This window comes from Larsenimonas suaedae (genome assembly GCF_023712105.1).
Lineage (GTDB): Bacteria > Pseudomonadota > Gammaproteobacteria > Pseudomonadales > Halomonadaceae > Larsenimonas > Larsenimonas suaedae.
Genome location: NZ_JAMLJI010000001.1, coordinates 114484 through 228485 on the forward strand (window position 1 = coordinate 114484; position 114002 = coordinate 228485).

The 114002-nt window shown below is 58.8% G+C and carries 108 protein-coding genes and 1 other RNA gene (2 of these 109 only partly in view); 70 read left to right on the forward strand and 39 right to left on the reverse strand.

Features of this window, described 5'->3' with window-relative positions; all coding sequences use genetic code 11:
* A protein-coding gene (gene tldD, locus NAT49_RS00515) for a metalloprotease TldD (RefSeq protein ID WP_251589520.1) crosses the window boundary here: on the forward strand, positions 1-810 show its 3' portion. 645 nt of this gene lie to the left of the window's left edge; the window shows 810 of its 1455 coding nt (coding positions 646-1455); its start codon lies beyond the left edge, outside the window; its stop codon occupies positions 808-810.
* A gap of 5 nt (positions 811-815) precedes the next feature.
* On the opposite strand, the gene yjgA is transcribed toward tldD, so the two are convergent.
* Complete coding sequence (gene yjgA / locus NAT49_RS00520; protein WP_251589521.1) at positions 816-1313, reverse strand: ribosome biogenesis factor YjgA; 498 nt, start codon at positions 1311-1313, stop codon at positions 816-818.
* 69 nt (positions 1314-1382) lie between these two features.
* Between yjgA and pmbA the strand changes: the two genes are divergently transcribed.
* Complete coding sequence (pmbA, locus tag NAT49_RS00525) at positions 1383-2720, forward strand: metalloprotease PmbA (RefSeq protein ID WP_251589523.1); 1338 nt, start codon at positions 1383-1385, stop codon at positions 2718-2720.
* A 61-nt stretch (positions 2721-2781) separates the two neighbouring features.
* Here the strand turns inward: pmbA and mgtE are convergent, their stop codons facing one another.
* The 11 genes from mgtE to NAT49_RS00580 form a co-directional block, all read right to left on the reverse strand.
* Positions 2782-4140, reverse strand: coding sequence for a magnesium transporter (mgtE, locus tag NAT49_RS00530; RefSeq protein ID WP_251589524.1), 1359 nt, complete (start codon positions 4138-4140; stop codon positions 2782-2784).
* Between the two features lie 65 nt (positions 4141-4205).
* Positions 4206-4475: an HPr family phosphocarrier protein gene (locus NAT49_RS00535; RefSeq protein WP_251589525.1), complete on the reverse strand. Its 270-nt coding sequence runs from the start codon at positions 4473-4475 to the stop codon at positions 4206-4208.
* Entirely contained in the window at positions 4462-5361 is a 900-nt protein-coding gene (rapZ, locus tag NAT49_RS00540) for an RNase adapter RapZ (protein WP_251589526.1), read from the reverse strand. The genes NAT49_RS00535 and rapZ overlap by 14 nt, the downstream gene beginning before the upstream one ends.
* A gap of 5 nt (positions 5362-5366) precedes the next feature.
* Positions 5367-5837 carry a PTS IIA-like nitrogen regulatory protein PtsN gene (gene ptsN, locus NAT49_RS00545; RefSeq protein ID WP_251589527.1) on the reverse strand — a complete coding sequence of 157 codons (471 nt, stop codon included), beginning with the start codon at positions 5835-5837 and terminating at the stop codon, positions 5367-5369.
* Between the two features lie 12 nt (positions 5838-5849).
* Entirely contained in the window at positions 5850-6152 is a 303-nt protein-coding gene (gene hpf, locus NAT49_RS00550) for a ribosome hibernation-promoting factor, HPF/YfiA family (protein WP_251589528.1), read from the reverse strand.
* Positions 6153-6233: 81 nt separating this feature from the next.
* Positions 6234-7670: an RNA polymerase factor sigma-54 gene (locus tag NAT49_RS00555; RefSeq protein WP_251589529.1), complete on the reverse strand. Its 1437-nt coding sequence runs from the start codon at positions 7668-7670 to the stop codon at positions 6234-6236.
* Between the two features lie 121 nt (positions 7671-7791).
* Entirely contained in the window at positions 7792-8526 is a 735-nt protein-coding gene (gene lptB / locus NAT49_RS00560) for an LPS export ABC transporter ATP-binding protein (protein ID WP_251589531.1), read from the reverse strand.
* A complete protein-coding gene (lptA, locus tag NAT49_RS00565) occupies positions 8523-9083 on the reverse strand; it encodes a lipopolysaccharide transport periplasmic protein LptA (protein ID WP_251589533.1) in 561 nt (186 codons plus the stop codon). Before lptA ends, lptB begins: the two co-directional genes overlap by 4 nt.
* Positions 9084-9106: 23 nt before the next feature.
* Positions 9107-9682, reverse strand: a complete 576-nt coding sequence (gene lptC / locus NAT49_RS00570) for an LPS export ABC transporter periplasmic protein LptC (RefSeq protein ID WP_251589536.1) — start codon at positions 9680-9682, stop codon at positions 9107-9109.
* Between the two features lie 3 nt (positions 9683-9685).
* Positions 9686-10276: a KdsC family phosphatase gene (locus NAT49_RS00575; RefSeq protein ID WP_251589538.1), complete on the reverse strand. Its 591-nt coding sequence runs from the start codon at positions 10274-10276 to the stop codon at positions 9686-9688.
* Between the two features lie 23 nt (positions 10277-10299).
* Entirely contained in the window at positions 10300-11283 is a 984-nt protein-coding gene (locus tag NAT49_RS00580; RefSeq protein ID WP_251589539.1) for a KpsF/GutQ family sugar-phosphate isomerase, read from the reverse strand.
* Between the two features lie 185 nt (positions 11284-11468).
* On the opposite strand from NAT49_RS00580, the gene NAT49_RS00585 reads away from it, so the two are divergent.
* From NAT49_RS00585 to hisD, 9 genes are all read left to right on the forward strand, one after another.
* Positions 11469-12296 carry an ABC transporter ATP-binding protein gene (locus NAT49_RS00585; protein ID WP_251589540.1) on the forward strand — a complete coding sequence of 276 codons (828 nt, stop codon included), beginning with the start codon at positions 11469-11471 and terminating at the stop codon, positions 12294-12296.
* Positions 12296-13069, forward strand: coding sequence for a lipid asymmetry maintenance ABC transporter permease subunit MlaE (mlaE, locus tag NAT49_RS00590; protein ID WP_374708798.1), 774 nt, complete (start codon positions 12296-12298; stop codon positions 13067-13069). Before NAT49_RS00585 ends, mlaE begins: the two co-directional genes overlap by 1 nt.
* Positions 13069-13533: an outer membrane lipid asymmetry maintenance protein MlaD gene (gene mlaD / locus NAT49_RS00595; RefSeq protein ID WP_251589542.1), complete on the forward strand. Its 465-nt coding sequence runs from the start codon at positions 13069-13071 to the stop codon at positions 13531-13533. Before mlaE ends, mlaD begins: the two co-directional genes overlap by 1 nt.
* 41 nt (positions 13534-13574) lie before the next feature.
* A complete protein-coding gene (locus NAT49_RS00600; RefSeq protein ID WP_251589543.1) occupies positions 13575-14219 on the forward strand; it encodes an MlaC/ttg2D family ABC transporter substrate-binding protein in 645 nt (214 codons plus the stop codon).
* Positions 14212-14544: an STAS domain-containing protein gene (locus tag NAT49_RS00605; RefSeq protein WP_251589544.1), complete on the forward strand. Its 333-nt coding sequence runs from the start codon at positions 14212-14214 to the stop codon at positions 14542-14544. The genes NAT49_RS00600 and NAT49_RS00605 overlap by 8 nt, the downstream gene beginning before the upstream one ends.
* 109 nt (positions 14545-14653) lie before the next feature.
* On the forward strand, positions 14654-14890 hold the full coding sequence (locus tag NAT49_RS00610) for a BolA family protein (protein ID WP_251589545.1): 237 nt from the start codon (positions 14654-14656) through the stop codon (positions 14888-14890).
* A 39-nt stretch (positions 14891-14929) separates the two neighbouring features.
* Positions 14930-16189: a UDP-N-acetylglucosamine 1-carboxyvinyltransferase gene (gene murA / locus NAT49_RS00615; protein ID WP_251589546.1), complete on the forward strand. Its 1260-nt coding sequence runs from the start codon at positions 14930-14932 to the stop codon at positions 16187-16189.
* Between the two features lie 44 nt (positions 16190-16233).
* Positions 16234-16896, forward strand: coding sequence for an ATP phosphoribosyltransferase (gene hisG / locus NAT49_RS00620; protein ID WP_251589548.1), 663 nt, complete (start codon positions 16234-16236; stop codon positions 16894-16896).
* Positions 16893-18206 (forward strand): histidinol dehydrogenase, encoded by a 1314-nt coding sequence (gene hisD / locus NAT49_RS00625; protein ID WP_251589550.1) that lies wholly within the window; start codon positions 16893-16895, stop codon positions 18204-18206. Before hisG ends, hisD begins: the two co-directional genes overlap by 4 nt.
* 84 nt (positions 18207-18290) lie before the next feature.
* On the opposite strand, the gene NAT49_RS00630 is transcribed toward hisD, so the two are convergent.
* Positions 18291-19532 carry a S1C family serine protease gene (locus NAT49_RS00630; protein WP_251589552.1) on the reverse strand — a complete coding sequence of 414 codons (1242 nt, stop codon included), beginning with the start codon at positions 19530-19532 and terminating at the stop codon, positions 18291-18293.
* A gap of 87 nt (positions 19533-19619) precedes the next feature.
* Between NAT49_RS00630 and NAT49_RS00635 the strand changes: the two genes are divergently transcribed.
* Positions 19620-20378 carry a Nif3-like dinuclear metal center hexameric protein gene (locus NAT49_RS00635; RefSeq protein WP_251589554.1) on the forward strand — a complete coding sequence of 253 codons (759 nt, stop codon included), beginning with the start codon at positions 19620-19622 and terminating at the stop codon, positions 20376-20378.
* An 89-nt stretch (positions 20379-20467) separates the two neighbouring features.
* Here the strand turns inward: NAT49_RS00635 and NAT49_RS00640 are convergent, their stop codons facing one another.
* Complete coding sequence (locus tag NAT49_RS00640) at positions 20468-20914, reverse strand: Z-ring associated ZapG family protein (RefSeq protein ID WP_251589555.1); 447 nt, start codon at positions 20912-20914, stop codon at positions 20468-20470.
* A 170-nt stretch (positions 20915-21084) separates the two neighbouring features.
* Between NAT49_RS00640 and zapE the strand changes: the two genes are divergently transcribed.
* The 5 genes from zapE (at position 21085) to NAT49_RS00665 (ending at position 24568) form a co-directional block, all read left to right on the forward strand.
* Complete coding sequence (gene zapE, locus NAT49_RS00645) at positions 21085-22242, forward strand: cell division protein ZapE (protein WP_251589556.1); 1158 nt, start codon at positions 21085-21087, stop codon at positions 22240-22242.
* Positions 22243-22394: 152 nt separating this feature from the next.
* Positions 22395-22823, forward strand: coding sequence for a 50S ribosomal protein L13 (gene rplM / locus NAT49_RS00650; RefSeq protein ID WP_251589557.1), 429 nt, complete (start codon positions 22395-22397; stop codon positions 22821-22823).
* 13 nt (positions 22824-22836) lie between these two features.
* Positions 22837-23226: a 30S ribosomal protein S9 gene (rpsI, locus tag NAT49_RS00655; protein WP_251589558.1), complete on the forward strand. Its 390-nt coding sequence runs from the start codon at positions 22837-22839 to the stop codon at positions 23224-23226.
* Between the two features lie 147 nt (positions 23227-23373).
* Complete coding sequence (sspA, locus tag NAT49_RS00660; RefSeq protein WP_251589559.1) at positions 23374-24006, forward strand: stringent starvation protein SspA; 633 nt, start codon at positions 23374-23376, stop codon at positions 24004-24006.
* Positions 24007-24046: 40 nt separating this feature from the next.
* Positions 24047-24568, forward strand: a complete 522-nt coding sequence (locus tag NAT49_RS00665; protein WP_251589561.1) for a ClpXP protease specificity-enhancing factor — start codon at positions 24047-24049, stop codon at positions 24566-24568.
* 68 nt (positions 24569-24636) lie between these two features.
* Here NAT49_RS00665 and NAT49_RS00670 read toward each other — a convergent pair whose 3' ends face one another.
* From NAT49_RS00670 to NAT49_RS00685, 4 genes are all read right to left on the reverse strand, one after another.
* A complete protein-coding gene (locus NAT49_RS00670) occupies positions 24637-25197 on the reverse strand; it encodes a BON domain-containing protein (RefSeq protein ID WP_251589562.1) in 561 nt (186 codons plus the stop codon).
* 6 nt (positions 25198-25203) lie between these two features.
* Positions 25204-25797: a phosphoheptose isomerase gene (locus NAT49_RS00675; protein WP_251589563.1), complete on the reverse strand. Its 594-nt coding sequence runs from the start codon at positions 25795-25797 to the stop codon at positions 25204-25206.
* Positions 25798-25903: 106 nt separating this feature from the next.
* Positions 25904-26266 (reverse strand): YraN family protein, encoded by a 363-nt coding sequence (locus NAT49_RS00680; protein WP_309619134.1) that lies wholly within the window; start codon positions 26264-26266, stop codon positions 25904-25906.
* A complete protein-coding gene (locus tag NAT49_RS00685; protein ID WP_251589565.1) occupies positions 26247-28010 on the reverse strand; it encodes a penicillin-binding protein activator in 1764 nt (587 codons plus the stop codon). The genes NAT49_RS00680 and NAT49_RS00685 overlap by 20 nt, the downstream gene beginning before the upstream one ends.
* 101 nt (positions 28011-28111) lie before the next feature.
* Here NAT49_RS00685 and rsmI point away from each other — a divergent pair, with 101 nt between their 5' ends.
* The 17 genes from rsmI (at position 28112) to lpxC (ending at position 46905) form a co-directional block, all read left to right on the forward strand.
* The gene (gene rsmI / locus NAT49_RS00690; protein ID WP_251589566.1) at positions 28112-28963 is read left to right on the forward strand and encodes a 16S rRNA (cytidine(1402)-2'-O)-methyltransferase; all 852 of its coding nucleotides are present in this window, start codon (positions 28112-28114) and stop codon (positions 28961-28963) included.
* Between the two features lie 86 nt (positions 28964-29049).
* Positions 29050-29405: RNase P RNA component class A (rnpB, locus tag NAT49_RS00695), an RNA gene on the forward strand.
* A gap of 45 nt (positions 29406-29450) precedes the next feature.
* Positions 29451-30401, forward strand: a complete 951-nt coding sequence (gene rsmH / locus NAT49_RS00700) for a 16S rRNA (cytosine(1402)-N(4))-methyltransferase RsmH (RefSeq protein ID WP_251589567.1) — start codon at positions 29451-29453, stop codon at positions 30399-30401.
* A gap of 8 nt (positions 30402-30409) precedes the next feature.
* Positions 30410-30742, forward strand: a complete 333-nt coding sequence (gene ftsL, locus NAT49_RS00705; protein ID WP_251589568.1) for a cell division protein FtsL — start codon at positions 30410-30412, stop codon at positions 30740-30742.
* A complete protein-coding gene (locus NAT49_RS00710) occupies positions 30739-32463 on the forward strand; it encodes a peptidoglycan D,D-transpeptidase FtsI family protein (RefSeq protein ID WP_251589570.1) in 1725 nt (574 codons plus the stop codon). The genes ftsL and NAT49_RS00710 overlap by 4 nt, the downstream gene beginning before the upstream one ends.
* Positions 32460-33956, forward strand: coding sequence for a UDP-N-acetylmuramoyl-L-alanyl-D-glutamate--2,6-diaminopimelate ligase (locus NAT49_RS00715; RefSeq protein ID WP_251589573.1), 1497 nt, complete (start codon positions 32460-32462; stop codon positions 33954-33956). The genes NAT49_RS00710 and NAT49_RS00715 overlap by 4 nt, the downstream gene beginning before the upstream one ends.
* A complete protein-coding gene (locus NAT49_RS00720; RefSeq protein WP_251589575.1) occupies positions 33949-35313 on the forward strand; it encodes a UDP-N-acetylmuramoyl-tripeptide--D-alanyl-D-alanine ligase in 1365 nt (454 codons plus the stop codon). Before NAT49_RS00715 ends, NAT49_RS00720 begins: the two co-directional genes overlap by 8 nt.
* An 11-nt stretch (positions 35314-35324) precedes the next feature.
* A complete protein-coding gene (gene mraY / locus NAT49_RS00725) occupies positions 35325-36407 on the forward strand; it encodes a phospho-N-acetylmuramoyl-pentapeptide-transferase (RefSeq protein ID WP_251589577.1) in 1083 nt (360 codons plus the stop codon).
* Position 36408: 1 nt separating this feature from the next.
* Positions 36409-37755, forward strand: coding sequence for a UDP-N-acetylmuramoyl-L-alanine--D-glutamate ligase (gene murD / locus NAT49_RS00730; RefSeq protein WP_251589579.1), 1347 nt, complete (start codon positions 36409-36411; stop codon positions 37753-37755).
* A complete protein-coding gene (gene ftsW / locus NAT49_RS00735) occupies positions 37745-38950 on the forward strand; it encodes a putative lipid II flippase FtsW (protein WP_251589580.1) in 1206 nt (401 codons plus the stop codon). Before murD ends, ftsW begins: the two co-directional genes overlap by 11 nt.
* Entirely contained in the window at positions 38947-40026 is a 1080-nt protein-coding gene (gene murG / locus NAT49_RS00740) for an undecaprenyldiphospho-muramoylpentapeptide beta-N-acetylglucosaminyltransferase (RefSeq protein ID WP_251589581.1), read from the forward strand. Before ftsW ends, murG begins: the two co-directional genes overlap by 4 nt.
* A 19-nt stretch (positions 40027-40045) precedes the next feature.
* Complete coding sequence (murC, locus tag NAT49_RS00745; RefSeq protein WP_251591874.1) at positions 40046-41464, forward strand: UDP-N-acetylmuramate--L-alanine ligase; 1419 nt, start codon at positions 40046-40048, stop codon at positions 41462-41464.
* Positions 41461-42387, forward strand: coding sequence for a D-alanine--D-alanine ligase (locus NAT49_RS00750; protein ID WP_251589582.1), 927 nt, complete (start codon positions 41461-41463; stop codon positions 42385-42387). The genes murC and NAT49_RS00750 overlap by 4 nt, the downstream gene beginning before the upstream one ends.
* Positions 42388-42389: 2 nt before the next feature.
* Positions 42390-43100 carry a cell division protein FtsQ/DivIB gene (locus NAT49_RS00755; protein WP_251589583.1) on the forward strand — a complete coding sequence of 237 codons (711 nt, stop codon included), beginning with the start codon at positions 42390-42392 and terminating at the stop codon, positions 43098-43100.
* 233 nt (positions 43101-43333) lie between these two features.
* Positions 43334-44620: a cell division protein FtsA gene (ftsA, locus tag NAT49_RS00760; RefSeq protein ID WP_251589584.1), complete on the forward strand. Its 1287-nt coding sequence runs from the start codon at positions 43334-43336 to the stop codon at positions 44618-44620.
* Between the two features lie 43 nt (positions 44621-44663).
* Positions 44664-45842 carry a cell division protein FtsZ gene (ftsZ, locus tag NAT49_RS00765; RefSeq protein ID WP_251589585.1) on the forward strand — a complete coding sequence of 393 codons (1179 nt, stop codon included), beginning with the start codon at positions 44664-44666 and terminating at the stop codon, positions 45840-45842.
* Between the two features lie 148 nt (positions 45843-45990).
* Positions 45991-46905: a UDP-3-O-acyl-N-acetylglucosamine deacetylase gene (gene lpxC, locus NAT49_RS00770; protein WP_251589586.1), complete on the forward strand. Its 915-nt coding sequence runs from the start codon at positions 45991-45993 to the stop codon at positions 46903-46905.
* A 46-nt stretch (positions 46906-46951) separates the two neighbouring features.
* On the opposite strand, the gene NAT49_RS00775 is transcribed toward lpxC, so the two are convergent.
* Positions 46952-47428, reverse strand: coding sequence for a DUF721 domain-containing protein (locus tag NAT49_RS00775; protein WP_251589588.1), 477 nt, complete (start codon positions 47426-47428; stop codon positions 46952-46954).
* A 428-nt stretch (positions 47429-47856) separates the two neighbouring features.
* On the opposite strand from NAT49_RS00775, the gene secA reads away from it, so the two are divergent.
* Genes secA through NAT49_RS00790 form a run of 3 tightly spaced genes read left to right on the forward strand, consistent with a single transcriptional unit; the run spans position 47857 to position 52851 of the window.
* On the forward strand, positions 47857-50604 hold the full coding sequence (secA, locus tag NAT49_RS00780) for a preprotein translocase subunit SecA (RefSeq protein ID WP_251589590.1): 2748 nt from the start codon (positions 47857-47859) through the stop codon (positions 50602-50604).
* A 31-nt stretch (positions 50605-50635) separates the two neighbouring features.
* On the forward strand, positions 50636-51841 hold the full coding sequence (gene argJ / locus NAT49_RS00785; protein WP_251589592.1) for a bifunctional glutamate N-acetyltransferase/amino-acid acetyltransferase ArgJ: 1206 nt from the start codon (positions 50636-50638) through the stop codon (positions 51839-51841).
* Between the two features lie 50 nt (positions 51842-51891).
* Entirely contained in the window at positions 51892-52851 is a 960-nt protein-coding gene (locus NAT49_RS00790; protein WP_251589593.1) for a Nudix family hydrolase, read from the forward strand.
* A gap of 78 nt (positions 52852-52929) precedes the next feature.
* Here NAT49_RS00790 and yacG read toward each other — a convergent pair whose 3' ends face one another.
* The 5 genes from yacG to pilB are packed head-to-tail and all read right to left on the reverse strand — an operon-like array spanning position 52930 to position 57625.
* Positions 52930-53151: a DNA gyrase inhibitor YacG gene (yacG, locus tag NAT49_RS00795; protein WP_251589594.1), complete on the reverse strand. Its 222-nt coding sequence runs from the start codon at positions 53149-53151 to the stop codon at positions 52930-52932.
* Positions 53148-53756 (reverse strand): dephospho-CoA kinase, encoded by a 609-nt coding sequence (gene coaE, locus NAT49_RS00800; RefSeq protein WP_285835978.1) that lies wholly within the window; start codon positions 53754-53756, stop codon positions 53148-53150. The genes yacG and coaE overlap by 4 nt, the downstream gene beginning before the upstream one ends.
* Positions 53757-53765: 9 nt before the next feature.
* A complete protein-coding gene (locus tag NAT49_RS00805; protein WP_251589595.1) occupies positions 53766-54626 on the reverse strand; it encodes a prepilin peptidase in 861 nt (286 codons plus the stop codon).
* Between the two features lie 29 nt (positions 54627-54655).
* Positions 54656-55891: a type II secretion system F family protein gene (locus NAT49_RS00810; RefSeq protein WP_251589596.1), complete on the reverse strand. Its 1236-nt coding sequence runs from the start codon at positions 55889-55891 to the stop codon at positions 54656-54658.
* A 6-nt stretch (positions 55892-55897) separates the two neighbouring features.
* Positions 55898-57625 carry a type IV-A pilus assembly ATPase PilB gene (gene pilB / locus NAT49_RS00815; RefSeq protein ID WP_285835979.1) on the reverse strand — a complete coding sequence of 576 codons (1728 nt, stop codon included), beginning with the start codon at positions 57623-57625 and terminating at the stop codon, positions 55898-55900.
* A 172-nt stretch (positions 57626-57797) separates the two neighbouring features.
* On the opposite strand from pilB, the gene NAT49_RS00820 reads away from it, so the two are divergent.
* Positions 57798-58262: a pilin gene (locus NAT49_RS00820; protein ID WP_251589597.1), complete on the forward strand. Its 465-nt coding sequence runs from the start codon at positions 57798-57800 to the stop codon at positions 58260-58262.
* Positions 58263-58300: 38 nt separating this feature from the next.
* Here the strand turns inward: NAT49_RS00820 and NAT49_RS00825 are convergent, their stop codons facing one another.
* Complete coding sequence (locus NAT49_RS00825) at positions 58301-58576, reverse strand: hypothetical protein (RefSeq protein ID WP_251589598.1); 276 nt, start codon at positions 58574-58576, stop codon at positions 58301-58303.
* A 96-nt stretch (positions 58577-58672) separates the two neighbouring features.
* On the reverse strand, positions 58673-59842 hold the full coding sequence (locus NAT49_RS00830; protein WP_251589599.1) for a cation diffusion facilitator family transporter: 1170 nt from the start codon (positions 59840-59842) through the stop codon (positions 58673-58675).
* 83 nt (positions 59843-59925) lie between these two features.
* Between NAT49_RS00830 and NAT49_RS00835 the strand changes: the two genes are divergently transcribed.
* The 3 genes from NAT49_RS00835 (at position 59926) to NAT49_RS00845 (ending at position 63674) form a co-directional block, all read left to right on the forward strand.
* Positions 59926-61404: a TrkH family potassium uptake protein gene (locus tag NAT49_RS00835; RefSeq protein ID WP_251589601.1), complete on the forward strand. Its 1479-nt coding sequence runs from the start codon at positions 59926-59928 to the stop codon at positions 61402-61404.
* A 142-nt stretch (positions 61405-61546) separates the two neighbouring features.
* Positions 61547-62791 carry a polyhydroxyalkanoate depolymerase gene (locus NAT49_RS00840; RefSeq protein ID WP_251589603.1) on the forward strand — a complete coding sequence of 415 codons (1245 nt, stop codon included), beginning with the start codon at positions 61547-61549 and terminating at the stop codon, positions 62789-62791.
* A gap of 151 nt (positions 62792-62942) precedes the next feature.
* Complete coding sequence (locus tag NAT49_RS00845) at positions 62943-63674, forward strand: phasin family protein (RefSeq protein WP_251589605.1); 732 nt, start codon at positions 62943-62945, stop codon at positions 63672-63674.
* Between the two features lie 141 nt (positions 63675-63815).
* Here NAT49_RS00845 and NAT49_RS00850 read toward each other — a convergent pair whose 3' ends face one another.
* Positions 63816-65408 (reverse strand): solute:sodium symporter family transporter, encoded by a 1593-nt coding sequence (locus tag NAT49_RS00850; RefSeq protein ID WP_251589606.1) that lies wholly within the window; start codon positions 65406-65408, stop codon positions 63816-63818.
* 268 nt (positions 65409-65676) lie between these two features.
* Between NAT49_RS00850 and NAT49_RS00855 the strand changes: the two genes are divergently transcribed.
* From NAT49_RS00855 to NAT49_RS00865, 3 genes are all read left to right on the forward strand, one after another.
* Complete coding sequence (locus NAT49_RS00855; RefSeq protein WP_251589608.1) at positions 65677-65925, forward strand: GlsB/YeaQ/YmgE family stress response membrane protein; 249 nt, start codon at positions 65677-65679, stop codon at positions 65923-65925.
* 195 nt (positions 65926-66120) lie between these two features.
* A complete protein-coding gene (locus NAT49_RS00860; RefSeq protein WP_251589610.1) occupies positions 66121-67599 on the forward strand; it encodes a catalase in 1479 nt (492 codons plus the stop codon).
* Between the two features lie 435 nt (positions 67600-68034).
* Positions 68035-69267: an acyltransferase family protein gene (locus NAT49_RS00865; protein ID WP_251589612.1), complete on the forward strand. Its 1233-nt coding sequence runs from the start codon at positions 68035-68037 to the stop codon at positions 69265-69267.
* Positions 69268-69317: 50 nt separating this feature from the next.
* On the opposite strand, the gene gabT is transcribed toward NAT49_RS00865, so the two are convergent.
* Positions 69318-70583 carry a 4-aminobutyrate--2-oxoglutarate transaminase gene (gene gabT, locus NAT49_RS00870; protein ID WP_251589614.1) on the reverse strand — a complete coding sequence of 422 codons (1266 nt, stop codon included), beginning with the start codon at positions 70581-70583 and terminating at the stop codon, positions 69318-69320.
* Positions 70584-70965: 382 nt separating this feature from the next.
* On the opposite strand from gabT, the gene NAT49_RS00875 reads away from it, so the two are divergent.
* Together NAT49_RS00875 and NAT49_RS00880 are read left to right on the forward strand one after the other, a co-directional pair.
* Positions 70966-71562, forward strand: coding sequence for a C40 family peptidase (locus NAT49_RS00875; protein ID WP_251589616.1), 597 nt, complete (start codon positions 70966-70968; stop codon positions 71560-71562).
* Between the two features lie 303 nt (positions 71563-71865).
* Positions 71866-72711, forward strand: coding sequence for a hypothetical protein (locus NAT49_RS00880; RefSeq protein ID WP_251589618.1), 846 nt, complete (start codon positions 71866-71868; stop codon positions 72709-72711).
* 108 nt (positions 72712-72819) lie between these two features.
* Here NAT49_RS00880 and phaR read toward each other — a convergent pair whose 3' ends face one another.
* The 5 genes from phaR to NAT49_RS00905 all read right to left on the reverse strand — a co-directional run bounded on the left by phaR (position 72820) and on the right by NAT49_RS00905 (position 78298).
* The gene (phaR, locus tag NAT49_RS00885) at positions 72820-73341 is read right to left on the reverse strand and encodes a polyhydroxyalkanoate synthesis repressor PhaR (RefSeq protein WP_251589620.1); all 522 of its coding nucleotides are present in this window, start codon (positions 73339-73341) and stop codon (positions 72820-72822) included.
* Between the two features lie 66 nt (positions 73342-73407).
* Positions 73408-74151 carry a beta-ketoacyl-ACP reductase gene (locus NAT49_RS00890; RefSeq protein WP_251589622.1) on the reverse strand — a complete coding sequence of 248 codons (744 nt, stop codon included), beginning with the start codon at positions 74149-74151 and terminating at the stop codon, positions 73408-73410.
* A gap of 71 nt (positions 74152-74222) precedes the next feature.
* Entirely contained in the window at positions 74223-76028 is a 1806-nt protein-coding gene (gene phaC, locus NAT49_RS00895; RefSeq protein WP_251589624.1) for a class I poly(R)-hydroxyalkanoic acid synthase, read from the reverse strand.
* A 192-nt stretch (positions 76029-76220) separates the two neighbouring features.
* Positions 76221-77372, reverse strand: a complete 1152-nt coding sequence (locus NAT49_RS00900; RefSeq protein ID WP_251589625.1) for a 1-acyl-sn-glycerol-3-phosphate acyltransferase — start codon at positions 77370-77372, stop codon at positions 76221-76223.
* On the reverse strand, positions 77369-78298 hold the full coding sequence (locus NAT49_RS00905) for a recombination-associated protein RdgC (protein ID WP_251589626.1): 930 nt from the start codon (positions 78296-78298) through the stop codon (positions 77369-77371). The genes NAT49_RS00900 and NAT49_RS00905 overlap by 4 nt, the downstream gene beginning before the upstream one ends.
* 254 nt (positions 78299-78552) lie before the next feature.
* Between NAT49_RS00905 and gyrA the strand changes: the two genes are divergently transcribed.
* The 6 genes from gyrA (at position 78553) to rpsA (ending at position 88316) form a co-directional block, all read left to right on the forward strand.
* Positions 78553-81231, forward strand: a complete 2679-nt coding sequence (gyrA, locus tag NAT49_RS00910; protein ID WP_251589627.1) for a DNA gyrase subunit A — start codon at positions 78553-78555, stop codon at positions 81229-81231.
* Positions 81232-81340: 109 nt separating this feature from the next.
* The gene (serC, locus tag NAT49_RS00915) at positions 81341-82420 is read left to right on the forward strand and encodes a 3-phosphoserine/phosphohydroxythreonine transaminase (RefSeq protein ID WP_251589628.1); all 1080 of its coding nucleotides are present in this window, start codon (positions 81341-81343) and stop codon (positions 82418-82420) included.
* Between the two features lie 8 nt (positions 82421-82428).
* Entirely contained in the window at positions 82429-83535 is a 1107-nt protein-coding gene (gene pheA / locus NAT49_RS00920) for a prephenate dehydratase (protein ID WP_251589629.1), read from the forward strand.
* Positions 83532-85778, forward strand: a complete 2247-nt coding sequence (locus NAT49_RS00925; RefSeq protein ID WP_309619135.1) for a bifunctional prephenate dehydrogenase/3-phosphoshikimate 1-carboxyvinyltransferase — start codon at positions 83532-83534, stop codon at positions 85776-85778. The genes pheA and NAT49_RS00925 overlap by 4 nt, the downstream gene beginning before the upstream one ends.
* Complete coding sequence (cmk, locus tag NAT49_RS00930; RefSeq protein WP_251589630.1) at positions 85771-86457, forward strand: (d)CMP kinase; 687 nt, start codon at positions 85771-85773, stop codon at positions 86455-86457. The genes NAT49_RS00925 and cmk overlap by 8 nt, the downstream gene beginning before the upstream one ends.
* A 173-nt stretch (positions 86458-86630) precedes the next feature.
* On the forward strand, positions 86631-88316 hold the full coding sequence (gene rpsA, locus NAT49_RS00935) for a 30S ribosomal protein S1 (protein WP_251589632.1): 1686 nt from the start codon (positions 86631-86633) through the stop codon (positions 88314-88316).
* A gap of 105 nt (positions 88317-88421) precedes the next feature.
* Here rpsA and rnt read toward each other — a convergent pair whose 3' ends face one another.
* Positions 88422-89087 carry a ribonuclease T gene (rnt, locus tag NAT49_RS00940; RefSeq protein ID WP_251589633.1) on the reverse strand — a complete coding sequence of 222 codons (666 nt, stop codon included), beginning with the start codon at positions 89085-89087 and terminating at the stop codon, positions 88422-88424.
* A gap of 189 nt (positions 89088-89276) precedes the next feature.
* On the opposite strand from rnt, the gene NAT49_RS00945 reads away from it, so the two are divergent.
* Positions 89277-90494: an argininosuccinate synthase gene (locus NAT49_RS00945; protein ID WP_251589634.1), complete on the forward strand. Its 1218-nt coding sequence runs from the start codon at positions 89277-89279 to the stop codon at positions 90492-90494.
* Positions 90495-90557: 63 nt separating this feature from the next.
* Here NAT49_RS00945 and lexA read toward each other — a convergent pair whose 3' ends face one another.
* On the reverse strand, positions 90558-91187 hold the full coding sequence (lexA, locus tag NAT49_RS00950; RefSeq protein WP_251589635.1) for a transcriptional repressor LexA: 630 nt from the start codon (positions 91185-91187) through the stop codon (positions 90558-90560).
* Positions 91188-91282: 95 nt separating this feature from the next.
* On the opposite strand from lexA, the gene NAT49_RS00955 reads away from it, so the two are divergent.
* Genes NAT49_RS00955 through NAT49_RS00975 form a run of 5 tightly spaced genes read left to right on the forward strand, consistent with a single transcriptional unit; the run spans position 91283 to position 95741 of the window.
* Positions 91283-91894 carry a TetR/AcrR family transcriptional regulator gene (locus tag NAT49_RS00955; protein ID WP_251589636.1) on the forward strand — a complete coding sequence of 204 codons (612 nt, stop codon included), beginning with the start codon at positions 91283-91285 and terminating at the stop codon, positions 91892-91894.
* Between the two features lie 26 nt (positions 91895-91920).
* Complete coding sequence (gene nagZ / locus NAT49_RS00960; RefSeq protein WP_251589637.1) at positions 91921-92961, forward strand: beta-N-acetylhexosaminidase; 1041 nt, start codon at positions 91921-91923, stop codon at positions 92959-92961.
* A gap of 22 nt (positions 92962-92983) precedes the next feature.
* Positions 92984-94396, forward strand: coding sequence for a mechanosensitive ion channel domain-containing protein (locus NAT49_RS00965; protein ID WP_251589638.1), 1413 nt, complete (start codon positions 92984-92986; stop codon positions 94394-94396).
* Positions 94389-94973, forward strand: coding sequence for a hypoxanthine-guanine phosphoribosyltransferase (locus NAT49_RS00970; RefSeq protein WP_251589639.1), 585 nt, complete (start codon positions 94389-94391; stop codon positions 94971-94973). Before NAT49_RS00965 ends, NAT49_RS00970 begins: the two co-directional genes overlap by 8 nt.
* 30 nt (positions 94974-95003) lie before the next feature.
* Positions 95004-95741 (forward strand): S-methyl-5'-thioinosine phosphorylase, encoded by a 738-nt coding sequence (locus tag NAT49_RS00975; protein ID WP_251589641.1) that lies wholly within the window; start codon positions 95004-95006, stop codon positions 95739-95741.
* 94 nt (positions 95742-95835) lie between these two features.
* Here NAT49_RS00975 and mfd read toward each other — a convergent pair whose 3' ends face one another.
* Positions 95836-99291 carry a transcription-repair coupling factor gene (gene mfd / locus NAT49_RS00980; RefSeq protein ID WP_251591882.1) on the reverse strand — a complete coding sequence of 1152 codons (3456 nt, stop codon included), beginning with the start codon at positions 99289-99291 and terminating at the stop codon, positions 95836-95838.
* Positions 99292-99709: 418 nt separating this feature from the next.
* Between mfd and NAT49_RS00985 the strand changes: the two genes are divergently transcribed.
* From NAT49_RS00985 to NAT49_RS01035, 11 genes are all read left to right on the forward strand, one after another.
* The gene (locus tag NAT49_RS00985; protein ID WP_251589642.1) at positions 99710-101155 is read left to right on the forward strand and encodes a glyceraldehyde-3-phosphate dehydrogenase; all 1446 of its coding nucleotides are present in this window, start codon (positions 99710-99712) and stop codon (positions 101153-101155) included.
* A gap of 270 nt (positions 101156-101425) precedes the next feature.
* The gene (locus NAT49_RS00990) at positions 101426-102772 is read left to right on the forward strand and encodes a Na(+)-translocating NADH-quinone reductase subunit A (RefSeq protein ID WP_251589643.1); all 1347 of its coding nucleotides are present in this window, start codon (positions 101426-101428) and stop codon (positions 102770-102772) included.
* 3 nt (positions 102773-102775) lie between these two features.
* The gene (locus NAT49_RS00995; RefSeq protein ID WP_251589644.1) at positions 102776-104011 is read left to right on the forward strand and encodes an NADH:ubiquinone reductase (Na(+)-transporting) subunit B; all 1236 of its coding nucleotides are present in this window, start codon (positions 102776-102778) and stop codon (positions 104009-104011) included.
* Complete coding sequence (locus NAT49_RS01000) at positions 104008-104790, forward strand: Na(+)-translocating NADH-quinone reductase subunit C (protein ID WP_251591885.1); 783 nt, start codon at positions 104008-104010, stop codon at positions 104788-104790. Before NAT49_RS00995 ends, NAT49_RS01000 begins: the two co-directional genes overlap by 4 nt.
* A 2-nt stretch (positions 104791-104792) precedes the next feature.
* Complete coding sequence (locus NAT49_RS01005; RefSeq protein ID WP_251589645.1) at positions 104793-105461, forward strand: NADH:ubiquinone reductase (Na(+)-transporting) subunit D; 669 nt, start codon at positions 104793-104795, stop codon at positions 105459-105461.
* Positions 105462-106082 carry an NADH:ubiquinone reductase (Na(+)-transporting) subunit E gene (gene nqrE, locus NAT49_RS01010; protein ID WP_251589646.1) on the forward strand — a complete coding sequence of 207 codons (621 nt, stop codon included), beginning with the start codon at positions 105462-105464 and terminating at the stop codon, positions 106080-106082.
* A 36-nt stretch (positions 106083-106118) separates the two neighbouring features.
* Positions 106119-107351, forward strand: a complete 1233-nt coding sequence (gene nqrF / locus NAT49_RS01015) for an NADH:ubiquinone reductase (Na(+)-transporting) subunit F (RefSeq protein ID WP_251589648.1) — start codon at positions 106119-106121, stop codon at positions 107349-107351.
* On the forward strand, positions 107351-107854 hold the full coding sequence (locus tag NAT49_RS01020) for a hypothetical protein (protein WP_251589650.1): 504 nt from the start codon (positions 107351-107353) through the stop codon (positions 107852-107854). The genes nqrF and NAT49_RS01020 overlap by 1 nt, the downstream gene beginning before the upstream one ends.
* 169 nt (positions 107855-108023) lie before the next feature.
* Positions 108024-108269 (forward strand): (Na+)-NQR maturation NqrM, encoded by a 246-nt coding sequence (nqrM, locus tag NAT49_RS01025; RefSeq protein WP_251589652.1) that lies wholly within the window; start codon positions 108024-108026, stop codon positions 108267-108269.
* Positions 108270-108295: 26 nt separating this feature from the next.
* The gene (gene sthA / locus NAT49_RS01030; RefSeq protein ID WP_251589654.1) at positions 108296-109687 is read left to right on the forward strand and encodes a Si-specific NAD(P)(+) transhydrogenase; all 1392 of its coding nucleotides are present in this window, start codon (positions 108296-108298) and stop codon (positions 109685-109687) included.
* Positions 109688-109745: 58 nt separating this feature from the next.
* Entirely contained in the window at positions 109746-110030 is a 285-nt protein-coding gene (locus NAT49_RS01035) for a YrhK family protein (protein ID WP_251589656.1), read from the forward strand.
* Between the two features lie 24 nt (positions 110031-110054).
* Here NAT49_RS01035 and NAT49_RS01040 read toward each other — a convergent pair whose 3' ends face one another.
* The 3 genes from NAT49_RS01040 to NAT49_RS01050 are packed head-to-tail and all read right to left on the reverse strand — an operon-like array spanning position 110055 to position 112907.
* Positions 110055-110927, reverse strand: a complete 873-nt coding sequence (locus tag NAT49_RS01040) for a DNA replication terminus site-binding protein (protein ID WP_251589658.1) — start codon at positions 110925-110927, stop codon at positions 110055-110057.
* 26 nt (positions 110928-110953) lie between these two features.
* Positions 110954-111853, reverse strand: a complete 900-nt coding sequence (locus tag NAT49_RS01045; RefSeq protein WP_285835980.1) for a carbon-nitrogen hydrolase — start codon at positions 111851-111853, stop codon at positions 110954-110956.
* Between the two features lie 10 nt (positions 111854-111863).
* A complete protein-coding gene (locus NAT49_RS01050; protein ID WP_251589660.1) occupies positions 111864-112907 on the reverse strand; it encodes an agmatine deiminase family protein in 1044 nt (347 codons plus the stop codon).
* 140 nt (positions 112908-113047) lie between these two features.
* On the opposite strand from NAT49_RS01050, the gene NAT49_RS01055 reads away from it, so the two are divergent.
* Positions 113048-114002: the 5' portion of a lipoprotein-releasing ABC transporter permease subunit gene (locus tag NAT49_RS01055; RefSeq protein ID WP_251589663.1), read on the forward strand. Its footprint extends 290 nt past the window's final position; 955 of the gene's 1245 nt are visible here — the first part of the coding sequence; the start codon lies at positions 113048-113050; the stop codon falls past the right edge of the window.

Genomic DNA, 114002 nt, shown 5'->3' on the forward strand with positions numbered 1-114002 from the left:
CTGTCGGAATTCGTACGCGACGACGTGGCCGAGCGCTACGCCCGTGACGCGGTGCGGCAGGTGCTGGTCAATCTTGATGCAGAAGACGCGCCCGCCGGGCAGCTTCCAGTTGTGCTGGGGCCCGGGTGGCCGGGCGTGCTGCTGCATGAGGCGGTAGGGCATGGCCTTGAGGGTGATTTCAATCGCAAGGGCAGCTCCGCCTTTTCGGGCAAGATCGGCGAGCGGGTGGCGGCGCCTGGCGTGACCGTGGTGGATGACGCCACGCTTTCCAATCTCAGAGGGTCGCTGTCTGTCGATGATGAGGGGACGCCCGGCGCGTACACGCCCTTGATCGAGGATGGCATCCTAACCGGCTACATGCAGGACAAGCTCAACGCGCGCCTGATGGGGATGGCCCCGACCGGTAACGGGCGGCGCGAATCCTACGCGCACCTGCCGATGCCCCGGATGACCAACACCTACATGCTTGACGGTGGTCATGCGCCGGACGAGATCATCGAAAGCGTCAAGCATGGGGTTTACGCCGTAAGCTTCAGCGGTGGTCAGGTCGACATCACGTCCGGCAAGTTCGTGTTTGCGGCAAGTGAGGCGTACATGATCGAAGACGGGCGTGTGAGCTACCCGATCAAGGGCGCGACCCTGATCGGCAACGGTCCCGAGAGCATGCAGCGTATCTCGATGATCGGCAACGACATGGCGCTCGACAAGGGCATCGGCGTGTGTGGCAAGGAAGGTCAATCGGTGCCGGTTGGCGTCGGCCAGCCCACGCTGAAGCTCGATGAGATCACCGTGGGTGGCACGAAGTCTTAACCGGTTCAGGCGTCGCGAAGCAGTGCAAACAGCTTGCGGGCACTGGTGGGTGGCTTGCCGTTGTCCCGCTCGCGTTGTGCGTTGCGTACCAGCTGGCGAAGCTTTTGCAGGTCAACGTTCGGGTAGTGCTTGACGAATTCAGTCACGGCCGGGGTTCCTTCGGACACCAGGCGGTCACGCCACTGCTCGAGGCGGTGGAACTCGCGGTCGCTGGCCTGTTTGCGCTGATCGAATTCCTCGAACTTGGCTTCGATCGCGTCAATGTCTTCATGGCGCATGACCTTGCCGATGTATTGCATGTGCCGACGGCGCGCCTCGCGCGATGAAATGCGACCCATTTCCTCGATGGCGGCCCACATATCCTCGGACAGCGGCAGTTCGCGCTGCTGAACCGGCCTCAGCGCCAGGATGCGATCGCCCAGTGCCTGCAGGGCAAGCATGGCGTTCTTGCGTTGGGTCTTGCTTTGAAATTCGTCGTGGTCGGGGGGGAGTTCGCTCGACATGATTCATCCAGTCAATCAGAGTGCGCGCAGTATACCAGTACAGGCGCGGCAGGTATTAGGAGTTCGTTCATGAGCCAGGTATTTGATATCGACGCACAGGAAGCGGCGCTTAAGCGTCAGGCCGAGCTGGCCCTCGAACATGCCAGACAGCATGGTGCAACTGCCTGTGAGCTCAGCGCGGCAGTCAGTCAGGGGCTGGAGGTCGATGTTCGCTTCGGTGAGGTGGAAACCCTGGAGCTTGCCCGTGATCAAGGCTTTGGCATCACGGTCTACGTTGGCCAGCGCAAGGGCAATGCCTCGACCAGCGATGCAAGCGAGCGCTCCATTCGGGAAACGGTAGAGAAAGCGATCGATATCGCGCGTTTTACCGGAGAAGACACTCATGCAGGGCTTGCCGACATCGAGCGCATGGCGACCGACTTTCCGGATCTCGAGGTCCATCACCCGTGGGCGCTTGACCCTGACGAGGCCGCCGATCTGGCTGCACGGTGCGAGCGGGCGGGCCTTGCGGTCGAGGGTATCAGTAACTCCGAAGGCGCACACCTGAGCACCGGCGAGGGGGTGACCCTCTACGCCAACAGCCATGGTTTCATGGGGACTCAGCGTGGAAGCCGGCACAGTCTGTCGTGTGTTTTGATTGCCAGAGACGATGCCGGCATGCAGCGCGACATGGATTACAGTTCTACGCGCCATCCATTTTTACTTCGCTCCCCCGAAGACATCGGTCACCGTGCGGCCGAACGCACGCTTGCGCGACTTGGCGCGCTCAAGGCGCCTTCAGGCACCATGCCGGTCGTGTTCGCGCCGAGCATGGCCAAGGGATTGATCGGGCATTTTCTCAGCGCCATCGCCGGCGGCGCCCTTTATCGGGAATCCTCGTTTCTGTGCGACCGGCTGGGCGAGTCGCTGTTTCCCGAGTGGTTTTCGCTGGGGGAACGGCCGCGTATCAAGGGCGCGATGTCAAGCGCGGCCTTCGATGGCGAGGGGGTCGCGACGCAGGACAATGACTTCGTGAAGCAGGGCCGGCTTTCAAGCTACATGCTTTCAAGTTACAGCGCACGGCGTCTGGGACTTGAATCGACCGGCAATGCCGGCGGTGCCCGTAATGTGCGCATCGATGCGCCCTTGACCGACTACAACGCGCTGATCGGTGGAATCGAGCATGGGGTTATCGTGACTGAATTGATGGGGCAGGGCATCAACACGGTGACCGGTGATTATTCCCGTGGCGCCTCGGGCTTTTTGATTAAAAATGGCGCTATTGCAGGGCCTATCGAAGAGTTTACGGTGGCCGGCAATCTGAGCGGCATGTTCGCCTCTCTTGCAGGGCTTGGCGATGATCTCGATACCCGCGGCAGTATTCATACGGGAAGCTGGCGGGTCGATGGCATGACTGTCACGGGTTGAGTCGCGGTGAAAGAGGGATGTGGGAGACCACGCTGCCTATGCAGCGCGGTCTTTTTTTGCATTAGCTTAAATAGACCAGACTCGCGAGGCCGAGAAACGACAGAAAGCCGACGACATCGGTGACCGTGGTGAGAATGACGCTTCCGGACAGTGCCGGGTCGATCTTGAGTTTTTTGAGCACCACCGGCAGAAGCGTACCGACAAGTGACGCCACGACCAGATTGATAATGATGGCAAGCGCAATAATGATGCCAAGCATGCGGTCATCGAACCAGACCAGTGCCAGAAGCCCGACGACCACGGCCCACAGCGCGCCGTTAAGTAGCCCGACGACCAGCTCACGGCTGATAAGCCAGCGAATGTTGTTGCCCTTGACATGGCCAAGCGCGATGCCTCGAATCAAGACGGTCAGGGTTTGAGAGCCGGCAATGCCCCCCATGCTGGCAACGATCGGCATCAGTACGGCAAGTGCGGTGATTTTCTGGATCGTGCCTTCAAACATGCCGATGACGGACGAGGCGAGAAAGGCCGTCAACAGGTTGATGCCGAGCCACACCGCGCGACGCCGGCTGGTACGAAGCGCCGGAGCGAAGGTGTCTTCTTCTTCATCGAGACCGGCCATGCTCATGACAGTATGTTCGGCGGTATCACGAATGACATCGACTACGTCATCAATGGTGATGCGGCCAAGAAGTTGGCCCTGCTCGTTAACGACCGGCGCCGAAATGAGGTCGTGGCGTTCGAACAGCTGGGCCACTTCGTCTTCGGGGGTCATGGCGTCAAGGCGCGTGAACTCGGTGTCCATGACCTCGCGGACGGTCATGCCGGGGTCTGAGACCAGCAGTTCATTCAAATAGAGCCGGCCGACCAGCACGTCGCTTCGGGTCACGACCCAAAGTGCATCGGTCGAGTGGGGCAGTTCATCGTGGCGGCGGATGTAGCGCAGCACGACGTCGAGCGTGATGTTGGGCCGAATGGTGATGGAGTCGATGTCCATCAAGCCGCCGGCGGTATCCTCTGGATAGGACAGCACAGTCTCGACCCGGTGGCGCTCCTGGGCCTCCATCGAGTCGAGGACCTGCTGAATGCTGTAGGTCGGCAACCGTTGCAGCAGATCCGCCAGATCGTCGGTGTCCAGATTTTCGGTGGCAGTCAGAAGGTCCTGGGCGCTCATGCGCTCCAGGAATTCCGTCTGTAATTCTTCACTCAGATAGAGAAGAATTTCACCCTGGGTTTCGGTGTCGATCTGCTGCCACAGGAATTCGCGCTCACGTGGCGGTGTCGATTCGAGTGCGTGGGCGACCTCGGCCGGGACCATGGTCTGGTTCAGCAGCCGACGTATCTGATCCACGGCGTCCCGCTCGAGCGCTCCATGCAGTTTGTCCAGATGATCGGCGTTATCGGCCAGGTCGTGACTCATGGAACTTCCTCGGCGTGAGTGAAAGGGAGGGAAAGGGTTAGGGCGTGTCTATCGGTGCGGCGGTGTCAGGTCTCTTCATCGAAGCGGGCGTCGAACATGGCTTCGATCGCGGCCAGGGCCAGGGTCTCGTCACTGCCGTCAACTTCGACGACAAGTGGTGTGCCGCACGGTGCCGCCAACATCAAAAGCGCCATGATGTTGTTGGCGCGCGCGCTGTGATCGTCACGATAGACGGTTACCGTACTCTCGAACGTGGCGCAGCACTGTACGAGTTTGGTCGCCGCGCGGGCATGCAGACCACGCTTGTTGGTAAGCGTCAGCTCACGGCGAATCATTCGGTGGCTCGCTGTCATTGAGCAGGGTCTGAACGCTCATTTCGCGATGTCGCAGTCGAACCGTCGGAAACTGCTCGGCAAAGTGGGTGGCTACGCGCTCAGCCAGATAGACCGAGCGGTGCTGCCCGCCGGTACAGCCGATGGCGACCGTAAAATAGCTGCGGTTGCTCTTGCTGTAGGACGGCAGCCAGCGCTCGAGCCAGCCGACGATGTCGTCGCGCATGGCCGCCACTTCGTCATGAGATTCCAGAAAGTGGATCACTTCCTGGTCGCGGCCGGTATAGCCCCTGAGCGCCGGCACCCAGTAAGGGTTGGGCAGTGAGCGCGCATCGAAGACGGTATCGGCGTCAAGCGGTACCCCGTGCTTGAACCCGAAGGACTCGATCGTGAGCGTCATCTGCTTGCTGGTGTGCTTGGCGACCTGGCTTGCGATCTGGTTGCGCAGTTCGTGTACCGACTGGTCAGTCGTGTCGATCACGAGATCCGCCGCGTTGCGAATGGGGGCGAGGTAGCTCTGCTCGGAATCGATGGCTTCGGCAAGCGTCATCTGGCTTGCGCGCGTAAGCGGGTGACGACGACGGGTGGCGGCGTAACGTTCGAGCAGGGAGCGGGCATCCGCGGTTAGATAGACGACCTGCGCATCGATGCGCTTGGACAGATCAGCCAGAAGCTCTGGAAAGCGCTCAAGCGCCTTGGGCAGATTTCTGGCATCGATGCTGACGGCGATGCGGCGTTGGCTGACGCTTCCGGTATCGAGTTCATCAATGAGCGGGGCCAGCAGCGTGGCCGGGAGATTGTCGATCGCATAGAACCCCAAGTCTTCCAGCGCTTGAAGAGCTACGGATTTTCCTGAGCCTGAGCGTCCGCTTATGATGACCAACTGCATGGAAACTAGGCCTTTTGTTGTTGGGCGATGAGATCAACCAGCGTCTCGTGTAGCTCACGCTGACTGTGAGTGTTCCTTAACGTGTGTCGATTGTCGCTGTCGTTGAGAAGCTCGGCGATCTGCCCAAGCAGGGTCAGATGAGTATCTTCGGCTTCTTCCGGTACCAGCAGTACAAAGATCAGATCAACCGGCTCGCCGTCGATCGCGTCGAAATCGATCGGTTCGGCCAGGCGAATGAAGCTTGCAACCGGGACCTTGCAGTGTGGGTTGCGGGCATGCGGAATTGCGACGCCGTTGCCAACGCCGGTACTGCCGAGCCGTTCTCGACCGATCAGTCTGGAAAAGACTTCCTGATCATCAAGGCTTGGAATGTTTTGCGCGATAAAGGTGCTGAAAAATTCCAGCACCCTTTTTTTGCTCCCGCCCTTGACGTCAAAGAGCGTGCGTTCGGGCGGGAGAAGCTGGTCGAGCGTCATAGATATTGGGTCTCAGCGTGCGCCCTGAGCGCGCGCCTGGGCTTTTTCTTTGTGCTTCACGAGCTGGCGGTCAAGCTTGTCTGCCAGTGCGTCGATCGCCGCGTACATGTCGTCGTGGGCGGCTTCGCCATGAAGTTCTGCGCCGCTTGCATGCAGGGTGCAGGCGGCAAGTTGGCGTTCCTTCTCAACCGAGAGCGTCACTTGAACGTTGGTAATGTTGTCGTAGTGGCGCTCAAGACGTGACAGTTTCTGATTAACGTAGTCTCTGAGGGCGTCAGTCAGTTCAACGTGATGTCCGGTGATATTGACCTGCATGGCATTCTCCTTTACCCACGGGTTGACACTTCGATTGTAACCTTTTTTGCGCTAAAACAAACCCTTGTGTTGATTGGGCGTCTAGGCAAGGCGCTTGCGTTCACTGGACGAGGGAATACCCAGCGCTTCCCTGTATTTGGCCACGGTCCGACGGGCGACCTTGATGCCCTGTTGATCAAGAAGTTCCACCAGCTTGGCGTCGGAAAGCGGCTTTCTGGTCGGCTCTTCGCTGACGTATTTCTTGATGCGTGCGCGGATGGCAACTCCCGAATGAGCATCTCCATCCTGCCCTGTGCCGACCTGGCTTGAAAAGAATAGCTTGAGTTCGACGACTCCGCGCGGTGTGTGCAGGTATTTTTGCGTGGTAACCCGGGAGATGGTGGATTCATGCATATCCACTGCCTGGGCAATGTCGGCGAGCGTGAGCGGGTTGAGGCCGGCTTCGCCGTGTTCGACGAAGCCGGGCTGACGCGCAAGGATTTCCTGCCCAACCTTGAGTAAGGTCTCGTTGCGACTGGCGATGCTTTTAAGCAGCCATTTCGCGTCCTGCAGGTGCTGCTTGAGAAAGGTGTTGTCCTGGCTTTGGTCGGCGCGCTTGATCAGCGCACTGTACTGCGCATTGAGCTGCACTCGAGGCAGGGCATCTTCATTGAGATCGACCCGCCAGCCTTGTCTGGTGTCGTGGCGCATGATCAGATCCGGAATCACGTAGTGATTGCGTGCGCCGCCGAACCGGCGTCCGGGTTGAGGGTCGAGTGACTGGATCGTTTGAATGATCTGCTCGAGCTGCTCATCATCAACGCCCAGTCGACGCTTCAAGCGCTTGTAGTCACCGCCGGCCAGTGCCTCCAGGAACTGGCGAATAAGCCGCCGCGTCTGGGCAAGCAGTGGCGTGTCGCCAGAGCGTTGATCGAGTTGAAGCAGCAGGCACTCTTGAAGGTCGCGCGCGAATAAGCCACCAGGCTCACACTGCTGCATCAGCTGCAATGTGCGTTCGAGTTCGTCCTGCTTGAAATTAAGTGTCGGAAAGTGATGGGTGAGCTGCTGACCAAGCTCGTCAAGGGGCACGCTCAGCCGGCCGGTGTCGTCGAGCGCATCGATCAGGTAGTCGGCGATCAGACGTGACCGGTCATCAAGGTCAATCAGGCGAACCTGGTCTCGAACGTGGTCCTGAAGCGTAATCTCTAAGCTGTTGCGTTCGATGCCCGGTGCCTCATCCGAGGGCGTCTGAGTGCCCAGGCTTCCGGGGCCAATGTCCTGGTAGGTATCGCCCCAGTCACTGTCGTGATCGAGGGTGTCCGGGATGCTTTCTGCCCAATCGGCCTCAGGCTCGGGCGAGGCGTCGTGTTCCTCGAACGCTTCCTGCTGCTCGAGCATGGGGTTGCTTTCGAGGGCCTGCTGAATTTCCTGACGAAGATCGAGCGTAGAGAGCTGCAGCAGGTGGATAGCCTGCTGCAGTTGGGGCGTCATCGTTAAATGCGCGCCGACTCTGAGCTGCAGTGAAGGTTTCATCGTCATACGGTCTCGGCGTGATCGAATCGGGCGTTACGCTATCGGCGCACTTGGCGCCTTGCAAGCCAAAGGCGCGCCGCCAGCAAGAATCATGCCAAAAACTCAAGGGTGCTGTCGATGCGTTGGATCAAAGCTTGAATTCGTGGCCCAGGTAGACATCACGCACATGTTGATTGGCCAGTATGGCCTGGGCGTCGCCTTCAGCGATGATCTGACCGTCGCCCACGATGTAGGCGTTGTCGCAGATATCGAGGGTTTCACGCACGTTGTGGTCAGTGATCAAGACGCCAATACCGCGCGCCTTCAGCTGGCGGATGATGCTTTTGATGTCGCCAACCGAGATCGGATCGACGCCTGCAAAGGGTTCGTCGAGCAGGATGAAGTCGGGCTCTGTGGCAAGCGCTCGCGCGATCTCGACCCGGCGACGTTCGCCGCCGGAGAGGGCCATGCCCATGTTGTCCCGAATGTGGGTGACGTTGAACTCGTTCAGAAGTTCTTCAAGACGAGCGAGACGTGCCTTGCGATCCAGGTCCTTGCGGGTTTCAAGAATGGCCAGAATATTGTTGGCAACGCTCAGCTTTCGAAAGATCGAGGCTTCCTGCGGTAGATAACCGATGCCTGCCCGGGCGCGCTTGTGCATCGCGAGCCGGGAGAGGTCATGGTCATCAATGGCGATGGTCCCGGCGTCGGATTGGATCAGGCCGACGATCATATAAAACGAGGTCGTTTTACCCGCGCCATTGGGGCCAAGCAGACCGACGATTTCGCCCTGAGAGATCGACATGCTGATGTCGTGCACGACGCGGCGGCCCTTGAAGCTTTTCGCAAGGTTGGCCACGGAAAGGGTTTTTAAGCTGCTCACTGGTCGTTACTCGCACTGCTGTTGGGGGTCAGCGTCATTTCAACGCGACCGTCCTTGGCCTGGTTCTGGTTCTGGTTCTGGTTCGCGTTTGAGCGGCTACCACGGGCATTGACCTGTCGCTTGTCCAGAAAGTACTCGACGTAGGCACCGTTGAAGGTGTCGGGTGCCTGAATCAGCTTGGCATTGCCGATGAGTTCGACCCGGCGCGAGGCGGCGTGATAGATCACGGTGTCGCCCCAGCCTTGAACCTTGGCGTCCTGCTGATTTGGCTTTTGTTCCAGGTACGCGCGCGTCCCTTGTCCGCGGGCCGTGACGCTTGAGACTTCACCGTTGCTGCCGCGCTTGATGTCGACCCGATGCGCTTCGAGCTTCATCGACCCCTGGGTCATGTCGACGTTGCCGGTGTAGATAGCGGTGCCGGCACTGTCGTCGAGCTTGAGCTGATCGGCGCTCACGTGGATGGGCTGTCTGGCATCCGATGGCAGTGCCCAGGCGCTGGCAGCCATCAGTGAGCAGGCTGAAATAACGGCCAGGGTGCTTAGTCGTCTGGTGATCATCGAGCTGTCCTTTTAAAGCGCGGTTATCGGGTCGGAGGGTACGAGCCTGTGACGTTGCCATTGAGTGTGGCCTGATTCTTGTCGATCCAGGCATCAAAGCGGTTGGCGACGGTTTTTTCCTGGCCTCGAGTAAAGGTCGAGCGATCATCGCTCCAGGCATGGCTGTCATGTTGGGTGTAATGGATGGTCTGGGTCGACAGGGTCCAGTCGCTGCTTGGCTGGTGCAGTCGCGCCTTGCCGTCGAGGGTGATGCGTGACCCGCTACCTTCCACGCGGCCGCGTTCGGCGCTGCCGAGCCAGGTCTTGTTCTGGTCGTTGGTCCATTCGAGCTCCGGGGTGACGGCGCGGGTGATGTCGTCGTTCGGCGTATGAGTCAGCCGCGGAGATTTCAAAACCTGGTAGGGAGCGCCTTCGGTATTGAAGCGGGTAAAGGTCACGCCTTCGAGGTAATAATCCGGTTCGCCATTATCGCTGGTGGGCGCTGGGCCGACCGCCGTGAACTGATCGCGCTGCTCGATCAGGGCCATGACACCGCCAACAACGATCAGTACCAGAAACAGCCAGACTTTCGGCGTGATGCGTGAGAGCAGAGATCCCATTCGTTACTCCTTCGGCGTGTCGTCGGTTGCAAGGTAGCGGCGCATGGTCTCGGGCCACTGGCCCTTGGCGTCAACGATCAGTTCACACAGCTCGCGAACGGCGCCATAACCGCCTGCCCGCTGAGTGACGACATCGGCGTTTTCCTGAATGTAGGTCGGTGCATTGGGCACGCTCACACCAAGGCCCGACTTCATGATCGCTTCAAGGTCCGGCAGGTCATCACCGCAGTAGGCCAGTTCTTCAGGGCCAAGGGCCAGGTCACTGGCAAGGGCGCTCAGGGCCTGCCACTTATCATCTCGGCCCATGATGAGGTGTTTGATGCCAAGCTCTCCCACCCGTCGCTCGACCATCGGGGAGGTGCGTCCGGTAATAATGGCGACCTCGATGCCGAGTGCGAGCAGCATCTTGATGCCGACGCCATCCTGGGTATGAAAGGCCTTGGCTTCGACGCCATTGGCGTCGTAGTACAGTCGGCCATCGCTCAAGACGCCATCGACATCAAGGGCGAGAAGCTGAACCGAGCGTGCGCGGGCGCGTTGTCGGTCAGAGAGCGGCAGTGTCGCCGAAGGCCGGTTGGGTGTGCTTGGCGTCATGAAATAGGGAGCCTTTGAGTGGGTTAAACGACGCCATGCGTCAGTAGGTCGTGCATGTGGAGCACCCCGATGGGCCGGTCACTGTCATCGATCACTGCAAGTGCTGAAATTCGGTGCTGCTCGAGAATATTGAGAGCTTCGGCAGCGAGAAGGCCTGCGTGCACCGTATAGCCGCCGACGGTCATGACGTCGTCGATCGTCAGCGTGCGCAGCGAGTCGTGCTGATCGATGGTGCGACGCAGGTCACCATCGGTATATACACCAACCAGGATTTCGTTCTCATCAATGATGCAGGTAAACCCGAGCCCCTTGCGTGATATCTCGCCCAGCGCCTCGGAAAGCATCGTGCCCGATCGAACCAGCGGCAGTTGATCGCCCTTGCGCATCACATCATCAACCGTCAGGAGAAGTCGTTTGCCGAGACTGCCACCTGGATGAGAGAGAGCGAAATCCTCGGCGCTAAAGCCGCGGGCCTCGAGCAGTGCAATGGCAATGGCGTCGCCCATGGCAAGGGCTGCTGTCGTTGACGAGGTTGGTGCAAGATTCAACGGGCAAGCTTCCTGATCGACGCCCACATTGAGGTGGATGTCGGCGTGTCTTGCAAGCGTGGAATCATCCCGGCCGGTCAGTGCAAGCATCGGAATGTTGCGGCGCTTTAAAACCGGCAGCAGGGCGGTAATTTCATGCGTTTCCCCTGAATTCGACAGCGCCAGAAGCACATCGTGCGGCGTCAGCATGCCAAGATCGCCATGGCTTGCCTCGGCCGGGTGCATGAAAAAGGCGGGTGTGCCCGTACTTGCAAGCGTGGCTGCCATCTTGTGCGCGATATGGCCGGATTTTCCCATTCCTGTTACCACGATGCGTCCCTCGCAGGCCAGAAGCCGCTGACAGAGCGTGTCGAATCGGGTGTCGAGCTTCTCGATCAACTGGCCCAGGGCGCGCTGTTCAAGGTCGAGCGTACGGTGTGCGCTTTTGATGAACGAAAATTGTGCAAGTGGCTTTGGCATTTCAAATCCATGACCATGAGTAAATGCACGCTGGCGTTTTGGCCGCGTGCGCACCTAGGGTATTAAACGAAGGAGCGTTGGCAAGTGCAACCTCGATGCCCTTGCATGCGTTTGAACACTGGCCCTTGCGTAGGGGGTTAGGATACGATGTTCGATAATTATCATTGACGGCAGTTTGGGAGTCCATGAACGACTCGAATCTTGTTGAAGTAGAGGATTTGCATTTCTCGCGCAGTGGTCGCCAGATCTTTTCAGGGGTCGACCTCGTTGTTCCCAAGGGCAAGATCACCGCGATCATGGGGCCAAGCGGGACGGGCAAGACCACGCTTTTGAAGTTGATCGGTGGTCAGCTCGCCCCTGATCGGGGTCGGGTGCACATTGCCAATAAGGATGTGCACCGGTTGTCTCGGTCGGAGCTTTTTCGCATGCGCCGACGCATGGGGATGCTGTTTCAAAGCGGCGCGCTCTTTTCGGATCTGTCCGTGTTTGAAAATGTGGCGTTTCCTATCCGGGTTCACACGAACCTGCCGGAAACCATGATTCGCGATCTGGCCTTGATCAAGCTGCAGGCGGTAGGGCTGCGTGGCGCACGTGCCCTGATGCCCTCAGAGCTTTCCGGAGGCATGACCCGGCGCGTGGCGCTTGCGCGTGCGCTGTCACTCGACCCCGATCTGATCATGTATGACGAGCCCTTCGTCGGTCAGGATCCGATCTCGATGGGGGTGCTGGTCAAGCTGATACGCCAGCTCAATCAGGCCTTCAACATGACCGCCATCGTGGTCTCGCACGACATCAAGGAGACACTTTCGATCGCGGATTACGTCTACGTCATTTCCGACGGGCGGGTCATGGCGAAAGGGTCGCCCGAGGAGCTTGGCAAGGCCTCCGATCCGCGAGTCAGCCAGTTCGTGCACGGCGAGCCGGATGGTCCGGTTCCGTTTCATTATCCGACGGACGTTGATTTTGCCGACGATATACTTCGGGGTAGCGGCTTAAAGGAGAGGACGTCGTGATCAATCAACTGGCGGCGCTCGGACGCGGCACGATCAACGTGCTCGAGGCGCTCGGGCGCTCGGTGATCTTTCTGGTGATGGGCCTCAGGCTTCCGCTTCAAAACGGGCCGGGGCTGCTTCTGCGCCAGATTCATTTCGTGGGCGTGCTGTCGCTTCCGATCGTGATCGTCTCCGGGGTGTTCATCGGTATGGTACTGGCCCTTCAAGGGTATGTAGTGCTGGTCGATTTCAGTGCCGAGGAGGCGCTTGGTCAGATGGTGGCGCTGTCGCTTCTGCGCGAGTTGGCGCCTGTCGTGACTGCTCTGCTCTTTGCAGGGCGCGCAGGTTCGGCTCTGACCGCGGAAATCGGTTTGATGAAGGCGACCGAGCAGCTCACCAGCATGGAAATGATCGGGGTCGATCCATTGAAGCGCGTCATCGCGCCGAGGCTTTGGGCCGGATTCATCTCCCTGCCGGTATTGACGGTCTTTTTCAGCGTGGTCGGCATTTTCGGGGGGTATCTGGTGGGCGTCGATTGGCTGGGCGTCTATTCCGGGTCGTTCTGGAGCACGATGCAAAACAGTGTGCTGTTCACCGACGACATTTTGAACGGCATGGTCAAGAGCGTCGTGTTTGCGATCGTGGTCACCTGGATCGCCGTGTTTCAGGGCTATGATCTGGAGCCGACCTCCGAAGGTATTTCTCGGGCCACGACCCGCACCGTGGTCTATGGTTCTCTGGCAGTGCTCGGGATGGACTTCATTCTCACTGCCTTGATGTTTGGAGAGTTTTGATGAAGCGCAGTAGATGGCTTGAATGTGGTGTTGGTGTGTTCGTTCTGGCCGGGTTTCTGGGGCTGGTATTTCTTGGTCTTCAGGTCAGTGGGCTGTCGTTTTCGCGCGGTGGCGATACGTACACGCTCAATGCCAACTTCAGCAACATCGGTGGATTGAAGGAGCGCTCGAAAGTGACCATGGCCGGGGTCACCGTGGGTAGGGTCACCAGCATCGAGCTGGATCCCAAGTGGTTCGATGCCCGAGTCACGATGTCGGTAACCGATGACCTCAAGGACAAGCTTTCACAGGACACCACGGCGTCGATTCTGACGTCGGGACTGCTCGGTGAGCAGTACATCGGGCTGACGCCCGGGGGCTCGCCGGACATGTTGAAAGACGGTGATACCATCAAGGACACTCAGCAGGCCCTGGTGCTGGAAGAGCTGATCCAGCAACTGGTGTCTAACTTCAGCAAGGAATGAGTCGGTCGACCGGCGCATCGGATGTTTACAAGGAGAGGATAATGCATAAGGCAATGGTTTCTCGCATTCTGATCGTGTTCATGGCGTGCATGGGCGTGCTGTTCAGCATGAACGCAAGTGCGGCTCAAGACCCGGAAACGATCATTCGTGACAACGCCAAGGCGTTGATGAGCAAGCTCGACAAGAAGCAGGGCTACTATCAGCAGCACGAAGACGAACTGAAGCAGCTGGTGGATGAAACGGTCAGCCCGATCGTTGATTTTCGCTACGTCGGTGCAAGCGTCATGGGTAAATACTTCCGTGCGGCAAGCCCGGAACAGCGCAGCCGATTTGCTGATGTCTTCAAGCAGACGCTTATCGACACCTACGCGAAAGGGCTGGTGACGTTTGACTACAAGACGCTGTCGGTACCGGAAAATCAGAACACCCAGCGCTATGAAGATCAGGCCAACGTCGATATGAACGTGGTCTCGACCAAGGGCAAGACCTATCCCGTGTCCTACACCCTCAAGCAGCGTGACGGGCAATGGAAGGTCGTAAACGTCGTCGTCAATGGCATCAACCTGGGCCTGACCTTCCGCAATCAGTTTGATCAGGCGATGCGTGACAACAACCGCGACATCGACCAGGTCATCGAGCAGTGGTCGCCGAACGTCGATCTGGAAGACGGCAGCGGCAATGAGTGAACGGCTGTTCGATGAAGACGACGTCTCACTCGAGGCAACCGGCGATGACCGGCTGGTCATTGCCGGGCGCCCGGGGTTCGATCATGCCTCGGAGCTGCGTCGTATCGGCATCCAGTTTCTGGAGCGTCGGACAGCAACTGATGCCCTGACGCTCGATGCAAGCGAGGTCGCCAACACCAGCAGTGCAACGATTTCAGTGCTGCTGGAATGGCTTCGCACCTGTCAGAGCCGAAACATCGATGTTGCCCGTATTCGGCTTTCGCCGACGCTCAAGGGGCTTGCCGAAGTCACGGCGCTGACGGATGTGTTCGACGCGTTCGAATAGTCGTTGGCGCCGAGCGGCGAGGTACAATTGATGGTCTGGGTGCATCGCACTCAGGCCATCTTTTCATTTATGATGACGTGATTTTAAACGCGACGAGCAAGGAGTGATCATGCAGCCAACTGAAGTCAAGGCGCGGCTGGAAGAGCGCATCGACGAGTGCGAATTCGTGATTCAGGGGGAGGGGTGCAACTTTCAGGTCACCGCGATCGGTGAACGGTTTGCCCATCTTAACCGGGTCAAGAGCCAGCAGTTGATCTACGGAGCGCTTTCCGAGGAAATCGCCAGTGGTGCACTGCACGCGATCACGATCCGTACCTATACCCCCGAACAGTGGGCCAACGCCTAAAAGGCGTGATTATCGAACGTTCTAGAGCGCATTTCTTGCATGGATAAATTGATCATCAGCGGTGGTGTGCCGCTTAACGGCGAGGTCTGGGCGTCGGGTGCCAAGAACTCGGCCCTGCCGATTCTCGCGGCGACGCTTCTGACCAAGGAGCCAATCACGATCGGTAACCTGCCTCACCTGCAGGACATCACGACCACACTCGAGCTTCTGGGGCGAATGGGGGTCGAGCCGGTAATGGGCGAAAAGATGTCCATTCAGCTGGGTGGAGCGGTGCGGGATTGCCACGCCCCTTACGATCTGGTCAAGAAAATGCGGGCATCGATTCTGGTGCTGGGTCCGCTTCTTGCGCACTACGGCCAGGCCGATGTCTCACTGCCGGGCGGCTGTGCGATCGGCACGCGCCCTGTTGACCTGCACATCCGCGGCTTGCAGGCCATGGGGGCCGATATCCGTGTCGAGCAGGGCTACATTCGGGCGCGAACCGAGGGGCGTCTCAAGGGCGCGCACATCATCCTCGATACGGTCACCGTGACCGGCACCGAGAACCTACTGATGGCGGCGGCGCTTGCCGACGGGACCACCGTACTGGAAAACGCCGCGCGTGAGCCGGAGGTGGTCGATCTGGCCGAATGCCTGATTGCCATGGGCGCACGTATTACCGGCCACGGCACAGGCACCATCACGATCGAAGGGCAGCCAGAGCTTCATGGGTGTCACTACGACGTCATGCCTGATCGTATCGAAACCGGTACATTTCTGGTTGCGGCGGCGGCCACGCGTGGTCGGGTCAAGGTTCGAAACACGCGAGCCGACATCCTTGAGTCCGTTCTGCTCAAGCTTGAAGAGACCGGGGCGCACATCGAGACCGGTGACGGGTTCATTACGCTCGACATGAACGGGCAGCGGCCCAGGGCCGTCAGTGTTCGAACGGCGCCGTATCCGGCGTTTCCGACCGACATGCAGGCGCAGTTCGTGGCGCTTAACGCCGTGGCGGAAGGTGTCGGTCATGTCACGGAAACCATTTTCGAAAACCGGTTCATGCACGTTCAGGAAATCGTCCGGATGGGGGCTGACATCGCGCTTGAAGGCAACACCGCCATCATTACCGGGGGCGAGGCACTTTCCGGCGCCCCGGTGATGGCAACAGACCTCAGGGCGTCGGCAAGCCTTGTGATTGCGGCCATGGTCGCAAGCGGCGAGACTGTGGTGGATCGCATCTACCACATCGACCGTGGTTATGAATGCATCGAAGAAAAACTCCAGATGTTGGGCGCGCGCATCCGCCGTGTCCCCGGTTAAGGCCTAATACGATGGACGATAGCTCGAGATCGCATAGTGAGGTTATGAACACACCGTTGACCATTGCCCTGTCCAAGGGGCGTATTCTCGAAGAGACGCTGCCGCTTCTGGCGCAGGCCGGCATCGAGCCGCTCGAAGATTTGAGCAAAAGCCGCAAGCTGCTGTTTGAGACCAATCACCCAGACGTTCGGGTGGTCGTGATCCGGGCGACGGATGTACCGACCTACGTTCAATTGGGCGCAGCCGACCTTGGCGTCGCGGGTAAGGATGTTCTGATGGAGCACGGCGGAAACGGGCTCTATGAACCGCTGGATCTGGACATATCGCACTGCCGGCTGATGACCGCCGGTATTGTCGGAGAGCCGCCGCGGCGTGCTCGGCGGCGCGTTGCGACCAAATTCGTCAATATCGCGCGGGATTATTACGCCTCTCAGGGCATTCAGGCGGAAGTGATCAAGCTCTACGGGGCGATGGAACTTGCGCCGCTCATGAACCTGGCCGACGAAATCGTCGATATCGTCGATACCGGCAATACCTTGAAAGCCAATGGCATGGCCCCGCGTGAGCTGATCGCTGACATAAGTACGCGCCTTGTGGTCAACAAGGCGTCCATGACCATGCAGCACGAGCGGATAAAACCGTTGATCGAACGTCTGCGCGAGGCGGTGTCATCTGCCCGGCGCGCGAAGGAGGAGTCGGTTTCATGACCCAGGCAAGCCAAACCATCGCACGCCTCAGCGCGTCGAGCGTGGATTTCGATCAGGCCCTTGATACGCTTTTGGCGTGGGAAGGAGTGTCCGATCGCGAGGTTCAAACTCGGGTCGACGATATTTTAAGCGAGGTTCGAGCGCGGGGCGATGACGCGCTTATCGAGTTTACCGGTCGATTTGACCGGCTGTCCGTCAGCGCCATGAGCGAATTGACGCTCGGTCGAGCCCGCCTCGAAGAGGCGTATCACGCGATCAGTGACGATCAACGCGACGCGCTGGACCAGGCGGCCGAGCGCATTCGTGCCTATCACGAGCACCAAAAGCCGACGTCCTGGCAGTACACCGAGGCCGACGGCACCATGCTCGGACAGAAAGTGACGCCGCTGGACCGCGTCGGCGTGTACGTTCCGGGCGGCAAGGCAGCCTATCCCTCGTCGGTGCTCATGAACGTTGTGCCGGCGCATGTGGCTGGCGTCGACGACATCGTCATGGTGGTACCGACGCCGGATGGCGTGCTCAATGAGCTGGTGCTCGCGGCCGCGTTCGTTGCAGGCGTTACGCGCGTGTTCACGATCGGCGGTGCGCAGGCCGTGGCAGCGCTTGCCTATGGAACCGAGAGCGTGCCACGAGTGGACAAGATCGTCGGGCCGGGCAATATCTATGTCGCAACTGCCAAGCGCGCCGTGTTCGGACAGGTCGGGATCGACATGATCGCCGGGCCCTCGGAAATTCTGGTCATATCGGACGGCACTACGCCCGCTGACTGGTTGGCGATGGATCTCTTTTCCCAGGCCGAGCACGATGAGGATGCCCAGGCGATTCTGGTTGCCTGGGACGATGCCCATCTTGATGAAGTGCTTGAAAGCATCGAGCGTTTGCTGCCGACCATGGAGCGTGAGGCCATCATTCGTGCGTCACTCGAAAAACGGGGCGCCCTGATTCGTGTCGAAAGTGCCGCCGAGGCCGTTACATTGATCAATCGCATCGCGCCTGAACACCTTGAGCTTTCGGTCGCTCAACCGGATGCCTGGCTCGATCAGGTGCGTCACGCTGGCGCCATTTTCATGGGTACCTACACCGCGGAAGTGCTTGGTGACTACTGTGCGGGGCCCAATCACGTGCTTCCGACGTCCGGGACCGCGCGTTTCTCCTCACCGCTTGGCGTCTACGATTTTCAAAAGCGCTCGTCACTGATTCAGTGCTCGGCCGAGGGCGCCGATCGTCTCGGTCGCGTTGCCTCTGTGCTTGCTCGTGGTGAGTCGCTTACGGCGCATGCCCGCGCTGCAGAAAATCGGTTGAAATCGTGATGCTTGAAAACGTCGTCGGGTAGCAAGCGTTACCTGGTGGATCACCAAAAAGGCGGCCTTGGGCCGCCTTTTTGGTTGCAGGCGTTATTTCTTGTTTGATGGCGTCTGAATGGTGGGTTGGCCGGCCGGGCGTTCGGCGGCCTTGATCGAGACCGTCATTTCCTTGCCGTCTCTATACAGGGAGACGGGCACCGCCTGCCCGGGATTGACGTTGGCGATGTCCATCATTGCGGCTTGCGCATCCATCAAGGGCTTGTCGTTGATGGCGATCAGAATATCACCGGCCTTGATGCCGGCCTTGTCGGCAGGGCCGTTTTTGATCACTTTCGACACCATGATGGCTTTCGGAACATTGAGGTTCGAGGCATGCGCCAGGCGAGGGGAAACTTCGCGCGCCTCGATGCCGAGCCAGCCCCGAATGACCCGTCCCTGAGTGACCAGGTCGTCGAGGATGCGTTGAGCCGACGAAATGGGAATGGCAAAGCCAATGCCCTGTGAGCCACCGGTTCGGGAGAAAATTGCGGTGTTGATCCCGATGACGGCGCCTTCTGCGTTGATCAGTGCGCCGCCGGAGTTGCCGGGGTTGATGGCGGCATCGGTTTGAATGAAGTCTTCATAGGCGTTCAGGCCCAGATGATTACGGCCGAGGGCGCTGACGATGCCCATGGTGACGGTTTGTCCGACGCCGTAGGGGTTGCCGATGGCAAGCGCCACATCGCCGACTCGAATGTCATGCTCGGCCGCCAGGGAGGCGACGGGTAGATCGTCAAGGTCAATCTTGAGAACCGCGAGGTCGGTGTCCGGGTCGGCACCGATGACGTGAGCAATGGTTTCGCGGCCATCGCGCAACGCCACTTGAATTTCGTCGGCGCCTTCGATGACGTGGTTATTGGTCAGGATATAGCCCTGCTCACTGACCACCACGCCTGAGCCTAGGCTTGATAGCATGCGTTGGCGCGCCGAGGTGCCCTTGCCGAAAAAGCGGTCGATGATCGGGTTGGATAAGTCTTCCTTGGACTTGTTCTCGACAATCTTTGACGAGTAGATGTTGACCACGGCCGGAGCCGCGCGCTCGACGGCGTCGGAATAGCTGGGTTGGCCCTGGGTGCGCGTCAGTGGCTCGGCGGTGCGCGTATCCGGCGCGTCGCGCTCCGCAGGCGGAGGCAGCGCGGGGTCAGGCCTTGTCGGTAGCTCGCTTTGAGGCGCCGTCGATGCGTTCGAGGATGGCGCCGAGTCGGGCTGTGAGGGAAGGTAGTTAAGAATGACCACCGCTAACAGGACGCCGCTAATGATGGGCCAGAACAGTGCGGCAAGGTATTGGCGCATGAAGGGGATCCTGTGTCGCGAGTCGTCGGGGCCAAATCAGATCGATATACTGCGAAGTGTATCATTTCACGTCAGCCCGGAGGGAAGATGATCGATCGCAACACGCTGATTCACATGCTCGATGATGAGCTGACGCCGAGTCGGTTCAAGGATTATACGGTCAATGGACTTCAGGTCGAAGGTCGTGAGCGTATCGGGCGCATCATGGGGGGCGTAACCGCGTGCGAGGCGCTGATCGATGAGGCTATTGCCTGGCAGGCCGATGCGGTGCTCGTGCATCATGGGTATTTCTGGAAAAACGAGCCGGCCCAGGTGACCGGCATGAAGCGTCGGCGTCTGGCCAAGCTACTGGCCCACGACATCAATGTGCTGGCGTACCATCTGCCGCTCGATGCCCACCCAAGTCTTGGCAACAATGCGCAGCTTGGGCAGCTGATGGGGTGGACGGTTACTGGCGTACTCGATGGGCCGGTCGGGCAGGGGCTTTTATACGAAGGCACGCTGTCGACGCCGATGACCCATGACGCACTGACTCAGCACATGGGGGATGTGCTTGAGCGGAGGCCTTTGATGATTCAGGGCCATGATCGGCCAATCGAGCGTATTGCCTGGTGCACCGGCGGTGCGCAGGACATGATCGAGGCTGCGCGCGCGGCAGGTGTTGATGCGTTCGTGTCCGGCGAGATTTCAGAACGCACGACGCACATCGCGCGCGAGGAGGGCATCAGTTACTTTTCGGCAGGCCATCACGCAACCGAGCGGTGCGGGGTTCAGGCGTTGGGTGATTGGCTTTCCGAGCGTGCCGACATCGAGTTCCGGTTCGTGGACATCGACAATCCGGTCTAAGCGGGTCGTTCTATAAAAAAGCCGCCCTGGTAGGCGGCTTTTTCATTGCCCGCGCACTGCACGGGCCAGCCAGTGCGGCTGCGCGCCGATCAGTAGCGGGGCGGCTGAGGGTCGTTTTCAGGCGCCTTGTTCTGCATGCCGTAGTTTTCAGAAAGCGTGCCACGCCCGCTTTCGGCGTAGTCTCTCGGGGCATGCAGCGAGGTGTCTTCCTCGCTCGGGGTTTCATCGTCGTTTTGATGCAGGCGACGCTTGAGTTGAGGGTCATCACACAGGGCATCTGCTTGCGCGGTCAGTTGCTGTTGCAGTTCCTGGCTCGTGCGCTGGAGCTGGGTGACCAGAGCCGTTGCCTGACTGAAGTGGTTATTCAGCGCATCGCGAACCTGGCCGAGTTGAAGCTCGGTTTCAGACAGGCGCTGCCTGACTTTCTGATTGCGTCGAACATTGGCGTTCAAAAGGTGATATCCCACCGCGCCAATCCCGATGCCGGCCAGCAAACACGCCAGCGCGAGAATCCAGTCGATGTTACCGTCGTTCACACCGTCTCTCCTTGTGCTTATAAAACAGGAGCGTAGCATCGAGCCCCCGGGAATCCCGCCATTAAAGAACGTTGGCCTTGTTCAGTCAAACCCGGGCGTCCCACAGTCAGAGCCAGATTCGCTATACTGTGACGCTCTTTTCTTCCATCCACGCCGATCGATAGCCGTCCATGAGCTCAAAACCGACTCCGTTGCAGAAGTATAAACAAGACCTTGAACGCAAGGATTTCGAATACGACGCCGCACAAGAGGCCGCCGTCAAGCATCTTCAGCGCTTGTACGATGACCTGATGCGCACACCGGCCCCGACGCCTGCTGCCAAAAGCGGTGGGTCCGAGGGTGGGCTCAAGGGCAAGATGGCGGGATTTTTCGGGCGCAGCAAGAGTGCGCCCGAGGCGCCTTCGACACCGGCCATCGCGGGGCTTTATTTTTGGGGTGGGGTCGGCCGCGGCAAGACCTATCTTGTGGATACGTTTCACGACAGCCTGCCGTTCGAGCGCAAGATGCGTACCCACTTCCACCGTTTCATGCAGCGCGTGCATCGGGAACTCGAGCATCACAAGGGTGAAAAGAATCCGCTTAACAAGGTGGCTGCCACGCTTGCAGGCGAGGCGCGGGTCATTTGCTTTGATGAGTTTTTCGTCAAGGACATTACCGATGCGATGATTCTCGCCAATCTGTTGGAGGCGCTGTTTGCACAGGGCGTCGTGCTGGTTGCCACGTCGAACATCGTGCCGGACGATCTTTACAAGGATGGCCTCCAGCGTGCCCGGTTTCTGCCGGCCATCGATCTCCTGAAGCGTCACTGCGAGGTGGTCAATGTCGATTCAGGGGTTGATTATCGACTCAGGACCCTCGAGCAGGTTCAGATCTTTCACTACCCGGATGACGCCGACGCCGAGCGCGCGCTTGAAGAGAGCTTCCAGCGGGTGTCGGGAAGTGCCGGCAAGACTCGACAGACCATCGAGATCAACAACCGTCAGCTAACGGCCGAGCGTGTCAACGAAGGGACGATCTGGTTCGATTTCAAGACGCTTTGTGATGGTCCGCGAAGTCAAAACGATTACATCGAACTTTCGCGCGAGTACCACACGGTCTTTCTTTCTCATGTGCCGGTCATGAGCGCCAATGAGGACAACCAGGTTCGCCGCTTCATCAATCTGGTGGATGAGTTCTATGACCGGGCCGTAAAGCTTCTGATGAGCGCTGAGGTTGCCCCTGAGTCTCTCTACACCGGAGGCACGCTGTCGTTTGAGTTTGAGCGTACGCTTTCTCGCCTTCAGGAGATGCAGTCCAAGGAGTATCTGGCGCTTGCGCACAAGCCGTGACGAAAAGCCGGTTGAAGGTAAAAAAGGGGTTATCAGTACCGGTAGCCCCATGTATAATGCGCGCTCGCCATTGTTACCGTGGTTTAGGTAACCAAGAAAAATAGGGATTGGTCATGGCCTTTAACGGTCAGTGACCCTCAAGAGGTATTTTCATGAAGACGTTCAGCGCCAAACCGCAGTCCGTCCAGCGCGACTGGTATGTCGTCGACGCGACGGACAAGACTCTGGGTCGTCTTGCTACCGAAATCGCACGTCGTTTGCGTGGCAAGCACAAGCCCGAATATACGCCTCACGTTGATACTGGCGACTACATCGTCGTTATCAATGCCGAAAAGGTCCGTGTGACCGGTAATAAAGCGTCTGCCAAGAATTATTATCGCCACACCGGTTATCCCGGTGGTCTGCGTTCCATGACCTTCGAACAGATGATCGATCACGCGCCTGAGCGTGTCATTGAGTTCGCCGTTAAGGGCATGCTGCCCAAAGGTCCGCTAGGCCGTGCCATGCACGCCAAGCTCAAGGTCTATGCTGGCGCCGAGCACCCGCATGCCGCACAGCAGCCGCAAGCTCTGAACATCTGAAGGAAGGTCTGATATGTCCCAACAGTATTACGGTACCGGTCGCCGCAAGACTTCTACCGCACGTGTATTCATGAAGCCGGGCACCGGCAAGATCACGGTCAACAGCCGTGAAATCAACGAGTACTTCGGTCGTGTTACTGCGCAGATGGTTGTTCGTCAGCCGCTCGAGCTGACCGAAACCACTGGTCAGTTCGACCTCAATATCACCGTCCAGGGCGGTGGTGGTTCGGCTCAAGCCGGTGCGATCCGTCACGGCATCACCCGCGCACTGCTTCAGTACAACGAAGAGTTCCGCAAGCCGCTTCGCAGCGCAGGCTACGTCACTCGTGACGCACGTGAAGTCGAGCGTAAGAAGGTCGGTCTTCGCAAGGCGCGTCGTCGTCCGCAGTTCTCCAAGCGTTAATCGCACCCTTATTGGGTTGGAGACGCCCGGGCCGAATGGTCTGGGCGTTTTTGTGTCTGGCCGGCCCCCTTCGGGGTCGGCGTATGTTACCCTCCGACGGTGCCACACGTGGTATGATCGGGCTTGAATCAAAGCGAGGAAAGTTACATGGGTGTCGTAGCCAAACGATCGTCTATGACGTTTTATACCGGAAATGATGATCATTACAGTCATCGTGTCCGGATTGTCCTGGCCGAAAAGGGCGTCTCCGTCGATATCATCGAAGTCAACGAGGCAAATCCGCCAGCAGAACTTGCTGATCTCAACCCCTACAACAGTGCTCCAACGCTTCTGGATCGTGATCTTGTGCTCTATGAGTCTCAGGTCATGATGGAGTATCTGGACGAGCGCTTTCCGCACCCGCCGCTTCTGCCTGTCTATCCGGTCGCGCGCGCTCAGAGTCGACTCTGGGTTCATCGCGTCGAGCGCGAGTGGTGCTCCAAGGTCAGTATGCTGGTCAACGGCACAGGTACCAAGAAGGAGCAGGAAGCTGCACGCAAGGAGTTGCGTGAAAGCCTGATCGGTATCAGTCCGATCTTCGAGGATCTGCCGTTTTTCATGAGTGAAGAATTTTCTTTGGTCGATTGCTGCGTCGCCCCGATCCTCTGGCGCTTGCCAAGCCTTGGTATCGAGCTTCCCGAAGCTCAGGTCAAGCCGCTTATGGAGTATATGGAGCGCGTCTTTTCCCGGGATGCCTTCAAGGCGTCGCTGACGGAAGCCGAGCGCGAAATTCGAGCGTAATCGACGACCCGGTTATTAGCCGGGTGCAGGAGGAAGGAATATGTCATCTACCAGTCGTCCCTATCTCGCACGCGCGCTGTATGAGTGGTTGCTGGATAACGAGCTGACGCCTTATATGGTCATTGACGCCGAGTTACCGGGCGTGACCGTGCCGCGCCAGTTTGTTCAAAACGGACAGATCGTGCTCAACGTGTCGCCGGATGCCGTGCGTGACCTGGTGATGGAAAACGCCATGATCGCATTCAATGCGCGCTTCGGTGGTCAGCCCATGCGTGTCGAGGTTCCGATTGACGCGCTTGTCGCGGTCTACGCCCGAGAAAACGGCGTTGGCATGGTGTTCGGACACGAGCCGATCATTCCGGGTGCGGAAGACGATGACGATGCGGACGTCGAAGAAAGCGGTCCGGCGCTTAGAAGCGTCGAATCGCCGTCATCGGAGAGTGTTGAAGAAGAGAGGGCGCCCACTCAGCAGCACGATTCAGAAAGTGACGCCTCGGGCAGTGACAGTAACTCTGACAAGGGGGCCGAGAAAAAGCGGCCATCACTGCGGGTCATCAAGTAAGACGCCGTGTGAGTTCCCAAGTAGAGGATGTAAAAAGGCAAGCCGTAGGGCTTGCCTTTTTTTATGGGTTACTGGCCGATGTACTGAAAGACCTTGACCACCTTTCTGACGCCATCGATGCTCGCGGCGAGCGAGGCGACGTCTTCAGCGGCGTGCTTGCTGACCGTGCCCATCAGGTAGACAACCCCGTTTTCCGTGATGACGTGAACACTTTCACTGTCGATCGAATTGTCGACAACCAGCCTTGAGTTGATGTTGGTCGTGATCCAGCTGTCCTTGACGCGCTGAGTGCGTGAGGTGTTTTCACCGATCTCAAGCTCGTTGCGAACGTCCTTGACGTCGTTCTGGCGCTTGACTGCGTCTCCCGCCATGGTCTTGAGTTCTTGGTTCTGTACCTGTCCGGTCAGAAGCACATGGCCGTTGTAGGCGTCGACATTGATGTGGGAATCGCCGTAACGGTAATCACCGTGCAGGATCAGCTCGAGCAGGCGGTGCTGAAGCTGGCTGTCGCCCTGGGCGACGGCGTTCGGACGAGGCTGATAGTTCATGTTCTGCTGGCCGACCGAGGCGCAGCCACTGACTGCCACTGCTACGGCGACCAGCGCCGCTGACATAAAGCCTTTTTTCATGATTGTTTACTCGTTGCTGCCGAAAAGCTGATGATCGATAAGGTCGCACAGGCAGTGAATGACCAGCAAGTGCACTTCCTGGATGCGCGCGGTGGACGTGGCCGGAACGCGAATCTCGCAGTCTTCCTGACCCAGCAGTGAGGCCATGTTACCGCCATCGCGACCGGTGAGGGCGATCACGTTCATTTCACGGTCGTGGGCTGCCTGAATGGCCTGGATGATGTTGGCGGAGTTGCCGCTGGTGGAAATGGCCAGAAGAATGTCGCCCGGCTGACCAAGCGCTCGGATCTGTTTCGAGAACACGTCGTTGTAGCTGTAGTCGTTGGCGATCGATGTCAGTGTCGAGGTATCGGTGGTCAGGGCAAGCGCCGGGAGACTTGGGCGCTCACGCTCGAAGCGGTTCAAGAGTTCCGAGGAGAAGTGCTGGCTGTCGCCGGCGCTGCCACCGTTGCCGCAGGCGAGAATCTTGCCATCGTTAATCAGGGTTTGAACCATCATGGCGCTGGCCGCCTCGATGAACGGGGGCAGCACTTCGCTTGCATAGGTCTTGGCGTCAATGCTTGCGTTGAAGTGGTCGAGAAGGCGTGATTGAAGGTCCATAACGGTCTCGGTCTATCGTTGGAATCGAGTGAAATATCGGATATGCAGTATCGGACAGTAACGCGTGATGATGCCAGCCTCGAAAAGGCGATGCCAGCGCGGCGCATCAGACGGCGTCGAACGCGTTCTTGATCCAGTGGATGTGTTCGGCGTCGGCACCATCGATGGCTACAACGTCAAATCGGCAGCGCGCGGCTGGATGGCTCTGAAGATAAAGGCTGGCGGCGCGGATCAGGCGCCGTTGCTTGGCATGGGTGATGCTTTCAAGCGCTGAGCCGTGCTGGTTGGACGCGCGATGGCGCACCTCGACAAACACCAGGGTCTCGCCGTCGCGCATGATCAGATCCAGCTCGCCGCCCTTGAAGGTGACATTGCTTGCCACTTGGACAAGGCCGCGCTCAGTAAGCCAGCGGGCCGCCAATGCTTCCATGTGGCGGCCCCGGTGATGGCTACTGCGTCTCATCCACATTGAGACTGCTCGAGGAGGTTACGGTGGGCAGTGCCGGTGCTCCTTGCTTGAACTGAGCCCAGGGTAGTTTGCGCTGAAAGCGCCGCTCATCGGTCAGATGAAGCGTGCCGGTGGCGCCGTTGACCTCGAGCGAGGCCACTTTCTCGAACAGCGGCAAGCGGCGTGACAGCTCATAGGCGTCCACGCCCATCGCTTTAAGCTTGAGAAGCGCCGGTTGATCCTGTCCTGAAAATTCCTGGTAGGCGCTCGAGTAGGGCAGTGCGTCGACGCCCCCTACAGCCGGGTCCGGGATCTGCCAGGGGATGTCGCAGAACAGCACGCCGTTCAGGTCGTGATCCATGCGGGGCTGGGGCGCGCCCTGATAAATATGGGATGTGGCGTAGACCGGAAGTGTCCTTGAGTAATAATAATCAAGCGAGGGTGGCACCTGGCGGCCGTAGCTTGGCAGGGCCAGCAGGAACAGCATGTCCGGCGTCTGCCCGCTCTTGAGCGCTTTTTGTACCGCGTTCGTTGCCGAGCCGTCGGGGTCGTAATTCACAACGCTTGCGATTCGCCCACCCTTTTGCTGCCAGGCCTCCTGAAAGGCGCTCAGTACACGGTTGCCCCAGTCGTTGCTTGGGACCATGACCGCCGCGTTGCGATGGCCGTCGGTATAGGCGCGCTGGGCCGCGTTTCGAGCCTCGTCTTCGGCCGAAAGGCCATATTCGTAGAGATTGCCGGCGGTATTGGTGGCGTTGGTGCCGTAGTTCAGTGCAAGCGTCGTGATCGGAAGGTCCGGGCGCGTTTCGAGCTGGCTGACCTTGTCCTTGTCGAGCGGGCCGACCACGAGCTGAGCGCCGTTCATGGCTGCCTGTGCATACAGGCTTTGAATGTCCTGGGCGCTGGAATCGTAAAAGGTCAGCTGCGGCGTCTGCTGCCCATTGTTGCTGGCAATCAGGTTCTGCGCCTTCATGCCGGTTCGAATGGCGTCGGCGATGGTTTTGAGCGGGCCGGATTCAGGCAGGAACACGGCAATACGGTCGACCTGCTCGTTTCGGGCATCGCCAAGCGCTGCCAGGTCACTCGGCAATTGCCGGCCCGCCGGGTGCTCTGAGTGGCGCGATTGCCAGCCCGTGACAGCGCTGAACAGATGTTGAAGGTCGCTTCCCTGCTCGCGGCTTACCCGGGCGAGGCTGACCCAGCCGCGTGCGGTCGGGTTCATGGACTCAAGGGTTTCGAGCTGGTCGCCGCTTAGCCGTGCGATCTGACGCCAGATCGGGTCATTCAGTCGAACGTCAGAGGTTTCATCCTGCACTCGAATCAAGGTGGTGGCGGCGTCGAATGGGCGATTGAGCTGCCCAAGCGCCACGCCTTTTCTGGTCATCAGACTCTGACGCTCGGAGGGTGAGACCTGCTCGAGGGAAATCGCATCGATTGCACTAAGGGCCGTGCGGCCATCGTTTTGCGTCAGTGCGGTCTTGCTGGTCAGTAGAGCCCACTGCGTCAACTCGTTGCCCTGAAGTGCGCTCGAGTCGAGCCGCTTGAGCACGTCGAGTGCCTGCGCCGGCTGGTTGTCACGTGCTAGGATGGTCGCGGCCTTCAGGCGGGTCTGAGCGGCGTTCGTGCCTTGCTGTTGCTTGGCCTGTTCGAGCAGTTGTTGGGCTGACTGGCCCTGAGGTGCCCCTGTCAGCGAGGAGCTGGCGCAGCCGCCGAGGGCCAGGGTGAGCGCGGCAGCCGCTGCCGCACATCGCCATGAGGTTCGCATGATGTCTTGCCTCTTTTAATCGACCTTGATTGGGCGCCAGGCGCCATTCCTTTTTTTACTACCGGGGCGGGCTCCCGGCCTTTCAGCATAACGGATAACAGATGACACACCTTTCCGAGGGGGCATTGTACGTGGTTGCCACACCGATTGGTAACCTCGATGACATGTCGGCCCGCGCCTTGAAGATTCTCTCAGAAGTCGATCTGGTCGCGGCAGAAGATACGCGCCACAGCGCCCGACTGCTGGCGCACTTTGACATTCGAACACCGCTTCTGTCGCTGCATGAGCACAACGAGGCGGCCCGGGTCGAAACCCTGGTTGAGCGGGTACAAAAGGGCGAGCGCATTGCTCTGATCAGCGACGCCGGAACGCCGCTTATTTCGGACCCGGGCTATAAGGTCGTCAACGCCTTGCGCGCCAGCGACTGCGCGGTGGTGCCCGTGCCGGGGCCGTGTGCGCTGATTGCGGCGCTCAGCGCGGCGGGGCTTCCAAGCGATGCGTTCAGCTTTCATGGCTTCGCGCCATCAAAAAGTACGGCCCGCCGGGCGCTGCTTGAGACGTTTATAAGCGCGCAGGGCACGCAGATTCTCTATGAGTCCCCGCACCGAATCCGCCATCTGCTCGAAGAGGGGGGTGATGTGCTGCCCGAGCGCCAGTGGGTGCTGGCACGGGAGTTGACCAAGACATTCGAGACCTTTTTGAAGGGCACGCCCGCCGAGCTGGTTGCCCGGCTTGAAGAGGATGCCAACCAAGGGCGAGGAGAATTCGTGGTGCTGATCGCGGGCACATCGCAGGATAAAGCGGCCAAGACGCGAGCCGACATCGATGCCGACCGGCTGCTTGAGGCGCTCATCGAGGAGGGTGTCGGTGTGAAGCAGGCGGCGGCCATCGCCGCGCGGCTGCTGGGTGGTCGGAAAAAGCAGTGGTACCAAACACTTCTTGATCGTCAGTAACGCTTTGTAGAGAAGTGCGTTTATCCGTGATCTTGTTCATAGAACAGTTGAGGGGGGGCAGGGGCGCTGGTATTCTTGCCCGCTTGGGAGTCGGCCGGGCAGTCGCCGCTGGCATCATCGATGCCGGGGGAGGAAAGTCCGGGCTCCATAGGGCAGAGTGCCAGGTAACGCCTGGGCGGCGCGAGCCGACGGAAAGTGCAGCAGAGAGTAGACCGCCTAAGCAGCTTTGGCTGCCGGTAAGGGTGAAAGGGTGCGGTAAGAGCGCACCGCGCGGCTGGCAACAGTTCGTGGCACGGTAAACCCCACTCGGAGCAAGACCAAATAGGAACCCGCAGGTGTGGCCCGCACTGGGTTCGGGTAGGTTGCTTGAAGGGCGCGGTGACGCGTCCTCTAGAGGAATGACTGTCCTCGACAGAACCCGGCTTACAGGCCGGCTCCCTCCTCACATTTCACACCACATCCAGTAGCCACGGATTCGAGTTCATTCATGTCATCATCTTCGACGCCCCCCCGGGACTTTCTTCATAAAAGCGTCCTGCTCGATGGGGCTGTCGAGCAGTTGGTGACCGAGCCAGGCGGTTGCTATCTGGACGGCACCTTCGGTCGCGGCGGCCATAGCCGCGCGATCCTCGAGCGGTTATCACCCAGTGGGCAGCTGCTTGCGATTGACCGTGACCCGCAGGCCATCGACACCGCATTGGCCATCGACGACCCCCGCTTTCAAATTGCCCGCGCGCCGTTTTCGCAGTTGGGTGACGTCGCATCACGTCATGACGTGTTCGGTCGCGTCGATGGCATTCTGCTCGATATCGGAGTCTCTTCCCCGCAGCTTGACGACGGCAGTCGCGGCTTCAGCTTTCTGCGTGACGGGCCGCTGGATATGCGCATGGACCCCGACCACGGCCAGAGTGTGGCTGAATGGCTCGAGCATGTCAGTGAGCGGGAGCTCGCCTCGGTCATGAAGACCTACGGTGAAGAGCGCTTTGCCAAGCGGCTGGCCCGTGCAATCGTCACGGAGCGCAAGCAGACCCCGATCACCGGCACCCATCAGCTTGCCGAGCTGATCAAGGAGGCCCACCCCGCCTGGGAGAAACACAAGCACCCGGCGACCCGCGCCTTCCAGGCGTTTCGCATCCACATCAACGATGAACTTGGTGAGCTCGAGCGCGCGCTTGATGCTGCGCTCGAAACCCTGGCTGTCGGTGGTCGGTTGGTAGTGATCAGTTTCCATTCGCTTGAGGACCGCATCGTCAAGCGCTTCATGCGGGAAAAGGCGCGGGGCGATGTCGATGTGCCCAAGGGATTGCCGCTTCGGGAAGATCAGCTGAACCGTCGGCTCAAGCTGGTCGGCAAGGCGTTGAAGCCGACCGAGGATGAAATTTCGCTGAACCCGAGGGCACGAAGTGCTGTCATGCGTATAGCGGAAAAACTGGCGTAAGAGGAAGCATGGCAAAACGCACGCGTACGCAGACCCCGAACTGGCTTGGCCAACTGCCGTTCAGTCTTCATTTTCGGCCCTCGTTCATGGGTGTGGCCATCCTGTTTCTGCTGGTCGTGCTGTCGGCGTTTTTCGTCGTGACAAGCGCGCACCACACGCGGGTGCAGTACGTCCGTCTTCAAAAGATGGAACGTCAGCACGATCAGCTGCAGACCAACTGGAGCCGGCTGTTGCTCGAGGAAAGCACCTGGTCATCGCCTTCCCGGATCGAGGCGCTGGCGCAGAAGCGGTTGAACATGCACGTACCAGACGTCAATGACAGCAGGGTGATCCGGCCATGAGCAGGCAGAAGGACACGTCATCGAGCGACAGCGAATACCATCCGATGTCGCCGTGGCGGTTTCGATTCATCGTTTTCATCATTCTTGTGGCCATGGCCGTACTGGCCGGGCGTATCGTCTACCTTCAGGTGGTCGATCATCAGTTCCTGAAGGGCCAGGGGGACGCCCGCACCCTGCGGGTTGAGACCATCGACGCCCACCGGGGCATGATCACCGACCGCGACGGTGAGCCGCTGGCGGTGTCGACGCCGGTCGTCACCCTCTGGGCCAACCCTCAGGAGCTGCCGGACGATCGCGCAACGCTTACCCGGCTTGCCAAGTCGCTTGGCGACAACCCGAGCGACTTCATCGACCGGGTCGAGCGCTACCGCAAGAAATCCTTCATGTATCTAAAGCGCCAGGTCACCCCCAGCCCGGCTCAGACCGTGCTCGATCTGGGCATTGCGGGCGTGTATGGCAAGCACGATTACAAACGCTATTACCCGACCGGCGAGGTTACCGCGCAGCTTCTTGGGGTGACCAACATCGACGACAAGGGTCAGGAAGGCCTCGAGCTTGCCTACGACGACTATCTGTCCGGCACGCCCGGCAAGCGTCGCGTGCTGAAAGACCGTAAAGGCCGGCTGGTGCGTGATCTTCACCTGATTCGAGACGCCGAACCCGGCGGCGATCTTCAGCTCACGATCAATCTGCGCCTTCAGTACATGGCCTATCGCGAGCTCAAGGCCGCCGTGCGTGAGCATCACGCCGATGCCGGTACGCTTGTGATGATCGACGCGCACAATGGTGAGGTGCTGGCGATGGCGAATGCGCCGTCGTTCAATCCCAACAATCGTGCGAACCTCGACCCGGCCGGACTCAGAAACCGAGGCGTCACCGACGCCTTCGAACCGGGCTCGGTGATGAAACCGCTGGCCATGTGCGCGGGGCTATCGTCTGGCAAGTTCACCCCCGATACGGTGATCGACACCTCGCCCGGCTGGATGGTGCTGGACCACAAGTACACCATCAAGGACAGCCTCGATTTCGGCAAGCTGACCATGACCGGGATCATCACCAAGTCCTCGAACATCGGCATGACCCATATGGCGCTGGCTCTGCCGGACGATGCCATCTGGAACATGTACAGCAAGATGGGCCTCGGCCAGGAGCCGGAGGACATTACCTTCCCGGGCGAGGCAGCAGGCAGTCTGCCGTCGCCGTATCACTGGTCCAAGGCCAAGCGCGCCACGCTCGCCTATGGGTATGGACTGTCGGCCTCGGCGCTTCAGCTGGCGGCGGCCTACACCACCATCACCAATGATGGCCGTCGGGTGCCGGCGACCCTGTTCAAGCGTCGCTCGCCGGTCAAGGGCAAGCAGATCGTGACGCCTGATGTGGCGCATCAAGTGCTCAAGATGATGGAAACCGTGGTCGAGCCCGGAGGCAGCGGCTACCGCGCCGCCGTCAACGGCTATCGCGTCGCCGGCAAGACGGGCACCGTGCGCAAGGTCGGCGTCGAGGGCTATCAGAGAAAGGCCTATCGCGCCAACTTCCTCGGCATCGCTCCGGCAAGCAACCCGCGCATTATTACCATGATTTCGATCGACAACCCCAAGGGTAAGGAATTCTACGGCGGTCAGGTCTCAGCCCCGATCTTTGCCCGTGTGGCCGGCAAGGCATTGAGGCTTCTGGATGTTCCGCCGGACAACCCCCATGACAACGCGGAGGCGACCCGATGACGCCGATTGACACCCTCGACGGGCCGCGGCTGAACCGGCTGCTGGCGCGAACCTGGCCGACACTTGCCTTCCCCACGCTGCCTGCGACCACGCGCTTGATCGTGGACTCACGCCAGTTACGCGCAGGCGATGTGTTCGTGGCCATGCCTGGCGTTCACGCCGATGGGCGCGATTTCATCGTGCAGGCACTTCAGCAGGGCGCGGCGCTGATCCTTGCTCATGTCGCGGGTGACAACGAGGCCGGGGCGCTTGATGATGAAGCGCGCGTGGTCGCGGTGCCGGGACTCAAGGCGCGCCTGGGCGCCCTGTGTGTCGATGCGTTCGAGGTGCCCGAGCCGCTTGGGTTGACCGCGGTGACCGGCACCAACGGCAAGAGCTCGGTGGCGCATTACATTGCGCTGCTCGGTGAGGCGCTCGGCCGCCCGAGCGGCGAAATGGGCACGCTCGGGATCGGGCGGCCGGGACAGCTGGTCGATGCAGGCTTGACCACGCCCGGTGTGATCGACGTGCATCGGTTTCTGGCAAGCTGCGCGCAAGCCGGTGCCGAGCATGTGGCGCTCGAGGCCTCATCGCACGCGCTCGATCAGGGGCGTCTTGACGGGGCCTTAATCACGACCGCCGTCTTTACCAACTTAAGCCGGGACCACCTCGACTATCACCAGACCATGAGCGGCTACGCAGCCGCCAAGGCGCGCCTGTTTCAGCGTGAGGAACTCGAGCTTGCGGTAGTCAACGCAGACGACCCGCTGTCGCGGTTGATGCTTGCAGGCCTCAAGCCGGGCGTTCGCACGCTTCACGTCGGCACCGGGCCGGACGCGGCGTTTCGCATTCTTGATGTCTCCTATGTTCTGAAGGGGCTTCATGCGCGCATCGAGACCCCTGAGGGTGAGCGTACGCTGACGCTTGGGCTGATGGGGCGATTCAATCTCGTGAATGCCCTGCTGAGCGTGGCCGTTCTTTACGGGCAGGGTGTGGCGACGCTTGATGAGGTGCTGACGGCCGCCGAAGGCCTGACGCCGGTGCCCGGTCGCATGGACGTGCTGGACGTCCCCGGACCGGCCGTGCTGATCGACTATGCCCATACGCCGGATGCACTGACCAACGCGCTCGAAGCGGTGCGGGCCCACGTGCCCGGCAGGCTTTGGTGCATCGTTGGCTGTGGTGGTGACCGCGATCCCGGCAAGCGGCCACTGATGGCGAGCGCCGCGCTCGAGGGCGCCGACCGGCTCGTGATCACCGACGATAATCCGCGCAGTGAGGCCCCTGAATCGATTCGCTCGGCAATGTTCGAGGCGGTTGCCCAGAGCGATAATGTCGAGGTCATCGGCGGTCGCCAGGCGGCCATCGAGGCCGTGATCGAGCGAGCGGCGGACGACGATGTCATCGTGATTGCCGGCAAGGGTCATGAGGCGTATCAGGAGATCCAGGGCGTCAGACACCCGTTTTCCGACCAGGCGGTGGCTCGCGCCGCGCTGGAGGCGCGTCATGGCTGAGACGCTGTTTGAGCTTGCCGATGCCTTGAACTGCATGCGCCCGGCGGAAGATCGCGCAGTAGCCAATGTGACAACCGACACTCGACGCATCGCCCCGGGGGATCTGTTCGTTGCGCTGCGCGGTGCCTCGTTCGATGGTCATGATTTCATCGATCAGGCACTCGAGCAGGGCGCTGTAGCGGTGGTGTGCGAGCCGGGAACGGTCTCACAAGACGTGCCTTCATTGATCGTGCCCGATACGCGCCTGGCGTTCGGGCTGATTGCCCGTGCGCGGCGCAGGCGGTGGGAAGGGCGTCTGCTGGCGGTAACCGGCAACAGCGGCAAGACCACCGTCAAGGAAATGCTCGGGGCGATTGCCTCTCGCCACGCGTCAACGCTTGTGACCGAGGGCAATCTGAACAACGACTTCGGCGCGCCGATGACGCTCTTGCGGCTCGAGGCCGAGCACCGTCTGGCGGTGGTGGAGCTTGGGGCCAACCACATTGGTGAAATCGCCTGGACGGCGTCGCTCGCCAGGCCCGAGGTGGCTGTGATTACCAACGTGACCGGCGCTCACATCGGTGAATTCGGCAGTCGTGGGTTGATTGCGCAGGCCAAGGGTGAGCTGGTGCAGGCATTGCCTGACGCCGGTACGGCGGTCTTGAACGTCGACGACGACTATTTCCCGCTGTGGGCGGCCATGGCCTCACCCCGGCGGGTGATCGGGTTCGGACTCGACCCGCGGGCAGATATCACGGCGCGAGAGATTGAACAGGACGCCCGAGGCTGTTGCAGCTTCGAGCTGATGATTGATGGTGACAGTGCTGGACGAGTCACGCTCGGGGTGCTTGGGCGGTACAACGTGAGCAATGCGCTGGCCGCTGCCGCAGGCGCCTGGTCACTTGGTGTGTCGTTTGAGACGATCAGGGCCGGGCTCGAGGCCTTTCGAGCCGGCAAGGGGCGCATGCGAACGCTTTTGGGGCTTCGTGGCGCCTGTGTGCTTGATGATACTTATAATGCCAACCCCGGCGCGATGCGCGCCGCCATCGATGTGGTTGCCGCCATGCCCGCGCCGCGCTGGTGTGTGCTCGGTGCCATGGGTGAGCTTGGGGAGCACAGCGCCGAGGCCCATCGGGCACTTGGTGATTACGCGCGGGACAAGGGAATTGATACGGTATGCACCTTTGGTCCCGAGGCTGCGCGCACGGCGGCGGCCTTCGGGGCGAACGGGCATCATTTCGAGCGATTCGACACGCTCGAGCAATTTTCCATCGACCATTTGCCGGCTCATGCAAGCGTGCTGATCAAGGGATCACGCAGCGCACGCATGGAGCGTCTTGTCGACGCGCTTACGGCTGGGGCCTTCGAACAGGGTTAAGTAAATAGATCATGCTGCTTTTTCTGAGTGAACTGCTGGCGCAGTTCAATACCAGTTTCAACGTCGTCGGTTATCTGACACTGCGCATCCTGCTGGCCACGCTGACGGCGCTGCTGTTGTGCCTGTGGTTTGGCCCGTACCTGATCCGGCGCCTTGTCGAGGGACAGATCGGTCAGGCCGTGCGTGACGATGGCCCCAAGTCGCACTTGTCCAAGGCCGGTACCCCGACCATGGGCGGGGCGATGATTCTGGTGTCGATCGCGATCACGACGCTTTTATGGGGTGATCTTGGCAGCTACTACATCTGGCTGGTGCTTTTGGTGACGCTTGGGTTCGGCGCCATTGGTTGGGTCGATGACTACCGCAAGGTCATTGAAAAGAACCCTCGCGGGCTTCCGGCCAAGTGGAAGTATTTCTGGCAGTCCCTGATTGGTCTGGCGGCCGGGGTGATCCTCTACGCCACCGCGAGCTCACCGGTGGAAACCAGCCTGATCGTACCGTTTTTCAAGCAGATCGTGATTCCCCTCGGCGGATTCTACATTCTGCTGAGCTACCTGGTGATCGTTGGCAGCTCCAACGCGGTCAATCTGACCGATGGCCTCGATGGTCTGGCCATCATGCCCACTGTGCTGGTGGCGATGGGGCTTGCCGTGTTCGCGTATCTAAGCGGCAACGCGGTGTTTGCCCAGTACCTGCATATTCCCTTCATTCTGGGGGCCGGAGAACTTGCGGTTTTCTGCGGTGGCCTCATCGGCGCGGGGCTTGGGTTTCTCTGGTTCAACACCTACCCCGCACAGGTGTTCATGGGCGATGTGGGATCACTGGCGCTTGGCGCTGCCCTCGGCGTGGTGGCAATCGTTGTCCGTCAGGAGATTGTTCTGTTCATCATGGGCGGCATTTTCGTGGCTGAAACGCTGTCGGTCATCATTCAGGTCGCCTCCTATAAGACCACCGGTCGACGCGTCTTTCGCATGGCGCCGCTTCATCACCACTTCGAGCTGAAAGGGTGGCCGGAGCCGCGCGTCATCGTGCGGTTCTGGATCATCACGGTGGTCCTGGTGCTGTTGGGTCTTGCAACGTTGAAGGTGCGCTGACATGGAGCACGCCGTTTCAGTCGACGGCAAGACCGTCGTGGTCGGGCTTGGGGTGTCGGGGCTTGCCATTGCGCGACACTTGAGACGCCAGGGCGAGCCGTTCGTCATGGCGGATACGCGACTCGTGCCGCCAGGGCGGGATGCGTTTCGCAGCGAGTTTCCCGAGGTGCCCCTTTTGACCGGGCCACTCGAGGCGCTTTCGCTTGAGCGCGCGCGTGAGGTCGTGATCAGCCCAGGCGTTGCGCCGACCACGCCGGGGCTTCCCGCGCACGTGATCGGGGAGCTCACGCTCTTTGCTCGGGCTCGGCGCGCCTGTGGCCGCTCGACTCGATTGATCGCCATCACCGGGTCGAATGCCAAGTCGACGGTCACCACGCTTGTGGGGGAAATGGCCTGCGCCGTTGGCGGTAGGGTCGGCGTGGGTGGCAATCTCGGGCGCGCCGCGCTGGATCTTTTCGAGGACGCCGATACCTACGTGCTTGAACTGTCGTCGTTTCAGCTTGAAACCACGGCGGATCTCGGCGCCGATGTGGCCTGTTATCTGAACCTCAGTGAAGATCACCTGGACCGTCATGCCACCATGGCGGGCTACAACGCCGCCAAACAGCGCATCTTCGAGTCAGCTACTCAGGCAGTGGTCAACCGGGACGACGCGCTGACGGCTCCGGCCCGCGAACTGTCGTGCCGGGTCTTCACCACTCAGGTGCCGTCGTCGAACGAGTGGGGGCTGTCGCTGCACGAGGGGGAGCTTTGGTTGATGCATGGCGCTCGCCCGTTGATGGCGGCCAGTCAGGTGCGTCTTCAGGGGCAACACAACCTGTCCAATGCCCTGGCGGCGCTTGCGATCGGTGACGCCATGGGGTGGCCGGTCGAGACAATGTGCGAGGTGCTGGCAACGTTCAAGGGCTTGCCGCATCGCATGGAGCTTGTGACCGAGCGCCAGGGCGTTCGCTGGATCAACGACTCGAAAGGCACCAATGTTGGCGCAACGCTTGCCGCCATTAGAGGCTTGTTGCCGGCGCTTGCGGGGCGATTGATCGTGCTGGCCGGCGGCGTTGGCAAGGGGGCCGATTTTTCGCCGCTTGCGAGCGCCTTTGATGGCCGGGGCGAGGTGATCGCGTTCGGGCGCGATCGGGCGTTGCTTGCCGATGCGCTGTCCCCTGCGGTGCCGGTCGAGGTGGTCGACGATCTTGCCTCGGCGCATGAGCGGGCCAGGTGCCGCGCGTCACCCGGTGACGTGGTGCTTCTATCGCCGGCCTGTGCAAGCCTTGATCAGTTCGACAATTTCGAGCGTCGTGGCGAGGCGTTTCGAGCCCTGGTGCTGGAAGGAGACAACGATGGGACTTAAAACCTGGGAGCAGCGTCTGTCGACCGAGCACCATGTCGTGGACGGGTGGCTTTTGTGCTCGGCGATCGCGCTCTTGACCATCGGCTGGATCATGGTGACCTCGGCCTCGACCGAGATCGCGACCAGTCAGACCGGTAATGCGTATTATTATTCGATTCGCCACGGCATCTACGTGTTGATCGCGGCCAGTGCGGCCTTTATTACCATGCGGGTGCCCATGACCTGGTGGCGTCGTAATGGCCCAACGCTTTTGTTGATTGCAGCGATTCTCCTCGCGGCGGTTCTGATTGTCGGGCGCGAGGTGAACGGCAGTCGGCGCTGGATTTCGCTCGGCCCGATCAACCTTCAGACCTCTGAAGTCGCGAAGCTGTGTCTGGTGGTGTACCTGAGTGGCTACATCGAGCGGCACCTGACTCGGGTACGACATACTTGGTGGGGGTTTCTGGCGCCGCTGTGCCTGACCTTCGGGCTTGGGGCGCTCTTGATCATGGAGCCGGATTACGGCGCCACGGTCGTGCTGCTGTCGACCACCATGGGTGTACTGCTGTTGGCGGGCGCGTCGCTCTGGCGTTTTGTATTACTCTCAGGCGGGGTGATCGCGCTTGGTGCGATGATGGCCGTGGCTGAACCTTACCGCATGCAGCGCATTACAAGCTTTCTTGATCCTTGGGCCAACCAGTACGGCAGCGGGTATCAGCTTACCCAGGCGCTGATCGCGTTCGGTCGCGGCGGCTGGGAAGGGCTCGGGCTTGGCAATAGCGTCCAGAAACTCTTCTACCTGCCTGAGGCCCATACCGACTTCGTGTTCTCTGTATTGGCCGAGGAACTGGGGATGGCCGGTGCGGTCGGGGTCGTTGCCCTGTTTGGCGTGTTGATCTACAGGGCGTTCGTGGTCGGACGAACTGCCGAGACGTCAAAGCGCTTATTTTCGGCCTACGTCTGTTACGGTGTTGGCTTGATCTTCGCGGCGCAGGCGTTTGTCAATATTGCGGTCAACGTTGGCTTTCTGCCGACCAAGGGTCTGACGCTTCCGCTTTTAAGCTACGGCGGGTCGAGCCTGATCATCAGTGGCATCATGGTGGGGCTTTTGCTCCGCGTGGACGGTGAAACCCGGGCGCGCAAACGCATCGCCGAAGACGTCAAACGGCGCAATCAGCGCCCGGTCAAGCGGGCGCCCCGGGAGGCCAGTCAATGAAGCGGGCCCTGATCATGGCTGGCGGCACCGGTGGGCACGTCGTGCCTGCACTGACGCTTGCCAAGGCGCTGTCGGAACGGGGCGTAGAGGTGCATTGGCTCGGCACCCCCCGTGGTATCGAAAACACGCTGGTACCAAAGGCGGGCTATCCCCTGCATCACATCAAGGTCTCAGGCCTTAGAGGCAATGGTGCGGCGGGGTGGCTGAAAGCGCCCTATAAGCTCTGGGCCGCCATCGCCGAGGCGCGAAAGGTAATTCAAACACTCAAGCCTGGCATCGTGATCGGCCTTGGCGGCTTTGCAAGTGGCCCGGGCGGTGTGGCGGCAAAGCTTGTGGGCGTGCCCCTGGTCATACACGAACAAAATGCTATCGCGGGGCTTACCAACAAGTGCCTGGCACGCCTTGCTACACGCACCTATGCGGCGTTTCCAGGGGCCTTTCCCGGCAAGCGCGATGTTTCGGTGGTCGGTAACCCGGTGCGTGATGACATCGAGCGGGTCGGACGCACGCCCCGCGAGGCTGCCTTCTATGTTGGCCGGCCGCTGCGTGTGGCGGTGACCGGCGGGTCTCTCGGCGCGAAGGCGCTCAATGAGGTAGTGCCACAGGCACTTGGCCAGCTGGCGCCGGATGTTCGACCCGAGGTGCGGCATCAGGCGGGCCGGGACAAGCGCGCCGTCACAAGCGAGGCCTACGCCGCCGCCGGCGTCGAGGCTGACGTGGTCGAGTTCATCGATGACATGGCGGCGCTCTATGCGTGGGCCGATCTGATGATCTGTCGCTCGGGTGCGCTGACGGTCTCGGAGCTGGCGGCGGCGGGGATGCCGGCGATTCTGGTGCCGTTTCCGCATGCGGTCGACGATCATCAGGCGATCAACGCAGGTTTTCTGGCCGACCACGGCGCGGCCGTCATGGTGCGCCAGAACAAACTGACGCCCGAGGCACTTTCTGAACAATTAACGGCGCTACTGGTGCCGTACACGCTATCGACAATGGCCCGCAATGCGCGGGCACAGGCTCGACTCGACGCCATGGCCTGCATGGCTCAGCAATGCATGGAGATCGGTTTTGAGCAGTAATCATCCCTCACGCAGCGGCATGCGCCGCATTCGTCGGATCCATTTTATCGGCATCGGCGGGTCGGGCATGTGCGGTATCGCTGAAGTGCTGTGCACACAAGGGTTCGAGGTCAGCGGCAGTGACGTCAAGGCGTCTGCCGTCACTCAGCACCTGAGCGAGTGTGGCATTCGTGTCTATATTGGCCACGAAGCCGCGAACGCCCATGAGGTTGATGTGGTCGTGGTGTCCACGGCCATCGACCCGACCAACCCCGAGGTGGCCTACGCCCGCGAACACCGTATTCCGGTCGTGCGTCGGGCCGAAATGCTGGCTGAGCTGATGCGGTTTCGAAACGGCATCGCGGTTGCCGGCACACACGGCAAGACCACGACCACCAGCCTTACCGCAACGCTTCTGGCCGAGGGCGGGCTTGACCCGACCTTCGTGATCGGTGGCCGTCTGACCAGCGCTGGAACCAATGCGCGCCTCGGTGAAGGTGATTATCTGGTGGCCGAGGCTGATGAATCGGACGCCTCGTTTTTGCATCTGCAGCCGATGACGGCGATCGTGACCAATATCGATGCCGATCACATGGCAACCTATGACGGTGATTTCCAGCGCCTGCAGGACACGTTCATCGAGTTCCTGCATAACCTTCCGTTTTACGGGCTGGCTGTCCTGTGTCTGGATGATCCGGTGCTCAAAGCACTCATGCCCAGCATTCAGCGTCAGTTTGTGACGTATGGCTTCGATGAGGATGCGGATTATCGGATTACCGAGTTCACCCAGCAGGCCGGTGTGGTTCGGTTCACAGTCCAGCGGCCCGCGGGTGAGCCCTTGCCGGTCTGCCTTGCCATGCCGGGCAAGCACAATGCGTTGAATGCGCTGGCGGCCATTGCAGTTGCGTGTGACGCGGGTGTGTCCGATGCGGCCATTTTGCGCGCGCTTGAAAGCTTCGAGGGGGTCGGCCGACGGTTTCAGGTGCATGGCGAATTCGAGCTTCCGGGACGCGCGGGCAGTGAGCGTGTGATGCTGGTGGACGATTACGGCCATCATCCCCGCGAGGTTGACATGGTCATCAAGGCCGTGCGCGAAGGGTGGCCCGACCGCCGGTTGGTCATGCTTTATCAGCCGCATCGGTTCAGTCGCACGCGCGATCTTTACGAGGATTTCGTGCGTGTGCTTTCCAAGGCCGATACGCTTTTGTTGATGGACGTCTACAGCGCGGGCGAGGCCCCAATTGCCGGGGCAGACAGCAAGGCGCTGGCTGGGTCGATCCGCCAGCGCGGTCAGATCGATCCGGTTTTTGTCGAAGACAAGACGGCGCTTGCAACGCTTCTTTCAAACGTCTTGCGTGATGGCGATATCCTGATCACCCAGGGGGCCGGGGATATCGGGGGCATCAGCGCATCGCTTGCGCGCTGTCAGTTGAACTTCGAGAAGGAGAACGTGTCATGACCGACGATGTGAACCGGTTCGGGCGAGTCGTGGTGCTCTACGGCGGTACGTCGTCGGAGCGTGAAGTTTCATTGATGAGCGGCAAGGCCGTGCTGGCCTCGCTCGAGGCCCAGGGCGTCGACGTCATTGGCTACGATTTTGCCGAAGGCTTGCCGGGGCTGATGGCGCTCGAACCCGACCGGGTATTCATTGCGCTTCATGGTCGCGGCGGAGAAGACGGCACGCTTCAAGGCGCACTCGAGCTTTTGGGCATTCCTTATACCGGCAGCAAGGTCATGGCGTCGGCGCTCGGTATGGACAAGATGCGCACCAAGCGGGTCTGGGCGGCAGAAGGGCTGCCAACGCCCTTGAGCGAGCGTTTGACACTCGATACGGATTGGCGTGCTCTAAGTGAGCGGATCGGGCTTCCGATGGTGATCAAGCCGGTCAATGAAGGCTCGACGCTCGGGCTTACCATCGTGCGCGATGAGAGTGCGCTGAAAGCTGCCTTCGAGGCTTCCCTGAAATTTGACCATGAGGTCATGGCCGAGCGCTTCATCGAAGGCGAGGAGTATACGGTCGCGGTACTTGACGGCCAGGCACTGCCTGCGATTCGTGTGGTCGCGCCAGGCGGGTTCTACGATTATGAGGCCAAGTACTTTTCCGATGAGACGCGCTATCTCCTGCCGTGCGGTCTCGACGCCGATGCCGAGCAGCGTCTTTCGACGCTCAGCGTACAGGCTTTTGAGTCCATCGGCTGTGAAGGGTGGGGTAGGGTCGATGTCATGCGTGATCACGACGGGGGCTTCTGGCTGCTCGAGGTCAATACCTCGCCCGGCATGACCGGTCATAGTCTCGTCCCTCAAGCCGCACATCACGTAGGTATCGATTTCAATGCCTTGGTGTGTCGTGTGCTGGCGACGACGCTTACGAGCGAGGCCTAGCCATGGCGGGTGTGGTGTCCAATCGTCTGCTCGGGCTGGTCTTGATCGTTGCCTTGATCGGTGCGGGCGGTCGAACGCTCTGGCTCTGGCTCGATAAACCGGTTGCGCGTATCGCGATCCGAGGTGACCTGGCGCACATCGATCAGCATTACCTCAATGAGCGGCTGACGCCGTTGGTGCGTGGCAAGACATGGCTATCGGTCGATCTTAATGCGTTGAAGGATGAGGCCAGTTCGATCAGCTGGATAAAAAGCGCCGAGATTTCGAGGCGCTGGCCATCGACGCTGGTCTTTCACCTGACCGAGCAGCGCCCCATTGCCTACTGGCAGGACGGTGAGTTGCTTAACCGGGAAGGCCGGGCATTCGATATGCGCGGGGTCAAAACGGCAGGGGATCTTCCTCATCTAGGCGGGCCGCCTGGCAGTGGCTCTGAAGTGGTGTCGTATTTCGAGGATCTCAAGAGCACACTGGCGCCGCTCGACATGTCGATATCGCAGCTTCGATTGGAGCCTCGCGGTGCATGGCGGTTTCAAATAAATGATAACTTTTGGGTGATGATTGGTCGTACGGATCGCGAGCAGCGACTCAAGCGATTTATCGCCGCCTGGCAGCGTGATTTGAAGGATCGCAGTTCAAACATTCGCTACATAGATCTGCGTTATCCAAATGGAATCGCCGTTTCCTGGCACGGTACTAGTGCGACTGCCGGATAGGGTTTAAGAATTAGTACTTTACGGTTTTTAAAACCATTGTATTAACTTAAGTAAAAAGCTGCGTGATTGCGTTAAATTATACGTTTGGTTTGGTTAAAGGTATTTCTTTCAGACGTTAATCGCCGTATTCTCGACATTATATATGTTGTATTTGGCACATTTATCATTGGATGATGGTGGGCCTTGGCGTTTTTAATAGTTGCATTGAGCTGGATAAGGAGTAAGCCCGACCTATGGCAGGAGAACCTAACGTATCCAATATGGTTGTCGGGCTGGATATCGGAACATCCAAGGTGGTTGCAATTGTCGGGCAGCCCTCTGATGACGGCGGTCTTGAAATTGTAGGCATCGGCTCTCATCCGTCGCGCGGAATGAAAAAGGGCGTCGTGATCAACATCGAGTCGACGGTCCAGTCCATTCAACGTGCCGTCGAGGAAGCCGAGCTGATGGCCGGGTGCGATATTCATTCGGTGTATGTCGGCATTGCAGGCAGCCACATCAGTTCGATGAATTCCGATGGTGTCGTTGCGATCAAAGAGCGCGAAGTGACTCCGTATGACATCGAGCGCGTCATTGACTCTGCCCGGGCGAGAGCGATTTCAGAAGGGCAGCGCATCTTGCATGTGTTACCTCAGGAATATGCCATCGATACCCAGGAAGGGATTCGTGAGCCTCTTGGCATGTCGGGTGTTCGGCTGGAAGCCCGTGTTCACCTGGTGACTGCAGCGCTTAATGCTGTTCAGAACATCGAAAAGTGCGTTCACCGGTGCAACCTTGAGGTTGACGATATCATCCTCGAGCAATTGGCCTCGAGTCATGCGGTATTGACCGAGGACGAGCGTGAGCTTGGTGTCTGCATGGTAGACATTGGTGGTGGCACGACCGATATCGCGGTGTTTACCGAGGGGGCCATTCGCTACACTGCGGTTATTCCGATTGCAGGTGACCAGGTCACCAACGACATTGCCATGGCGCTTCGAACGCCGACGCAGTACGCAGAAGACATCAAGGTCAAATATGCCTGCGCGCTGACTCAGATGGCCAGCAACGACGAAACGATCAAAGTGCCAAGCGTTGGGGATCGGCCCGCACGGGATCTCTCCCGGCAAGCGCTGGCTCAGGTCGTCGAACCAAGATATGAAGAACTTTTTACCTTGGTACGCGAGGAATTAAGACGCAGTGGCTTCGAGGATTTGGTCGCTGCGGGAATTGTATTGACGGGTGGTACATCGCGCATGGAAGGCGTGGCAGAACTGGCCGAGGAAATCTTTCATATGCCGGTGCGTATTGCATGCCCTCAAAATGTCCGCGGCCTTGCGGACGTGGTCAGGAACCCGATTTATTCGACCGGGGTCGGGCTTTTACAATACGGCATCAAACAGGCGAATTCGGAAAACAGGTCGTCACGTCGACCGCCTCGCGAGCAGCCATCGCGCAAGTATCCGACCGAACGCAACCAGGTTCAGGATGAGCTTTCTCCCATGGAGAAAGTGAAACGCTGGTTCAAAGGAAACTTTTAACTACTTCAGGGGCTATCGATGATAGTCACAGGAGACGGGACTCATGTTCGAACTAGTCGATAATGCACCTTCCAGCAGCGCCGTCATCAAAGTGATCGGTGTCGGTGGCGGTGGTGGTAATGCCGTCAACCACATGGTGGAAAGCAACATCGAAGGCGTCGAGTTTATCTGTGCAAACACGGATGCTCAGGCGCTCAAGCGTGTCGCGGCCAAGACGGTATTGCAGCTGGGCACGGAAATCACCAAAGGCCTTGGTGCCGGTGCCAACCCCGAGGTTGGTCGCCAGGCAGCAATGGAAGACCGTGAGCGAATCGCTGAGCTCATGCAGGGTGCGGACATGGTCTTCATCACAGCCGGCATGGGCGGTGGCACCGGGACTGGTGGTGCACCTGTCGTTGCCCAGGTTGCCAAGGAACTGGGAATTCTAACCGTGGCGGTCGTCACACGCCCGTTCCCGTTCGAAGGCCCCAAACGCAAGAAAGTGGCCGAGGAAGGCATCAAGGAGCTTTCCGAGCACGTCGATTCGCTGATCACCATCCCCAATGAAAAGCTGCTTACGGTGCTCGGCAAGAGCGCGAGCCTGCTTACGGCGTTCAGCGCGGCCAACGATGTATTGCTGGGGGCAGTTCAGGGCATTGCAGAGCTTATTACCAGCCCCGGCATTATCAACGTCGACTTTGCCGACGTTCGAACTGTCATGTCCGAAATGGGTATGGCCATGATGGGTTCTGGAACTGCTACGGGTGAAAATCGCGCTCGTGAAGCTGCTGAAAAGGCAATCCGTTCTCCGCTTCTGGAAGACATCGACCTCAACGGTGCCAAGGGCATTCTGGTCAACATTACAGCGGGCCCTGATATGTCGATCGGTGAGTTCAATGATGTTGGTGCGACCGTTCAGGAATTCGCATCCCAGGATGCCACGATCGTGGTAGGTACCTCGATCGATATGGATATGTCTGATGAGTTGCGTGTAACGGTGGTGGCTGCGGGTCTCGATGGGGCCGATCAGCGCAGTACTGTTTCGCAGCGTGCCTCTGCATCCGCCGGCTCCGCTCGCCGAAGTGAGGCAAGTGATTACCGTAAGCCACAGACTGCTGCTCGCACGGCGGATCGCGATCGCGTTGAGAAGGATGATGAGGCGGCCAGAAAGCGTCAGAAATCATCGAGCGAGCTGGATGACTATCTTGATATTCCTGCCTTTTTGCGGCGTAAAGCCGATTGAGTAAATGCCTGACGCCCCGCATTGCGGGGCGTTTCGCTATAGACGGATAAGTTTAATTACATTTTATCGAACAGTGTTCGTTGTGACTCTCCGGGCATCCTGATAACATGGTAAACAACCGTTTGAATCCAAAGTGGGTCACTCACCTATGATCTCTCAAAGAACACTACAAAATACAATTCGTGCAACTGGCGTCGGTCTGCATTCGGGCGATAAGGTATATCTGACACTGCGCCCGGCGCCCGTGGATACCGGTATCGTATTCGTGCGTACCGACCTTGAGCCTGCAGTTCACATCAAGGCGCATCCTGAAAATGTGCAGGATACTACGCTGTGTACTGCGCTGGTCGATGGCGATGTGCGTGTGGCAACGGTCGAACATTTGATGTCTGCACTTGCCGGGCTTGGAATCGATAACGTCTTCGTCGAGCTCAGTGCGGCCGAAGTGCCCATCATGGATGGCAGTGCAGGCCCGTTCGTGTTTCTGATTCAGTCGGCTGGTATCGCCGAGCAGAACGCGGCGAAGAAGTTTATTCGTATCACCAAGGAAGTTTCAATTTCCGACGGTGACAAGTACGCAAGCTTCATTCCGCACAATGGCTTCAAGGTCAGCCTGGCCATCAATTTCGATCATCCGGTATTTGCAAAGCAAAATCAGACGGCCAGCATCGATTTTTCAACCACGTCGTTTGTCAAGGAAGTGAGCCGAGCGCGTACCTTTGGTTTCATGAAGGATCTGGAAACCATGCGCGAGCGTAATCTTGCACTGGGTGGAAGCCTGGATAATGCCATTGTTGTCGATGATTACCGGATTCTGAATGAGGAAGGTCTTCGCTATGAGGATGAGTTCGTCAAGCACAAGATCCTTGATGTGATTGGCGATCTTTATCAGATGGGCTATGGATTGATCGGAGAGTTCCGTGGCTATAAATCCGGCCATGGGCTTAACAATCAGCTGGTTCGTGAGCTTTTGAAGCAGACGGACGCCTGGGAAATGGTCACGTTTGAAAATGAAGAAGCCGCGGCACCTATTTCCTATACCTCACCTGCATTCGCAGTTTAAACGGTAAACGTGACCCTTTTATGACGCCGGCTTATGCCGGCGTTTTTTATGAGAGGTCGTCTGAGCTTTTGGCGCGTCGAGCCAAGCGTTCGAGCGATGACCTAAGGCGCTTGTCGCTTACTTCTTCCGCGCAGGCCATGAGATTTGCTGCAGCGTGTTCATCCATGCGGCGTGGCTGTGATGGCGGTGCACTGAATGTTTTGATCGGGCGAACCTTCAGGTTGAAACCCATGAGCGCTTCGAGGCCGGTGATCTTTTTCAGGTGCGTCAGCAGGCGTGGTTGTTCGTAGCGCAGCCACGTCAGATGCGCGGCGCGGTTGGTCATGAGCGTCAAGCGGCCTTCTGAATACCCGCCAACGAAAACATGCCCCTTGGCGGCCTCCGGTAACAGAGTTTCCAGCTCATCCTGAATGAGGCCCAATAGATGCGCCTTTTTCATCAGAAGCGCCATGGGTCCGCGCTGATGTGTCGACATCAATTGAGACGCGGGCTGGGCGCGTCGGTTCTTAGCCTTTATACTCATGGCCCTATTGCCTTAAGAGAGATCATAGCAATCTATCATGTTCCGAGGGTTTTCTGACAGCCATCTCTGCGCCCTGAGTCGTAGCCGAACCGCCTGGCTCGCCAGCTTGTTGTTCGGGTGTCTGCTGCCGTTTGGACTGGCTCGAACGCGTGTCACCGACGTCGGTGATGTGACGAGCACATTTGGTATCTATGCCTCGCTCGTTTCTGCGCTGGCAACATCCAGGCAGACGCATGCTACGCGGTATCCGAGTAAGAATACCCGGCCTCGCTGCAGCTCAAAAACGTGCTTGAGCTCGAACATCACTCACATGGTTACAGTGTGGCGTCTTGAACATGATATGACTCTTCTGTCTCGCAGAGGCCCGCCGCAGCGCATGCTCATGCCCATTTAACGCCTTTACGATTTTATCAAGACAGGACAAACGGATGTTCACCGGTTTAGTACGCAAGTTTGTAGGCAGCAAGAATGAGCGCGAACTCAAGCGCATGCGCAAGGTCGTTGCATCGATCAACGAAAAGGAAGAGTCCTTCAAGGCACTGGATGATGCTGCGCTACGGGCAAAAACCGACGAATACCGCGCTCGGGTAGCGGACGGTGAATCACTGGACAAGGTGCTTCCCGAGGCGTTTGCGACCGTTCGGGAAGCCACGCGCCGCCTGATGGAAATGCGTCATTACGACGTTCAGCTCATCGGCGGCATGGCCCTTCATGAAGGCCGGATCGCGGAGATGAAGACCGGTGAGGGCAAGACGCTGGTGGCAACGCTTGCGGTCTATCTCAATGCGCTGTCCGGTGAGGGTGTCCACGTGGTCACGGTCAACGATTACCTGGCTACCCGTGATGCCGAAACCCTGCGTCCATTGTATGAATTTCTCGGCCTGACGGTCGGTGTGGTCTATGCAGGCCAAATACCGCTTGAAAAACGTCAGGCCTACGCCTGCGACATCGTTTACGGCACCAATAACGAATTCGGCTTTGATTACCTTCGCGATAACATGGCCTTTTCGCTTGAAGACAAGGTTCAGCGAAAACTGAACTTTGCCGTGATCGATGAGGTTGACTCGATTCTGATCGACGAGGCGCGCACGCCGTTGATCATTTCCGGGCCGGTGGATGAAGACACCAACCTGTATTCGAGAATCAACAGTCTGATTCCGAATCTGGAAGCCTGTACCGATGAAGAAGACCCGGAAAGCGGCCATTTCACGCTCGATGAGAAACAGAAGCAGGTTGAGCTGACCGAGCTTGGCCATCAGCGCGTTGAGGAACTGATGCGTGAAGCCGGGCTGCTGGCCGAGGAAGACTCCCTGTACGCTGCGCAGAATCTTGGGCTCCTGCACCATGTTCATGCGGCGCTCAGAGCCCAGCATCTGTACGTGCGTGACGTCGATTATATCGTGTCCAACGATGAAATCGTGATCATCGATGAGCACACCGGGCGCTCCATGCCCGGCCGCCGTTGGTCCGAAGGGTTGCACCAGGCTGTGGAAGCCAAGGAAAAGGTCACGGTTCAAAAGGAAAGTCAGACGCTTGCCTCGACCACTTTCCAGAATTACTTCCGCCTGTACACCAAGCTTTCCGGCATGACCGGCACCGCCGATACCGAAGCCTTCGAATTCCGTCAGATCTATACCCTTGACGTTCTGGTCATTCCGACCAATCGGCCGATGGTGCGAAAGGATGGCAATGATCTGGTCTACATGACCACCATCGACAAGTACAACGCCATCATCGAAGACATCAAGGCAAACGTTGAAAAAGGCCGGCCGGTGCTTGTAGGTACGGCCTCGATCGAGAGTTCCGAGTATCTGTCTCAGCTTCTGCGCAAGCAGGACGTCGCACACAACGTGCTCAACGCCAAGCAACACGCCCGTGAAGCCGAAGTCATCGCTCAGGCCGGTCGGCCCGGGGCAATCACGATTGCGACCAACATGGCCGGGCGCGGCACGGACATTCTTCTTGGCGGCAGCTGGCAGAACGACCTGGAAAAATTCGACAACCCGAGTGATGAGCAGGTGGCTGCCGTCAAACAGGCCTGGCGCGAACGCCACGACGCCGTTATCGAGGCGGGCGGTCTGCATGTGATCGGCAGCGAGCGTCACGAGTCACGCCGTATCGACAACCAGCTTCGCGGGCGCTCCGGCCGTCAGGGGGATCCGGGGTCGACCCGCTTTTTCCTGTCGCTCGAGGACAACCTCATGCGTCTGTTCGGCTCTGACCGCGTTCAACGCATGATGGGCGCGCTCGGAATGAAAGAAGGCGAGGCGATCGAGCACAAGATGGTATCCAACGCCGTCGAGCGGGCGCAGAAGAAAGTCGAAGGCCGTAACTTCGATATTCGTAAGCAGCTGCTTGAGTATGATGACGTCAATAATGACCAGCGTCGCGTGATCTACGAGCAACGAGACGATGTGCTCAACTCCGATGACGTCTCCGACAACATTGCAGCGCTGCGTGTCGAAGTCCTCGATGGCGCGATTTCCCGTCATGTGCCTCCTCAGAGCCTGCCGGAACAGTGGGATCTGGACGGGCTACAGGACACGCTTGCCCAGGAGTTCAATCTCGATGCGCCCGTGACTCAATGGGCCAAGGACGACGATCAGTTCCATGAAGAGCTCCTGCGCGAACGCCTGCACGCCCAGCTGAGCTCGGCTTCCGCTGCCAAGGAGCATGCCGTCGGCGCGGATGTGATGCGCCGCTTCGAGAAGCAGGTCATGCTGCAGGTGCTGGATACGCGCTGGAAAGAGCACCTTCAGTCGATGGATCACCTGCGTCGCGGTATCCACCTTCGCGGGTATGCTCAGAAAAATCCGAAGCAGGAGTACAAGCGCGAGGCCTTCGAGCTGTTCCAGACGCTGCTTGAAAATATCAAAAGCGACGTGATTCGTATCTTGAGCCACGTGCAGGTACGTCAGCCCGATGACGTCGATGAGCTCGAGCGCAGCCGCAAGGAAACGCTCGAACGAGAGCAGGCCGCCAGCGAAATGACGCTTGAAAACGAGTATGCCGAAGACGTCGAGGACGATGTGGCGCTTGACGAACAGGCCATCGCCGGCGCCGAGCAGACCGCTCAGGAAACCGTTCGTCGCACAGAGCCCAAGGTAGGTCGCAACGACCCTTGCCCCTGTGGATCCGGCAAGAAGTACAAGCAGTGTCATGGTCGGTTGAACTGATCGTCGTTTTTACAGAGTCAAGGAGGTCACTGTGGCAGTAGGTAGCGCGCATTTTCCCGAGATGCCGGTCATCGATGGCATCAAGCTGGGTGTGGCTCAGGCCGGTATCAAAAAGCCCTCGCACGACGATCTGGTCGTGATCGAGCTTGACGAAGGCACGCGCGTGGCGGGCGTCTTCACGCAAAACGCCTTTTGCGCCGCACCGGTACACGTGGCCAAGCGGCATCTGGCCGATGACGCCCCCCGTTGGCTGGTGATCAATACCGGCAACGCCAACGCCGGGACCGGCGATCAGGGGCTACGTGATGCCCGGGCCTGCTGTGAGGCGTTGGCCGAGGCCGCCGGGGGTGTGGTGGGCAACGTGTTGCCGTTTTCAACCGGGGTAATCGGGGAGCCGCTGCCGGTTGAGCGCATCAAGGCGGCGCTGCCTGCGGCGCTTGATGCGCTCGGCAATAATCACTGGGCGGCGGCTGGCCGGGGCATTCTGACCACCGATACTCGGCCCAAGGGTGCGACTCGAACGCTTGAGATCAACGGAGAAACCGTTCACATCAACGGTATCGCCAAGGGCTCAGGCATGATCTGCCCCAACATGGCCACGATGCTTGCCTTTGTCGGTACCAATGCAAGTATCGATCACGACACGCTTCAATCGCTTCTAAGTGACACCACGACTCGTTCGTTCAATCGCATTACGGTCGATTCCGACACATCGACCAACGACGCCTGCATGCTGATGGCAACGCAGCGCACTCAAATGCTTGATGCAGAAGGTCTGACCCGCTTCAAGGATGCGCTTCAAGCGGTCATGACCGAACTTGCCCAAGCGATTATCCGAGACGGTGAGGGCGCGACCAAGTTCATTACCATCGATGTCGAGGAAGCCGCCAACGAGGGCGAGGCTCTGGCGGTTGCGTTCAGTATCGCGCACTCACCGCTTGTTAAAACCGCGCTGTATGCAAGCGACGCCAACTGGGGGCGGTTTTTGATGGCGGTGGGCAAGGCGCCGGTCGCGGATCTGGACGTCGACAAGGTGGTGCTCGAGCTCAATGGCGTCCGCCTTGCTGAACACGGTGGGCGGGCGGCCGGGTACAGTGAAGAGGCCGGCAGCCAGGCCGTTGCCGAGCAGGAAATTACCGTTCGTGTGGCGCTGGGTCGCGGCGCACACGCCGAGCGGGTCTGGACATCGGATCTGTCGCACGACTATGTCTCGATCAATGCCGATTATCGCAGTTGAGCCCGCCTTTTAGGGCCGATGTTGAATTAACCACAGGAAAACTTCGGATAATGCCGAAACGTAGCGTTCATGTAGCCGCCGCGGCGATTTACAACGATCAGGGCCAAGTGCTTCTGGCCAGGCGCCCATCGATAGCGGATCAGGGGGGGCTGTGGGAATTTCCCGGCGGCAAACTCGAAGTCTACGAAACCGGATTGGAAGCGCTCAAGCGTGAGCTCAAGGAAGAACTCGGTATTGCGGTGGAGCGCGCCCAGCCGCTGATTCGAGTGCATTACGAATACCCCGACAAGTTCGTGCTGCTCGATGTCTGGGAAGTTCGCGGGTATACAGGTTCGCCCTACGGCCGTGAAGGGCAGGCTGTGCGCTGGGTCGATATCGACAAGCTGTTCAGTTATCCCTTCCCGCCGGCCAACGTGCCGATCATTCGCGCGGTCGGTCTGCCGCACGCCTACGTCATCACCGATGAAACCGACGATGACGAAGCGTTCGAGGCAATGCTTTCGCATGCGCTGCAAAACCGTGGCGGTCTACTGGTTCAGCTTCGCGCCAAATCGCTTGAACAGTCGCACTTTGTCGAGCGCGCGCAGAAGGCGCTGTCGTTGTGCCGCGCGCACGGAGCGCGCCTGATTCTTAATGGCAGCGCCGAATTGCTCGAGCACGTTGATGCCGATGGCATTCATCTGACCAGTGATGATCTGATGGCGGCCACGGAACGTCCGGTTGGGCCGGACAAGTGGCTGTCGGCCTCGACGCACAATAACGAGCAGCTTTCGAAAGCCGCGCAACTTGATTGCGACTTCGTGACGCTGTCGCCGATCCGTGAGACGCCGAGCCACCCCGGCGCCGTCACCATCGGCTGGCACGACTTTCAGCAGATGGTCGAGTTCGCCGCCATGCCGGTGTACGCACTTGGTGGCACCACGCTTGATGACATCGACCGCGCCCGTGCGGTTGGCGCCCAGGGTGTTGCATCGATTCGAAGCTTTTTGCCCGACCAGGACGATGCATAAATCACATCGAATCGTCGATAAAAAACGCCCGGACCAATGGTTCGGGCGTTTTTTTAGGCGGAGCGCATGGAGCGTCGGTCAGAAGCGCTCGTTTGGATCAAGCCAGTCCTCGAGATTGGTTTCATCCATGGCGGGTTCCCCGGCGATGCGATGGTCTTCGTTGGCCCAGGCGCCGAGGTCGATCAAGCGGCAGCGCTTCGAGCAGAAGGGACGGTAGGTATTTTCCGCCGTCCAGGCAACGTCAGTGCCACAGTGGGGGCAGTGCACATTGATGGCGGGCGTGTTGGTGGTCTGGCTCATGAAGTCGCTCCGCAGAGTGTGAGGTACGTTGCGTGTAGATCGTTGACCTGCGCGCGCAGCGCATCGGGGTCGCCCTGATTGTCGATGACATCGTCGGCGGCGGCAAGACGCTGTGTTCTTGGCATTTGTGCCTCGAGTATGCGCCGGACATGCGCGTCGTCGACACGGTCGCGCTGCGTGGTTCGGGCGATTTGAAGCGGTTCCGGCGTGTCGACCACCAAAATGCGTTGAACCAGCGCTTTTTGGGTGGTTTCGAGCAGCAGCGGCGACACCAGAAGTTGATACGGTGACGGCTTTGGCGTCTCGAGAAACGTTTTCAAACGCTTGCGAATGCGTGGATGAGTAATTGCTTCGAGCTCGGCTCTGCGTTGGTCATCGTCGAACACCACATTGCGCAGTGCACGGCGGTTGAGTGTGCCATCCGCGGCGAGAATGTCGGCCCCGAAGCGTTCCGTGATTTCCTCGAGTGCCGGCTCGCCGGGGCGGACGATATCACGCGCGACCTGGTCGGCATCGATCCACGGGACGCCAAGTGCTTCGAACAGTCTGGCGACGGTCGACTTGCCGGAGCCGATGCCGCCGGTCAAACCGATGGTAATCGTCATGAACGGTCCTTACAGGCTATAAAGACCTGTAAGGGTATCACCGAACAGCAGCATCGCCATCCCGGCCAGGGCCAGATACGGGCCAAACGGCACGCCTCGGTCGGAAACGCTCTGACCTCGAAGTGTAAGGATCAGGATGCTGATGACCGCGCCACTGCCGGCGGCGATCATCAGAATCATTGGCAGTGCAATCCAGCCACACCACGCGCCGAGCGCAGCCAGAAGCTTGAAGTCACCGTAGCCCATGCCTTCCTTGCCGGTGACGATCTTGAAGAGCCAGTAAAACGACCATAAAAGGCTGTAACCGATCATCGCCCCGAGCACCGCGTCCTGCAGGCGGCTGGGGTCGATCAGGACGTGATACAAAAGCCCGAGCCATAGAAGTGGTAGTGTCAGTACATCCGGCAGCAGCAGGGTGTCGGCGTCGATGACCGCCAGTGCCAGCAGGATCAAAAGGGCAATGATTACAAAAAGTGCGCCAATCGTTGGCCCCATCAGTTCGATGGTCGCAATGACCAGAAGGGCTGATGCGAACTCGATGGCAGGGTAGCGCCAGCTGATCTTGCCGTTGCAGTCCCGGCAGCGCCCGCGTCGCTTGAGCCAGCCGATCAACGGTAGATTGTCGTGCCAGCGAATCGGCGACTTGCACATCGGGCAATGAGACCTCGGGTACAGAAGCGACAGTCTTGACGGTGGCTCCTGCGGGGATTCCTGCAGTGTACCCAGATGATTGAGCGTTGCCCGCGCATCGCGCCGCCAGTAGCGGTCGAGCATGACGGGCAGGCGCTTGATCACGACGTTCAGAAAACTTCCGAACGACAAGCCCGCAAGTGTCAGAAAGATCCAGCCCATAAGAGACAATGTGTCCATGAATGTCGGTTACCTGTGGGTGAGTGCCATTACATGGCGTTGCCCATCTCGAAGATCGGCAGATACATGGAAAGAACCAGGCCGCCGACCATCACGCCCAGCACGACGATGATCAGTGGCTCGAGCAGGGACGTCAGCGTGTCGACGCGGTTTTCTACATCCTGCTCGAAAAAATCGGCCACCTTGTTGAGCATCGCGTCCAGCGAGCCGGCTTCTTCGCCGATGGCGACCATCTGAAGCGCCATGCCGGAAAAAAGGCCGGTGTTGCGCATGGCGAAGTTCAGGGTCTGGCCGTTGACGACGTCTTCCTGCATGGCTCGAATGCCGCGCTCGAACACCTGACTGCCGCAGGCCCCCGCGGCGGTATCAAGGGCATCGATCAGGGGGACGCCTGCCGAAAAGCTGGTGGCGAGCGTGCGGGCAAAGCGGGCGATGGCCGACTTTTCCAGAATGGGTCCCAGAATCGGCAGCGCGAGCGCAAATCTTGAGCAGCCGAACGCGAATCTGGGCGAGCGCTTCACGCCTGTTTTAATGCCCATCACCGTCAGCGCTGCCGCAATCAGCACCCACCACCAGTACGTTTGAGCCATTTCAGAAAGCGCAAGCGTCATCTGGGTAAACGCCGGAAGATCCGCGCCGAAGCCGTTGAACATGGTCTCGAACTGGGGCACCACCTTGATCAACAGCAAGGCCGTGACCCCAAGGCCGACGCTGATGACCGCCGCCGGGTAGTACAGCGCCTTTTTGACCTTCGATGTGAGCGCCTGAAGCTTTTCCTTGTAGGAGGCAATGCGCTCGAGCATGGTGTCGAGCGCGCCGGCCTGCTCACCGGCGGCTACCAGATGCACGAACAGGTCATCGATGTGCTTGGGGTGGGCTTCAAGGGCCTGAGCGAAGCTCTTGCCTTCGGAAACGTCCTGATGCATCTGGCTGATCATGTGGCGAAGCGATGTGTTGGTCGCGCTCTCACCGATTGCATTGAGGGATTGAAGCAGGGGGATACCCGAGCGAATCATGGTGGCAAGCTGGCGGGAAAAGAGCGCGATGTGGGCGCCGGTCACGCGTTGCCCAAGGCCGAAGGAGGCGCGCTTTTTTTGAAGCTGCTTGATGATGATGCCCTGGTTGATCAGCTGCGCGCGGGCCTCCTCGCGGCTCGAGGCCACCAATACCCCCTTTTGCAGTTCGCCGCGGGCGTTCTTGCCACGCCACTGCCACTGGGAGAAGGCCTCGGCGGGCTTGCGGGATGGGGCGAGGGCACGTGCCATGACAAGTTACTCCTTGGTCACTCGGTTGATTTCCTCGAGCGTGGTCACGCCCTCCTTGACGCGTCGAAGCCCGGATCGGCGCAAATCCTGATGGCCTTCTTCCCGGGCCAGATCAGCCAGCGCGATTGAGCTGCCTTCATCCATGATCAAGCGGCTCATGGCGTTTGAAATCGGTAGAACTTCATAAATGCCCACGCGCCCCTTGTAGCCCTGGGTGCACTTGCCGCAGCCCTTGGCGTGGTAGAGCGTCAGGCCCGCGAGGTCGGCCTCGGAAAAGCCTTCATCCTTGAGCACGGCGTCAGGCAGGTTCACAGGCTCCTTACAGTGATCACACAGTCGCCGCGCCAGGCGCTGCGCGATGATCAGCGTGACCGAGGTTGCAACGTTGAAGGCAGCCACTCCCATGTTGCGAAGGCGCGTCAGAGTTTCCGGGGCCGAGTTGGTGTGCAGGGTCGAGAGCACCAGGTGGCCGGTCTGGGCGGCCTTGATCGCGACTTCCGCGGTTTCCAGATCCCTGATTTCGCCAACCATCACCACGTCCGGGTCCTGACGCAGAAACGCCCGTAGAGCGCTTGCAAAATCGAGCCCGATCTTTGGCATCACGTTGACCTGGTTAATGCCTTCGAGCTTGAGTTCGACCGGGTCTTCGGCGGTCGCGATGTTGCGGCTTTCGGTGTTCAGGATATTGAGCCCGGTATAGAGCGAGACGGTTTTGCCGCTGCCGGTGGGGCCGGTGACCAGAATCATGCCCTGTGGCCGGGCCAGCGCCTTTTCAAAGAGCGCCTTCTGTTCGGGGAAAAAGCCGAGCTTGTCGATGCCGAGCTTGGCGCTTTTGGGGTCGAGCAGGCGCATGACGATCTTTTCGCCGTAGACCGTCGGCAGCGTATTGACGCGAAAATCCACCTGTTGCTTGGCGGAGACCTTGAGCTTGATGCTGCCGTCCTGCGGGAGTCGGCGCTCGGAAATGTCGAGCTTGGCCATGACCTTCAAACGGGCGGCCAGGCGCTGTCGCATCTGCGGCGGCGGGCGAACCGCTTCGGTCAGCACACCATCGACGCGAAACCGGACCCGATAGCTGGTTTCATACGGCTCGAAATGAATGTCGGAGGCGCCGCGGCGGATGGCGTCGAGCATGAGCTTGTTGACAAAGCGCACCACCGGGGCGTCGTCGTTAAGCGAGAGCACCGGCTCGTCGTCGTCCTCGGGTTCCTCGACGGTCAGGCTGTCGCTTGACATGTCATCATCAAGAAGCGACATCGCGCCCTTGAAGTGGGCCGAGAAATACTCCTCCAGCCGGCGCTCGAGCTGATCGATCGGGGCGAGCACGCCCTCGACCCGGTGGCCGGTCACGAATTGAAGTTCATCGAGTGCGCCAAGCGCCGCCGGCCCGCTCAGAGCCACGGTCAGCACATGGTCCTTGAACGCGACCGGCAATACGTTGAGCTTTCTGAGAAGATCTTCCGAAAGCTTGCCCGGCTCAGGCAGGCGCGCGGCCGGCACGCTGTCCAGATCCAGACAGCCAAGCCCGAACTCCATGGCGGCCACCAACGCCCCACGGCGCGCATCGACCAGCCCATTGGCTACCAGATAGCTCAACAGGGGCTGCTCGAGATCGCGCGCTTTTTCCGTGGCCGTAATGGCGTCGTTTTCGCTCAGCATGCCTTCCTGCACCAGCAGTTTGGCAAGCCCGCGCAGCGCATTGCCCACAGGGTAGAGAGACGGCGCAAACGACATTTAAGACCTCGAACGCAAAAACGGTGATGCCTTTTTATCGGCGAAACCGAGACCGGCTTGACCGGTCGAGCGCCCGGTTAATCGGTAAAGTTTTTTTTTGAGGGGTCGTTATCGGGCAGTACTTGGGCATGGCCCGGTTGGGCACTTATCTTTTGACAGGGGAATCACATCGATGGCAGCACAAAAACAAGGCGGTTTCACATTGATCGAGCTGATGATCGTGGTCGCGATCATCGGCGTGCTCGCCGCAATCGCGGTGCCGCGCTATCAGGACTACGTCGCGCGCTCGGAAGCAGCATCTGGGCTTGCAACGATCAAGGGCGCGCAAACCGCGTATGAAGAGCGCGTACTTACCGGTCAAACGCCTTCAACCACTAATACTGCTCCTGGGTTTATCGGAATTACCGAAGACGCCAGTGACATGGGCAAAGTGGAAGTAATTACAAATGATGGTGGTATTAAATTTACGTTTGACTCGGATAGTCAGCTGAATACAAAAACCATTAATCTTAATCGGACCACTAACGGTGAGTGGTCGTGTACGACAGATATTGATGTCTCATATCGTCCCAAAGGGTGTGTTGCATCTGGCGGATCAGGTGGATCTGGCGGAGGTGGGACGCCTACTACACCTTAAGAATTTTAAAAAAGCCGGCATCCGCCGGCTTTTTTAGGTCAGTACATCGCCCGTTCTTCCTCGACCACTTCCTTGAGCACGTCAAGAAAGAGGCCATCGGCCGGGGAGTGTTGCTTGGGGTTTTCAGGAATATTGATGTTGGTGGAGTTCGAGATGGCGTTGGCGATCTTCGCCATCGCCTCGGGCTCGCCGTAGTGTTCGCGGGCAATGATGAGCGACTGCGAGAGAATCTCGGGTTCCTGCAGCATCTTCTTGATGAAGTGGCGCAGCTCGGTAATCATGCGCTGCTGCTGAATTTCGGTGGCTGAGCTCATGGCGCCTTCCTCCTGGGGTAAACGATGTAGGGCTGGCCTGGGCGTGTACCTTGGCCAGCCGGTGAAGCCTGTGTCTAGGATAGCGCGTCGACCCCACTACTCACCAGACGGGATCGCCTGCCACAGGGTGATCTCACCCAGCCAATCAAGATCTCGGCTGCTTTCCTTGAGCACGGTATAGGGCGCCTCGGGCAGCTCGAGCCCGGCCGGGATATAGAGGACCACATCGATGGCGCGCCGGTCTTCATTACTTGCATAGTGCAGGCCAAGGCTTATGCGCGCTCGCCAAAGCGGGTGGGCGTGCCAGCGCGTCTCCAGCTCATGGATGACGTCGGTTCGAAGCGGCAGAGGCTTTCGATGTTCGGCCCGCGGGGCGTTGGAGTCGTCTTCGGGGTCAATGTGAAAGACGATGTCCTCAAGCTCGGGGCGTGCGGTGCGAAGGGTGCGAATGACCTCGTTGCCGATCTCATGGCCCTCGGAAACGCTCAGGCGCGAGCCCACGATCAGGTGCAGATCCAGCATGACGCTGCCGCTTTGGGTGCGGGTTCGAACGTCGTGCACGTCCTTCACCCCGTCGACGCCGAGTGCCAGTTCGCGAATCACTTTGTCCTCTTCCGGCGGCAGGGCCGTGTCGATCAGTTCGCGCCCGGCGTGCCAGATCTGCTCGACGCCGACCTTGGCGACCATCGCGGCCACGATGATGGCTGCCACACTGTCAAACCAGCTCCAGCCGAACTGAAGCCCGATCAATCCGACCAGAACCACCAGAGACGACAGCGCATCACTGCGTGAGTGCCAGGCGTTGGCCTCCAGAAGACGCGAGCGCTGCTGGCGGGCGACGTGCAAAGTTACACGAAACAGCACCTCCTTGATCAGCATCGAGGCTGCCGCGAGCACGATAGCGCCAGTGCCGGCGCTTGAAAGCGTCGAGCCGGTCAGGAGGCGGTCGAGGCTATCCCAGGCAAGGGCGGCGGCAACGCCGATCAACATGGCACCGAGGGCGAGCGTACCGAGCGTTTCGATTCGCCCGTGGCCGTAAGGGTGGTTGCTGTCTGGCGCCTGACGACCATAATGCGTAGCCAGCATCACAAAGGCATCGGTGATCAGGTCCGAGAGCGAATGAATGCCATCGGCGATCAACGCGCCTGACTGTGTGACGTAGCCGACCGCAATCTTCAGTCCTCCTAGAAGGGCGTCAAAGACGGCCCCCAGGAGCGTGATGCGCTGGGCCGTGCGGCGAGAGTTATCAAGCGTCGAGTCTTGCATCGATCAAAGTGTCCTTGCTGCACCGGGGCGATGGAGGGCGTATAGTGGCGCGTTCTGACATTGGTTTGCAAAAAGGGTAGAAAATGTCACGTCTGACGCTGTTCCAGCGGGCGACCGGTGTTGGTCCGGTGCTGCGGATTCTGGCCATGCTGTTGCTGGTCCTTGCCGTCATCATGGCGGTGCCGCTGGTTGTGCTCATTATCGAGCAAAACAGCGATCTCTGGGCGTTTGTCTACGCCGAACTCGTAACGCTTGTCTCGGCCGGGTTGATGCTGCTGGTGACGCGGCAAATCGAGATTCAGTTGAAGCCGCGTCAGATGTTCATTCTGACGACGCTTAGCTGGGTCACCATCTCTACCTACGCAAGTCTGCCGCTGGTGTTCGGCGCGCCTCATCTGTCGATGGGGGATGCGGTCTTCGAGTCGGTCTCGGCGGTTACTACCACCGGCTCGACGGTCATGGTCGGTATCGACAACCTCTCCGATGGATTGAAGCTCTGGCGCGGGCTGCTGCAGTGGGTCGGCGGGATCGGCATCATCGTGATGGCGATCGCGATTCTGCCGTTTCTACAGGTGGGCGGCATGCGTCTGTTTCAGACCGAGTCCTCGGATTGGTCAGACAAGATCCTGCCGCGGGCAGGCGGTGTGGCCAAGTCGATCACCGTGGTATATCTCTTGATCAGCGTGATCGCCATTGTCGGTTACTGGCTCGCCGGCATGACGCCCCTGGACGCGGTCGTACACGGAATGAGCTCGGTGGCGACCGGCGGGTTCTCGAACTACGACAGCTCGTTCGGCATCTACGAAGACAAGCCCTGGATCATGTGGATGGCCGATCTATTCATGCTCCTGGGCGCGGTGCCGTTCGTTTTGTACATCAAGATGATGCGCGAAAAGACGCTGTCCTCGTTCTGGAAGGATCAGCAGGTGCGCGGGCTCCTGTACATGCTGGTCGTGGTCATTCTAGGGCTGACGGTGTATCGGGTGGTGCGCGGCGTGCCGTTTTTCGATGCGCTGACCCAAGTTGCCTTCAATGTGATTTCGGTGGTCACGACCACCGGCTACGCCTCCGACGATTACACCCTCTGGGGGCCGCTGGCCATCGTCTGTTTCTTTTATCTGACCTTTGTCGGTGGCTGCTCGGGCTCGACCAGTGGCGGCATGAAGGTCTTCCGCTTTCAGATCGGCATCATCATGCTGATCAACCAGCTCCGGCACCTGGTGCACTCCAACGGCGTGTTCGCCCAGCGCTATAACGGCCGAATGCTGACCGACGATGTGATTCGCGCCGTTATTGCGTTTTCCTTCTTCTTCTTTTTCACGGTGGGCGCGATTGCGCTTGGGCTTGCCGCGATGGGGCTTGACCTTGTGACGGCATTGTCCGGTGCGGCGACCGCGGTGGCAAACGTCGGCCCGGGCCTTGGCGATACCATCGGCCCTGCAGGCAATTTTTCGTCGTTGCCGGAAGCGGCCAAATGGCTTTTGAGCTTCGGGATGTTGATGGGGCGTCTCGAGATCCTGACGGTGTTGGTGCTGGTCACGCCGATGTTCTGGCGAAAATAGCGTGTCAGCAGGATGTTTTTTCCATAGTGAGTGAAGGTTGACGCCTATTGGCCGTTACCTCTTTTATTGTGCAGTGCACAAAGCGGGTCATGTGTGCTATTGGTAAAAGAGTCAGGTCTTGGCGACAACAGGGGAAAGCACCATGCTGTACCAGTACTACGAATTCCAGCGCTCGTTCTTCTATCCGGTTTCCGTGATGGCGAAACTGTCGGCTGAGCTTTTTACCGACTCTCGCCACAGTCTTTCCCACCTTCCCTGGGCCAATCGCTTGGCGGCCAATTACGAGCTGATCTATCGGTTGGGCAAGGACTACGAAAAACCCGAATTCGACATCCGAACGATCGAAAAGGGCGGCTCGATTGTTCCGATCGTCGAGGAGATCGTTGAGGACAGGCCGTTTTGTCGCCTGATTCGATTCAAGCGCTACGCCGATAACGCAGAGCTTGCCCAGACGTTCACCGACGAGCCCAAGGTACTGCTGTGCGCGCCGCTTTCGGGCCATCATTCGACACTTCTGCGCGATACCGTCCGACAGTTTTTGCACGATGCCAAGGTCTACATCACCGACTGGAAGGATGCGCGCACCGTACCCAACGATGAAGGGCCGTTTCATCTCGATGACTATGTCGAGTACATCCAGTCGTTTATTCGCACCATCGGTGCCGACAATCTGCATGTGATCTCGGTCTGTCAGCCCACGGTGCCCGTACTGGCGGCGCTGTCGCTGATGGCGGCGCGAAACGAGGCCCTGCCCAATACGATCACGATGATGGGCGGGCCGATCGATGCGCGAAAGAGCCCGACCGAGGTCAACTCGCTGGCCAACAACAAGTCTCTTCAGTGGTTCGAGGACAACGTCATCCACCGGGCGCCTGGCGGCTACCCAGGCGCCGGTCGCAAGGTCTATCCAGGCTTTCTTCAGCATGCCGGTTTCGTTGCGATGAATCCGGACTTGCACCTCAAGTCGCACTGGGAATTCTACGAGCACCTGCTCAGTGGCGATGAGGAAGACGCCGAAAGCCATCGTCGGTTCTACGATGAGTACAACGCGGTGTTGGACATGCCGGCCGAATATTACCTCGATACCATTCGTGTCGTGTTTCAGGAGTACGCGCTTGCCAAGGGGACCTGGACCATTCGCGGCGAGCCCGTTGACCCGTCTCGCATCAAGGAAACGGCCTTGATGACCGTGGAAGGTGAGCGCGACGATATTTCAGGCCACGGCCAGACAGCGTCCGCTCATGATCTGTGTACCGGCATCGATGATACGCGTCGTTTTCATATTACCCTGGAGGGGGCCGGGCATTACGGCATCTTTTCCGGCCGGCGCTTTCGAACCAAGCTTTACCCGCAGCTTTTGCAGTTTATTCGTGATCATGCAAGTTAGATCTTGACAGGATTGTGCACTGCAGCAATACTTGCATTGTGCAGTGCACAATAAGTCAGGCACTGGCGGTGACGAATCTGGCGAGGCGGGTGGTTCGCAAGGTTCGACGAATATCCAGTCACGATCGGTAAGACACCGACAGGAGAATACGATGTACACCATGAATAATCCGGAAAAGATGAAAGACGTCTACCGCGAGCAGATCAATACGCTGATGGGCTTTACCCAGCAGTGGATGAAAGGTGTCGAGCAGCTGACCGAGCTGAACCTCAGGACGGCACAGGACATGATGTCTCAAGGTGCGGACATGACCCAGAAGATGCTTTCAGCTCGTGAAGCTCAGGAAGTCTTCAATCTGCAGTCCGTCATGTTCCAGCCGTTTTCCGAGCGCAGCATGGCGTACACCCAAAATGCGTACAAGATCATGTCCGGCATGCAGTCTGATGTGATGAGGCTTGCCGAGAAAAAGGCCGCCGAACGCAGCCAGGCGTTTCAGTCCTACGTGGATGATCTTGCTCGAAACGCACCGGTCGGCGCGGAATCGACGGTATCGATGACCAAATCGGCCACCAGCGCTACCGCAAGTTTCTACGACACCGTACAGAAGATGGTGCGCCAGGCCATGGAAAACGCCGAGCGCAATTTCGAAGCCGCGACAAGCGTTGCCCATGAACAGGCCAAGCAGGCAACCGAGGCCTCGTCTCGGTTTGCAGGAAACGTTCAGGGTGCAACCAAGGATGCGTCACAGCGTACGGCAACCGCTGCCAAGAACGCCGCTGACCAGGCTCAGAAAGCGGCCGAGGCTTCGAAAAATAGCGCAACGGCTGCATCGTCGGCTAACGCCAACGCGTCCAGCAGCACCAATACCTCGAACAAGAAGTAAATGCTGACAGAACGTCGGTACTGACACGGTGTATGTGCTGGGCAAATTCCGGTACTTACGCACCATGAAAAAGCCCCGCCGAGCGGGGCTTTTTTTATGCGGGGTCTGACGTTAAAGGTCCAACGTCGAATGATCAAACGATCATGCGAAGGCGATGTAAATGGCCAGTACGCAGACGATCAAAGCGATACCTGCAGGAACCGATCCTTTCCACGGCGTGAGATCGACTTCGCCGCTGTCTTCCTGAACCCAGGGCTCCTTGCGCGGTGCCAGCTTGCCGATGATGAGCATCATGGCGATCAGGCCGACAAACACGAGTCCGATGAAGTGGAAATCGTGAACGACGTTCAAAACGCCAGTGAACGGCGGTACGAAGTAAACCAGAAAGATCACCAGGCAACCGAGGATCAAGCCGAGCTTTGCGGCAATGGCCGGGACGTGGCGATTAAGAAGGCCGACGGCCACGACTGCCAGAATCGGAATGAAGTACAGCGCGTTCATCTTCTGCAGGTAGACGAAGATGCTTTCCTGGCCGGCCAGAAGCGGTGCAATGATCATGGCCGCGATCGCGACGATCCAGCCAAATACCTTGCCTGATTTGACCACTTCCTCGTCAGAGGCGTCCTTGCGCAGGACCTGCTTGTAGATGCCAAGACTGAACAGCGTCGTGGTGCTGTTGAGTGCCGAGTTGAAGGACGAGAGGATGGCACCGACCATGACGGCGGCGAAGAAGCCGGTCAGGTAGGGGGGCAATACATTGAAGACCAGATGCCCGTAGGCCGCGTCGGCCTTGATGCCCTGATCGGCGTACAGATAAAACGCGATCATGCCGGGAATAACCAGATACAGCGGCCCGAACAGCTTCAAAAATCCGGTCAGAAGCACACCTTTCTGCCCTTCAGCGAGGCTACTGGCGCCGAAGGTGCGCTGAATGATCTGCTGGTTGGTACACCAGTAGAAAACGTTTAGCAGCAGTACGCCGGTGAACAGGGTGGAAAATGGCACAGACTGCTCTTCGGTGCCCAGTGAGTTGAACCGCTCAGGCATCGAGGTGGTAAGCGTCTCCCAACCCTGGGCGATCCCCTGGCCACCGCTGACGGCCTGAAGGCCGAAGTACACAATGATGAACCCGCCGATCAGCAGGCCGATGCCGTTCAAGGTGTCAGACACCGCAACGGTTCTAAGGCCGCCGAACAGGGCATAGATTGACCCGATCAGACCCACCAGCCAGACGGTGCCCCACAAGAGCGTGGTGTTGGACTCGATGCCCGTCAGCCCTTGCAGATCAAGCATGCCGAGCAAGCCAACAGCGCCTGAATACAAAACGATCGGCAACAGAATCGCGATGTAGGCCAACAGGAAAATGATGTTGGCGATTAACTGCGTGCCCTTGTCGAATCGAATGTCGAGCAGCTGCGGCACGGTAGTGATGCCGCTTTTCAAAAACCGTGGCAAGAAGAACAGGGCCATCAGCACCAGTGCGACGACGGCGACGACTTCCCAGGCCATGACGCTGAAGCCGTCGACGAAGGCGGCGCCATTGAGGCCGACCATCTGTTCGGTCGAGAGATTGGTCATCAGAAGCGATCCCGCAATCAGCGGAAAAGAAAGGCTTCGTCCGGCCAGAAAATAGCCCTTGGAATGCTTATGGTCGTCGTTACGTGTGATTTTCCACGTAAGTGCGGCCACCGCTAAGGTAAACAGCAAGAACGACAGGATAGTTATTGCATGCATGGTGAGTATCCCTTGCGAATTTTTATACGGTTTGGGCGCTGAACGCCGACCTTTTTTTGATTCAGACGCCAGTGTATCCATCGGTTCCCAAAGCGCTATTCGCCTATTGTCTGACATAGCCTGTTCCCGGCTCTGACAAACAGGTTTGAGTGGCAAAATACACCGTCTTTTCTACACTGGGGATGTATTGCATGGGATGTGATGTATTGCATGGAAAGCGTCGATCCGACGTACCGGGTCGGCCCACATTTAAAAGGAGTTACGCAAAATGGGCATTATTCTCTGGTTGATCATCGGTGGTCTTGCAGGTTGGATTGCAGGCAAGATCATGCGCGGCGGCGGTTTCGGCATTGTTGGTAACATTGTGGTGGGTATCGTCGGTGCTGTTATTGGCGGTGCGCTCCTGAGCGTGCTGGGGCTCTCCTCCAGCGGTGGCATCATAGGTTCTCTGGTCACAGCGCTGATCGGTGCGGTCGTATTGCTCTGGATCGTGTCGTTGATCAAGAAGAAGGCGTGATCCCTGGATACCGCCTATTCGAAAAAGCGCCTTCGGGCGCTTTTTTATGCGCCTTTGGTTTATAAAATGCTATCTATTTTCATTTTTTGATTCATTTAATTAATTGATGGCCGGCATTTGGCTTCCCAATTATCTCGCCATACCCGGGCTCTATATCCTGCGTGAACTCGATAACGACTCACAGAGGGTATTCCCATGTCTCATCACACGCGCTACACCATGGCTAATGGCGCTCCGGTGCCTAATGACGATGTTAGTCTCACCGCCGGCGAGCGTGGGCCGCTGACGTTTGACAATTGGCGCCTGTTCGAAAAGCTGGCGCACTTCAATCGGGAACAGATTCCCGAGCGTGTGGTGCATGCGCGTGGCAGTGCGGCCTTTGGCACATTTACTCTGAGCGATGATCTGTCAGACATTACGATTGCCGATTTTCTGAACAAGGCGGGCAAAACGACACCCGTCGCGCTTCGGTTCTCGACGGTGGCCGGCGGTCAGGACAGTGGTGACAACGTCCGTGACGTGCGTGGATTTGCCCTAAAGTTCTATACCGAACAGGGCAACTACGACATCGTGGGCAACAACACGCCCGTGTTTTTCATCCGAGAGCCCAGTAAATTCCCGGACTTCATTCATACCCAGAAAAAGGACCCGCGTTCGAACCTAGTCAACTGGCAAAATCGTTGGGAATTCTGGGCAAATCACCCTCAGGCGTTTCATCAGGTCACGATCCTGATGTCGGATCGAGGCATCCCCTACAGCTATCGCACCATGAACGGCTATGGCTCGCACACGCTCAGCATGTGGAACCGTGATGGCGAGCGTGTCTGGGTCAAATGGCACTTCAAGACCAATCAGGGCATCCAGAATGTGACCGATGAGCAGGCGCTCACGCTTGCCCCGGACCACCATCAGCGCGATCTGTTCAGTCACATTGAAAACGGCGATTTTCCAAGCTGGACCGTCAAGCTCCAGGTCATGACCGAAGCCGAGGCCCGGGCCTACCGTATCAACCCGTTTGATTTGACCAAGGTCTGGCCTCATGCCGATTTCCCGCTGCGAGAGATCGGTCAGCTTGAATTGAACCGCAATCCGGATAACTACTTTGCCGAGGTCGAGCAGCTCGCGTTCAGCCCCTCGAATTTCGTACCGGGTGTCGGTGCGTCACCGGATAAGGTGCTTCAATCGCGGCTTTGGTCCTACGCGGATGCACATCGTTACCGTCTGACGGCCAACTACGCGCAGCTGCCGGTAAATCGCCCGCATTGCCCGGTCAATCATTACCAGCGTGATGGCCTTATGGCCGGCATGCACCGTGAGGATGGCCAGTACTCGCTGACCAATTTCTACCCGAATGATCGTGTCGAAAACGGTGCGCCGGTGCCCGCCCCCGAATTTATCGAGCCGCCAATGCCGCTCGAGGAAGAGGCCTGGGTAGGGTATTTCGATAACAGTGAGGACGACAACGTGTCCCAGGCGGGCAACCTTTATCGCAGTTTCGATGAAGGCCAGCGCGAGCGCATCACCAACGTGATCGGCTCGACGCTGGTCGATGTGTCCGCTTCTGTTCAACAGCGCGTGATCGCGATCTGCTCGGCCGCCGATCCCGATTATGGTACGCGTGTTGAAGCGGCGCTGGCTGCCCATACCCAGAAAGCCGTCAGTGATCACATCTGATCAGTCTTGGATCGGCTTTTGGCGCCTTCCTTCGGGAGGGCGTTTTTGTTGGGGTGGTCCATGCTCGATGGCCTCTAACCACTGCCTGAGTCGCTTGAACACCTGTACTGCGTCATCATCTCGCCAGTGAGTAAATCCGAGCTCGAAGCCTGCCTGCGCCGTTGACGAGTCTGAGTAACGAGACAGCGGATCAAGCAAAATGCCCTCGCGTGAAAGCGCTGTCGCGATGCGTTGCACGTGGGCTTGCGTCTACGTTGAGGCGCGGCTTGACCGGGCATCGATTTGGCGCAAGCGATGCTCTGGCGCGAATTGGTAAGGTTTTTTCGATACGAATCAGGCAAGATGATCCCCGTCTTCGACGGCCGGTTATTGGTCGTCATCGAGGGGGTTCAACGCATCAGGCACCGTGGTGTGCCTTGCCAATGGTTTCGAGTCATGAAAAAAGAACGTTTTATCGGCCTCGAGTGGATGCGATTTCTGCTCGGCCTCTACATCGTCATTTTCCATACCATGCACTATTACCCGGAAACGAAAGGGTGGGGTCACCTGGTCACACAGGTCGGTTTTTTTTCGACCAGCACCTTCTTCGTGTTGTCGGGGTTTTTGCTGACACACGTCTATCTCAACGAGCATAACGAGATGCGTGAGCCGGCCAGAAGCTTCATGGTAAAGCGGTTTTCGAACCTCTATCCCATTCACATCGGCTCGTTTCTTCTGACCATTGCGGTCATGTCGCTGATTCCATACCTGGCAATCGTGCCGGAGGATGCCAAGACGTCTGCGCTGTTCACGATCTATGACGTCAACAACGACATGGGCCAGGCCACGCCCAATCCGCTTCATCACTTCATGAGTACCGGTGAGGCGGCGTTGAACGTCGTGTTGAACCTGACCCTTCTGCATGCCTGGAACCCGTACTATCTGACGTTCAATCCGCCGTCCTGGTCGATTTCGACGCTGTTCTTCTTCTATATGGTCTTTCCGTTCGCTGCGACGCGACTGGTTCGGCTCAGAAAGTTCTACCGCGCCATGGCGCTCGTGATGGCGATCTATCTGATCCCGACGATCTTGGTGAGCCTGTACACCGATTACGGCATGCCCGAGACCGGCATTCTTCACCGTAATCCGATCATTCGACTCCCTGAGTTTCTCGCCGGGATCTTGCTGTGTGGTCTATACACGCGCCGTCGCTCACAGGGGCGTCGTCTGAGCATTGGCAAGCGCTGGGCGCTGGTGGGATTGATTGTTGTGTCGATTGCCATTGCCGAGGTGCTTCTGACCAAGGGGCACGTCTGGTACTACTTCATGCACAATGGCCTTTTGTTGCCGGCGCAGCTGGCGCTGGTCTATCTGTGCCTGTTCATGCCGATGCCAAAGCGCGCCTCGATAACGCGGTTTGCAACGCGCCTGGGTGGGGCGTCGCTTCCAATGTTTGCGCTGCATGTGCCGTTTTACATTATCTTCTCGCGCGTCGAACGAGTGCTTTCGGGTGAGCCATCCTTGTGCATGGCCGGTGAGTTTCGCCAGTGTTTCGATGCGGCCGGCCCGATTTCGATCTGGTACTACCCGGTCTTTTTGATTTTGACCGTTGCGCTGTGTGTGGTGTTTCAGGAGCAGTTCGTGGTTCGGGTTCGTAACTGGCTTCAGCGCCATTTGCTCAAGCAGTAAGCGAGCGCTAAACCAAAAAAGGCCCCATCGGGGCCTTTTTTTATGACATCTCAAAGTTCTTCGAGACAGCGCTCGATGATGTCGAGTCCTTCGTGCAGGACGTCGTCGGTGGCCGTCAGCGGCACCAGCACTCGAATGGTATTCGAGTAAAAGCCGCAGGAAAGCAGGATCAAGCCGTTTTCGGCGGCCTTCTGGGTCAAGGCCTTGGTTTTTACGGCACACGGTGCGCCGTGTTCGTCCACGAGCTCGAAGGCGGCCATCGCCCCGACGTTTCGGGAATGATCGACGTGACTAAAGCGTGCCTGCCACGTATGGAAGCGTTCAGCAAGTGCCTCGCCCATACGCTGACTTCGCCCGAGAATATCCTCTTCCTCGATGGCGTCCATCACGGCAATCGCGGCGGCGCAGGACAGCGGATTGCCGCCGTAGGTGCCGCCGAGCGAGCCGGGCCCGGAGGCGTCCATCATGTCGGCCTTGCCAACCACGGCCGCCAGCGGCATGCCGTCGGCAAGGCTTTTGGCCGTGGTGATCAGATCCGGTTCGACGTCGGTGTGCTCGATGGCAAAGAGTTTGCCGGTGCGCGCAAAGCCGGATTGCACTTCGTCGGCGATCAGGACAATGCCGTGTTCATCGCAGAGCGCGCGCAGCGACTGCATGAACGCTGGGGAGGCTTGATAAAATCCGCCTTCGCCCTGAACCGGTTCGATAATGATGGCAGCCACGCGGTGTGCGGGGACATCGGTCTTGAACAGCTTCTCGATGGCCGCCAGGCTTTGCTCGTCACTGACGCCGTGGGTCGGGTTCGGGTAAGGTGCCCGAAAGACATCGCCCGGCATCGGGCCGAAATCGTGCTTGTACGGCAGTACCTTGCCCGTCAGCGCAAGGGTCATCATCGTACGGCCGTGGAAGCTGCCATCGAAGGCAATGACGGCGCTGCGCCCGGTGGCAGCGCGTGCAATCTTGACGGCATTCTCAACGGCTTCGGCACCGCTATTGACCAACACTGCCCGAGTGTCGCCCGTGATCGGCACGGCATCGCACAGGCGCTTGCACAAGTGAACGTAAGGAGCGTAGGGCATTACCGCAGCCGAGGTGTGCATGACTTTATCAAGCTGTGCCTTGATGGCCTCAACCACCTTGGGATGGCGGTGCCCCAGATTGAGCACGCCGATGCCACCAGCGAAGTCGATGTAACGGTTGCCTTCGACGTCCCAGATTTCGGCGTTTTCGGCCGTGTCTGCAAAGGCCTGGATCATGTGCGGCGCGCCCTTGGCCACGTACTGCTGTTTCAATTCACTGAGATGCTTGTTGTTCATGTCGCGCTCCGGCGTGGTGGGTTGCGATAAAAGCCGAACAGACGAGGTTGTTCGGTGAGCGTGGCGATCGCCAGACGCCATCACTCTATAGTAGGGCAGAGCCGTCAATTAAAAAATACGTCAGTGTGTATTATTTGAAACGAAAAAGGGTGTCTTCCTGTTTTAGGCCCCGATAAGGGCCACTTTTTGGCCAGCATGCCCGCAAAGCCTAAAGATCGCTTAACCTTCGCCGTGCATTAATTGCATATATTGTGCCAAAACGTGCATCATGCGTTGGTTGTTGGTGTTCTGACTCGCGGTGGCCGCGATCAGACACCGGGCACATCTTTCAACCATGGATGCCGAGGCGTTGGTGTCTTCGGCGGTGTTCGAGGCGTTATTCATGAGGCATTGGCTTGGCAGTCTGGCGGTACTGGCGCTTCTTGGCGGCTGTGCTGCGCAACAACCATCGACTCAGTCCCAGTATTACGATGTGGCAATGCCGTCTATGAGTACTCCCAAGACGACGCCACGCTCAAAGCGCCCCGGTGGTGGTACCGCCGCCGCAACGCCATCGCCGTCGACGGTGAGCTGGGCAACGATTCGAACGTCATTGATGAGCGAGTACGACGCCTGGGCCGGCACGCCTTACCGCTATGGCGGAACAAGCCGCTCGGGAGTCGATTGTTCGGCGCTGGTGCAGCATATATTCCGTGATTCGTTCGATATCGACTTGCCACGTACGACGCTCGGTCAGGTGCTCGAGGGCAACAAGATCAGCAAGGCCGCGCTCAAGCCCGGTGATCTTGTTTTCTTCCGGCCCAAGCGTAGCGATCGACACGTCGGTATCTATGTGGGCGAGGGCTACTTCATGCACGCGTCTTCCTCGACCGGTGTCCGGCTTTCAAAACTCGATAACCCGTATTGGTCGCGTTATTTCTGGCAGGCACGACGCCCGATTGACCGTGCGGACATCAGCGAGCGCCTGGCCATGAAGTAATATGGCGAATGTTTCAGGCATGTACCAAAAAGGCCAGCTGAATAAGCTGGCCTTTTTGGTACATGCGCAAAAAAAGAGGATCAGCAAAATTAAGTTCATAGGCTGTGTCTTTTTGTATACAACCGGCGTTTGCTGATGAAAAAGAATGAAGCGCCAGTATAAAATTGTGCCGATGCGCCGGGTTGATACGCCAAAGTACTAGATTCGACTATTCTGCACAGCATCTACACAGGGATCACTCCAGGATGGAGCCACATATTCGAACCAACACAGGGATATTCTCCGTCAGGAGGATCGTGATAGATGCCTAATTATCGAATCGATGCGCGCAGTCAGTCTCTCGTTTCAAGACTTACAACGTTGTTGGCCAACAAGGGCGTTACGCCGACAAAACTTGCCGTCATCGGCTTTGTGGTCGGTCTTCTTGCCGTGCCTGCCCTGTGGGCGGGGCAGCTCGAGCTGGCGGGTGTCGCCTTGTTGGCGCATCGTTTGATTGGCGCCCTGAGCCATTCACTTCCGCGTTTCGGCACCGCCTTCAGCTCGGCCGGCAAGTTCATCGATATGGTTTCAAGCGGTCTGACCTACGCCCTGTTCGGTGGCGCGATGGTGACCTGGGGGCTTACCGTATCCTCTGAAGCGGCCATGATGCTGTCGATCGGCGTTATCGCGCTTGTGTTGGCCGCACGTTCGTTCTCAAAGACGTCAGCGACCATTGACACTGCGCTCAAGCAGGCGCCGCATCATCGCATCAATCGTGTGAGCGGTGTTCTCGGCCATCTGTCTCTGACGTCATTTCTGATTGCGCTTTGTTTGGTGCCGTCCCACGCGAATCTATTGAGCATCTCTGGCGGCAGCCTCTGCCTGGTAACCGCGGCGCTTTATGTTGCCCTCGGATTTCAGAGCCTTCGTCGTGCCGAGAAAAAGTACGCGACTCCGTTCACGGCCGTTACGCCTCACCAGGGTAGTTCTCATGCAAACGTGTTGACTGCTTCCAGCGGCTCAGCAGGCGCGGCAGCAGCGTCGACACCGAATAAGGTTGCCTCGTTGACGCGTAAACGTGCAGAAAAGCTCGAAGCGGAGTCAGGTGTTGATCGTGAGGTTCGTCGCCAAACACCCGGGCAGGTGGTTGTTTTCCCGAGTCAGCGTTGATCGCTCATACAAAAAAAGCCCCATTCATGGGGCTTTTTTTATGTCTGCGCAGTGTGGCTTTTATATCTGCGCAGTACGGTTTTTATGGCCAGGATAGATCGGCTGCGGTCATTCATCGTCGTCACGGCGCTTGAATGGCGACGTCCAGAACGACTGCATCTGTTTCATGAACGCCTGTGATTGCCGCAGGTTGCTTTCCATCATGTCTTTCATGAACGGGGGCTGCATGCGTTGCATCGAGGCCCAGACCTGTTCGACGTTTTCCGGGCGATATGCGTTGACTCCTTGCTTGGCAAGCTGATTCTGAAACTCTCGAATGTAGCTGATCTGCTGTTCCAGGTACTGCCCCATGGGCGCCTGCATGGCGTGGCCGTAAAAACGAATCAGGGACTGCAGCATGTCGCTGTTGAACAGCGGCTCGCCGCCGGTGCTTTCTTCTTCGAGAATGATTTGAAGCAGGATGCTGCGGGTAATGTCGTCGTTGGTCTTGGCATCGACCACACAGATATCTTCCTGCTCGAGAATCAGTGCCTTGACCTGGGCAAGCGTGATGTAAGCGCTGGCTTTGGTGTCGTAGAGCCGTCGGTTCTGATATTTCTTGATCAGCCGGGGGGAGGCGTGTTCGCTCATAGCGTGTCCATTGTGAAAAACCCGGCGCAGGCCGGGTTTTCTTATCGTTGGCGAATTTTTGCCAGATTAACTCATGTGCAGCCCGCCGTTAAGCGAGAACTCGGCGCCGGTGGAGTAGGCGGATTCCTCGGATGCGAGCCAGCTGATAATTGAGGCAATCTCTTCGGGTTTGCCAAGGCGTTTGTTGGGGATGCCGGACTTGATCTTGTCGAGCACCTCTTCCTTGATGGCGGCGGTCATATCAGTCTCGATGTAACCCGGAGAGACGGTATTGACCGTAATGCCTTTCGAAGCGACTTCCTGGGCTAGTGCCTTGGTGAAGCCATGGATGCCGGCCTTGGCCGCGGAGTAGTTGGTTTGTCCGAACTGCCCCTTCTGGCCGTTGACCGAGGCGATATTGATGATGCGGCCCCATTGGCTTTCAAGCATGTCATCGATCACCTGTTTGGTGGTATTGAAAAGCCCCGTCAGGTTGGTGTTGATGACAGCGTTCCAGTCTTCGGGCGACATTTTCTTGAACACTGCGTCACGCGTGATGCCGGCGTTGTTGACCAGAATACTGATGGGGCCGATTGATTCGCGAACCTTGAGGAAGCTCTCCCGCGCCGACTCCCAATCGTTGATGTTGCCTTCGCTGACGTCGAATTCGAAGCCTTGTTCTTTCTGGTCGGCAAGCCATTTATCCTTGCGGGCCGAATTCACGCTGCACCCCACCACAACTCTATAGCCATCGCTATACAGTCGTTGACTGATGGCTGTTCCGATGCCGCCCATACCGCCGGTGACGAACGCGATGCGTTTATCAGACATGACACTTCTCTCCTTTAATGGGTGTTTCATGGCCTCTCAAACTCGAAAGGCGTCGTTTTTGTGGTACCCCGTTACGCCGCAGTTTTGACGTAGCGCCCCGGCGCTTTTTCAATCGGCGTGTAGGTTGCATTGCCCGGTGTCTTGAACCGTGCTTTTCGAGGACCGCCGAATTGATCCAGCCAATTGGCCCAGTCGGTCCACCAACTGCCTGGGTGCTCTGTTGCGTCATCAATCCACGCGTCCGGCGCGTCCGACAGATCATCACTTTGACCCAGCCAATGGCAGCGCTTGTTCTTGATGGGTGGATTGATCACACCGGCGATGTGACCGGAGGCCCCCAGTACGAACCGCTTGTTGCCGCCAAGTACGCATGCGCTTCGATATACGCTTTGCCAGGGAACAATGTGATCGCTTTTCGAGGCGTACAGATAGGCCGGTACTTCGAGTGCGCTGAGATCAAGCGCATGATCGCAGACGGTGACTGCGCCCGGTGTTTTCAAGTCGTTTTGCAGGTAAGTGTGGCGCAGGTACCAGGCAAACATTGGCCCTGGCAGGTTGGCGCCATCGCTGTTCCAGTAAAGAAGATCGAAGGGGGGCGGCGTATCGCCTTTCAGGTAATTGCCCACCACATAATTCCACACCAGATCCTTCGGACGAAGAAACGAGAAGGCATTGGCCAGCTCATGGGCCTTGAGCACCCGTGGAGGAAGGCCGCCGTGGCCGCCGATGGTCTTTTCCCGATACCGCACTGCGTTCTCATCGATAAAGACATCGAGCATGCCGGTATCGGTGTAATCGAGCATCGACGTCAGCAGCGTCAGGCTCTTTGCAGGCGTTTCACCGCGTGACTTGAATACGGAGAGCGCGCATGAGAGCAGGGTGCCGCCCACGCAGAATCCGAGCGTATTGACCTGCTTTTGCCGTGTGATGTCCTGCATGACCCGAATGGCTGTCATGACGCCGCTGTCGACGTAATCGTCCCAGGTCGAGTGGGCCAACGTGTCATCTATATTTCGCCAGGAAATCAGAAAAACGTTGTGGCCCTGGTCGAGTGCGAATCGAACCAGCGAGTTCTTGGGCTGCAGATCGAGAATGTAGAACTTGTTAATGCAGGGCGGCACGATCAGAAGGGGTGTTTCGTGCACTTTATCGGTGGTTGGATAGTATTGAATCAGCTGAATCAGCTCATTTTCGAAAATGACCTCACCCGGGGTCTGCGCCACGTCGCGACCGACCTCGAAGGCGCCTTCGTTGGTTTGCGAAATGCGACCCTTGGCAAAGTCGGACCAGAAATTTTCGATCCCGCGACGAAGGCTCTCTCCACCGGTTGCTTCCAGACGCGAAAGCGCTTCAGGGTTGGTGTTCAAGAAATTGTTCGGAGCACTGGCCGCGACCCACTGTTCAATGCAAAAGCGCACCCGAGCGCAGGTTTTGCGATCGCCTTCGAGCGCTTCGGCGAGATTTAGAAGAAAGCGCGTGTTCAAAAGATAAAGGGCGGCGATCGAGCCGTACACCGGATGTCGCCAGGCTTCGGCGGTAAACCGGGGATCATCGAGTTGTGGCGTCTGCGCCATCAGCATCTGCTGCCACAGCTGAGTAACTTCGAGGCTGTACTGACTGCTTAACGCAAAAAGGGTTTCCGGAGGGATTTTCGGAAAACGCTCGGCGTCGAGCGTTTGCTGCTGAAAGGTGCTCATGCCCGGCAGGTTGGCCAGCCATTGTTCGACCGTTTCCGTATTGAACATGGGAATATTGAGCCCTTCGAACATGGGCGCACCGAACGGATTGAGAAACGGAGAGAAAGGAGACTGACTGGTAAACATGTTGAGCGACTCGTGATGGAGGCAGGGCCGTCGAAACGGGCAGGTCAGCGTCAATAAGTAATCCTTGAATCGAGTTTAGTTTTTCCGCGGGGGGGTGCAAGGCGAAAATCAAAATTCATGCATGTAAGATACAGGGCGGTCTACAGGCGGCGTTGATCCATAAAAAAAGCGCTCATGAGAGCGCTTTTAAGGATAGGTTTAGACAGGGGCGACCGAATTTATTGCCGTTACCTGGAATCGTTGAGGCTAGAGGCGGCCGTGCTTGTTAAGAACGGGATTTGCGTACTGGCAGAGCCACCAGGGGCGAAGCTCGGCAGGGACCTCTGCAAGGCGTGCATTGAACGTGGCGCGATCGGCGTCCGTGATCGATGTCGTATCGATCAGTTCCGGTGCCTGACCGCTGGCTTCGAGTGCCAGATAATGCGACGGAAACAGGGTGTAGTTATCAAGCACCTGTGCGTCGATATGGTCGGCGATGTCGACAGTTTCGTCGTTGAGCACGATCGGCGTGCCAAACACCAGCTTGACGCGCCCCTTGTAGCCGGAGATGCCGGAGGCGATGGAGAGAATGTCCTCGTACGGCTTCTTCTCGTAACTCTGGCCGTCATCGACCGCCTTGAGCTCGCGCGCCTTTTGCACGTCGCAGGGATCAAACTCGTAACTGATCGAGACGGGAACAATGCGCAGCTCGTTAATGGCGCCAGCAAGGCTCAAGCCCTTGTCTCCCTGTCGGGCCGCCATGCTGAGCATCTTGATGATGGCGTTATCCGTGCGGTCGACGCCATTCTTGGCGCGCCCCTCACGCTGAGCCAGCCACACCGAGTGGTTGTCGCGAGTGATCGAATGGCGAATGTAGCCCGACAGCATCTGATAGGCGGCGAGCATCGCCCGCTTGCCCTTGGCCGAGCGAGGCACCACGAAACTCTTGTTCAGGCGCATCAGATCGGTCACATAAGGCTTTTGAAGCAGGTTGTCGCCGATGGCGATGCGTACCGTGTTGCGCCCCTGAAGGTAGAGGGCGTAGTTGACGAACGCCGGGTCAAGCGCAATGTCGCGATGGTTGCCAAAAAACAGATAGGCGGTATCGCCTTCCAACGCGTCAAGCCCCTCTACCACGAACTCATCGACGCTTCGTTCGAGCATCTGGTTCATGTAGTAGGCAATGTGCTGCTGAAAGCCCTGGACGCTTTCGACGCCACGCATCTTCCGCTTGAGCCCGAAGCTCACCAGCCGTCTGGCAAGCCCAGGCATGCGCTTTGAAAGCCGTGGCATGCGGTAGCGGGTAATTGTGTCGAGAAACTCGTCACACTCGGCCAGACGCGTAAGTACCGGCGCTACTTCATCGTCGTGATAGGGGCGAATCTTGGCGTAGGGATCGTCGGCGTTATCGGTGGTCATGGCTCGGATGTAGTGAACTGGGTTTCGCCGCCGAGCCACTCGATCAGCTGGCTCAAGGTGGCCGACAGGGTATGCGCCATCAGCGAGAATTCGGTATCGAGCTTGAGGAGCGGGTCCTCGTCGGAGAGCGATTCATCGGCCTCCTCGGTCAGAGCGTCGTCGAATCGAATCGATTTGATGGCGAGGTCTTCATGAAGGGTAAAGCGCATCTGGCCGTCAGCAATCAGGCCCAGCTGACTTACGCGCCGACCGGCTGACAGCGCCGCCTGAATCTCATCGCATTCAAGATCCACCTGGCGGCCTCGCAGCACGCCTTCCTCTTCATTGGCCGCGCGCAGCTCGATTTGATCACCCAGCAGCAGGGTGTCCGGTCGGGTGGTCGGGTCATTCAGCCAACCGGTCATGGTCCGGCCTGGTGGAACGGCGATCGAAATCGGTGCGACCTTGAGTGAGCCAAGGCTTTGACGAAGCAGATCAAGCGCTTCTTCGGCGCGTTTCTGACTGGCGCAGTGCACCCCGATCAAGCGGTTGCGCGTATCCCACCAGATATCGACGCGGGTCGAGCGCGTGAAGGCCTGAGGCAGGAGTTCCTCGGTCAGCTTTTCCTTGAGCGCCTGCTTGTCGCGGCGAGTGACCGGAAAACCCTGCTCGGCTTCCTGCTCGAGACAGCGCTCCTCGAGCACTTCCTTGATCACCGCACTCGGCAGCAGCCGTTCCTGACAGCCCATGGTCAGCAGCCGATGGCCTTCGATGTCGCGCACCAGACTCTGGTCGAGTCGCCCGCCCGGTGACTGCCAGCCCACGCGTTTGGCTTCGAACGGGCCGACCGGCCTGAACGCCTGCGTCGACAGTGCGTCGTCGAGCGATTCGAGGTCGATAACCTGTTCGTCATGAAGACGGTAGAGATGTAAATGCTTGAACCACATGATGACCTTCCTTTGAGAGCGCCACATTATGTCGAAGGAAGGGCCGCTCGGCCAGTGCCGTCTGATTTCATGTCGGGATAACGGCTGGGCATGCCGCGTCAGGGATCGACTATGGTACACTCCGGCCTGATTTATTAACCGTCTTGGGTGTCGGTAGACGATGAGTCGCACCGCTTACGTACTTCGGTAATTCGACGTGCCGGGATGCGTGGCCTGTCTATCTGCCGGACGCTGTTTAAAGGATTCGACGACCCATGGGTGAGATCGCCAGAGAGATTCTGCCAGTCAACATCGAGGACGAGCTTAAGCAGTCCTACCTCGATTACGCCATGAGCGTCATCATCGGGCGCGCGCTGCCCGATGTTCGCGATGGCCTCAAGCCCGTTCACCGACGGGTGCTTTTTGCCATGCATGAGCTTGGCAACGACTGGAACAAGCCATACAAGAAATCCGCTCGTGTCGTGGGCGACGTGATCGGTAAATATCACCCCCATGGTGATAGCGCGGTTTATGACACCATCGTACGCATGGCGCAGAGCTTTTCGATGCGTTATGTGCTGGTGGATGGCCAGGGCAACTTCGGATCGATCGACGGCGACAGTGCTGCCGCGATGCGCTATACCGAGGTGCGCATGGCGCGCCTGTCGCATGAACTGCTTTCGGATTTGGAAAAGGAAACCGTCGACTGGGTCGACAACTACGACGGTACCGAGCGCATCCCAGACGTGCTGCCGACCCGGGTGCCGAACCTGCTGGTCAACGGCGCGTCCGGCATTGCGGTCGGCATGGCAACCAATATTCCGCCGCACAACATGGGCGAGGTCATCAATGCCTGCCTCGCGCTCATCAATGATCACGAGCTTACCGTCGATGATCTGATGGAGTATGTTCCCGGCCCGGATTTCCCCACCGGCGGCATCATCAACGGCCGAGCCGGCATCATGGATGCCTACCGTACCGGGCGTGGGCGTATCTATGTGCGCGCCTGTCACACGGTCGAGCATCATGAAAAGACCGGCCGCGACCACATTGTCATCACCGAGCTTCCGTATCAGGTCAACAAGGCACGACTGATCGAAAAGATCGCCGAGCTGGTCAAGGAAAAACGCATCGAAGGCATTGCCGAACTCCGCGATGAGTCGGATAAAGAAGGCCTTCGTGTGGTGATTGAAACCAAGCGGGGCGAAAACGGCGACGTCATCGTCAATAACCTGTTCGCTCAGACGCAGCTTGAAACCGTGTTCGGCATCAACGTGGTCGCGCTCGATAACGGCCAGCCCAAGACGCTGAACCTGAAGCAGCTGCTTGAAGCCTTCATTCGCCACCGCCGTGAAGTCGTTACCCGACGAACGCTCTATGAGCTCAGAAAGGCCAAGGAGCGCGGGCACCTGCTCGAAGGTCTGACGGTTGCCATTTCGAACATCGATGAGGTGATCGAGCTGATCAAGGCGTCCCCGTCGGCGTCTGAGGCAAAGGAAAAACTGATCAATGCCGTATGGCAGCCCGGTCAGGTGCTCGACATGCTCGACCGTGCTGGCGCCTCGGCTTGCGAGCCGGACGACATGGAACCGGGTCGCGGCCTTTCGGAAAACCGCACGGAATACCGTCTGACGCCGGCCCAGGCTCAGGCGATTCTGGAACTGCGTCTGCACCGCCTGACCGGGCTTGAAACCGAAAAGCTTCTGGACGAGTACAAGTCCATTCTGGACAAGATCGCTGAATTAACGCGCATTCTGGCCTCCGCCGATCGGCTGATGGAAGTGATCCGCGAAGAGCTTGAGGCGGTTCGCGATCAGTACAGCGACGCTCGACTGACCGAGATCCAGACCAGTCGCAAGGACCTGACCATCGAAGACCTCATCAACGAAGAGGACATGGTGGTCACGATTTCACGCTCGGGCTATGCCAAGACGCAGCCGCTGTCGGATTATCAGGCCCAGAAACGCGGCGGGCGCGGCAAGTCGGCAACGAGCATGAAGGATGAAGACGTCATCGAGCATCTGCTGGTGGCTTCGACCCACGACACCGTGCTGCTCTTTTCCGACAAGGGCAAGGTCTACTGGCTCAAGGTCTATGAGATGCCGCAGGCCTCCCGTGGCTCGCGCGGAAAGCCGTTGGTCAATCTGCTGCCACTTGATGACGGTGAGTGGATTACCGCGATCTTGCCGGTCAAGGAATACCGCGCCGACAGCTACATCTTCTTTGCAACCGCCAACGGCACCGTTAAGCGAACCGGTCTCGACCAGTTCTCGCGCCCCCGAAGTGCAGGTCTGATCGCGCTGGATCTCGATGAGGGTGACCGCCTGGTTGGGGCCGCGATTACCTCCGGTACCGATCACGCCATTTTGTGCTCGTCCAACGGCAAGGCCATCCGGTTCGATGAAACGGACGTACGCTCGATGGGGCGAACGGCGCGCGGTGTTCGAGGCATGCGCCTAACGGGCGATGCCAAGGTCATCAGCCTGATTATTCCAAAATCGACCACCATCGATGACTCGGCCGACGACGACTCGGTCGACGCCGATGAGCCGCTGTCGGGCGATCAGCAGAGTCAGGCCTACATCCTGACGGCGTCCGAGAACGGCTATGGCAAGCGTACCCGGCTCGAGGAATTCCCGCTTCGTGGCCGAGGTGGGCAGGGCGTTATCGCGATGCAGACCTCTGAGCGTAACGGCCCGCTGGTTGCCGCAATTCAGGTGGCCGCGCTTGATGAGATGATGATGATTACCGACCGGGGCACTCTGGTGCGTACCCGTGTCGAGGAAGTTTCGATCAGCTCGCGCAATACCCAGGGGGTGACGCTGATTCGGACCTCGAAAGGGGAGCAGCTCGTGGCGACGGTGCGTCTCGACGATCTGATTCCGGACGAAACGGAGCTGGAAGCGTCGGAAGAAGACGCGTCCGAGCTCGAGTCGGACGATTCCGAGGCATGAACAGGGGGCGGGTGGTGCGTGCACTGCCCGCTTTTTCAGGCAGGCCTTGCCTGCAGGGTGAATCAGCGAGCGGGGGACCCGTTCGTTCAGTTGGAAGGACGCTTGTCAGATGACGAGACACTTTAATTTCTGCTCGGGCCCGGCAACGCTTCCGCAGGCCGTGCTCGAGCGCGCTCAGGCCGAGTTGCTCGACTATCAGGGCAAGGGCCTTTCGGTCATGGAAATGAGTCATCGAAGCGCGGATTATATGGCGATTGCCGACCGGGCAGAAGCTGACTTCCGCGACTTGATGGGAGTGCCGGACAATTACAGCGTGCTGTTTGTCCAGGGGGGCGCCGCGACGCAGTTTGCGGCCACCGCGCTTAATCTGACCGGCAAGGGCGGTCGGGCCAACGTCATCGATACCGGCATCTGGTCCCAGAAGGCCTATAAGGAAGCTCAGCATCTGGTGGGGGCCGAGGTTATTGCCTCAAGTGATGCCAATAACTACACCGAAGCCCCGGTTCAGGGCAGCCTTTCGCTTACCGACGACGCGGCGTATCTGCATTACACCGATAACGAAACCATCGGCGGTCTGCAGTTCGATCACGTGCCGGAGGTGGATGTGCCGGTAGTCTGCGACATGTCGTCGTCCATTCTGTCGACGCCGGTCGATGTGTCGAAATTCGGCGTGATCTACGCAGGCGCTCAGAAAAACATCGGCCCGGCCGGCATTACGCTGGTGATCGTTCGAAACGACCTGCTCGACCGTGCGCAGTCGAGCATTCCATCGATGCTCTCCTATCAGCTCATGGCCGCCAATGGCTCGATGTACAACACTCCGGCGACCTATTCCTGGTACCTCTCTGGGCTTGTCTTTCAATGGCTGAAAGAGCAGGGCGGGGTCGAGGCGATGGCCGAGATCAACCGCCGCAAGGCGGCCAAGCTCTATCAGGCGATCGACAACAGCGGGCTTTACAATAACCCCATTGTCGAGCGCAGCCGTTCGATCATGAACGTACCGTTCACGCTTGCCGATGACGCGCTCAATTCGACGTTCTTGTCCGAAAGCGAGGCGGCGGGGCTTCTTGCGCTGAAAGGGCATCGAAGCGTTGGCGGCATGCGCGCCAGCATCTATAACGCAATGCCGGAATCAGGCGTGGACGCGCTCATCGAGTTCATGACCGATTTCGAGCGCCGACACGGTTAGGAGCGAGCATGACCGATTCTTCTTCAAGCACGAGCGATTCCCTGGAATCGCTTCGTCAGCGTATCGATCAACTGGACAGCGACATTCTCGCATTGATCAGCGAGCGCGCTCGCTGCGCGCAGCAGGTTGCAAGCGTCAAGCTGACCGAAGACCCGAGTGCAGTGTTCTACCGGCCCGAGCGCGAAGCGCGCGTGCTTAGACGTGTCATGGAGCTCAACGACGGCCCCTTGAGTAACGAGGAAATGGCGCGTCTTTTTCGCGAGATCATGTCCTCGTGTCTGGCGCTTGAGCAGCCCGTTCGTGTGGCCTATCTGGGGCCCGAGGGCACCTTTACCGAGCAGGCCGCGCTCAAGCATTTCGGGGGCAGTGCCGTGCCGGTGCCGACCAATGCGATCGACGAGGTCTTTCGAGAGGTCGAGGCGGGCGCGACGCATTACGGCGTGGTGCCGGTCGAGAATTCAAGCGAAGGCATTGTCAGCCACACGCTCGATTCGTTCATGGCCTCACCGTCACTCAAGATCAACGGGGAAGTGGTGCTTCGTATTCACCACCATCTGTTGGTGTCCGAGCGCACGCGCCGTGACCAGATTTCACGCATCTACTCGCACAGTCAGTCGCTAGCGCAGTGCCGCAAGTGGCTCGATGCCCACTACCCCCATGCCGAACGGGTCGCGGTATCTTCCAACGCCGAGGCGGCGCGCCTGGTCAAGAGTGAGTGGCACAGCGCCGCGATCGCGGGCGATATGGCGGCGAAGCGCTATGAGCTTGAGCGGGTGGCCGAAAAGATCGAGGACCAGCCCGACAACTCGACCCGATTCCTGATCATCGGCACCCACGATGTGCCGCCAAGCGGCGACGACAAGACATCCATTGTGGCGGCCATGCGTAACCAGCCGGGCGCACTGCATGATCTGCTCGAGCCGTTTCACCGCCATGGCATCGACATGACGCGCCTGGAGAGTCGGCCGTCGCATAACGGTGCCTGGAGCTATGTCTTCTTTATCGATTTCAAAGGGCATGGTGATGATGAACGGGTCAAGGCAGCGCTTGCCGAGGCCTCTGAGCGTACGGCGGATTTGAAGGTGCTGGGGTCCTATCCGGTGGGTGTTCTGTGACATCGGCCGCGCCTGCATCCACACCGCGAGTGCTTGAACATACCGATTCGATTCTGATTATCGGGCTTGGCATGATCGGTGCCTCCATTGCTGCGGGACTGAAAGCACAGGGGTTCAAGGGCCGGATTCTTGCAAGCGATGCCTGCCATGATGAACTCGAGGTCGGACGGTCGATGGGAATCATCGATGCGTTCGGGTCGATCGAGGCCATGGGGCGAGAGGCCGATCTGATCGTTGTATGTGTTCCCGTGCTTGCCGTTGAGCAGGTGCTTCGTGCACTTACACCGGTGTGGCATGATGCGCTGGTTCTGACTGACGTTGGCAGCACCAAGGCCGCGGTGCGCGAAAGCGTATGCCGGGTGTTCGGGCATGTACCGGATAATGTAGTGCTTGGGCACCCGATTGCGGGGTCTGAGAAAAGCGGCGTCAAAGCGGCAAACCCGACGCTTTATGCCAATCACAATGTGATTTTGACGCCTGAGGCGACCAATCGGAGCGAGGCCTTCGAGCTGGTGGCATCGCTCTGGCAGCGCCTCGGCGCGCAGGTGTTGAGCATGAGCGTCGAACACCACGATGATGTTTTGGCGCGCACCAGTCATCTTCCGCACTTTCTGGCGTTTTCACTGGTCGATACGCTGGCGCGTCAGGATGAGCGGCTCGAAATATTTCAATACGCCGCAGGCGGGTTTCGTGATTTTACCCGCATTGCCGGCAGTGACCCGGTCATGTGGCGCGATGTGTTCATGGCCAACAAGACGGCCGTGCTGGATGCGCTTGATGAGTTCGAACAGGGCGTGGCGCGTTTGAGGTGCGCTGTTGAGTCAAGCGATGGCGACGCTATGCTTTCGATCTTTTCGCGCGCGAGCCACGCTCGGCATTACTTTGAAACACTCTTGAATCAGTCGAGTTATCAGTCGATGGAACAACGCAGCATTACCTATCGTGCCCAGGCCGGCGGGGCCGTCGAAGGGCGCATTCGCGTGCCGGGCGACAAGTCTATGTCTCATCGTGCCATCATGCTTGGCGCGCTGGCCGACGGCGTGACTCAGGTGGATGGTTTCCTTGAAGGTGAGGACAGTCTTGCGACCCTCCAGGCCTTTCGTGAGATGGGCGTTGCGATCGAGGGTCCGGATCAGGGGCGTGTGGTCATTCATGGCGTGGGCCTTCATGGGCTCAAGAAACCGGATGGCCCCCTGTATGTCGGTAACTCCGGTACGGCGATGCGTCTTTTCGCAGGGCTTCTGGCCGGGCAGGAATTTGATACCGAGCTGACAGGGGACGCCTCGCTGACCAAGCGTCCGATGGGGCGCGTGGTTGACCCGCTGCGCTTGATGGGGGCGCACATCGAGTCCGCCGAGGGTGGGCGACCGCCGCTGACAATTCGAGGCGGTCAAGCGCTCAAGGGCATTGATTACGAACTTCCGATGGCGAGCGCGCAGGTGAAGTCCTGCGTTCTACTGGCGGGGCTGTACGCCGATGGTGAGACGCGCGTGACCGAGCCGGCACCGACCCGTGATCATACCGAGCGCATGCTCAATGGGTTTGGTTTTGCGGTCGACAAGCAGGGCCCGGTCGCGACCTTGCACGGCGGCGGTACGCTGCGCGGTGGCCCAATCGATGTGCCGGCGGATATTTCCTCGGCAGCGTTTTTCCTGGTGGCTGCGTCGATCACGCCCAACGCTGATCTGGTGTTGGAACATGTCGGAATCAATCCGACCCGCGTCGGGGTCATCAATATCCTGAAGGCCATGGGCGCGGACATTACACTCGAAAATCAGCACGAGGTCGGTGGCGAGCCGGTCGCGGACCTGCATGTCCGTCATGCACGGCTCAAGGGAATCGATATACCCGAGGATCAGGTGCCGCTGGCCATCGATGAGTTTCCGGTGCTGTTCATTGCGGCCGCCAATGCCGAGGGGATGACACGCCTTCGCGGGGCGGAAGAGCTTCGTGTGAAGGAGTCCGATCGTATTCAGGCGATGGCCGACGGCATGGCCGTACTCGGGATCGAACACACGGTGGTCGACGATGGCATCGATATCGTGGGGGGTAAGTACGGGGGTGGCGTCGTCGATAGCCTGGGTGATCACCGAATCGCGATGGCCTTTGCCGTGGCGGCGCTGAACGCCAGTGAAACGATCTCCATTCGCGACTGCGCCAATGTGGCCACGTCCTTCCCCAATTTTCTCGAGCTTGCCGAACGACTCGGCATGCGCATCAGTGCCGAGGAGAGCGATGAGTGATTCAGCGATGGCGCCGGTAATTGCAATCGATGGGCCGGGCGGTGCGGGCAAGGGTACGATCAGCCGTCGTATCGCAGAGACGCTTGGGTGGCATCTTCTTGATTCGGGAGCGATCTATCGCTTGGCTGCGCTCGACTGCGAGCGTCGCCAGCTGCCGATCGACGATGAGGCGCTGGTCGCTCATGCGGCGTCCGAGCTTGAAATCGATTTCATTCCAGTCGATGGCGGAACCAGAATACTTTTGGGCGGCGATGACGTAAGTCAGGCGATTCGCAATGAAGCCATTGGTGCGATTGCCTCACGGATTGCGGCCTATCCAGTGGTGCGCAGCGCGCTTTTGGAACGCCAGCGTGACTTTGCCAAGGCGCCGGGTTTGGTGGCCGATGGCCGTGATATGGGAACGGTTGTCTTTCCGGATGCCTCGCTCAAGATCTTTCTTACGGCAAGCGCCGATGAGCGAGCGCGCAGACGCCACCGTCAGTTGCAGGAGGCGGGCATACATGCTAGCCTGCCCGATCTTCTGGAAGAGATAAAAGCGCGCGATGATCGGGACATGAATCGATCGTCCTCGCCTCTGGTTGCAGCCGAAGACGCTGTTACGCTCGATACCACCGAGCTTTCCATCGAAGACGTCATCACACGAATCACTGCATTGATCTCCAAACGACATATCGTGTAGTCATTCATTAAAAGGCCCCGGCCAGGTGTCATGGGGTGCGCAGATAGAACTCTGGAAATCTGCGTACGTCGAACCAGCGTTAACGCCCCCGGGGAAAGTCGATTGGCCCGTGCTTGCTGGTGGCGCGGAGAGATAGCGGTAAACACCGCTTCACGTTGAGATATAGGAACATCATGAGCGAAAGTTTTGCTGAACTGTTTGAACAGTCACTTCAGGACATCAATATGGAGCCGGGCGCAATCGTCATGGCCTCCGTTGTGGATGTTGACGGCGACTGGATCACTGTTAACGCCGGACTGAAGTCTGAAGGCCAAATTCCGGCCGCCCAGTTCAAAAACGAAAATGGTGAACTGACGATCGGCATCGGCGACGAAGTTAAGGTCGCTCTGGAAGCCGTCGAAGATGGCTTTGGCGAAACTCGCCTGTCGCGCGAAAAAGCGAAGCGCGCGGAAGCCTGGAAAGAACTGGAAGCTGCGTTTGAAGACGATGAAGTCGTCAAGGGCATCATCAACGGGAAGGTCAAAGGTGGTTTTACCGTCGATGTCAATTCCATTCGTGCGTTCCTGCCCGGTTCACTGGTAGACGTTCGTCCGGTTCGCGATACCGCGCACCTCGAGAACAAAGAGCTGGACTTCAAGGTCATCAAGCTCGATCCGAAACGCAACAACGTTGTCGTTTCCCGTCGTGCTGTTCTTGAAGCTGAAAACAGTGCCGAGCGCGAAGCGCTGCTGGCAACGCTTCAGGAAGGTCAGCAGATCAACGGTATCGTCAAGAACCTCACCGACTACGGCGCGTTCGTTGACCTCGGTGGCGTTGACGGCCTGCTGCACATCACCGATATGGCTTGGAAGCGCATCAAGCATCCGAGCGAAATCGTAGCTGTTGGCGATGAAATCAACGTCAAGGTTCTGAAGTTCGATCGTGAGCGCAACCGCGTTTCTCTTGGTCTCAAGCAGCTGGGCGAAGATCCCTGGGTCAACATCAAGGGTCGTTATCCGGAAAACACCAAGGTTACAGCACGCGTAACCAACCTGACCGACTACGGCTGCTTCGCCGAGCTCGAAGAGGGTGTCGAAGGTCTGGTTCACGTCTCCGAAATGGACTGGACCAACAAGAACATTCATCCGTCCAAGGTTGTTCAGGTCGGTGACGACATCGGCGTCATGGTTCTTGATATCGACGAAGAGCGTCGTCGTATCTCGCTCGGCATCAAGCAGTGCACTCCGAACCCGTGGGAAGAGTTCAACTCTCACTTCAACAAGGGTGACCGCGTCACTGGTACCATCAAGTCCATTACCGATTTCGGTATCTTCATCGGTCTTGATGGCGGCATCGACGGTCTGGTGCACCTGTCTGACATCTCCTGGTCCGAGACCGGTGAAGAAGCAGTGCGCAACTACAAGAAAGGCGACGAAGCTGAAGCCGTCATCCTTTCTATCGACCCCGAGCGTGAGCGCATCTCTCTGGGTATCAAGCAGCTCGAGAGCGACCCGGTTTCTGAATACCTCGCCGTAAACGACAAGGGCGCACTGGTTACCGGTCGTGTTGTCGAGGTAGATGCCAAGGAAGCCTATGTTGAGCTGGCAACAGACGTTATCGCTGTGCTCAAGGCCTCCGAGATCAGTGCTGACCGTGTGGAAGATGCACGCAACGTTCTAAACGAAGGCGACAGCGTCGAAGCCCGCATTGCCAACGTTGACCGAAAGAACCGTGTCATCAACCTGTCCATCAAAGCGAAGGAACAGGCCGACACACGCAAGACCATGCGCACCATGCGCGATCAGGAGCCGGAAGGCACGACCTCCGGCCCGACTACCATCGGTGATCTGATCAAGCAGCAAATGGAACAGGATTCCTGAGTCCATAGCCGCTAACGAAAAAGCCGCCCATTTGGGCGGCTTTTTTTATGTCGCCAACCCATGTGAAGCATGAGCGGCGAACGTCTTGCGATGCCGTGACTTAACCTAGAGGTCGTCCATTCCCTGTTCCTGAAGCGTCATGTTCCATCCGCCCAGATCCTTGTACCGATTGACCATGGCGCAAAAGAGGTCGGCCGTGCGCTCGGTGTCGTAACGGGCTGAATGTGCTTCCTGATTGTCGAACGGAATGCCTGCGGCGCGGCAGGCGCGTGCCAGAACGGTCTGACCGTAAACAAATCCAGCAAGTGTTGCCGTGTCAAAACTTGAAAACGGGTGGAACGGGTTTCGTTTGATGCCCTGACGTTCATTGGCTGCGTTCAGAAAGCCGTGGTCGAAGGCAGCGTTGTGTCCGACCAGGATGGCACGTGTGCAACCATGTGACTTGACGGCCTTGCGGACGGGTTTGAGCAGGCTTTCAAGCGCTGTCTTTTCATCGACGGAGATGTCCTTGCGAAACGGGCTATCGAGCTGGATGCCGGTGAAATCGAGCGCGGCCTGTTCGATATTTGCACCATCGAAGGGTGTGACATGAAAGGCATGCGTGCTGTCCGGCAACAGGTTGCCATGATCGTCCATGGTCAGAAGTGTTGCCGCAATTTCGAGAATGGCATCGGTTTTCGCATTGAATCCGCCAGTCTCCAGATCGACCACCACGGGCAGAAAGCCGCGAAAACGTCGCGCCATCGCGCCCATTGGGTTGGCGTCGGTCATAGGGTGTCCTTAAGTGGGTGACCGGGAAGTATGTCGCGCCAAGTGTAACAGGTAAGTGGATAAGCGTCTCACGCGTGGCGATTGCGGTATTCGAAGTCCGGGTCGCTCGTTATAATTGCAGAGAACATCAAGGCTTGGGTGGGTCAGGTGCTGTTGCCCCACCTCGTCATCATCAACAAGGAGAGCAGCATGTCCGATGTCAAGAAGGTCGTACTCGCCTATTCCGGCGGGTTGGATACTTCGGTAATTGTTCAGTGGTTGAAAGATACCTATGACTGCGAAGTAGTCACCTTTACGGCCGATCTGGGGCAGGGGGAGGAAGTTGAGCCTGCGCGTGCGAAAGCGGAAGCCTTGGGTGTCAATGAAATCTACATCGAGGACCTGCGTGAAACGTTTGTGCGCGATTATGTCTTCCCGATGTTTCGTGCCAATACGGTCTACGAGGGTGAATACCTTTTAGGTACCTCGATTGCGCGGCCGCTGATTGCGCGTCGTCTTATCGAAATTGCCAATGAAACCGGGGCCGATGCCATCGCCCATGGGGCAACGGGCAAGGGAAATGACCAGGTCCGGTTCGAACTGGGCGCCTACGCACTGAAGCCTGGCGTGAAGGTCATCGCGCCGTGGCGCGAGTGGGATCTGAATTCCCGCGAGAAGCTGATGGCGTATTGCGAAGAGCGCAATATCCCGGTCGATTTTTCGACCAACAAGAAAAAATCGCCGTATTCCATGGACGCCAACCTGCTTCACATTTCCTATGAGGGTGGCAACCTCGAGGATCCGTGGGAAGAAGCCGAAGAGGACATGTGGCGTTGGAGCGTAAGCCCGGAAGCTGCACCGGATCAGCCCACCTATATCGAGCTGACCTATGAGCGTGGCGACATCACCGCCATTGATGGCCAGCCGATGAAGGCGCATGAGGTGCTCTCGCATCTGAATAAGGTCGGCGGTGAGAACGGCATCGGTCGACTCGATATTGTCGAGAACCGTTACGTCGGCATGAAGTCGCGCGGGTGCTATGAAACACCGGGCGGCACCATCATGCTGCGTGCCCACCGGGCGATTGAGTCGATCACGCTCGACCGAGAAGCCGCGCATCTGAAAGACGAGTTGATGCCCAAGTACGCCAAGGTCATCTATAACGGCTACTGGTGGAGCCCTGAGCGTGAAATGCTTCAGGTTGCGATCGACAACACTCAGGACGTCGTCAATGGCGTTGTCCGGCTGAAGCTCTACAAGGGCAACGTGACTGTGGTTGGCCGCAAGTCCGACGACTCACTCTTCGATGCCTCTATCGCCACATTCGAAGATGACGCAGGTGCCTACGATCAGAAGGATGCAGAGGGCTTCATCAAGCTCAACGCGCTTCGACTTCGAATTGCAGCCACGAAGGGACGCGGCGAATAAGCGTTTTTCGACGAAAAAAGCCTCCCGAGGGAGGCTTTTTTATGAGGTGATGCGCCGGTCTTGTTAGTGAAGCCCGGCGTTGTCACCGCCTCGAATGATGCCCACACCGATGCCTTCGATGGAGAACTCATGCGTGGTCGGATCGATTTCGATCGGCGCAAAGGCATCGTTTTCCGCCCGCAGATGAATCATGCCGTTGGTGCGCTGAAGCCGTTTGACCGTGACTTCATCATCGATTCGGGCGACCACGATTTGACCATCGCGCACATCGCTAGTGCGATGCACCGCCAGCAGGTCGCCGTCCAGAATGCCGACATTTTTCATCGAGAGCCCGCGCACGCGTAACAGGTAATCGGCGGTTGGTGTAAAGTAGTCAGCTGGCAGAGGGCAGTATCGGTCGATGTGGGCCTCGGCAAGAATGGGCGAGCCCGCTGCGACCTCACCGACAACAGGAAGGCCTTCCGGAGCAGGTTCGTCGAGTTGCGGAAGCCGAATTCCACGAGAGGTGCCGGGGATCATGTCGATGGCGCCTTTTTTCTTGAGCGCTTTAAGGTGCTCCTCGGCGGCGTTTGCCGAACGAAACCCTAATGCCGCAGCGATTTCAGCGCGGGTGGGCGGGTAGCCATGATCTTGGAGCGTTCGACGGATAAAGTCGTAGACTTCTTGCTGTCGTGCTGTCAGTGGGCGTGTCATGACGACTCCGTGGTGATAGGGTGTACAGCCTGTGATTTTATCCAGTTAATTGCCCGCTGCCAAGCCAGTCAAGGGATAAGAGAGACAAAGCATCTATGGTCGAAGTCACTACTGCCGAGCGTATTCTCGACGCCGCGGAGGCACTTTTTGTGGAGCACGGATTTGCCGAGACGTCCATGCGTGCGATTACCCAGCGTGCCGGCGTCAATCTGGCGGCAGTCAACTACCATTTTGGCTCCAAGAGCGCCTTGATCCAGTCGGTGTTCAGTCGCCATTTCGATCCGTTTGCCGAACTTTTTCAAACAACGCTTGCTCAGTGGGCCGAGCGCACCCCGACGCTTGAAGAGCTTGTCGATGCACTGATGCACTGTGCCTTGAATACGCCGTCAAGCCACGGTGATCTGCGTGTATTCATGAAGCTGATTGGACTTGCCTACACTCAGCAACAGGGCGATCTGCGAACGTATGTTCAAACGCATTACGCAGTATTGTTCGAGCAGTTCATGTCGTTGATGGCCAAGGCGACGCCCGAGCTCGATGGGCAGGAACGCTTCTGGCGTCTGCACTTTCTGCTGGGGTCGGTGGTATTTACGCTGTCGAGTCTGGATACGCTTCGTGGCATGACCGCCCCCAATGCGTCGCAGGCCTCTATCCGGGCATTGGCGCAAACGATTCGTCCCATGGCGATTGCCGCGCTTCGTGCTTGAGTCATTATCAAGAAGAGACTGTTTTTATGACACACCCTGTCGCACCGATCATGCTGGACCTTGAAGGCCCCAGGCTTACCGATGATGAGCGTCGGTTGCTTGAGTCCAAAGCCGTCGCAGGCGTTATTCTTTTTTCCCGAAATATCGAACATGCCAGCCAGGTCAAGGCGCTTTGTCAGGATATCCGCTCGGTCAACGGGGCGCTTTTGATCGCGATCGATCAGGAAGGTGGGCGCGTCCAGCGTCTAATCAGCGGCGTGACGCGTCTGCCGCCGATGGGTGCCTTCGGTCAAATGGCCAAGGCGCAAGGGGCCGCAGTCGCCGCCGGCGCTGCGCGGGATGCCGGCTGGCTGCTCGGCATGGAAATGGCCGCAGTCGGCATCGACTTTTCCTTCGCGCCCGTGCTTGATCTGGATAGCGACCGTTGCCCGGCCATCGGTAATCGTGCGTTTTCAGATGAGGCTGATACGGTGGTCGCCTTGGCTGGCGCCTTTATCGAGGGCCTGGGGGAGGCCGGCATGGTTGCCTGCGGTAAACACTATCCGGGGCATGGCCACGTAAATACGGACTCCCACGAGACGCTGCCGGTCGATGAGCGGCCCTTCAAGGAGATCGAGGCCAACGATCTGGTGCCGTTCAAGCAGCTGGCGCCCAAGCTTGCCGCCATCATGCCGGCCCATGTGAGCTACCCAAGCTTCGATGCTCGGCCGGCCGGGTTTTCGCCGTCCTGGCTAGGGCTCTTGCGTGAGAGTCTCGGTTTCAAGGGCGTGATTGTCTCCGATGATCTCTCGATGAAAGGGGCCCACGGCGCCGGCACGCCGCTTGAGCGCGCGCATCAGGCGCTGGCCGCTGGCTGTGACTTGCCGCTGATCTGCAATGATCGTGCAGGCGCGCGTTCGATCGTCGAGGCGTTCGAGTCACAGTTGACCGAGCCCTCCAAGAAGCTGAGTCGGCTACGCTTCGCGCGTGCCCGGCCCGAGTTGGATGCGCTAGAGGCGTTGTGTCGTTGGCGCAAGACGCACGCCAGACTCGAAGCCATGGCGACGTCGGATACGCCCGTATCCTGAATTCCTAACTTCGGAGGTTGCCATGGATGGCTTCTTCGCTTTTTTCGACCAGCTCCGCGACGCCGTCGATGTGCTGGGTATTCCTGCCTGGCTCGAGATGCCGCTGATCGCACTTGGCGTGGCCATTGCGGTCGACCTGCTGTTCTATTTCGTGTTGAAACCGGTAGAGCGACGCCTTCAGAAGACGTCGAACCGATGGGATGATGTACTGGTCGCGTCGTTTCGAGCGCCGTTCAGGGTCTGGATCTGGATGATGGCCCTGGCCACCGTCGTTCTGTTCATCGGTGCGCACTTTGAGGCGCCCTGGGTAAGCCAGTACATGCCCACGGTCATCGAGCTGCTGTCGCTGATGCTCTTCGGGTGGCTTGGGTGGCGGTTCATTTCTCGCATTGAACCGCGAATGGTCAATCCGCCCGCCAACAGCAACGTCAAGCCCCTTGAAAAAACCACCATGGACGCTCTGACCAAGGTGTTCGGTGCCGTACTGGTTACTGTGGTCGGACTATGGGGGCTCAAGATTCTTGGCGTATCGCTTTCGGGTGTGCTCGCCTTCGGGGGATTTGGCGGTCTGATGGCCGGGTTCGCGGCCAGAGATCTTTTGGCGAATTTTTTCGGCGGGATGGTGGTGCACGTCGATCGGCCGTTCAAGGTCGGAGACTGGGTGCGCTCGCCCGATCGTGAAATCGAAGGTGTCGTTGAAGACATCGGCTGGCGCCTGACTCGTATTCGCACCTTTCCGGGGCCGCCCCTGTACGTGCCAAACGCGATTTTCAGTCGCATTGTGGTCGAAAACCCGAGTCGTATGATCAGTCGGCGTATCTGGGAAACGATTCGGGTTCGCTATGAAGATGTGCAGCACATTGATCCGATCGTTGACGCCATTCGTCAGATGCTTCAGGACATGGACGATATCGATCACGATGAATCGATCACGGTCTGTTTCAATGGGATCAGTGATTACTCGCTCGACATCATGGTGTACGCCTTCACTGAAGAGATCGACTGGCAGCGGTTCCACGACATCAAGCACCGTGTGCTTCTCGGTGTGCGCGATATTGTCTATGACCAGGGCGCGGAGCTTGCGCTGCCGTTGTCCAAGCTTCATATGGCGACGCCGGTCGCGGTCGAGCGTTCACAAGGGTATGATGCGCCCGATTCGTCCGACGACGAGCCGGATGACGAGCAGAACGACCCAGACGACGCGCAGGCCGGAACCGCCGACGAGGATGATGCCGAGACGTCCAGACGCCAGGGGTCATCTGAGTCGAATTCCGGTCGTACCAGCTCGGCCAACCGCTCGAAGGCCAATCGGTCGGGCGCGACCCGGTCAGGCCAGACCCGGTCGAACACGCGTCGGTCAACGCGCGGGCCCCGTCAAGGGCCAAGCGATGACGACGCCTCCTCAAATTCAACCCAAGATGCCGAAGATGCCTGATTCCCCTTTGTCTACCGATCATCAACGTCATTACCACGACATGCGCGCCATGATGGACGAGGCCGACTGCCTGATTTCACAATCGGAGCTCGAGGCGGCGCTCGATGCCATGGCCGCGGCGCTCGAAGAACAGCTCGGCGACAAACTGCCGGTATTTTACTGTGTCATGAATGGCGGGCTGATCACGACCGGGCACCTGTTGACCCGTCTCGGATTTCCCCTGGAAGTCGACTACCTGCACGCCACTCGCTATCGTGGCGACACCCGTGGCGGGGAGCTTTTCTGGCGCGTTTCGCCGGAGATTCCAATGGCTGGGCGTCATGTCGTGATCGTCGATGACATTCTTGATGAAGGCACCACGCTTGCCGCCATTCTCGACTATTGCCGTACTGCCGGCGCGGAGAGCGTCTCGAGCGCGGTGCTCGTGGACAAGCGCCATGACCGCAAGGCCGTTCCTGGCCTTCGGGCCGATTTCTGCGGCCTCGATGTGGAGGACCGTTACGTGTTCGGCTTCGGCATGGATTACAAAGGCTATTGGCGCAATGCGCCGGGCATTTTTGCGCCCAAGGGGCTGTAACCCCGCTCGATACCATCAAGGAGAAGCGACATGCTTGCGATCGTGGGTGGAACCGGCATGACTGAAATGCCGGGGCTTGAAGTGGTCAAGAATTTCGCGAGCGAAACCCCGCTCGGAGCCGCTTCGGCAGGCGTGGTTCAAGGGCGGATCAATGAGCAGGATGTGCTGTTCATCGCCCGTCATGGTCATCCGCACAAGGTGCCGCCGCACAAGATCAACTACCGGGCCAACCTCTGGGCGTTGAAGCAGGCCGGTGCGACCCGTGTTGTTGGCGTCAACGCCGTTGGGGGCATCGATCCCGCCCTGGCGCCGGGCGATCTGGTCCTGCCGGATCAATTGATCGATTACACCCACGGGCGCGAAGCCACGTTTTTCGATGGCCGCTTCAAGCCGTTGAAACACATCGATTTCTCGTGGCCCTACAATGGAGCACTTCGGGCCGCGCTAAGTCAGGCGGGGCGTCATTGTGGCCAGGCGGTTATCGAGGAAGGCGTTTACGGCGTCACTCAGGGGCCCCGGCTTGAGACTGCGGCTGAAATTGCGCGCATGGCAAGTGATGGTTGCACGCTGGTCGGAATGACAGGCATGCCGGAGGCGGCGTTGGCACGGGAGCTCGAGCTTCCGTATGCATCGCTGTCGCTGGTGGTCAACCCGGCAGCCGGGGTGTGTGAGGATGAAATCACGATGGAAGAAATCGCCGAGGCACTCGAGGGCGGTATGGAGCGTGCGCGCCGGCTTCTGGAGACCCTCATCAGCACCCGCTGCTGATGAATCTCAAGCAACGCGTTTAAAAAACGGCCCGGTTTCAACCGGGCCGTTTTGCGTTGAACGCTTCACGCGTGGCGTAAACCGGCTATGAGCGTCATGCGGTTTCGGCTGTTTTCTGGTTGAGATGGCCAAGCAGGCTTTCCACGGCCTTGAACCGCGCCTCGGCGGTGGCAAGATCCTGTTCGAAGCGAAGAAGACTTGCGCCATCGAACTTGTAGATCAGCGGATTGCTTTGAATGAGGTTGACCAGTGTCATCGGGTCGACCGCGGTGTGCTCGCTGAACTGAACGCGTCCGCCCTTGTCGCCGGCATCGATCTTGACGATGCCGAGACGGTCGGCGCGCTGTCTGAGCTGAGCCTGGCGGAAGAGGTTCTTGACCGGCTCCGGCAGCAGGCCGAACCGGTCGACAAGCTCGACCTGCAATTCCTTGAGCTCACCCTCGTTGGCGGCGTTGCTGATGCGCTTGTACATGATCAATCGCTGGGAAACGTCGCGAATGTAGTCCTGAGGCAAGAGCGCCTGAACGTTCAGGTTGATGTCGACGCCCTCGTTGAGAGGCGCCTCGATGTTCGGTGTCTTGCCGGCCTTGATCGCCTTGACCGCGCTGTCGAGCATGTCCATGTAGAGGGTATAGCCGATCGTCTCGATCTGACCGCTTTGCTCGTCTCCCAGCAGTTCACCCGCCCCGCGAATCTCGAGGTCATGGCTTGCAAGAGTGAAGCCTGCTCCCAGGTCTTCGGCCTGCGCGATGGCGTCGAGGCGCTTTTTGGCGTCACTGGTCATCTGCCGAGGCGGCGGCGTCAACAGGTAGGCATAGGCCTGGTGGTGTGAGCGCCCGACCCGTCCGCGAAGCTGGTGAAGCTGGGCGAGGCCGAACTTGTCGGCGCGCTCGATGATGATGGTGTTTGCCGAGGGCACATCGATGCCGGTTTCGATGATCGTCGAGCACACTAAAATGTTGGCGCGCTTGTGGTAAAAATCCGACATCACGCGCTCGAGCTGCCGTTCGGCCATTTGTCCGTGGGCAATGCCGATTCTGGCCTCGGGGATCAATTCCTGAAGCGTCTCACCGGTAGCGTCGATGGTCTTGACGTCGTTATGCAGGTAATAGACCTGCCCCCCCCGCAAGAGCTCACGCAGGATCGCCTCCTTGAGCACGCCTTCGTTGCGCTGCTGGACGAAGGTCTTGACCGACAGTCGCTTGGCCGGAGGCGTTGCAATGATCGACAGATCGCGCATGCCGCTCATGGCCATCGACAGCGTTCTTGGAATCGGTGTGGCCGTGAGGGTCAGAATGTCGACCTCGGCGCGAAGCTGCTTCAAGCGCTCTTTCTGACTGACCCCAAAGCGGTGCTCTTCATCGACGATCACAAGCCCCAGGTTATCGAACGAGAGCTCCTTGCTGAGCAGGCGGTGCGTGCCGATGACGATGTCGGCCTGGCCATTGGCGATGCGCTCGAACGCCGCCTTCTGCGCCTTGCCGGCGTTGAAGCGCGAGATGAGCTCGATCTGGATGGCGGTGTCGGCGAAGCGGTTGATGAACGTGTCGAAGTGCTGCTGAGCCAGCAGCGTGGTCGGCACCAGCACTGCGACCTGGCGGCCCGAATGCACGGCCAGAAACGCCGCGCGCATGGCGACTTCGGTTTTGCCAAACCCCACATCGCCACAGACAACGCGGTCCATTGGCTGCTTGGCAGTCATGTCATTGATCACCGCCTCGATGGCGTTGCGTTGATCCGGTGTTTCCTCGAAGGCGAAGTTGGCAGAAAAGCGGGCGTAGTCGTCATCCGGGGCGGGGCAGGCAAAGCCTTCACGCGCTTCGCGGCGCGCGTAGACGTCCAGTAGCTCCGCGGCCGTGTCGCGAATTTTCTCTGCGGCCTTCTTGCGGGCTTTCGTCCACTGCTCTGAGCCCAGCTTGTGAAGCGGGGCGTGCTCGTCGCTTGCACCGGCGTAGCGGGAGATCAGATGCAGATGATCCACCGGCACGTAGAGTCGCGCGTCATCGGCAAACTTGAGCGTCAGAAACTCCGCCTGCTGGCCGCCGGTCGAGAGGGTTTCAAGGCCCAGATAGCGGCCGACGCCGTGCTGTTGATGCACGACCGGCGCGCCTTCCTTGAGCTCCGAGAGATGGCGCACGGCCATTTCGCTGTCGTCGGTTGCCTTTTCCCGGCGTCGACTTTGTCGAACGATATCGCCGTACAGCTCGGTTTCGGTCAACACCAGCATGCCGGGAGGCGTGCCGACCCAGAGGCCAGCCTCGACGGCGCCGTGGGTCATCGCGACCGTGTGGGTGCTGTCGAGAAACGCCTGCCAGTGATCGAGGTCAGGTACATCCAGACCCAGCGGGGCGAGCGTGTCCTGCAGCACTTCCTGCCGACCACGAGACTCGGCGACCAGCAATAGCCGCTGCCCCGGGTGGTCGGCCAGCACCTGTTCGATTCGGCTTAGTGGCTTGGTGCTTCGCCCATCGATGGCGACGTCTGGAAGCGCGTGGGTTTCGAACAAGTGCGCGTGAGTGTGATCGGCCTCGACCCATTGAACTCGGGGGCGCGTGTTGAACTGGCCAAACAGTTCGGCGACGGGCACGAATGCCGTGGCCGGGGGCAGAAGCGGGCGCGTTGAGTCCACGCCGAGGTTGTCAAAGCGCGCTTCGATCGAGCGCCAGTGCGTTTCGGCCGCCTCGAAGGTGTGCTGATAAAGGGCGATCGAGGCGCCCTCTGGAAGATGATCAAGCAGCGTCGAGGTCGTTTCGAAAAATAGCGGCAGGTACTGCTCGAGCCCCGGTGCGGCGATGCCCTTCAAGGCATCGACGTAGACCGGGCACTGGCGCGGGTCGACATCGAACCGGGTTTCAAAGCCTTCCCGGAATCGAGCGATGCCTTCCTCGGTCAGCGGGTATTCATGAGCCGGTAACAGCGAGAGCCGCTCTATCTTGTCGATTGTGCGCTGGGTATCCGGGTCGAACGTGCGCAGACTGTCCACGTCGTCGTCGAACAAGTCGATGCGAACCGGATGATCGCCGCCGACCGGGTAGAGGTCGATCAAGGCACCGCGAAAGGCATACTCACCCGGCTCGAACACGGTTTCGACCGCGCGGTATCCGGCGCGGTGCAGGCTTTGTCTGAAGCGCTCGCGCTCGAGCCGATCACCGGTTGCAAGCGTCATGGCCTGGATGGCGACGAAGTCCACCGGGGGCAGGCGCTGCATCAGGGTGTTGATGGCAACGATCACGATGCCATTGAAGCCGCGCTGCACCCGATTGAGCAGCTTAAGGCGCGCCGACACTATGTCCTGGTGCGGTGAGAAGCTGTCATAAGGCAGCGTTTCCCAATCGGGAAAGAGGGCGGTTTCAAGGTCGGCGCCATAAAAGCCAAGGTCGCTTTCAAGGCGTTGGGCGCTGGCGGTATCGGGGGTGATGACCACGATCGGATCACGGGTCTCTCGTGACCACTGAGTGAGTGCCAGAGCGTAGGCGCTGCCATGCTGGGGGCCCCAATAGCAGGTCTGTTTGCTGCCACTGGGAAGCGGGGGAGAAAACGGGCTATACATGCGGGTTGTCACGACGATTGTCTGGCCTTTGCACGCTGATTGAAGGGCGCGGTCGTACGCAGGTGTCGATGCCGGGCCCAGGTCGAGTACGTGTAGTGTAAAGCCACACTGTAGACCTTGCAGGCTCTATCGCCACCTTATGTAGTCTTATAACTACCGGGTGTGCCTGGCGCGTGATTTGATGGGGGCAAGTGGCAGGCAGGTGTAGCAGGCCTACAGCATGCACGACCATGCCGCGGTTGTCGGGTCTCATGTAAATACTCATAATCCGCCGCATCGCTTGGTTGCCCGTTCACACCCAGGGTATGAACCGTCATTGCCACGACAACAGTGGGCGGTGCCAGACAAAGACAGTTGGCACACGCACGAAAGGAACACAGGCGTCGAGAGAGAGCCCCCACAAGGAGAACCCCCTTCCATGAATCCCGTTTCAAGCGATTCGTGTTTTCAGGCCTGGCAGTCGCATGAGGCCATGGCCGAGGAAATGATTCCGTTGCTCGGTCGGTTGTACCGCGAGTTTCGAGTTGTCCCGCTGATGTATGGTCGGCCACTTGCGCAGCAGTCCGTCATTCGAATCCTCAAGGACCATCGCTTCGTGCGCAAGGTCGAGGGTACGGAGTTGACGATTCGCGATACCTATCCGCTGGTCAAGCGTCTGCTGGAGCTGTCGCCTGGGCCATCTCGAATCGATTTCGGTAAGCTTGCGATGGCCTATAAAAAGGGCGGTCACAGCGATCCGATGCAGTTCCTGAAAAAGGAGCTGGCACCGATCATCGGTAAACATTCGCCTGAAACCCTGTCGGCTCCGCCCCAGGATCTGGTGCTGTACGGCTTTGGCCGTATCGGTCGACTGCTTGCGCGGATCATGATCGAAAACGGTGATTCCAGTCAGATGCGTCTGCGTGCCGTGGTTGTTCGCGGCGATGGCGGCGATCTCGAAAAGCGTGCAAGCCTTTTGCGTCGTGATTCCGTGCACGGTGCGTTTCAGGGTACGATTTCGATCGATCATGACCACAATGCGCTGGTGGTTAACGGCCAACGCATTCAGTTCATCTATGCCTCTGACCCGTCCAGCATCGATTACACCGATTACGGCATCGATAATGCGATCATTATCGATAACACCGGTAAATGGCGTGATGAAAACGGGCTCAAGAAACACCTGGCGGCCAAGGGTGTGTCCAAGGCACTTCTGACCGCGCCGGGCAAGGGCAGCCTCAAGAACATCGTTGTCGGCATCAACGATAATGCCGTGACTGAAGATGACCGCATCCTTTCGGCGGCCTCGTGCACAACCAATGCCATCACGCCGGTGCTTAAAGCGGTCAATGACCGTTACGGCGTTGCACACGGTCATGTGGAAACGGTGCATTCCTACACCAACGATCAGAACCTGATCGATAATTTCCACTCGGCATCACGCCGTGGACGCAGTGCCGCGCTCAACATGGTCATTACCGAGACGGGCGCAGCCAAGGCGGTTGTCAAGGCGCTGCCGGAACTCGATGGCAAGCTGACAGGTAACGCCATTCGCGTACCCACGCCCAATGTGTCACTTGCGATCTTGAATCTGACGCTTGAAAGTGACGTCGATCGCGAAGGGCTGAACGACTATCTGCGCGAGCTTTCGATTCATTCAGAGCTTCGCCATCAGATCGATTACGTCTGTTCGCCTGAAGTTGTCTCCTCGGATTTTGTCGGTAATCGTCACGCCGGCATCGTCGATGGTGAAGCAACCATTGCCGACGGTCGCCAGATTGTCTTGTACGTCTGGTATGACAACGAGTACGGTTACAGCTGTCAGGTCGTTCGTCTTGTTGAAAAGATGGCCTGTCAGAACCTGGTCGAGCTTCCAGAGCAGTGATCCCTCCGGGGCATTATTCGACTTTTGTCTTAAATAATGCCCTGAATTTCGGTTACACCCCCGTAACCGATGGCCTTTCGAGCCTTCCCTCTTTATAATAATGCGGTTTTTTACCGGGCTCGTTTAATTCGAGTCTTCGCAACAACCATCTGATTCATAACGATATCGGGAAACCCTGGCCGGTGCTGCCGGGCTTGATGACGCGTTCAAGGCACAACGCTCTCCCGTTATGCCGTGCTGAAATATCAGAACCGACAATTGAGCGAGACTATGATTGAAGTCAAGCGAGGCTTGGATCTTCCGATCGCAGGTGCGCCGGAGTCGCGCATCGAGGTGGGTCGAGAAGTCCGTCACGTAGCCGTTCTCGGTAGTGACTATGTGGGCATGAAGCCCACCATGCTGGTGCGTGAAGGCGATAAGGTCGCGTGCGGTCAGGCGCTGTTTTCTGACAAGAAAACCGACGGAGTTGTTTACACTGCGCCGGCCTCCGGAGAAGTCGTAGCCGTCAATCGCGGAGAGAAACGCCGCCTTCTGTCGGTCGTTATTCGGATCGATGAGTCGATCGATCCTGTGCGCTATACCGCCTACAGTGCTCAGCAGATCACGACGCTCGAGCGCAAGACTGTGGTCGATCAACTGGTCAGCTCCGGGCTCTGGACCGCTTTTCGAACTCGGCCGTTTTCCAAGGTGCCGGCGCTTGACGCCGAGCCGGCCGACATTTTCGTGACTGCAATCGATACCCATCCGCTGGCGGCCGACCCGTCGGTCATTATCAATGAGCGGGCCGACGATTTCGCGCATGGCCTTTCCGTGCTCAAGCGCCTGACCTCGGGCAAGGTGTTCGTGAACCATGCGCCCAAGGCAGCCGTGGGCGAAGCTGTCGATGGCGTTCGTTACGAAACCTTCAGCGGCAAGCACCCGGCCGGGCTTCCGGGTACGCACATTCACTATCTGTCGCCGGTCGGGCTCAACCGTCAGGTGTGGCACATCGGGTATCAGGATGTGATCGCACTCGGCACTCTGTTCATCAAGGGCGAGCTGGACATGACGCGTGTCATGGCAGTCGGCGGGCCGCGTGCCAAGTCGCCGCGCCTTCTGCGTACTCGTTTGGGCGCAAGCCTTGATGAGCTGCTCGAGGGCGAAATCATCGACCCTAACGATACGCGAGTCATTTCAGGCTCGGTATTTGGCGGGCGCACGGCGCACGGCAGCGAGGCCTATCTCGGACGCTTCAATACGCAGGTCTCCTTGATCGAAGAGGGCAACAAGTACAGCTTCATGGGCTGGATGTCCCCCGGCACCAAACGGCACTCGGTGCTCGGTATCTATATGTCCCGTATCACCGGGCTCAAGGACTACAAACCGACGACCAATACCAATGGGTCGGAACGTGCCATGGTGCCGGTCGGTGCGTATGAGACCATCATGCCGCTCGATATTCTGCCGACGCAGCTTCTGCGATCATTGATCGTTGGAGACATCGAGACAGCGATGCAGCTTGGGTGTCTGGAGCTTGACGAAGAGGACCTCGCGCTCTGCACCTACGTGTGTCCGGGAAAATACGAGTACGGTCCCATTTTGCGGGACAATCTCGCGACCATTGAGAAAGAGGCTTAATTAATGGGCATTCGACAGATTCTCGACAAGGTCGAGCCTCATTTTCACCACGGCGGCAAGTACGAGAAGTTTTATGCGCTGTATGAGGCGGTAGACACCATTTTCTATTCGCCGCCGAGCGTGACCAAGGCAACGGCGCACGTGCGTGATGGCATCGACCTCAAACGCATCATGATCACGGTCTGGATGTGTACCTTTCCGGCCATGTTCTTCGGAATGTACAACGCAGGACTTCAAGCCAATACCGCGCTTCTGACCGATGGTGTGTCTGCGCTTTCCGGCTGGCGCGATGCAGTGACCATGGCGCTTGCCGGCGGTCATGACCCTGACAGCATCTGGGCCAACTTCGTGCTGGGGGCGACGTATTTCATCCCGATCTACTTCATCACCTTCGCGGTAGGTGGTTTCTGGGAAGTGCTGTTCGCGATCAAGCGTGGCCATGAGGTCAACGAAGGCTTCTTCGTGACCTCGGTTCTGTTCGCGCTGACGCTTCCGGCAACCACGCCGCTTTGGCAGGTTGCACTCGGTATCACCTTCGGCGTGGTTATCGGTAAGGAAGTGTTTGGCGGTACCGGCAAGAACTTCCTCAATCCGGCACTGACCGGGCGCGCCTTCCTGTACTTTGCCTATCCGGCGCAGATGTCCGGAGACTCGGTCTGGGTGCCGGGCGTTGATGGCTACTCAGGCGCCACGGCACTGTCCACGGCGGCGCAGGGTGGTGTGAGCGATCTCATGAATCAGATGAGCTGGACCGATGCGTTTTTCGGCCTGATTCAGGGCTCGATGGGTGAAACCTCGACGCTTGCGATTTTAATTGGCATGGCCGTGTTGCTCTGGACGCGTGTGGCGTCCTGGCGAATCATTCTGGGTGTGTTTTTGGGAATGGTTGCGACCGCAAGTCTATTCAATGCGATCGGCTCCGAGTCCAACCCGTTGTTCGCGCTGCCCTGGTACTGGCATCTGGTCATTGGCGGGTTCGCCTTTGGCATGGTTTTCATGGCCACAGACCCAGTGTCGGCGTCCATGACCAACAAGGGCAAACTCGCGTTCGGCGCCCTGATCGGTGTCATGACCGTATTGATTCGTGTGGTGAATCCGGCGTTCCCGGAAGGGGTCATGCTTGCGATCCTGTTTGCCAATCTCTTCGCACCGCTAATGGACCACTTCGTGGTGCAGGCCAACATCAAGCGTCGTCAGAAGCGTGTGGCTTCGGCAACGGCTGGTAAGGAGATAGCCTGATGGCGAACAACAACTCCATCAAGAAAACGTTGATCGTGGCATTCAGCCTGTGCGTTGTGTGCTCGGTCGTGGTCTCGGCGGCAGCGGTAGCGCTGCGCCCGGTTCAGCAGACCAACCAGGAGCTTGATCGAAAGACCAACATCCTTCAGGTCGCCGAGCTCTACAAGCCGGGGCAGAGTGTGGCCGAGCAGTTCAGCCACATTACGCCGAAGGTGGTCGATCTGAACACGGGCGAGTACAGTGATCGCTTCGATCCCGATACGTTCGATCAGTTCGGCGCGGCCGAAGATCCCGAGCTTTCCGAGTCTCTCAAGGGCAACGACCCGGCCGGACTCGGTCGACGCGAGAACTTCGCGACCATCTATCTGGTCGGCGACCCCACGGATCCCGAGCAGATCATCGTGCCGGTTCGCGGTCAGGGGCTCTGGTCCATGATGTATGGCTATCTGGCCCTCAAGGGCGATGGCAACACCATCGTTGGACTGTCGTTCTACCAGCAGGGTGAAACCCCGGGGCTCGGCGGTGAAGTCGATAACCCGCGCTGGAAGGCGCTGTGGGATGGCAAGGAAGTCTATTCCGACAATGGCATGGAACCGGTCATTCGGTTGGTCAAGGGCGGTGTAGACAGTCAGACCCCCAACGCCGAAAACAAGGTGGATGCCTTGTCCGGTGCTACGCTGACCAGTCGAGGCGTGACCCAATTGCTTCAGTTCTGGCTGGGCGAGCAGGGGTTTGCCAAATATCTTTCACGTTTCCGTGATCCGTCTCAAGGAGCATAACCATGGCTGCTGATTCGCCGAAAGGTGTCCTGACGACGCCGGTATTCAAGAACAATCCGATCGCCCTGCAGATTCTGGGCGTCTGTTCAGCGCTAGCCGTTACCAACTCCGTTCAGACCTCGCTTGTCATGGGCCTGGCGGTTATCTCGGTGACAGCGTTTTCGAACCTGTTCGTTTCTCTGATTCGAAACCACATGCCGTCCTCGATCCGAATCATCGTTCAGATGACGATCATCGCTTCACTGGTTATCGTGGTGGATCAGGTTCTGCGCGCTTACGCCTATGAAACCTCGAAACAGCTCTCGGTCTTTGTGGGCTTGATCATTACCAACTGTATCGTAATGGGCCGCGCTGAAGCCTATGCGATGCAAAATGGCCCGGTCATGAGCTTTTTGGATGGCATCGGCAACGGTCTCGGATACACCTTCGTTCTGCTGGTTGTCGGTGCGGTGCGCGAGCTCTTCGGATCCGGTTCTCTGCTCGGCTTTACCCTGCTCACACCGGTCAAGGATGGCGGCTGGTACGTCACCAACGGCCTGATGCTTCTGCCGCCGTCGGCGTTTTTCGTGATCGGGCTGATGATCTGGGTCATTCGAAGTATTAACCCGGAACAGGTCGAAGAGGCTGATTTCAAGATCACCTCCAACACCAAGGCTCAGGAGGCCGCGTAAATGTTTGAGCATTATCTCAGCCTGTTCGTGAAGGCGGTGTTTGTTGAAAACATGGCGCTCGCCTTCTTTCTGGGCATGTGTACGTTTCTCGCAGTATCCAAAAAGGTTCAGTCGGCCATTGGCCTGGGGATTGCCGTTGTCGTGGTGCTTGCCATCACGGTGCCGGTCAATAACCTGATTCTGAACTATCTGCTCAAGGCCGGGGCGCTGTCCTGGACCGGCATCGAAGGCGCCGACCAGATCGATCTGACCTTCCTCGGGCTTTTGAGCTATATCGGCGTCATCGCGGCCATCGTTCAGATTCTGGAAATGTTTCTGGATAAGTTCGTGCCGGCGCTTTACAACGCGTTGGGTGTCTTTCTGCCCCTGATCACGGTGAACTGCGCCATCCTGGGTGCATCGCTGTTCATGGTGCAGCGTGACTACAACTTCGGGGAATCGGTCATCTACGGTGCGGGCGCTGGTGTCGGTTGGGCGCTTGCGATCACGGCGCTGGCCGGTATTCGTGAAAAGCTCAAGTACAGTGACGTTCCGGCAGGGCTTCAGGGGCTTGGCATCACGTTTTTGACCGTGGGCCTTATGTCTCTTGGCTTCATGTCCTTCTCCGGTATTCAGCTTTAAGACGCTTACGACTAGAACGCGATAGGGAAACTCGACATGGTCGATTCAACGATAATCCTGCTCGGCGTGGTCATGTTCACGGTGATCGTCCTTGGACTGGTCGTCGTGATCCTGGCGGCTCGAAGCCGCCTGGTCTCCAGTGGCGACGTCACCATCGAGATCAATGATGATCCCGAGAACACCATCACGACCCAGGCCGGTGGCAAGCTCCTTCAGACGCTTGCATCCAATGGCATCTTTTTGTCCTCTGCCTGTGGCGGCGGCGGTTCCTGCGCCCAGTGCAAGTGCCAGGTCGAAGAGGGCGGTGGCTCCATTCTTCCGACCGAAGAAAGCCATTTCACCATGGGTGAGAAGAAGGAAGGCTGGCGCCTTTCCTGCCAAGTGCCGGTCAAGCAGGACATGAAGGTACATGTGCCGGAAGAGGTATTCGGGGTCAAGAAATGGGAATGCACCGTCGTTTCCAACCCGAACGTTGCCACCTTCATCAAGGAGCTGACACTCAAGCTGCCGGAAGGTGAGAACGTCGCCTTCCGCGCCGGCGGTTACATGCAGCTCGAGGCGCCTGCCTACGACGTCAAGTTCAGCGATTTCGACATTCCGGAAGAGTATCGCGGTGACTGGGATCGGTTCGGTCTGTTCAATGTGACCGGCAAGACTCAGGAGCCGACCATTCGAGCCTACTCGATGGCGAACTACCCGGAAGAGAAGGGCTTTTTGAAGTTCAACATTCGTATCGCCACGCCGCCGCCCAACTCCGATCATCCGCCGGGACTGATGTCCACGTGGGTGTTCAGCCTGGGTGAGGGCGACAAGGTGACCGTTTATGGGCCCTTCGGCGAATTCTTCGCACGCGATACCGATGCCGAAATGGTGTTCGTTGGCGGGGGCGCTGGCATGGCGCCGATGCGAAGTCATATCTTCGATCAGCTCAAGCGCCTCGGTAGTTCTCGCAAGATTTCGTTCTGGTACGGTGCGCGTTCCATGCGTGAGTCGTTCTATAACGAGGAATACGACAAGCTTCAGGAAGAAAACGAGAACTTTGAATGGCATTTGGCGCTGTCCGATCCTCAGCCCGAGGACAACTGGGAGGGCGATACCGGCTTCATTCACAACGTTCTGTACGATAAGTACCTGAAGGACCATCCGGCACCGGAAGACTGCGAGTACTACATGTGCGGGCCGCCCATGATGAACGCGGCGGTCATCAAGATGTTGACGGACCTCGGCGTCGAGCCCGAAAACATCCTGCTTGATGACTTCGGCGGTTAATGCGTCTGATCGCGGCGTTACTTACCGGGCTGGCCCTTTCGGGGCTGGCCCTTTTTGCGTTTGAGCTGCTTGATCACCGTCAAACGGAGCACCATCTTTCCGGAGTGAAGCAGGGCCTTGCCTATCGTGTCAGCTATACCCTGCCTGATGAGCGTAACCAGGCCTTTGTTGATGCAATGGTCAAGCGGCCGATCACGCCCTTATTCCTGCAGCGGTTTTCATCGACGCCAAGCTCATGCCAGCCTGACGTCTCAAGCGCCTCCTTTGAGCACGCGCGGTTACTGAATACGCCGCTTGATGCGGTGTTGTCGCGTGTAACGCCTTCCACTGCAGAAGATGGTATCTGCGTGTGTGACCGGCTCAGAGCGTGGCAGGACGCGGTGTCTGACGAGCTTGCGTCAAGGGGCGGGCGCCTCGAATGGCTCGAGGTGCAAGGTCTCATCACGCGGCCTTTGGCGACAGAGCGTCATGCGCCGCTGACCTGTTCGATGCCTGCGCTGTAGTCCCAAGGCGTAATCGCTCATCGCACGCCCATCGGCAGCTGAGCACGGTGGAGGGCGCGTAACGCGGGCCGTTAAATGATGAGTCGTATGGCGTGCGTGCCGTGGGGCAGTTTGGATGCATATTTGATACACTAGCGCCATTGGTAAAACGTCGTCAGGAGGTAGATCGATGTTGATTTGGGTATTGGTACTGGCTGTGATGCTTTTATTGGTAACGGCCATGTCTGTAGGCGTGCTGATGGGTCGAAAACCCATTGCCGGCTCCTGTGGGGGGCTCAATAACCTGGGCCTTAAAGAGGGGTGTGATATCTGCGGGGGCAAGGACGACATCTGTGAAGAAGAGCAGAAGAAACAGGCCATGCGCGCGCAGGGAGATTCTTCTCTGGGTCATGATGCAACAAAGCGTAAGTCATAACCGAACGGAAGGAGCAGTCGATTCAGATGGCCGTTTATAACTACGATGTGGTGATCATTGGCTCTGGGCCTACCGGTGAAAGTGCGGCGCTGAACGCCGCCAAGCACGGTCGCCGTGTTGCCGTGATCGAGCAGCAAAGCGCAGTGGGTGGAAACTGCACCCACAAGGGCACAATTCCCTCCAAGGCATTGCGCCATGCGGTCAAGCAGATCATCCAGTTCAACACCAGCAAGATGTTTCGTGACATCGGAGAGCCCCGCTGGTTTTCCTTCACCAAGGTGCTGGAGCGCTCGCGGCGAGTGATCGAGCAGCAGGTCGAGATGCGGGCCAACTTCTATGCGCGTAACCGCATCGATCTCTTCTTCGGCACCGCCCGTTTCAAGGATGAGCACACGATTGTCGTACGCGGTCAGCACGACGGCGCCGAGGAACTCAACGCCAAGCAGGTTGTGATCGCGACCGGGTCGAGGCCCTACAGGCCCGCCGACATCGATTTTCGCCATCCGCGGATCTACTGCTCGGACACCATTCTCAATCTGACTCATACGCCGCGCACGTTGATTATTTACGGCGCCGGCGTTATCGGTTCCGAATACGCCTCGATCTTTTCAGGGCTTGGAGTAAAGGTCGATCTGATCGATACGCGCGACCGGCTGCTGTCGTTTCTCGATGACGAAATCAGCGATGCGCTGTCCTATCACCTTCGAAACAATGGTGTGCTGGTTCGTCACAATGAGGAATACGAGCGCGTCGAGGGCGGCGAGTCTGGTGTAACGCTTCACCTGAAATCCGGCAAGAAGCTGCGCGCCGATGCGTTCATGTGGGCCAACGGCCGCACGGGCAATACCGATGAGCTTGGCCTTGAAAACATCGGATTGAATGCCAACTCACGCGGGCAGCTGCAGGTCGATGACCGGTATCGCACCGAGCTTCCGCACATCTATGCAGCAGGCGATGTGATCGGCTGGCCGAGTCTTGCCAGTGCGGCCTATAACCAGGGCCGGTTTGCCGCAGCGGATTTGCTGGACGACGAATTTCAGTTTGTTGATGACATTCCAACCGGGATCTACACCATTCCCGAGATCAGCTCGATCGGCAAGACCGAGCGTGAGCTGACCAATGCCTGCGTGCCCTACGAGGTCGGTCAGGTCTTTTTCAAGGACACCGCGCGCGCCCAGATTACCGACGACAAGGTCGGGATGCTCAAGATCCTGTTCCATCCGGAGACGCTGGCCATTCTCGGTATTCACTGCTTTGGTGATCAGGCCTCCGAGATCATCCACATCGGCCAGGCCATCATGCGTCAGGAAGGTGAGGCGAATACGTTGAAATACTTCGTCAACACGACCTTCAACTACCCGACCATGGCGGAAGCCTATCGAGTGGCGGCTCAGAACGGGCTCAATCGTCTGTTCTGAGTCCTATAACAAGGCGCATCGCGCCAAAATGAGCAAGCAACGACACAGGGATGTGGCAATGCGCAAAATGAAGCACGATAACGGTGATCTAAGCTTTCGATTCGGCCACGATGAGATCGTGATTCACAAGCGCTACGCGGCGCTCAGCATGGTCAACGACCTGATGATCGGTTTGTGGTTTCTGATCGGAAGTTTCTGCTTTTTCTATGAAGGCGCCACGCTGATCGTTGGGACATGGCTGTTCGTGATTGGCAGTGCGCAACTCTTGATCCGGCCGGGCATTCGTCTGGCCCGGTCGATCCATCTGAACCACCTTCCAAGTAACGGCACTCAGGATTTCTAGGGCGCGCCCGGTGCCTGAGCGCGTTCAATACCGGTAGCGATACAGGCGCAGGCTTGGCAGGTAGGGTTCATCCTCGAGCCGATTGTCGCCTCGGCGCGCCCGCGTGCGTGTTTCAGGCGGCGCAAGTGCGGGCGCGTTCATTTTCGGGAGCCGCCCGGACCCGTCGTCCGGCACGAACAGTGGCAGGGCCATGTTCAAGGCGCGGCGCTGGCGCCCGTCATCCAGAGGTTCCTTGAAAAAGAGGTTTGCCCGCATGACCGGCGCCTGCTGCTGCACTTGCGCCAGTATTTCATCGCTGGGTAACGCCGCGAGCTTCTGCCACTGAATGCGCACATGAGGCGCTTCGTTATTGAGCGCGGCCAATTTCTCCTCCGCCTCGGCGATGGTCGTGCGCTTGATTGAACGACCGCTTGAGTACCAGGACATCTGCATGCGGGCAAGCGGCGCTTCGGCAACGGGTATCCGGCGCCAGGCCTGTTTCAGGTGGAGCCTGGCGAGCCCCTGCTGGGCCATGAGCTGATTGAGCGCAGGATGGCGCCTTGGCAGGTGCGTCTTGAGCGCACCGATCTGATCGGTGGCCTCCTTGCGCATGGTATTGACCAGCCCACCGAAATGATCCTTGGCGGCATTGAGCGCGGTGACGTGCTCAAGTACGGCGTCATCGCACAGCACCATGCCGATGTAGTTGCGGGTGGCGCGTCCATCCTGGCCTTGCTCGTACCACATGTCCAAAAGCGCCTGACGCAGCCAGGCGGTTGGTGAGGCGCTCTCGCGAAGATGCCAGATCGGGCAGTGGCGTTGCTCGACGCAGTCACACAGCGCGTTGACGCGATCGACAAGGGCGTCGAAGGCCAGCTCGATCTCGTGCAGTCGGTAATACGCCACGTCCGTGTCCATGCCTCTTATCCTCAGTCGGTGTGGCCTCAGTCGATGTAGCGACGGGTCAGGTGCGCGTAATCGTCGATGCGCCGATCGCGCAGGTAAGGCCAGATGCGCCGGATGTCCTCACTGCGGGACAGGTCGATCCGGGTATCAAGCGTCGTTGGCTGCCCGTCGGCCTGAGCCAGAAACTCGCCTTGAGGGCCTGCAATGAAGCTTGCACCCCAGAATTCGATGCCTTCGCTCTGGGCGCTGGGGTCGGCTTCATGCCCCACGCGATTGGCCACCATCACCGGCAGCCCATTGGCGACGGCGTGGGCGCGCTGAATGACGGTCCAGGCGTCCTGCTGGCGGCGCTGTTCTTCAGTCTCGTCTCGTGTGTCCCAGCCGATGGCGGTGGGGTAAAGCAGGAGTTCCGCGCCGGCCATTGCCATCAAACGCGCCGCTTCCGGGTACCATTGATCCCAGCAGACCAGTACGCCAAGCCGCCCGACCGAGGTCTCGATCGGGGCGAAGCCCGGCCCGCCCTGGGCGGCGCTGTCGCCTGGGGTGAAATAGAATTTTTCGTAAAAGCCCGGGTCGTCTGGAATGTGCATCTTGCGGTAGTGACCGATCAGGCCCTTCTGGCGGTCGAGCACGACGGCGGTGTTGTGGTAGAGCCCCGGTGCGCGCCGCTCGAAAATCGACCCGACGATGACCACGTCCAGTTCCCGGGCAAGCGCGGCCAGGTACTGTGTGGTCGGGCCATCAAGCGGTTCGGCCAGATCGAAGATGGCAGTGTCTTCGGTCTGACAGAAGTACTGTGTGGCGTGAAGCTCCTGAAGCAGCACGAGCTGCACGCCCTTGGCGGCCAGCGCGCGAATGCCCCGGGCGCTTTCCTCGAGGCTTCTGGTCTTGTCGGCCCAGGCGGGCTGTTGAACGATACCGGCGTGCAAGGTGGTCATACAGGCTCCATCAATGGTGGTCGAGCGGGCCAAGGGTGCCCTTGGGCAGTTGCATGGTCAGGCAGTGCAGGCTGCCGTGCTGGCGAATGACGCTGGTGCAGTCGACCGGCACGATCCGGCGCTCGGGAAAGAGGCTTTGCAGAACGTTGAGTGCCATCAGGTCGGCCGGATCCTGATAGATCGGCACCAGGACTTCCTGATTGGTGATCAGGAAGTTGGCGTAGGTTGCCGGCAACCGGTGGCCGTCGTCCGGGTCAAACGCCGCGCGTGGCCAGGGCAACGGGACCAGCGTGTAAGGGTGGCCTTCGGGGGTGCGAAACGCCTTCAGCTCGGCTTCCATGAGGGCGAGGGCGTCGAAGTGCGGGTCGCTTGGGTCGTCGCAGTGCACATAGGCAATGACGTCTTCCGCGCAAAATCGCGCCAGGGTGTCGATGTGGCTGTCGGTATCATCGCCTTCAAGGTGGCCATGCTCGAGCCAGAGCACATGTTCGGTGCCCCACTGCGCGCGCATGTGCGCTTCCCAGTCAGCGCGAGAAACCGACCCCCGGTTTTCATTGAGCAGGCACGAAGTAGTAACAAGCACCACGCCCTGGCCGTTACTTTCAATGGCGCCGCCTTCGAGAATGCGCAGTTGGTGATCGATGACCGGCACCGACCAGCAGTGCTCGAGCGCGCGGGTCAGGGCGTTGTCCCGCTCGGCGGCGAACTTGCCGCCCCAGCCGGTAAAGCGGTAGTCCAGAAGCTCCGGCGCGCCTTCGTTCAGGCGCGTGATTGGCCCGTGATCGCGCGCCCAGGTGTCATCGGCAGGGGCGACATGAAACAGGCAGTTCTCGATGCGTGCGCCGAGTGTCGTCAGACGTGTTCGGACCGCATCGGCGCGGGCTTGGCTGTCGAGCACGAGCACGACGCGCTGGTAGGCGCTGATGGCACGCACCAGCGCTTCAAACGTCGCCTCGATGCGTTCGAGCATGGACGACCAATCGCTTTCAAGCGGGGGCCAGGTCAATAGAATGGCGTCCTGGGGATACCATTCGGGCGGCAGCGTATAAGCCATACGAATTTCCAGCCTTGCGTGCGGTCAGAAAGAGGTGTCGCGATAATGCCTTAAGCGTTACTTGGTGGAAAGTAGCCTCTGATGCAGCGTTTTCAAAAAGTGCGTACCATGAATGCCCCCAAAGGATAGGACTGACTTACATGCTGGACCGCATCCCGTTTCTGGTCGGGCTTCGCTATACGCGAGCCAAACGGCGTAATCACTTTATCTCGTTTATTTCCATGACTTCGATGCTTGGCCTGACGCTTGGCGTGGCGGTCATGATTCTGGTGCTCTCGGTCATGAACGGGTTCGATCATGAGCTTCGAACGCGCATTCTGGGCATGGTCCCTCACACTCGGATCGAGGCCGTCAACGGCGTCAATGACTGGAAGGCGCTGGCCGAGAGGCTGGAGCAGAAAAGTCCTCACATCATCGGTGCGGCACCCTACGTCGAGCAGCAGGGCATGTTCGCGCGCGGGGGCAATGCCCAGGGCGCGATGGTGCAGGGCATCGAGCCCAAGGCCGAGGAGAAGGTCTCGATCATTGGCAAGCACATGGCGCAGGGTTCGTTCGACTCCTTGAAAGAGGGTCAGTGGAACGTGGTGCTCGGCCAGCAGCTTGCCCGAAGCCTGGGCGTTGGGGTGGGTGACCGGGTCACGTTGATGATTCCGGAGGCCTCGGTAACCCCCGGCGGCATCTTCCCGCGCATGAAGCGCTTTACCGTCTCGGGTATTTTCAGCGTCGGGGCGCAGCTTGACGCCAACCTGGCCTACGCCAACCTGTCGGACATGGCCAAGCTTGGGCGTATCCAGGGCGAGGCGCAGGGTGTTCGGCTGCAGCTTGATGATTTGTTCAAGGCCAATCAGGTCACTCAGGACATCATCCATCAGATGCCGCCGGGCTATCGTGGCATCGACTGGACCTACACCCAGGGCAACCTGTTCCAGGCGATTCAGATGGAAAAGCACATGATCGGTCTTTTGCTGTCGGTCATCGTGGCGGTTGCGGCCTTTAACATCATTTCGACGCTTGTCATGGTGGTGACCGATAAACACGCCGACATCGCGATCCTTCGAACGCTTGGGGCAACGCCTTTGACCATCATGGGCATCT

Coding starts and splice junctions, on each gene's coding strand:
- lpxC (WP_251589586.1), top strand. CDS start 45,991: ATGATCTCTCAAAGAACACTACAAAATACAATTCGTGCAACTGGCGTC.
- NAT49_RS01005 (WP_251589645.1), top strand. CDS start 104,793: ATGGCTGCTGATTCGCCGAAAGGTGTCCTGACGACGCCGGTATTCAAG.
- hisG (WP_251589548.1), top strand. CDS start 16,234: ATGAACACACCGTTGACCATTGCCCTGTCCAAGGGGCGTATTCTCGAA.
- NAT49_RS00985 (WP_251589642.1), top strand. CDS start 99,710: ATGAATCCCGTTTCAAGCGATTCGTGTTTTCAGGCCTGGCAGTCGCAT.
- mfd (WP_251591882.1), bottom strand. CDS start 99,291: ATGTATAGCCCGTTTTCTCCCCCGCTTCCCAGTGGCAGCAAACAGACC.
- NAT49_RS00890 (WP_251589622.1), bottom strand. CDS start 74,151: ATGTCTGATAAACGCATCGCGTTCGTCACCGGCGGTATGGGCGGCATC.
- NAT49_RS01050 (WP_251589660.1), bottom strand. CDS start 112,907: ATGGCTTATACGCTGCCGCCCGAATGGTATCCCCAGGACGCCATTCTA.
- NAT49_RS01040 (WP_251589658.1), bottom strand. CDS start 110,927: ATGGACACGGACGTGGCGTATTACCGACTGCACGAGATCGAGCTGGCC.
- ftsW (WP_251589580.1), top strand. CDS start 37,745: ATGGGACTTAAAACCTGGGAGCAGCGTCTGTCGACCGAGCACCATGTC.
- lptA (WP_251589533.1), bottom strand. CDS start 9,083: ATGATCACCAGACGACTAAGCACCCTGGCCGTTATTTCAGCCTGCTCA.
- murD (WP_251589579.1), top strand. CDS start 36,409: ATGGAGCACGCCGTTTCAGTCGACGGCAAGACCGTCGTGGTCGGGCTT.
- NAT49_RS00580 (WP_251589539.1), bottom strand. CDS start 11,283: ATGCCAAAGCCACTTGCACAATTTTCGTTCATCAAAAGCGCACACCGT.
- NAT49_RS01020 (WP_251589650.1), top strand. CDS start 107,351: ATGCGTCTGATCGCGGCGTTACTTACCGGGCTGGCCCTTTCGGGGCTG.
- pilB (WP_285835979.1), bottom strand. CDS start 57,625: ATGTCGTTTGCGCCGTCTCTCTACCCTGTGGGCAATGCGCTGCGCGGG.
- NAT49_RS00845 (WP_251589605.1), top strand. CDS start 62,943: ATGTACACCATGAATAATCCGGAAAAGATGAAAGACGTCTACCGCGAG.
- NAT49_RS00600 (WP_251589543.1), top strand. CDS start 13,575: ATGCATAAGGCAATGGTTTCTCGCATTCTGATCGTGTTCATGGCGTGC.
- NAT49_RS00685 (WP_251589565.1), bottom strand. CDS start 28,010: ATGCGAACCTCATGGCGATGTGCGGCAGCGGCTGCCGCGCTCACCCTG.
- NAT49_RS00710 (WP_251589570.1), top strand. CDS start 30,739: ATGAGCAGGCAGAAGGACACGTCATCGAGCGACAGCGAATACCATCCG.
- NAT49_RS00720 (WP_251589575.1), top strand. CDS start 33,949: ATGGCTGAGACGCTGTTTGAGCTTGCCGATGCCTTGAACTGCATGCGC.
- NAT49_RS00670 (WP_251589562.1), bottom strand. CDS start 25,197: ATGAAAAAAGGCTTTATGTCAGCGGCGCTGGTCGCCGTAGCAGTGGCA.
- murG (WP_251589581.1), top strand. CDS start 38,947: ATGAAGCGGGCCCTGATCATGGCTGGCGGCACCGGTGGGCACGTCGTG.
- NAT49_RS00680 (WP_309619134.1), bottom strand. CDS start 26,266: ATGTGGATGAGACGCAGTAGCCATCACCGGGGCCGCCACATGGAAGCA.
- lexA (WP_251589635.1), bottom strand. CDS start 91,187: ATGACACGCCCACTGACAGCACGACAGCAAGAAGTCTACGACTTTATC.
- nagZ (WP_251589637.1), top strand. CDS start 91,921: ATGACACACCCTGTCGCACCGATCATGCTGGACCTTGAAGGCCCCAGG.
- NAT49_RS00635 (WP_251589554.1), top strand. CDS start 19,620: ATGATCGATCGCAACACGCTGATTCACATGCTCGATGATGAGCTGACG.
- serC (WP_251589628.1), top strand. CDS start 81,341: ATGACGAGACACTTTAATTTCTGCTCGGGCCCGGCAACGCTTCCGCAG.
- NAT49_RS00945 (WP_251589634.1), top strand. CDS start 89,277: ATGTCCGATGTCAAGAAGGTCGTACTCGCCTATTCCGGCGGGTTGGAT.
- rapZ (WP_251589526.1), bottom strand. CDS start 5,361: ATGCAGTTGGTCATCATAAGCGGACGCTCAGGCTCAGGAAAATCCGTA.
- rnt (WP_251589633.1), bottom strand. CDS start 89,087: ATGACCGACGCCAACCCAATGGGCGCGATGGCGCGACGTTTTCGCGGC.
- hpf (WP_251589528.1), bottom strand. CDS start 6,152: ATGCAGGTCAATATCACCGGACATCACGTTGAACTGACTGACGCCCTC.
- NAT49_RS00665 (WP_251589561.1), top strand. CDS start 24,047: ATGTCATCTACCAGTCGTCCCTATCTCGCACGCGCGCTGTATGAGTGG.
- rplM (WP_251589557.1), top strand. CDS start 22,395: ATGAAGACGTTCAGCGCCAAACCGCAGTCCGTCCAGCGCGACTGGTAT.
- NAT49_RS01045 (WP_285835980.1), bottom strand. CDS start 111,853: ATGACCACCTTGCACGCCGGTATCGTTCAACAGCCCGCCTGGGCCGAC.
- NAT49_RS00830 (WP_251589599.1), bottom strand. CDS start 59,842: ATGCAAGACTCGACGCTTGATAACTCTCGCCGCACGGCCCAGCGCATC.
- phaR (WP_251589620.1), bottom strand. CDS start 73,341: ATGAGCGAACACGCCTCCCCCCGGCTGATCAAGAAATATCAGAACCGA.
- nqrE (WP_251589646.1), top strand. CDS start 105,462: ATGTTTGAGCATTATCTCAGCCTGTTCGTGAAGGCGGTGTTTGTTGAA.
- NAT49_RS01035 (WP_251589656.1), top strand. CDS start 109,746: ATGCGCAAAATGAAGCACGATAACGGTGATCTAAGCTTTCGATTCGGC.
- zapE (WP_251589556.1), top strand. CDS start 21,085: ATGAGCTCAAAACCGACTCCGTTGCAGAAGTATAAACAAGACCTTGAA.
- ftsA (WP_251589584.1), top strand. CDS start 43,334: ATGGCAGGAGAACCTAACGTATCCAATATGGTTGTCGGGCTGGATATC.
- NAT49_RS00630 (WP_251589552.1), bottom strand. CDS start 19,532: ATGCGCCAATACCTTGCCGCACTGTTCTGGCCCATCATTAGCGGCGTC.
- sthA (WP_251589654.1), top strand. CDS start 108,296: ATGGCCGTTTATAACTACGATGTGGTGATCATTGGCTCTGGGCCTACC.
- NAT49_RS00610 (WP_251589545.1), top strand. CDS start 14,654: ATGCAGCCAACTGAAGTCAAGGCGCGGCTGGAAGAGCGCATCGACGAG.
- NAT49_RS00825 (WP_251589598.1), bottom strand. CDS start 58,576: ATGAGCTCAGCCACCGAAATTCAGCAGCAGCGCATGATTACCGAGCTG.
- pmbA (WP_251589523.1), top strand. CDS start 1,383: ATGAGCCAGGTATTTGATATCGACGCACAGGAAGCGGCGCTTAAGCGT.
- ftsZ (WP_251589585.1), top strand. CDS start 44,664: ATGTTCGAACTAGTCGATAATGCACCTTCCAGCAGCGCCGTCATCAAA.
- NAT49_RS00850 (WP_251589606.1), bottom strand. CDS start 65,408: ATGCATGCAATAACTATCCTGTCGTTCTTGCTGTTTACCTTAGCGGTG.
- nqrF (WP_251589648.1), top strand. CDS start 106,119: ATGGTCGATTCAACGATAATCCTGCTCGGCGTGGTCATGTTCACGGTG.
- mraY (WP_251589577.1), top strand. CDS start 35,325: ATGCTGCTTTTTCTGAGTGAACTGCTGGCGCAGTTCAATACCAGTTTC.
- gabT (WP_251589614.1), bottom strand. CDS start 70,583: ATGAACAACAAGCATCTCAGTGAATTGAAACAGCAGTACGTGGCCAAG.
- ptsN (WP_251589527.1), bottom strand. CDS start 5,837: ATGACGCTCGACCAGCTTCTCCCGCCCGAACGCACGCTCTTTGACGTC.
- NAT49_RS00855 (WP_251589608.1), top strand. CDS start 65,677: ATGGGCATTATTCTCTGGTTGATCATCGGTGGTCTTGCAGGTTGGATT.
- NAT49_RS00955 (WP_251589636.1), top strand. CDS start 91,283: ATGGTCGAAGTCACTACTGCCGAGCGTATTCTCGACGCCGCGGAGGCA.
- yacG (WP_251589594.1), bottom strand. CDS start 53,151: ATGAGCCAGACCACCAACACGCCCGCCATCAATGTGCACTGCCCCCAC.
- gyrA (WP_251589627.1), top strand. CDS start 78,553: ATGGGTGAGATCGCCAGAGAGATTCTGCCAGTCAACATCGAGGACGAG.
- NAT49_RS00880 (WP_251589618.1), top strand. CDS start 71,866: ATGCCTAATTATCGAATCGATGCGCGCAGTCAGTCTCTCGTTTCAAGA.
- yjgA (WP_251589521.1), bottom strand. CDS start 1,313: ATGTCGAGCGAACTCCCCCCCGACCACGACGAATTTCAAAGCAAGACC.
- NAT49_RS00865 (WP_251589612.1), top strand. CDS start 68,035: ATGAAAAAAGAACGTTTTATCGGCCTCGAGTGGATGCGATTTCTGCTC.
- NAT49_RS00965 (WP_251589638.1), top strand. CDS start 92,984: ATGGATGGCTTCTTCGCTTTTTTCGACCAGCTCCGCGACGCCGTCGAT.
- NAT49_RS00840 (WP_251589603.1), top strand. CDS start 61,547: ATGCTGTACCAGTACTACGAATTCCAGCGCTCGTTCTTCTATCCGGTT.
- NAT49_RS00790 (WP_251589593.1), top strand. CDS start 51,892: ATGCCGAAACGTAGCGTTCATGTAGCCGCCGCGGCGATTTACAACGAT.
- NAT49_RS00575 (WP_251589538.1), bottom strand. CDS start 10,276: ATGACGCCAAGCACACCCAACCGGCCTTCGGCGACACTGCCGCTCTCT.
- mgtE (WP_251589524.1), bottom strand. CDS start 4,140: ATGAGTCACGACCTGGCCGATAACGCCGATCATCTGGACAAACTGCAT.
- NAT49_RS00605 (WP_251589544.1), top strand. CDS start 14,212: ATGAGTGAACGGCTGTTCGATGAAGACGACGTCTCACTCGAGGCAACC.
- NAT49_RS00995 (WP_251589644.1), top strand. CDS start 102,776: ATGGGCATTCGACAGATTCTCGACAAGGTCGAGCCTCATTTTCACCAC.
- NAT49_RS00675 (WP_251589563.1), bottom strand. CDS start 25,797: ATGGACCTTCAATCACGCCTTCTCGACCACTTCAACGCAAGCATTGAC.
- NAT49_RS00555 (WP_251589529.1), bottom strand. CDS start 7,670: ATGACGATGAAACCTTCACTGCAGCTCAGAGTCGGCGCGCATTTAACG.
- secA (WP_251589590.1), top strand. CDS start 47,857: ATGTTCACCGGTTTAGTACGCAAGTTTGTAGGCAGCAAGAATGAGCGC.
- mlaD (WP_251589542.1), top strand. CDS start 13,069: ATGAAGCGCAGTAGATGGCTTGAATGTGGTGTTGGTGTGTTCGTTCTG.
- NAT49_RS00970 (WP_251589639.1), top strand. CDS start 94,389: ATGCCTGATTCCCCTTTGTCTACCGATCATCAACGTCATTACCACGAC.
- NAT49_RS00875 (WP_251589616.1), top strand. CDS start 70,966: ATGAGGCATTGGCTTGGCAGTCTGGCGGTACTGGCGCTTCTTGGCGGC.
- NAT49_RS00905 (WP_251589626.1), bottom strand. CDS start 78,298: ATGTGGTTCAAGCATTTACATCTCTACCGTCTTCATGACGAACAGGTT.
- NAT49_RS00805 (WP_251589595.1), bottom strand. CDS start 54,626: ATGGACACATTGTCTCTTATGGGCTGGATCTTTCTGACACTTGCGGGC.
- ftsL (WP_251589568.1), top strand. CDS start 30,410: ATGGCAAAACGCACGCGTACGCAGACCCCGAACTGGCTTGGCCAACTG.
- NAT49_RS00775 (WP_251589588.1), bottom strand. CDS start 47,428: ATGAGTATAAAGGCTAAGAACCGACGCGCCCAGCCCGCGTCTCAATTG.
- NAT49_RS00820 (WP_251589597.1), top strand. CDS start 57,798: ATGGCAGCACAAAAACAAGGCGGTTTCACATTGATCGAGCTGATGATC.
- rpsA (WP_251589632.1), top strand. CDS start 86,631: ATGAGCGAAAGTTTTGCTGAACTGTTTGAACAGTCACTTCAGGACATC.
- cmk (WP_251589630.1), top strand. CDS start 85,771: ATGAGTGATTCAGCGATGGCGCCGGTAATTGCAATCGATGGGCCGGGC.
- NAT49_RS00900 (WP_251589625.1), bottom strand. CDS start 77,372: ATGACCACCGATAACGCCGACGATCCCTACGCCAAGATTCGCCCCTAT.
- NAT49_RS00755 (WP_251589583.1), top strand. CDS start 42,390: ATGGCGGGTGTGGTGTCCAATCGTCTGCTCGGGCTGGTCTTGATCGTT.
- coaE (WP_285835978.1), bottom strand. CDS start 53,756: ATGACGATTACCATCGGTTTGACCGGCGGCATCGGCTCCGGCAAGTCG.
- hisD (WP_251589550.1), top strand. CDS start 16,893: ATGACCCAGGCAAGCCAAACCATCGCACGCCTCAGCGCGTCGAGCGTG.
- NAT49_RS00990 (WP_251589643.1), top strand. CDS start 101,426: ATGATTGAAGTCAAGCGAGGCTTGGATCTTCCGATCGCAGGTGCGCCG.
- NAT49_RS00535 (WP_251589525.1), bottom strand. CDS start 4,475: ATGATTCGCCGTGAGCTGACGCTTACCAACAAGCGTGGTCTGCATGCC.
- NAT49_RS00810 (WP_251589596.1), bottom strand. CDS start 55,891: ATGGCACGTGCCCTCGCCCCATCCCGCAAGCCCGCCGAGGCCTTCTCC.
- murC (WP_251591874.1), top strand. CDS start 40,046: ATGCGCCGCATTCGTCGGATCCATTTTATCGGCATCGGCGGGTCGGGC.
- lptC (WP_251589536.1), bottom strand. CDS start 9,682: ATGGGATCTCTGCTCTCACGCATCACGCCGAAAGTCTGGCTGTTTCTG.
- NAT49_RS00860 (WP_251589610.1), top strand. CDS start 66,121: ATGTCTCATCACACGCGCTACACCATGGCTAATGGCGCTCCGGTGCCT.
- NAT49_RS00975 (WP_251589641.1), top strand. CDS start 95,004: ATGCTTGCGATCGTGGGTGGAACCGGCATGACTGAAATGCCGGGGCTT.
- NAT49_RS00750 (WP_251589582.1), top strand. CDS start 41,461: ATGACCGACGATGTGAACCGGTTCGGGCGAGTCGTGGTGCTCTACGGC.
- murA (WP_251589546.1), top strand. CDS start 14,930: ATGGATAAATTGATCATCAGCGGTGGTGTGCCGCTTAACGGCGAGGTC.
- rpsI (WP_251589558.1), top strand. CDS start 22,837: ATGTCCCAACAGTATTACGGTACCGGTCGCCGCAAGACTTCTACCGCA.
- nqrM (WP_251589652.1), top strand. CDS start 108,024: ATGTTGATTTGGGTATTGGTACTGGCTGTGATGCTTTTATTGGTAACG.
- rsmH (WP_251589567.1), top strand. CDS start 29,451: ATGTCATCATCTTCGACGCCCCCCCGGGACTTTCTTCATAAAAGCGTC.
- pheA (WP_251589629.1), top strand. CDS start 82,429: ATGACCGATTCTTCTTCAAGCACGAGCGATTCCCTGGAATCGCTTCGT.
- NAT49_RS00835 (WP_251589601.1), top strand. CDS start 59,926: ATGTCACGTCTGACGCTGTTCCAGCGGGCGACCGGTGTTGGTCCGGTG.
- NAT49_RS00715 (WP_251589573.1), top strand. CDS start 32,460: ATGACGCCGATTGACACCCTCGACGGGCCGCGGCTGAACCGGCTGCTG.
- rsmI (WP_251589566.1), top strand. CDS start 28,112: ATGACACACCTTTCCGAGGGGGCATTGTACGTGGTTGCCACACCGATT.
- NAT49_RS00585 (WP_251589540.1), top strand. CDS start 11,469: ATGAACGACTCGAATCTTGTTGAAGTAGAGGATTTGCATTTCTCGCGC.
- sspA (WP_251589559.1), top strand. CDS start 23,374: ATGGGTGTCGTAGCCAAACGATCGTCTATGACGTTTTATACCGGAAAT.